This window comes from Thalassotalea euphylliae (genome assembly GCF_003390335.1).
Classification (GTDB): Bacteria; Pseudomonadota; Gammaproteobacteria; order Enterobacterales; family Alteromonadaceae; genus Thalassotalea_F; species Thalassotalea_F euphylliae_B.
In genome coordinates this window covers 1,671,616-1,786,958 of the sequence record NZ_QUOU01000001.1, presented here as the reverse complement: position 1 = coordinate 1,786,958, position 115,343 = coordinate 1,671,616, and the positions used below count along the sequence as shown (strand labels likewise).

Genomic DNA, 115,343 nt, shown 5'->3' with positions numbered 1-115,343 from the left:
ATACGGTTTTGAGCTAACGGAAGTAAAAAAAAGCCCACCTTGAAAGAAGTTTTGGTGGGCGAGTGTCGGAATGCTATTGGTACGCGGTTTATCGAAAGCGTATAAATCTCACGCTGACTTGAATTGAATTAATGGTGCTTAGCGACGGTTGCTTTTTCACTTGGCATGATCACATTATCAATCACATGAATGACACCGTTTGATGCCTTGATATCGGTTTTTATCACTTTGGCATTATCGATCATCACTTTGCCGTTCATTGCGGTGATATCAACACTTGAGCCTTGCACAGTTTTTGCGGCATCAATATTGACAACTTGCTTAGCATAGAACTTACTGGGCACTACGTGATAAGTCAGAATTTCAATGAGCTTATCTTTGTTTTCTGGCTTGAGTAGATTTTCTACTGTGCCGGCTGGCAACTTGGCAAATGCCGCGTTAGTGGGCGCGAACACAGTGTAAGGGCCTTTACCTTTAAGTGTGTCTACCAAGCCTGCTGCTTTTACCGCAGCAACTAGCGTCGTAAAACTTTGGTTTGATGCGGCAACATCAACAATGTCTTTCTGTTTTTTGTAACTGTAGCCACCCGCAGATACAGCAAATGCTGAAAGTAACATAACAACTGATACGGCTTTAACCCAAATTTTCTGTAACGTATTCATTTTGTTTTCCTGTTTGTTTAACAAAAAAAACAACTGCGTTTCTGTGTCTTTTGTTAGTAAGTCATAGTGTTAATAAATAATGGTGTTAACGGCAAAACGCTTTTCCATGGCGTTTTGCCATTGCCGCTGCGGATATTGCTATTTACGCACCACGAAAAATTCGGGTTTACTTTTTAACCAGCATCTTGCAGTAACAATTTGTGTCTAACTGGTAAATGATAAGGTGCGTGAGGCTATTTTTAGCCTTTAGCTTTATTAGCCAAGTAGTTGATTGTATAGCTGGTCTTGCTTTGGCTGACCAATCTTTGTTAGCCAGCCTAGTAGCCTGCGTTGAACAAGTTCACGGTATTAAAGAAGTTTACTGTTACTGTGTCGAGGAGGTGCTCAGCGCGGCTTTGGGTGTCGTAACCAAATCGCGTAAATCATTTAAAGCATCTACGGCAAAGCCGCGATCATAGAAATAAAGAATTTCGTTTTTTGCGCCAAGTAAGATGACCCTGGCATTGTTCGGGTTTTCGGTGCCCGTGAGCGCGGTAATTTTCTCCGCCTCTTGATAAACCGTGACCACCCCGCCCCACAACTGTTTCGGAATCCCCTTGCGCATACCGTTATTGATAAAGGTTTCGAACATACGTGGCAGCATCCCCTCAATCGTTGGTAGCTCGTAAGCAGTGACAGGCGTTTGCGTCATATCTAACCCAATTAGCCAGCGATCGATATCAAACTGGGAGTCTTGCACATAACCAATTAACAATAAGCGATGCTCGCCTTTTAGATCATTGGGGATAGACACACGTTCTTGGTTGAGATTTTCACCTCGCACATTGGGAAAAGTTTCCTTGAGTGGTATACGGTTGGCTACTGGTGAAGAGCATGCAGAGAGTAACAATGAAGTGAGTAAAGTGAATATCAAAAGCGCAGAACGCCTAATGTTTAATTCTGGTGATGTTACTGAGGTATTTGGCATTAATGGCATAAAAAATATCCTAAAATTTCAATTTATTAGGATTACGGAAGAACTGATGATTCTGATTAGGTTCCCATTTAATACCAATTGAAATAACTACTTAATCATTCAGCGAGAATTAAAAGGCTTAGAGGCAAGGCATTGATTGCAGAGAATGGTTATTCCCTTGTCAAAATCAATAACGCTGCATATGAGCCTTTTAAACTCGCCCTTTGGGAGCGTGTCAGCGTCGCGACAATTGCGCCAAATTCATTGGATGTAGAATAACTATATCGGCATAAATTTGGCTTATTCTCCCACCGCTGACAACGCTCTGAATTGATCAATTAATTAATTCAATTGGTATAAATAGATTTGACTCTAATTAAGTTACAAAGCAATTAGTGACTGTAATTAATCCAGATGAGCCGGTGCTCCGTAAACACCTAAGTTAAACCTAACCTTAACAAAACGATTCAACTGCAACTAATTTACATGAATGAATCTCCATAACTTATTCTATGTAAATACATTTAAATGCTCCAAGGCGGCCAAGATGTTTTCTTTTTTCAAGCGTGATCCCATTAAAAAGCTTAATAAACAACACGCAGCAAAGCTCGAACAAGCAATGCACGCACAGCGCAACGGCGATATAAAATCTTACGCCATGCTCACTGCTGAAGCAGAGCAAATTGCCAGTGAGATCAAAGCAATTGAACAATCGCAAGCTTGAAAACTAAAGCTATGGCAGCCGTTAAGTGTGCTGCGATCGGTAATGTTTAGACGCATTAGCTAAGCCAAATGTTTTAATCAGCTCGATCATACGCTACGCGCGCGTTGTTAATGTCTCCAAGGTGGTCATTAGCCCATGAAACCAAACCCCATGCTGGCTTCGCTAAGCCTTTACCAAGATCGGTAAGTTCATAAACCACCTTAACGGGTACCTCAGGATACACGGTACGTTCAACGAAGCCATCACGCTCTAAATCACGCAGTGTTTGCGTGAGCATGCGTTGCGAAATGCCCTCAATACGAGATTTCAGCGCGTTAAAGCGATCTGGCCCATCAACTAGAGCAAAAATAATCAACAGCGACCATTTATCACCAATTTGCGCAACCACATTGCGAATTGGGCAATGTTCGTCTTGCACAAACACCCTACGTTCTTGCTTTTTAATGTTATCGTTCAAATTTTATTCCCCGTTGTTTCTTAATAGCGTTTATTAATAACGTTTATTGAAATTTTTATTGCGACCTTTTATTGCTAAAAAGGATGTGTAGCCTTGGTTAAAAAATATATTTTATTACAATACTTTAGTTAGGATGTCATCAGCTAATCAAGCTATCAAATAGTATAAACAGCCTCGCCAATAGTTACCAAAAGGTAACTAAGACAGTTAAAACTGCCTTCTTGTTAGCTAATATAATTTACCGTACCTTAGTATACAACAGTAACCAACGCTAAATACGGAACTTTTTTATGACACAGGCACTGCTTAAATCAGCTATCGCAGACTCAGCGTCAAACTACACGCCAACCGAAAACGATATTTTCGCTCCAAACATTGCGAAGATCGGTAAGTTCAATGTTAGGTATGCGCGTGCAATCAATAACAACGCCCCCAATCTGGTTTTACTTAACGGTTTTCCGCAAAGTATTCGCATGTGGGAGAGTGCGTGGCCAGAATTGGCGAAGCACTTTAATTTACTCGCCTTTGATATTCCCGGCTTTGGACTGAGTTCGGCAGATAAATCCGATATGTCACCTCGTCAATTAAGCCAAGCTATTATTCAAGTATTTGATTATTTTAATATTGATAAAGCACATTTGGTGGGGCCTGATGTCGGCGTACCTATCACGCTAGCAACGGCAATTAGTTACCCAGAGCGATTAGACAGTATTAACATCTTTGACGGCCCAGGTAGCTACCCGCCTGCCATGTCACCCATCCTAAAAGCGGTTATAAACTATCGTCTGGTCAGATGGTTAGCCGCAGGTATTAATAAAAAAGCCATTATGAAAACCAACTTTAACGCTGCAGTTAAAGACGGTTACCACCATTACCAACCGAATGAGCGTGCGATCAATGAATATTATGAAATTACGCACAATGAACAAGCGCACCAGAATTCGATTGCGTTTTTCGGTTCATATCAACGTGATTTACCATGGATTGAAGAGAACCTTACAAGTATTAAAACCCCAACACTAATCACGTGGGGAAAGCACGATCCCTTTGTGTTAGCTAGTAATGCCGATTATTTAAGCGCAAAGCTGGCTAACAATAAAATGAAGATATTTGAAAACGCTTCACACTTCTCAGCAGAAGATGCTGGTGATGAATATGTTGAGTTAATTAAGAACTGGTGCCTTAGCGATTACCAATTAAAGTAACGTTAGCTGTAATAAGCTTAGCCGCCCTAGCGCGGCTTGTTATCACTTGGAAATGGTAAATTCTAGGAAGATTTTGAAAAATAGCAGGAAATAAAAAAAGGCTACATTGCTGTAGCCCTTTGTTTTTAATTGGTGCGGATGGCGGGACTTGAACCCGCACGCTATTAAGCACCACCCCCTCAAGATGGCGTGTCTACCAATTCCACCACATCCGCGAAATTTGATTCTGGCTGAGTAGCCTAGTTCGGTACGTCGCTGTCGGTCTTATCTTCGTCAGCCGCTGGTACGTCAGCGTTTTTAGGTTCAGCACTTGCTGCTGACACATCCGTTGGAATTTGTTGCTCAACTGGCGTTGATAAGTCGTTCCATTCGTCTGTTGCTTTAATGCGGTTTGCCGTTAAATTACCTAATACCAGGCTAATTGCAAAGAACGCAACCGCTAACCAAGTGGTTGTGCGGGTCATAAAGTTGCCCGAACCGCTTGAACCGAAAATAGTGGCAGATGAACCAGCGCCAAATGATGCGCCCATATCTGCACCTTTACCTTGCTGAATTAGCACTAAGCCAATTAATGCAAGTGCTACTACTAAGTAGATAACAATTAAAATTTCATACAACATCTAACGAGTTCCTTTTGCCGCCGAACAAATCGTTTTGAATTCTTCGACTTTTAAACTTGCGCCGCCAATTAGGCCACCATCAATGTCAGGTTGAGCGAACAAGTCCTGACAGTTTTTAGCATTAACACTACCACCGTATAATATTGGCGTTTTCGCAGCGATATCTTCGCTTGCATTTGCTAAAAACTTACGAATAAATTCGTGTGTTTGCTGTGCCATTTCAGGCGAAGCTGTTTTGCCTGTACCAATCGCCCAAACAGGTTCGTATGCTACAACAATATGGCTAAAACGCTCAATACCTACTTCATCAATTACGGGTTGAAGTTGGCTGGCCAACACAGTTTCGGTTTGCTCGGCAGTACGCTCTGCTTCACTTTCACCGATACATAAAATAGGTACTAAACCTGCGTCTAACGCGATTTTTACCTTATGCGCCACTTGCGTGCTTGTCTCTTTAAACAAGCTGCGACGCTCTGAATGCCCGACAATCACATATTGTACTTTGCAGGCTTGCAACATGCTGACCGATACTTCGCCGGTGTAAGCACCTTGCTCAAACTCACTGACATTTTGCGCACCAACACTAATGTGCTCGCATGCTTTCTCTTGTTCGAAAGCGTCAGTTAATGCCGCTAAAAATGGGCTGCTAGGACAAACAACGATACTTACATCATTTGACAGGCCTAAATCGGCTAAACCTTGACTCATTTCAGTCACAAGACCGAAACTACCATTCATTTTCCAATTGGCTGCAACAATTGCTTGTCTATTCATCTTGCGTTCCCATTTTAGAGCGGCGAGATAGTAACTAACCTGCCACTAACTTACAAGCATTTCCAAACAATATGCGACTGTTTGGCGATAATTCAACCTAACAGGCTAATTTTACTTGCTCAGCAATGTCATTTGCGAGCTGGGTGACCTCTTTGCGATCTGGCCCTTCCACCATAACGCGGATCAACGGCTCAGTGCCAGACTTACGCAATAACACACGTCCTTTACCTGTAAGTTGTTCATTTACTTGCTCAACAGCAGTAATCACGTTGGCAGATTCAAGCGGGTCGTTATCCCCTTCAAAACGTACATTCACCAATATTTGCGGCAGCTTAGTCATGCCTTGACGGAGATCGAACAAGGATTTTTCTGTACGGCATATTGCAGTGAGTACATTCAGTGCCGCAATAATACCATCGCCCGTTGAGGTGTGATTTAGGTTAATAATGTGGCCTGAGTTTTCAGCACCCAACTGCCAGCCATTTTCAAGCAGCTTTTCCATCACGTAGCGGTCACCCACTTTACTGCGGACAAAAGGTATATCAAGCGCTTTTAACGCAAGTTCAAGCCCCATGTTGCTCATTAACGTGCCAACAACACCGCCGGACAATGAACCGGCGGCTAAATCGCTGGTGGCAATCACGTAAACCAACTCGTCGCCGTCAACCACTTCGCCGGTATGGTCAACCATCATCAGACGATCGCCGTCACCATCTAGGGCAATACCTAAATCAGCGCCGTGCTTGACGACAGCTTCTTGAATTTGCCCCATTGACGTTGCACCACATTTATCATTGATATTGGTACCGTTCGGGCTTGTGGCAATCTCAATCACCTCGGCACCCAATTCTTTAAATACGTTAGGCGCAATGTGATACGTAGCACCATTGGCGCAATCAACAACAATCTTTAAGCCCGCTAGTGAGTACTGACTTGGGAAGTTACTTTTACAAAATTCGATATAGCGGCCAGCAGCATCGTCAATACGTGTCGCTTTGCCTAATTTATCTGAGGCAACACAAGTCATTGGCTTGTCTATTTCGGCTTCAATCGCTAGCTCAACTGCATCTGGTAGTTTTTCACCGCTTTGTGAAAAGAACTTAATACCGTTGTCGTAATATGGGTTATGTGATGCACTGATCACTATGCCAGCTTCAGCGCGAAACGTTTTGGTTAAATAGGCAATACCTGGTGTTGGCATCGGGCCAAGCAAGCCGATGTTAACACCTGCGGCTGAAAAGCCTGCTTCCAGTGCCGATTCAAGCATGTAACCTGAAATTCGCGTGTCTTTACCGACTAACACTTTCTTGGTGCCTTGCGCGGCCAGTACCTTGCCCGCTGCATAACCTAGTTTCATGACAAAATCAGGGCTAATTGGGGCCTTGCCCACTAAGCCACGAACGCCATCGGTGCCGAAATATTTACGTGCTGACATACTTACCCTCGCGTCAGTTCTGGCTGCTCAGCAGCCTTCAATACAGTCAATGCGTCCACGGTGGCTTTAACATCGTGGACGCGAATAATTTTTGCGCCTTGTTGAGCGCTGATAATTGCCGCAGCTAAGCTGCCTGCTAAACGTTGGTCAACTTCTGCGTTGAGTAAGTGACCAATCATAGATTTTCGCGATATGCCCACTAACACGGGCAGCTCTAATGCTTGAAACGCTTTTAATTCATGTAACAAGCGATAATTTTGCTCAAGCGTTTTGCCAAACCCAAAGCCAGGGTCAACCAGTAACCTTTCTTTCGCAATGCCTACTTGCTGGCACGCTTCTATGCGCTGTTGAATAAAGTTGACGATATCTTTTGTCACATCTTGATAATGCGGATTGTTTTGCATGGTGCGCGGTAACCCCTGCATATGCATCAAACAGATGGGAATGTCGCTATTGGCGACAGCTGCTAAACAACCTTCATTTTGCAGTGCCCTAACATCGTTAATCATGCCGGCGCCGTGAGCAATCGCCTCGCTCATGACCTGCGCTTTGCTGGTATCAATGGACACTATGGTATCAAACCGTTGATTAATGGCATCGAGCACCGGAATTACGCGTGCTAACTCGTCTTCGACAGATACCTCGGCCGCACCGGGGCGCGTTGATTCACCGCCAATATCAATAATAGCGGCGCCATCACTGATCATTTGCTCGACTTGAAACAGGGCATCGTCGAAGTTTGCGAAACGGCCGCCGTCAGAGAAGGAATCTGGCGTGACATTTAAGATCCCCATCACTTGGGGGTGAACGAGTGAAAGCTGCTTGTTGGGGCATGATAGGTGCGTAGGCGTCATAGCGTTCAAATTCATTAATTGTTATTGGAATTTTAAGTCTAACCTTTAGTCGCTTTTTGTTGCCACTAAAAATAAAGCCCCGATAAACGGGGCTTTATATCAATTACAAAGTGCTTTGTATCGATTGCAAAGCAATAAGTACTATACTAGATCAATTTACTTGGCAGGTAAATCAGACGGCTCGTCTAAATCTGGTGATTTAGGCTCAACCGACTCCTTTTCATCCACCTTGCTACCAGAACTTGGCTTTGAACCAGAGTTTGAATCATCAAAGTCCGCTGGTGCGCGAACTTCACGGCGCGCCATCAAATCATCAATTTGGTTTGCATCAATGGTTTCATATTGCATCAGCGCATCTTTCATCGCGTGCAAAATATCCATATTGTCTTTTAGGATTTGCTCAGCGCGCTGATAGTTACGGTCAATAAAGTCTTTCACTTCATCGTCAATCGCTTTTGCTGTGTCATCAGACATGTGCATTGATTTAGCTGAGGTACGACCTAAGAACACTTCGCCTTCTTCTTCTGCAAATAGCATAGGGCCCATTTTTTCTGATAAACCCCACTGGGTAACCATTTTACGCGCTAAGCCAGTTGCACGTTCGATATCGTTTGATGCGCCAGTCGACACTTTATCTGGGCCATAGATGATCTCTTCAGCGATACGACCACCGTAAAGCGATGAAATATTACTTTCTAAATGCTGCTTACTGTGACTGAAGCGATCTTGCTCAGGTAAGTACATGGTCACACCTAGCGCTCGGCCACGAGGAATAATACTAACCTTGTACACAGGGTCATGCTCAGGCACTAAGCGACCTACGATAGCGTGACCCGCTTCGTGGTACGCTGTCATTTCTTTCTCTTCTTCGCTCATGACCATTGATTTGCGCTCGGCGCCCATCAAGATTTTGTCTTTCGCTTTTTCAAACTCTTCCATAGAGACTAAGCGACGCGAACCACGCGCAGCAAATAGTGCCGCTTCGTTTACTAGGTTTGCTAAGTCAGCACCCGAAAAGCCTGGTGTACCACGAGCGATAACTGACGCTTTGACATCATCCGCTAACGGCACTTTACGCATATGCACTTTTAAGATTTGCTCACGACCGCGAATGTCAGGCAACCCAACGGTTACTTGGCGATCAAAACGGCCAGGACGAAGTAATGCTGGGTCAAGTACGTCTGGGCGGTTAGTTGCCGCGATAACAATTACGCCTTCGTTACCTTCGAAACCGTCCATTTCTACAAGCATTTGGTTAAGGGTTTGCTCACGCTCATCGTGACCGCCACCAAGACCTGCGCCACGTTGGCGACCAACGGCATCAATTTCATCGATGAAGATAATACAAGGCGCCGATTTTTTTGCTTGCTCGAACATGTCACGAACACGCGATGCACCCACACCAACAAACATTTCAACGAAGTCTGAGCCTGAAATTGAGAAGAACGGTACTTTTGCTTCACCTGCAATCGCTTTCGCAAGCAGTGTTTTACCGGTACCCGGTTGACCCACCATCAAAATACCTGATGGAATGCGACCACCTAATTTTTGGAATTTCGTTGGATCACGTAAGTAGTCAACAAGCTCAGCCACTTCTTCTTTCGCTTCGTCACAACCAGCAACATCAGCAAAAGTGGTTTTGATTTGATCTTCGCTTAATAGGCGCGCTTTTGATTTGCCGAATGACATTGCGCCTTTACCGCCACCGCCTTGCATTTGACGCATGAAGAAAATCCACACACCAATCAGCAGTAACATAGGGAACCAAGAAATGAAAATTGACGTTAAGATGCTTGGCTCTTCAGGTAATTGACCTTTCGCACGCACACCTTGTTTAACCAGATCGTTGATTAAGTCGCGGTCGTAACCACCCGGAATTACCGTCACGAATTGTTCGCCGCTACGTTTGGTGCCTTCAATAACACCGTTACGGTCAACGCTGGCTTCGCGTACTTGCCCTTGTCTAACATCCTGAATAAAACGGGTGTAGTCCATTTGCTGTTCACTACTACTACCCGGAGAAAAAGACTGGAATACAGACATCAGGACGACGGCTATTACCAACCATAAAATAAGATTTTTTGCCATATCGCTCAACTTAACAACCTCTTGCTGTTTCTAAAAATGGTGCGACCAAACTGTTCTTTAATTTACTACAATTTAAAACCAGTAGCTACTAGATATACTTCCCTTGAACGTGCGCGTGAAGAATCTGGCTTACGAGTTTTAACCACGTTGAAAACGGCTTTAACCTCTTTCATAAACTGATCAAAGCCTTCTCCTTGAAATACTTTGACCACGAAAGCGCCATTTTTCTTCAAAACTTGATGACACATATCTAATGCCAGCTCAACTAAGTACATACTGCGCGCTGAATCTGCGGCGTCATTGCCAGTGAAGTTGGCTGCCATGTCTGACATCACAACGTCGATGTCTTTACCATCAATACGCTCTAACAGTGCGTCAAGCACGGCTTCTTCGCGAAAATCACCCTGTAGAAAATCGACACCGGCGATGGGATCCATAGGTAGAATGTCACAAGCGACCACTTGCCCGTTATCACCGACTTGCTTGACGGCGTATTCAGACCAACCGCCCGGTGCTGCTCCAAGATCTACGACCTTCATACCGGGTTTGATCAACTTGTCTTTATTGTTAATTTCTTCAATTTTGAATACCGCTCTTGAACGAAGGCCAAGTTTTTGCGCCTTTTTTACGTATTCGTCATCAAAGTGTTCGTCAAGCCAGCGCTTGCTGCTTGCACTGTGTTTTTTCTTACTCACTAAATAACCTTTTTTGCCACTCAAGTTGAGGTACAAGGACACAAACCCGTACACAAAAACCAAAGTGCGGACATAGTAATACAGACTAGATAAGGGTAAAATATGGGAATTCAAGCAAACTGTAACGAAAATTGTTAATGAGCCTAAATAAAAAACAAATCCAACATTTAAAAGCCCTAGCGCACGACCTAAAACCTGTGGTATTACTCGGCAGCAATGGTTTAACTGAAGCCGTCATCGCAGAAATTGATTTCGCGCTTAACCATCACGAACTTATCAAGGTAAAAATTCCAACAGATAACCGCGAAACTAAAGGTTTGATTGTTGACGCTATTTGCCGTGAAACGGCCGCAGAAAAAGTACAAGTTATCGGTAAAACACTAATTATTTACCGCCAGTCGGAAGACAAAAAGATTCAGTTACCTAGAGGCTAACACCAACTACCCAACTGAATTTCTGTTGCTCATTTATTGCCGATGTCGCATTAAATGGGCGACTCGCCTTTCTCCCCTCAGCACTGCACTACACTCAACTCTGTACGTTGCTCTCTTCTGTCCTTGGCTTAAACATTCAGACATAAAAAAACGACTCACTAGGAGCCGTTTTCAATCAATGTAATTCGCTATTGGCTAGCTATTAGCCAAGTTGTTCAGCAATGGTGTTGCTAACTTCTTCAACCGGCTTTGTACCGTCGATAGTTAGGTACTTACAAGCAGCCGCTTTTGCTTCCGCTTGGTAGTAATCAACCAGTGGCTTAGTTTGTTCGTGGTAAATCGCTAAACGCTTACGCACTGTTGCTTCTTCATCATCAGGACGAACCACTAAATCTTCACCAGTTTCGTCATCTTTACCTTCTGCTTTAGGTGGATTGTACACCACGTGGTAAACACGACCCGAACCCGGGTGTACGCGACGGCCAGCCATACGTTCAACGATAACTTCATCAGCAACGTCAAACTCGATAACACTGTCGACATCAACACCGTTTTCTTTCATGGCATCAGCTTGCGGGATCGTGCGCGGGAAACCATCTAATAAGAAACCTGCTTTACAATCGTCTTGGGCAATACGCTCTTTTACTAAGCCAATAATTAGTTCATCTGAAACTAACTGACCAGCATCCATGACTTCTTTTGCTTTCTTACCCAGCTCTGTGCCCGCTTTAATTGCAGCGCGTAGCATGTCGCCAGTAGAAATTTGAGGAATGCCGTATTTTGACATTAGAAACTGTGCTTGAGTACCTTTACCTGCACCCGGAGCACCTAACAAAATAATGCGCATAAAAATCTGCCTTTTGTGTTAAATACTTATTTGCTTGTTTAGCTGAGCAATAGTCGCTATGGATTGTCTAGCCCTCTATCGCGCTAACTCGCCAAGCAAATAACTATCTAAGTTTTAATCTTTCTTCGTTATTTTTGTACATTCAGAATGTTTGTACCTTTGTGTACTTAGTTTACATAACCGTAAGTAAATTTATTGTTAATAATTCTTCGCTTACAATATTTAACATAAATACGCGGGACACTATACATTTTCGCATGTATGCAAACAAGTAGGATTTCGTCGCTTAGATCAAAAAAGCAACGTAAAAATCGGTATTTTTTATACATCCAGCCATATCGTCGATATCGCTGTGGGCAACGCTGTTACTAACTAACTATCTGTCGGCTTAGGGAGGCGCTTTAGTGCAATAATTTGAAGTTTTTGTCGGTAGATGCGAATTGAATGATCACTGATCAATTTTTTAGCCAAGCCAAGCAGTGATAAAACACCAACGGCAGATGCTTTGAGGCGAAAAAGCACACTGACGCTATAAAGCAGCTTAACGTTTTGATAATTACCCGGCACGCAGTTGGTTAGATAGCGCATGTTACCGGCATGTACATAACCGCCAAATTGCGACAGCCACTTAGCAACAGCCTCTCCTACACCCGGTATTAATCGCGTAACAAAGTCTAATGCAGACATAGCAACCGCCCCCGGTGGTAACATTGGCACCGCATCAGCCGCATTCACAATACGATAAATGGGCGACTTGATGCGATTGATCCAATCATCATTGCCAACCCTTGGCGAGCCAAAGGTATAACACGCCGCAATTTTTGTCGTCGCCGGAATTTGCCGAGCCGCCACTGTGGCTAGAGCACCGCCTAAACTGTGGCCAGTCACATAAAGCGGCTTACCAGCTAAGAGCGGGTGCTCTAACGCTTGTTTAAGCTGCTGGTGCCACACTTTAGTAAACGCATTTTGAAAGCCCTCGTGGACTAATCCACCTGCTGGACTTTGGCATAGCGCAGCGCTGGCGTCGGTACGGATATCGCTAAAGCTGTCTTTTTCAGTGCCCCGAAAGGCAAGAATGGCAAACTCGTCATTAAATGCAATAAACCCTTGTGTGTCTTCTTGGGGTTCATTTAACCAACTCACTTGCTCGTCTACTTTAAGGTCAAATTCGGCTAAACAGCTAATCAGTTCAGATTTTTGTGCGCTTTTTTCTTGCAGTAGTTCATCCAAGTAATCCGTTAATAGTTGTTTATTGCGGGCATTCTCCAACTTATCGATAATGTTTTCTCTAACCTTGTTTGTAGTTTCGTCATCTAAATTTGGAAAGCGTTTTTCCCACACTACGTAGGCTACTTCTGACATAACCGCCATCAGTAATGCGGTTCGATAACTAAAGGCTTTGCGATATTCCGGTAACTGAGTCGCTAATACTTGATTGATTTCGTCTTTATCTGAATCAGTTAATAAAATATCGGCCATCACGCTCTCCTTTGTATTTGAAAGAAGCTGCTCTAATTAAAGTAACGCTTTTTATACGCTTGGTATTTTTGTTGTGCCTGCCCAAACCAATCCATCAACTCTAGGCTCACAAATACGCTTTTATCACCGTTACCGCGGTCGACAACACCAATGCTAAAATTATTGTAAATGTGTAGCATCAAACCATGGCCAACCGATTGACCATCTTTGCGGTCACTATAAACACTGGTGATTGACGCCCCCCAAGGGATAGTGCTTTGCCAGCGATTAAAGCCAAGCCACTCTACCGATAAGCTGTATTCGGTTTTATCGCCTTTACGGGCTTTATCAAAATGGTCGATAACTATGCTAGGGCGAGCGAAGAAGAGCTGATAATCGGGTGGTTCAGGGAGCTTTTCCAAATTTTTGAGCTGATCTCGATAAATAATTGACGTAAACCAAATATCAATAGGCGTTTGGTAACGAGATTCAGCAGAGAATTGCTGCCAGCGATCGGCCGTTTGATAGATATTTTCCAACGTCCGGTTTGATCTCCACTCTTTAATATAGGAATTTTGTACGCCACCAAGGCGGTTAAATTCTGTAAACATAACTCGGCAATCAGAAAACCCCATCGTTTGGCAATGGTTTGTCATTGCGGGAGCCAAATCTCTGGTTCTTATTTGGTTTATCTGTTGCCCTTTATTAGTTCGGAAACCAAGAATTTTTCCACTCGTATAAGCCATTGATAAGTTTAATGAGTCCTCTTGGATTTGCTCTGGCACTGAGTATTGTCGCCAGCTAGCAAGGGCTTTATCAGCATCTCGAAATAAATCCACAGGGAAGTGCTGAGCGAATTGCGCTAATAACTCTTTGATGGGCTTATCTGCATCACCTCCCATCAGAAAGGTTTTATCTGAAAATGCACGGACAGGATCTTGTGCAATTGATTGACAGGTTTGCTGCGCCACTCTCAAGCTCTCTGCCTGAAATACTTGTAATGCCGGATAATCGGTCGGCTTACTGGTCAAAGCGCAGTCTTGCGCGCCTACTTGCCCTGCCACGATACACTGCGCTAACAGGAGAATAGCTAAACGGCAATAGTGAATACGAATGTTCATGCGTTCCTCCTAACGTTTTGCGAAGCCTGATTTCAGTAAGTCGTATGCCTCTTTAAAGTGTTCATACAATTCCATCAGCAATATTACTTTTTGTGTCTTTGAAGCGCCTTGGTCAATTGCGTGTTCAATGTCTGCTATTGCTTTTTTAATCGCCTTGTATTTTGAAGAGGCATTTCCCGATAAAGTCGTATGTCGATAACTAGCCATTGCATCGCGCAGTTGCTGTAAGGAAATATCATGCGATGAGTGAGTATCCAAGAACACGCCGCCAACACTTGGATCACTCATATATTCGCCAAAATCATGTGGATTGACCCAGCCATCAGACAGGCGACGAAAGTCTTTAGTGCGAATCAACTCGCCAAAAACAGGCTCGACTTTGTAGCGTTTTATTAACGTGAAGGGGTCAAACTCATTAAAGACAGGATAAAAGCCAGTACAAATACCGTCGTGGCTGACGCTGTTGTCTCGCACAATCGAGTGCTCAGGGTCGCGAAGTCGCGTTAAGATATGCGTTAGCCTTGAGACATTAGCGACCATCCAAAGGCCGTCAATGGGGTAATTCACATAACGAATCGTATGGGTGGTATCTGGCTCACCACCAGAGCCAACATAAAGTAAATCAAGGGTGTCATGTAGCAAGGCCGTACCTAAGCTATGGGCAACAAAGATCACCTCTCTTGGGTTATCGTTATCATCTTTAGCCGCTTTGAGTATGGTCATCAGCTTTGCCATCAACTGCGCGGTAACCTCAACCCGAACCGTATCAAGCACGCAGTAAACAAATACATCGAGCCAATGAGTATACAAAAATTCATCGTTCGCTAATTTCGCCTGAAATGACAGTATTCGATTAAGAAAACTAGGACCAGCGAGCATCGCATCAGTGATCGCTTGCGCATGGTTAGCGTGTTGGTTGCGCCAATCATCTAAAAATTCAGAGTAGTTAAATTCGTCGAATTCAAATTCATCACTGGCGTTGAAGTCTTCAATGCCGAGAAATTTTGCTGATTCCGCCAAGCCTTTTTGAAATTCATCTGTGATAGCGCCGGGCTGATGTGTACCCATGCCATGAATGAGGAGAACAAGTGGTTTTTCCATCTTACTGTCCTTGTATGAGTCGGCACCAAAGACAGCAAACTTTTAGCGAAGTGATTGTGGGTTGATGTGTAACTAGACTTTAGTCAATACGCATTGACTAAAGTCTAGTCTATTTACTTGCTAGCGCAATTGGGGATAGCGATTAAGTGATATCAAATTATTCAAATAGCACATAGTAACCATAGGCAACAACAAGCGCGGGAATAGCCGAGTACAAAGTCGCGATAATGGCAACCTTTGGCGATAAAGCGATTGCTGGAAAAAGTGCATCACCATCATTGCTAATGGCGTTGCCTAGCTGGGCAGAGAGCGGTATTGCACCCGATAAGTATAGTGATGTGGTAATAATTTGCGGGCCACATCCCGGTATCATACCAACAAGTACGCCCATTAGCGGCGCGGCAGCACCAAAAACCGTGAAGACATGAGTTAAATCAAACTGACCATAATGCATCACTAACTCAAAACTTAAAAACGCCATTACCACCCAACTGGTGACAAAATTGGTATCCAGTGCGACTTTTTGAAAGGCTTTACTGTGTTTGAGCTTTTTATCTTCTGCGACGATGGATTCGAAGTTTGTGACTTCCTGAGTAATTGCCCACAAAACAATAAAACTCAATGCCAATAAAGCCCCTGCGCCAGCTACTATTGCGTCACTAATTCCCATTAGCGCAGCAATATCAACTTGTGCCGACATTAATAAACCAACAACAGCACCTGGGATGATTAACCCTTGCCACGCTAGCCCTTGATAACGCAAACGGCGCGGAACAGTTTGCTGCTGTTTTACGGATTTGGATATTGGTTTGCAGGCAAGGCAATGTTGTTCGACGTTTTTCTGAGAAACCGTACTTCGCAAAAAGTCGGCACCGTGAATTTTATTGACCGCAAGGCCAGATAAGACACCTACGACAAGAGAAACTAAAGCGACTGCCAGCCCTGTTAGTGGCTCGGCGGCCAGCAGCAAAAAAGCCGCGTCCCCCATGGTTGAGGTTAACACCGCAGCGACCGCCCCAAACCCCATGCGACCACTCACGTATTGCGTGATCACCACAATGGCACCACCACAGCCGGGTAAAACACCCAACAAACTGGCAATAACGACCTGACGTGTCGCTTGCTGCTCTTTGCTATTGGCCTCTTTGTTTTTAGAAAGGGTCAGTTGATAAATTTTATCCGCAAATAAGTGATAAACCGCTAGTGTTGCGGCAACGAACACCGCTACTTGCCAGAACGCGTCAGCTAGCACAGAAACTGTGAGCGAGCGCGTCTCAGCGTTAATCAGCAGGACAACCAAAAGCACGGGAATGAGTAAACGACGATAGTGAGGCACTAATGTGCGAAATGAGAAAAAATCGAGCTTTTGAAGTAGAGATAACGGCATAAAGTGGTTTGTATGTTAGTGGCTAAATGCCAAGGTTTTTATTGGCAAAAGATTAAATAAATAGGCGATTAATGAGTATTAATGAGCGCTTAGCGCAGCTAATAATGATCATATAAGCACGTTAACGCTTGGGTTTAAAAATTCGGATAACGCGGCCAAGTACCTGTGTTTTATTTGCCGGGCCAAGCACTTCAACTGGTACACTGGCCGCGTTTTCGCCTTTACTCCAAATCAGTCCATTGTGGTCAACCAAAGCGACTGTTTTGACGATAATGCCGTATTGAGGGTGATCAATCAGCAGTCGTTGACCGGGCTTAATTGGCAGAAAGGCAAGCCATTTGGCGGCCAAAATAAAGCACCCCTGCGGAATAACGGGCGCCATACTGTGGCCTTTAACTTTCCAAATTTTTAATCCAAGCATAATAAAGGTATCCGCTAACAGTATCTAAGCAGACGCTTTTAAATCTGGGTAGATCAGCGTTTCTGCTGGTGGATATGGGCAATGGGCGGTATACGTGGCGACACCTTTAGTTTGCCAAAAGATATCGGCAAATTGATTCACTTTGTCTAGTAGCTTTAATGTTGCCGCTCGATCGATATGCTGTTTTGCAAACGATGCTGCCAACATGATTTCATGGGTAAGTTGATGTAATTGCGGGTGTGTCTCTAACTGTGGCTGCTTGATGTAATCCCCCCAAATAACGCGAATTTCTTCTTTCACAATTTTGCCATGGTTTTCTTTTTCGGCAACGAGGCGATAAAAAGTAGCTTGTTGCTCAAAGCTCAATTGCGTATTGGCTTTTAACTCTTCCAGTAAGTCCACCATGCGAATCATGGTTAGCACAGCCAGTTGCGCCGACATAGGGTCGTAAATTTTACATGGAATGTCACAATGAGCTGACGCCGTATCAAACGGGTTTTTCTTGTCTAAACGTGTTAATAGTTCAAAAATCATGATCCGGTCTCCTAGTTCACTAACCTTTACGAACCTTGCGATTTATCTTGCTTTGCGTTTTCAGTACTAGCGCGTTTCTTTAAATAAACGGCCACTACTAACGCGATTGCGATTGGTGCAAGCCATAATAAGTGCACTAGCATTGCCATTGGGTCATTGTGGTCATGACCCGGATGAGCGTAGGCTAAGCCTGAAAACACTAACGTTAGTGCGAGTAAAAAAATACGATTTATCATTGTTGTTCTCCGTGAAGTTGTGATTGCGTTAGCTCGCTTAACTCATCAAGCTAATGCACTTGCGGCGCATCGTGCTTTAACAGCTGCTCTAACGATTCAAATTGGCTTTTACAGCCATCGCAAATCGGGTGTTTTTGCGCAAACGCTAAAATGGGAGCAATGGTTAAACTCAAGCCTTTAAAGGCAATCAACTTAATATCTTCGTCTTGAATTTCTGATTCCGTGATTTCAAGCAAGTACTCGTGTGGCACCATCAAAAAACGCAAGCTCAATTCTAATCGCCCCGTTTCCTCATACAATGAAGACAAATTATGGCAAGTGCAGAGCCAGGCCATTAAAGTGTCAGCGCATTTTGGTGAATTACGGTAATTGTGAGCGAGTAAGTCATACGCTTCGCTGTAAAAGAACTCAGCCTGTTGAAACTGCTGGTCGTGAAAAGATTCATTGCCCAGCTTTAATAGCGATTGCCATTGGCTGTGATCGCTACCCTTACTTTGGCAGCTTTCACTTTGATAATCTGATTTTCGAGGCAAATTGTGTTGATAGTTATGTCCCATAACGCTCTGCTCTACTTTACTTGCGCTAAATAGTTGGCTACGCGCTCTTTGTTCATCACAACGCCTGCCCCCACTGTATCCCACTGTTTTTGCACATCGGCGAGGTTATTTGCGTCATCGACTTGAATAACACCTAACATGCCCATGACAAAGTGTGGCGTGCATTTGTACAAGTAAACGCCCTGTTCATCGAAGGTGTAAGAGAATTTTTCACCCATGGTACTGGTGAATTTTTTAGCCGAGGCTGGAATGGCAATAGACTCAACATTATGGGTAACATCTGCCGGGATAAAAGTAACGGTGTCGCCCTTGGCAATTTTTAAATAGCCTGGTGACATGATCATGGTTTGGCCATTGCTATCAGCCGTTAGGAGTTTAACTTCATGATTTTTAGCGACAGCAACATTACTGGCGCACAAGGCTAATAATGCACATAGTGCTAAAAAGGTAACAGCTTGGGTTGCTAAATCACGAACGGAATTTAGGTTAGTCCTCATAATGGTTCTCATATTGCCTATTGGAAAAAAACAGTGCACTGATCTTTAACATTGATCATCACACCAACAAACAAATAGTAATCATTATCATTTAGATGTTCAATAGCATATTAAAAGTTTTTTACGAAGCGCCCCGATCTCGGACTTTTTGACTTTGTGCTAAGTTGAAAAGCTGGTGCCTCTATTTCAGTTACAGTTCACCAAAAAATGACAATTGAAATTTGCCAAGACGCAATTGATGAAGTACTAGCGTTTCATGCTCAGGTTGAAGAATTTGAAGGTGAGCTTTAGGCCAGAAAGTGGCCGATAGATTAGCCAATCGCAAGCAGCTTATTTCGCTGCTTTAGTTGTTTTAGTCGCTTTAGCAGATGGCTAAGCCGGGGCTGACGAGATGGGCTATGCTGATAATGCTAACGAGTTTTACTGTGGGATACAGAGATACGTAATACAACAAACATGAATGCTTCCCTATTTACATAAGAAACACTTTACGTAAAAAAGGCGCCGAATGGCGCCTTGATATTATTTAGTGTGAGCGATTACTTTCACGCTTTCAACTTGGTTACTTAGCTAAGCTCATCATTAGCTTGTTTAGTTTTGCCACAAATGATGCTGGGTCACTTAGGCTGCCACGCTCTGCTAATGTTGCTTGCTCAAATAACACTTCAACCCACTGGTTAAATTTGTCGTCGTCTTGCTCATCGGCAACGTGTTTAACGAGCTCGTGCTCGGCGTTAATTTCAAAGATTGGCTGAGTTTCTGGCACTTCTTGACCCACAGATGCCATTAATTTTTGCATCTGAATACTCATATCATCTTCGGCAGTGACAATAACGGCTGGCGAGTCAGTTAAGCGATTAGAAATTTTAACATCTTGTACTTTATCGCCTAACGCTTCTTTCATTCGCTTGGCGACTGAATCAAACTCTTGCTCAAGTTTTTCTTGTGCTTCTTTTGACTCTTCATCTTCCATGCCGCTTAGGTCAACACCACCGCGCGCCACAGACTGTAGTTGCTTGCCATCGAACTCTGTTAAGTGACTAACTAGCCATTCATCGATACGGTCAGAAAGCAGCAGTACTTCAATACCTTTCTTGCGGAATACTTCTAAGTGCGGGCTGTTTTTCGCTGCGGCGAAACTGTCTGCAACTACGTAGTAAATTTTGTCTTGGCCTTCTTTCATGCGCTCGACGTAATCAGGTAATGATACGTTTTGTACACTTGAATCTTCGTTAGTTGACGCAAAGCGCAATAGCTTACCAATTTGCTCTTTATTAGCCATATCTTCAGCTGGACCTTCTTTTAGCACTTGGCCAAATTCGTTCCAGAATGATTGATATTGCTCTTGGTCTTTCTTACCCAACTTCTCAAGCATTTTAAGTACGCGCTTAGTACAACCCTTGCGGATGGCTTGCGTTACTTTGTTATCTTGTAAGATTTCACGCGATACGTTCAGTGGTAAATCGTTTGAATCTAATAAACCTTTCACGAAACGCAGGTAAGTCGGCATAAATTGCTCTGCGTCATCCATAATGAAAACGCGTTGTACGTATAGTTTTAAACCGTGTTGCTTTTCGCGATTGTATAAATCAAATGGTGCTTTGCTTGGGATATAAAGTAGTGACGTGTACTCAGTTGTACCTTCTACCTTGTTGTGCTCCCAAAGCATTGGCTCTGCGTAGTCGTGCGACACGTGCTTGTAGAATTCTTTGTATTCTTCGTCGCTAACATCTGCTTTTTCACGTGTCCAAAGCGCAGTTGCTTTGTTCACCGCTTCCCATTTGGCAGGCTCAGCGTCACGTGCTTCAATCGCTGGGCGAATCACATTACCTTCGTCGTCTTTCTCTTCTGGTTGTGCTTCGACCGCTGGAATTTCTGGTGTTAGCATTTCAACCGATACTGAGATGTGATCTGAGTACTTAGTAACAATTGACTTTAAGCGCCAGTCATCAAGGAATTCGTTTTCGTCTTCTTTTAAGTGAAGAATAATGTCGGTACCACGGCCTGACTTTTCGATTTGGCGAGTGGTAAATTCACCCTCACCTTCACTTTGCCATTCCACACCTTCGCTTGGAGCAACGCCGGCAGCACGAGAGCGCACGGTGACTTTGTCAGCAACGATAAACGCAGAGTAGAAACCTACACCGAATTGACCGATTAATTGTGAGTCTGACGCTTGGTCGCCAGATAGTTTTGAGAAGAACTCAGCCGTACCTGATTTTGCAATGGTGCCTAAGTGAGCGATGATCTCGTCACTGGTCATCCCGATACCGTTATCAGAAATGGTAACTGTGTTGTTTTCCTTATCGGCACTTACCCGTACGCGTAACTCACCGTCACCTTCAAAAAGCTCAGCGTTTTGTAAGGCTTTAAAACGTAATTTGTCTGACGCATCCGCCGCGTTTGATACTAACTCACGTAGGAAAATCTCTTTATTACTGTAGAGACTGTGAATCATAAGCTGGAGCAGCTGTTTAACTTCTGTTTGAAAACCGTGAACTTCTTTTTGACCTGTCTCAGACATCTGAAACATCTCCTATCTGAACTCAAAATAACCAATGTAGCGCTAATTTGGGCAAGCTAGCCGCAGCACTACTTTTTACTTAACAGGAGATATGGGGATAGTGTTTTTGAATTCAAGAAAATTTGTCGCCGATTTTTCTAAATTAATTTTTCATCAGTATATTTTCGTAAAAAATTGGTGTGCTAATTAAAGGCGTTGAATGCCAGCGGCTGATTTTCAGTTGCCGACATTCAACACAGTTTACATTAACATGCCAGTTTAAAACCTAATGCCCATTGATATCACTTGTTGCTCACTGATAATGTCATGCTTTTTTAAAAGGCTCACAATCGAGCTGGATTTGCGTGCCATATCACTTGCGATGTCTTGAATAGCAACGTTAGCTTGGTACTTTTCAATAACCTGTTGCGCATCTGTTTCAGCCCATGGCAAACCATAGTTTTTCGGTAAACCTTTGGCGAGGTTTTCTTGTTGCTTCTGTTCAACCGTGCGTTTTGGTTTTTTCGGTTTTGGCAGCTGGTTCACCGCGTAGAAGTAAGGCACGAATAACATTTGGCTGGTTATAGGGCGACTCCTGAGGGAAGACTTCACCTGTGGCTGGGTCAACGCCATTAGCGAGCGTCGAGAGGGTTTCTACAATTTGATCGTGTTCCATCACAAACTCCTTTTGTTGAGGTATATCCGATTAGATTCACATTTACCGTGATCTACCAAGCATAGTATGTACGCTAGACTATTTAACGCAACCTCAGTCACTCACCAAGGGGGTTAACTCGACTTTCCCGGCTCAGTAAGCACTTGATAGGGTTCAAACTCAACCTGTTCATAGCTATCTTGGTCTATCTTTATGGTGTGAAACGCTGGCTCGCCACTATCGTCAATCAGGTTGACTTCCAGCCAATAGTCACCGTATTCATCTACCATCCAAACTTTGTAGAGTAAGGGGCTATCGACAAGGAATTGATATAATTGATAAGTGCCGTATAAATCCGCCTTAGGTTGGTGGCAAACCGCTAACAGATCGGCTGGTACTTGCGTGACATTGAGTAAAAAATCTAACCTTTTCATGACGTAACTTCTGTTTTATTTATGATTTACTATTGATTTGATGCTTTCTCTGCTTAAAGCAAACTCAACGGCTAACTTACCGAATTTAAGCCAGCCGCCATGCTGACAATTTTAGCAACAAATGGATGCACAATACTGCGCTGCGGCGTAATCAAGTGATATTCTTGCGTTACATTGTCAGCTTTACCGATATAACCAACGTGAAATTTGTCCATAATTTCCTCTTTAATGATCAAAGGCGCGGGAAACATACCAAAACCATCTCTGCCCAGTGATTTCATTAAAGCGATATCGTTGGCATAAACCGTTATATCGGGTTTAATTTCATTAACCTCAAACCATTGCATCAAACTGCGCGTTAAACTCGTATTAAACCCCGGCATGACCATTCTCTTCTGATGTAAACAAACAGGAAAAGTGTTGGTGAGTTGCTCGTTTGAGGTTGCAGAGCTTGGGCTTGAAGACAGAGGGGTTTTAGGCTTTGACGATGGCGGCCTTTTGATCTCAGACATAGGCGCGAAAAAACCAATGTCACTGTAACCGATATTTTGGCAATACACCGACAGTTCAACATCTGCAATCAAAGGCAAGTCAGTTAATATCATATCCAACTTATGCAATGTTAATTGCGCGAGTAACTCATCCAAGTTGCCGTCTTGACAATCTAGCAGCACATGTTGGTCGTTATCTAATGCTGGCGACAGCCACTTGCTGATTAACGTTTTCGGCAAACCGTCAGTCAACCCTACTCGGCACATAGTTGCTACGTGCTTTTCACCGGAAGCTGCTGTGTGCAACCACTCTTGCGCTTTGTGAAACATTTCGTCGGCATAAGATTTAGTTAATGCGCCAAATTCGGTTAGCGCTAACGTTCGACCCCGCTTAATAAAAAGTGCTCGCCCTAACCTTTCTTCCAACGCTGCTATTTGCGCGCTAACCGTTTGGGGCGCTAAGTGAAGTTTTTCTGCGGCTCGGGAAATACCACCTTCTGTCGCCGTCACCCAAAAGTAGTAAAGATGGTTGTAATTAACTTGCACGCTTTATCCTTTTTCCTGAGAGGATTACTTAGGAAACACAATGGTTTACTCAATAGACTAGCCAAAACTTCGTAAATTACGAAGTAATATTAAGAAATAATCAGATTTTTTCTTATCGTCATACACTTTAGAGTTAAAGAACTATGGCTAATAAAATTCTTGAGCGCATTTTCGCAGCCAACATTCACACAGCCATTTAACGAGGTGATTTATGCGTTTTTCTATTGCAGCAATGTCAATTGTGTTGTTGAGTCTTACTGTACCTATACAGGCGTCTAACTTTTCCGCAGACAAAATGATCAGTCAGTGTTTGTCTGACGATATTTCCCCTCAACTCGAATTTAGCTGCCAAGGTTTTTTTTACGGCTTGATCAGTAAAAAACAATCACTGCTTTCTCCTACTGAACCTAAAGGCCTTGTCGAGCGTGCTTACAACAACCGTACGAGCACAAGCAACTACAGCGTTGTAAAAACCCGTAAGTACGGTATGGAGCAAGTGTGTTTACCTGCCGATATCGAATACCAAACCTTCAAAGGTGTAATAACTCAAGCCGCCAAAAATTATGGTAAACCATTAGACGTTCGCCTAGTAACTGACATTCTTGCAAGGCATTACTCATGTGAATAAGGACTCATGTAAGTAAATGGTGCTGTGGTTATTGTTTCAATGAGCACAAGTTGAAATTGCTTGCGTGCTGCTTGAAGATAATCGTAGTCGAATGATCTATCTCACCAGAAAAATTGGAGTGCAAGCAGCAAGTACAAACGCCTCTACATAGCTTCAACAGCCCACAAAGTGTGATAGCCCTCAGCGTATTGTTCAGGGCTGTTTTTAATGGTTTATTGCCAACTACTAACCTGCTCCAGGATGAATTAGGTGTACATATGACTGCTATTAAGAAATTTTTACAGCTGGAAGCTGCTGCTGGTTTAATTTTATTGTTTACAACGTTGCTGGCATTGATTGTTGCCAACAGTGGTTTGTCGGTTTATTACGAAATGCTTATCCAAATACCTGCGGGCATTCACATTGGTGAGCTTTCGATAAACAAACCCATACTGCTTTGGGTCAACGACGGGCTGATGGCTGCATTTTTCTTTTTAGTGGGGTTAGAGCTCAAACGAGAGCTGCTGGAAGGTCACTTAGCAGAGCCGAAAAACACTTTTCTGCCGCTGTTTGGCGCCGTTGGCGGCATGGTGATTCCAGCACTGATTTACCTTGTTATTAATTATCAAGACGAGAGTAATCGGATTGGCTGGGCAATTCCTGCCGCCACCGACATTGCCTTCGCTTTGGGTATATTAATGCTACTTGGCAAACAAGTGCCAGCATCGCTAAAAGTGTTTTTAGTCACGCTTGCCATTATTGACGACATAGGGGCCATTGTCATTATCGCACTGTTTTACACTCAACAACTGGAAACAGCGCCGTTACTTATCAGTGCAACTTGTTTAATGGTACTGACATTACTCAACCGCAAGGGCGTCACAGATATTCCTGCGTATATGTTCGTCGGTGGTATTTTATGGGTCGCTGTATTGAAGTCTGGCGTACATGCAACACTTGCTGGTGTTTTACTGGCGTTTTTCATTCCCATGCGCGATCAGAAAAAACCTGAACATTCACCAGTCAAGCAATTGGAATCCAGCCTACATAGCTCAGTCGCGTTTGTTATCTTGCCGCTCTTTGCTTTTGCCAACGCCGGCATCGACTTTCGTGAATTGACGATAGATGCGATTAGCCACCCGATTACTGTGGGTATCGCACTTGGGTTATTAATTGGTAAGCCACTTGGTATCATGTCAATGTGTTATATCGCGACAAAGTTAGGCATCGCTAAACTTCCTGCTGAAATCACCTGGCGACATATATTCGGCGCCTCGGTGTTATGTGGTATTGGCTTTACAATGAGTTTATTTATCGGCTCTCTGGCCTTTGAAACCACAGGCAGCAATATTATTGTCGATGAGCGTTTGGGCATTCTCATGGCGTCGCTCATTGCTGCGATTGCAGGCTATACCATCTTGAAGTTTGCACCTGCACCCCAAGCGAGCGATGAGCAAATAGCTCAAGAAATGGATGAAAAGGCGCACGATTCAAGTGCACCACCACCGCCCACAAATACAACTCGAGCTGGCCATGCAATGAGCATGAATGTATCACAACAGGCGCACACCAAAATGCCCCGAGGCTAGGGGCATTAAGGACTTTGGTGAACTAGCGAATCAGTTGCTCAGTAAGGGAATCGGGGGATTTAGCTAAGCGTGTTAGATTAGCACGATCAACGCCTAAGCATTTGACCGCTTGGCGCCCATTCCCCTGATTCCCCTGATGAGTTGCCAATCCACAGCAAACTGGCTGACGTTAATGGGCGTCAACGCTGTCGTGACGTAGACAAATTGCAGATTCATTAGCAATTATTTGGCTCATATGGGGCCTAGAATTAGTAGCAGAGAGGCAAGTTATGCGGTGAATTATACCTGATAGCTTTTTCGCCCCGATAAAGCATGTGACAGGGTGTTACCATCCACATATTCAAGCTCACCACCGACAGGTACGCCATGCGCAATACGCGATAAATTCACCTCAAACGATTTTGCCATCTCGGCGACAAAGTGCGCCGTTGCTTCCCCTTCAACCGTTGGGTTAGTGGCTAAAATCACTTCCCTAATCCCCCCCTGTTGCAGCTGTGCTTCCAGTAAATCTAGCCCTAGGTCTTCTGGGCCAATGCCATCAATTGGCGATAAATGCCCCATTAAAATAAAGTACCGCCCCTGAAATTCGCCTGTTTGCTCGATAGCAATAACATCGGCCGGACTTTCGACAATACATAACTGCTCAGCGTGCTGGCGGCGCGGGCTTAGACAAATATCACACAAGGTTTGCTCGGTAAAATTGCGACACTGCTGGCAGTGACCAACTTGGTCCATGGCTTTCGCCATATTTTCTGCTAATTTGGCTCCCCCTTGACGGTTGCGCTCAAGCAAGTGAAATGCCATGCGCTGCGCTGTTTTTGCACCTACACCGGGTAAACAACGAAAAGACTCAATTAATTCTTGGACAAGTGGGCTGAATTTCATAAAGCAATTTAATACAAGGTTGGAAAATAAAACGTGGGCAGTGTAGCAAGCAAGGTGCAGTAGAGACAATAAGTTGCAGCTATGCATTGCGCGATAGCACAAAATCGAGGCGCCATTTGCGTGTGCAGCTCTATATCATTTTTGTATGCAACTTCTCTATACAAATGATATAAAACTGCGATTTGTCACTGTGATGGCGCTTGTTTGCTAACCTTTATCTGCCCTAGAGTTCGTTAGAAACTCTTTTAGCATTCGCCAGTCTCCCATAAAGCTGTACCAAGGGTAGGTAAAGGTTGCAGGGCGATTTTTTTCAAAAAAGAAGTGCCCTATCCAAGCAAATGCGTATCCCGACACAATGGCGAGTAACGCCAGCCACCAAATTTGCTTAACGAATGCCAACGCCAACAGCACCAGTGCAACCGCGCTGCCAACATAATGCAAACCGCGACAGATTTTGTTCTGGTGTTGCGATAAGTAAAACGGGTAAAAATCATCAAAATTTTGGTACTTTTTAGGTGTTGCCATGATCACTCTCCCGATAATGAATCATCAAGGCGCCATTGACTTTACCCACGACCACTTCTTTGAGCAGTTCATAATCAACGTCTTTAAAAAATTCGCGGTATTTGTCATTGGTGGCATAAACCGCCACCCCCTGACTCTCAGGGTGCTCTTCAAGTACAGTATTAACAGCGGCCATTAAATAATGGCCAAAACCGTGATGCTGGTGCAATGGGTGCACGGCAATAAAGCTCAGCATATGAAACTTGGTTAGCGGGACTTGTGACATGATCAGTTTTTCTTTTTCCATCATTTGCTTGGTAGAAAAATAGCCTGCATTGAGCAGCATTTTCAGACGCCAATGCCAAAAGCGCTCAAAGCCGACACCATCATCTGGCCCATTTAAACAAGCAACGCCCACCATGGCTTCACCTAAGTACAAGCCAACCATAGGTTGTTTCGCTTGCCAAAAAGCGCCAAGCTCTTCGCGAATTGAGGTACGCAAACGCTGCTCATAATCTTCTTTATCACTGTGGAATATTTCCAGAAAGACAGGATCATCGTGATAGGCTTGATAAAGCAACGAAGCGGCAAGCTTGAGATCCTCTGCGGCTAGGTACGTTGCTCGAATATCGACATCTTGTGGTACTGCTACCGTTTGCGTCATAGACTCCCCCATTTTTAATCGCTTTGTCGCATGTGAATACGCAAGTAATCATCAGTCGCCCACATACTGGTTTGTCATTATTTTAGTAGTACGTGAACCATGCACTAATTGTTTTTATTTTTTGTTCGCCATAATCACCATAGCAACAAGATCAGAAATAGGTCAATAATCAAACAACAATTGAATTAGTGCCGGTATTGAATTGATATCGGTAAGAATGAGATGAAGTGTTGAGAAAGCAAGCAGGTTTTTCTATGACAAGGGCAATAAAAAAGCGCTACTCATCAACTAGCGCTTTTCAAGTGATAACAGAGGAATAATGTAAGCTATTGTCTAGAGCTGTGCATAGGCCATTTCACCCCAGCTGACCAATAACCCGTCGCGAAAAATTAGCGGTGTACATTCATCTTTGGTGGTGATGCCGTCTTTATGCTTGCGGTTCGTACGGTAGTAGAGCACCTGCACGTTTTCGCCTTCTTTTTGATACACTTCGTTAAAATCAGCTACGCCCAAACGCGATTGAACGTCAGCAAATGGTGTGTTCAATTGTAAGCGTGCGATCTTTTTACGGTTTTCGTATTCCCGATCACCTAAATCGTAGCCGTAGTGATCATCATCACCACCAACCGAAACCACACAGCCACTTAATGCCATCGTTAATGGTAAGGCTGTTAATAGTAAAACAAGTGACTTTTTCATCTTCAATAATTCCCTGAGTTTGATTATTATTGTTAATTACTCAGCAAATCATGCACCAAATTTTCAACCATTTGTTTTTACTACGTTTTTAGTGTTTTTATAAAGCTATTGAAATTTAACACTTGGTCATATTTGCTAATAATTATTAATTTTTTCACACGATTATCCATTATGACGATTAAAGATGAAATTTTAGCCATTGCCAACCAACTTGCCAATCAAGGCCAAAGCCCGACAGTGGCGAAAGTCAAATCTAAACTGAGCGAGCCAACACCATTACCCACCATTATTAACACATTGAAAAGCTGGCAACATCAGCCTGAGAAAACCAGTGTTGTTCAGGTGAATCAGGGTTCAAATAGCGGTGAGCAAGGCAGTGAAAATATCCAAACGGTGGAGCTATCAGGGGCGCAATTAGCCCAGTTGCAAAGTCATATAGAAAAGGTGGTAGCAGCAGCAATTAAGCCACTGCAAGAAGAGTTAGCTGAAATTAAAGCGTTACTTAAAGCTAAATAACCTCAGGTAGAGGCAATTTGAGACAAGCAATATATTAAGCTAGTCATAAATAACAGGTGTTAACTGGCTGAGAAATTCAGTTAAGTTATCTGCGAGTTTTTTATGCGGCGCTTTACCTACCTGCTCTACCCACACTTCGCCAGTGTCGTTATCTAACGATAAAATAAAGTCGTCTTGATCCGTAAGTGCAAAGAAAATAGTCACGTCCTGCTTGAGTTTACGTTTCATGAGCACATGGCCAATAATATTTTCTTGTAGGCGAGCAAAATCAGCTTTACTCCACGGGAAAAGCAAGCTCAAATTACCGTCTTCAGAGGCTAAGTCGAAACTTTCGCTGTAAAACGTGGTGAAATAGGTTTTTATATCCGGATGAAGCGATAGCTCGAGCGCTTGCTCGACATTGTTAAAGCTTAGCTTATCGCCTGCATCCACTGGCTGCCAGTAATTAGCATCTGCCGAATACTCCCCTTTGATGCAAGGAGACGGCCAGTCATCATCTTTTTCGACCACAGGTAAATGGCCGTGTTTATCCTGAAAGGCCGACACAAACCCCGAAGCTAAGCTGCGTAATTGTCTGGCTAAATCATGGTCTGGGCGTGTCATCTTAATCAAAATCCTAGTAAAATAGCGCCATTATTTCGTTCACAAATCGTTTTATCGAATAACGCATGGCAAAGTATCAAAATAGTGACCTATTAGAAGGTTTAACGTTAGGAAAAGCAACAGATTATAGCAACCAGTATGATCCAAGCTTATTGCAAGGCGTACCACGTAGCCTGAATCGCGATGATTTAGACATTGACCAAAGTAAGCTCCCATTTTTCGGTGAAGATATTTGGTACGGCTACGAGGTTTCTTGGCTAAATGCTAAAGGCAAGCCCGTGGTTGCTGTGGCAGAATTTCAATTTCCTTGTTCGAGCGATAATTTAATTGAATCTAAGTCGTTCAAATTGTATCTAAACAGCTTCAATCAGACGCGTTTTGATAGCCAAGCGCAAGTCATTGAGCATATGACCAATGACTTATCGAAAGTGGCGGGCGCTCATGCAACGGTACGTTTATTCCCTGTCGATAACTGCCCACCACTGGCTATCGCGGCAACAAAGGCCACTTGTATTGATGAGCTAGATGTGGAGATTGAGCAATACCAATATCAGCCAACGCTTTTAGCTGATGCTACGGACAAGGATAAAAAACAAGTGACCGAACAATTGGTTAGCCACTTGTTAAAATCGAATTGCTTAATTACCAATCAGCCAGATTGGGCTAGTGTTTATATCAGCTACACGGGCAATGAAATCGATAAAGAGAAGCTACTCAAGTACCTAATCTCATTTCGTGATCACAATGAATTTCACGAACAGTGTGTCGAACGCATCTATTGTGATATTCAGCAGTTTTGTAACCCTAAGTATTTAACGGTTTTTGCGCGCTATACCCGTCGAGGTGGATTAGATATCAACCCTTATCGCAGTTCGCTGCCGTCGAACGCACCAACCTCGCGCACCTTGAGGCAATAGCTAACCGAGGCTGCTAGTAATAGCCACCGTATATCGGCGACTAGATTTGCGTAAAAAACATAAAAAATCCAAGGGCTAATGCCCTTGGATTTAGATTAATACCGTCAACTTGTTTTCGGACGGGACAGGCAACTATTGTTGAGCCTTATTTCTCAGGAAATGCTAAACCAGTCCACGCTTGGTATAGCGCTTTTTGTGCTGCTGTAGCATCTGCCATTGGCTGTACCTTTAGCTTACCTGCTGGTAGCTCGCCAAGTGTTACCGTTTTAGTAACCAGCTGATCACGACGGAAGAAAGTAAAGGTCACCTTTTGCTTGGGTTTAAAGTTGCTCAAGCGTTTCGTTAGGTCTTTATCTTTCATGCGCAAGCCGTCAATCGCAACGATAATATCGTCAGTAGTCAACCCTGCGCGCCACGCTGGACTATTTTTTTCAACACTCGTGACTTTTAAACCATTGGTATCAGCTTTCGTTGAAATACCTGACCATGCTTTGGTTTTATCATCTTTACCATAACTAATTTCTAAACCCGCTTTGGCCAGTAGCTGATCAAAATCGGGTTTGGCATGACCATCAACGTTCTCAGCCCACCATGCTTGGTAATCTTCACCAGTCACGCGTTTAAGAATGTTGCGAACATCTTGGTCGTTGAAGGTTTTTGGAATGCTAAATTCCTTGTACAAAATATCATGCACATTGCGATAGCTTTGTTTTAGCGCTGTTTTTTCGAGGATGTCAAAATCCAACATCCAAGAAACCAAAAAGCCTTCCGAGTAAATATTCACGCTGTGGTTTTTATGGTAATCACCGCCTTCGCTGATCCATTTGTCGAAGCTCGCCTCAGCCACTGATTGACTGTCTCGACCCGGCTTTCTCAAATAGCTATTGATACGACGAGCAAGGTGCTCCAACCACTCTTTGTTGGTCATGATATCGCCGCGCATTAACAGCTGGTTTTGCAAGTAGCTGGTAGAGCCTTCAGATAACCACAACAGGTTAGCGTAGTTCTCACCTTGGTAATCGTATGGCACTAGCCCTTCTGGGCGATATTGCTTCACGTTCCAGGTGTGAACAAATTCATGTGCTGCTGTGCCTAAAAAGCTCAAATAATCTTTACGCTCGGCAAAGGTGTAGCGATCGCGCTGGATAATGGTTGAGTTAATATGCTCAGTCGCACCGCGCGCGCCACTGGTTGCGTGCACCATAAACACGTAACGTTCGAATGGGTAGTCAGACCAAATAGCGTCACCTTGTTCGACTATTTTTTCTAAGTCTTCAACCATTTGTTCGGCATCGTAGTTACCTTTGCCCCAAATCACTAACTCGTAATCACGGCCGTCTACGTCAAATTTATAAAAGTCATTGATACCCGTTTCAATCGGCGAATCTATCAGCAAGTCGTAATCAGCGGCGATAAACTGGTGTTTGTTTCTGCCTTTTTCTAACCCTGAAACACTGCGCCATTTTCTCGGAACTTTAAGCTGGATAACGTGTTTATCATCGCGCGTTTCATCGGTGTACATGACCACACCTGAGGCGTCTAAAAACGCGTGGCTATCGTCGACATGGCGAGTTCTAAAGCCCAGTTGATTGGCATAAATTTGGTAGCTCACATCTACGCCATCACTCAAGTCACCCGAAATACGCCAGGTGTCTTTGTCGACTTTTTGCCAAGCTATATCGCTGTCTTTAACATTAAATTCGCGAATGCCGTTGGCAAGGTTGAGAATTTCATAGCGACCTGTGCGCCAGGTTGGTAGTTTTAGATCAATGGATGATTGGTTTGAAGCAGGTAACACAAGCTTAACTTTTGCGTAATGATGCTCTGCTTCAGATAAATCGATATTCACTTTAACATCGGCAAAAGCCGCTTGAGAAAAAGCACTCGCCATGATGAGCGCGATAGGTGATAAGCGCTTAATGATTTTGTTCATAATCAAATAAATTTTTATTAAAAGTTGTTAACATAATGTGTCGAACACGTCGATGTCGCTAGTTTACCTGCTTTACATGCGAATACCATGCTAGTGCTCTCGAAAAAACGGATATTAGTCGTGAAAAACAAATTTTTAATGAGAGAATTAGTGTTATTCACCGTTCTCCTATAAAGTTAAAGGTGAAAGTGTGTCAAATAACCAAACGAAAATATTGAAGTGAATTATACTGCTGTCGAAAATCATCAAGCTCATTGTCAGGTTTTATGTTCAAGACAAGTAACACGACGAGTTAATACAAACCATCTTAACTTCTAAAGTAAAGATTTCTATAGTAAATATTTCTAAAGTAAAGTATTGAGAACCCATTAAGTTAGGAAGTCATCTATTCATGAGTGAAACGTCTGCTTTTCAGAGTCAACTTCGTCAATTAAAAGCCAAACTTGATGCGTCAATTCAAGCACGCTCAACGCTGGAAGAGGACTTTAATAAACGCTCTATCCTATTAACCGACTTTCTCGTTAAGCTTTCCCGTTTATCTAAAGGCCAAGATCTCGAGCTAGATAACCGCATGGCAAAGCTACGTGCCATGTTAAAGAAAAGTGCGCCGTTACCTGATGTCGAGAAAGAGCTAGCCAATGTGTCCAAACTATTGACTCAACAGGCAGGTAAAAACGAGTCTAACATTCGCGCTTTACATCAAAAATTTCACGGTGCGGGCACTACCTTACAAAAAGCCAAAGGTTTACCGCCGCAATCTCGTCGCAGCTTGAGAGCACTGCTAACAGAAAACGTAGAGACCAAAGATACGGTAGTGCAGTACGTGCCTCAGTTAAATGAATTATTGGCGATTTACGGTGAAGTGCTGGCCGCTAAAGACAATATTCAAGTAAGCGGCAAAGCACATGCAGCAATGCGGTCTAACACGGTTCAGACAAACAAAGCTAAGACAAGCGCCCTGCTTGGCAATGACAATGGCGCCTTTAATGACCCCATTGCCCAAAGCAGTGCCAAAGGCTTTATTGAACGTATTACTGCTATTTTGAGTAGCATCAAGCTATCAGAGCAATTACAGCAAAAGCTAAATCAATTAAAAAACGAGTTAAGTCACACGCAACATATTGACGATAGCCTGCTCAACAACATAGTCGCTGTGCTCAATTTAGTAGCGCAAGATATGGAGCAAGAGCGCAAAACGGCCAAAACCTTTTTATCTACGCTCTCTGGTGCCTTGTCAAAAGTGCAACGCGCGGTCACCTCAACCTTGTCAAATTCGCAAGGTCACCGCAGTGAACAAGAGCAAATTAATACAAGGCTCAGTACCCAATTGGGCGATATTGCCGACGTGATTGACTCGTCGCCCAGCTTAACCGAGGCCAAAGCTGAACTTATGGCGAAATTCGAAGGGATTACGCAAACCATTGACCAGAAAAATGCCGTAGAGCTCAACTACTTTGAACAGCTTGAACAACAATTAGTGGCAATGCGCACTAAAGTGAGTGAACTGGAAAAGCAAAGTAAGCATTTCGAACAACGCATGTTAGAGCAGCAGCGGATGAGCCTGCAAGACGCCTTAACCAAACTCAACAATCGCGCTGCGTTTGACGAATATTTTAGCAAGCAAATGGCGCGCTTTAATCATCAACAAATGGAGCTGGCCGTTGCGGTTATTGATTTAGACGACTTTAAGCAAATCAATGACACTTATGGTCATACCGCCGGTGATAAAACACTGCAAGTCATCGCCGCAACCCTCACCAAAACCCTAACCCAAAACGCCTTTATCGCACGCTACGGCGGTGAAGAGTTTGTACTCGTGTTTGAATCACTTAACCAAATCGAAGTGATGGCAGCATTGGAAAACCTGCGTAAAACGGTGGCCAAGTTGCCGTTTAAATTTAGAAACAATAAAGTCAATATCACGACATCTATTGGCGTTACTCACATCAAGCATGGTGATAACATTCACTTAGCGTTTGAGCGCGCCGATCAAGCCCTCTACCAAGCAAAACACCAAGGTAAAAACCAAATTATCTACGCACAATAACAACACAAACGGAATCTGTAATAGCGACTTTACATACTCAGTATTGTCGCATTGCTGTGACTCGTTACTCGTCAATTGAAAAAGGGGATCAGGATGAAAACGTTAATTAACCCTGTTGGCAACATGAATTTATTGTCACAAATCGAAGTAGATCAATTACAAGAATCAGCAGAGAGTAAACTCTTTCAGCTTTATCGCAATTGTTCGCTGGCGGTATTAAATGTTGGTAGTCACACCGACGATGCGGAAGAAATTTATCAGCAATTTTTAGATTTTCAAATCAAAGTACTGCGTATTGAACGGGGGGTGAAACTGGAGTTGACCAACCCGCCGCAAGACGCGTTTGTCGACAACAAAATTATTCGCGGTATTCGCGAGCACCTGTCTGCTGTGCTGCGCGATATTTTATTTATCAATGATAAGTATGATGCCCTGTGCGATAGCTTATCGTGCGAAAGTGAAAAAACCACCCACATCGTCTTCGATATTTTGCGCAACGCCAACGCGATTTTACCTGAATCAGTGCCCGGTTTAATCACCTGCTGGGGTGGCCACTCCATCAATACAACGGAATACAAGTACACCAAAGAAGTGGGCTATCAGCTAGGGTTGCGCGGCTTTAACATTTGTACTGGTTGTGGCCCCGGCGCCATGAAAGGTCCAATGAAAGGCGCCACCATTGGCCATGCTAAGCAACGTAACCTCACTGGTCGTTATCTCGGGCTTACCGAGCCAAGTATTATTGCCGCTGAGCCACCCAATCCAATTGTTAATGAACTAATTATTATGCCGGATATTGAAAAGCGCCTAGAAGCCTTTGTGCGTTTGTCTCACGGCATTATTATCTTCCCCGGCGGCGCCGGCACCGCAGAAGAATTTTTATACATTCTTGGCATTATGCTCAATGAGAAAAACAGCGAGCAACGTTTGCCGATTATTTTAACTGGCCCGAAAGAAAGCGAGGCATACTTTCAAGAAATTGATAAATTCGTTGTCGCGACACTTGGTAAACAAGTGCGCAGGCTTTACCGCATCATCATCGACGATGCGCCCGCAGTGGCCCGCGCCCTAACCCAAGAAGTTGAGCAGGTATTAGCGGATAGAAAGAGCCGTGGCGACGCTTTCCACTTCAATTGGTCATTAGAAATTGATCAGGAATTTCAACAACCATTTGAACCAACCCATGAGAACATGGCAAACTTAACCGTAAAAAGTGATATGGATACTGCCGCTTTAGCCGCCAACTTACGCCGAATATTTTCGGGCATCGTTGCTGGTAACGTTAAAGCGAACGGTATTAAGGCCATTAGGGAACATGGCCCGTTTGTAATTTCTGGGGAAGAGAAAATTATGTCGTTAATGGATAAGTTGCTCGATTCATTTGTCAAACAACAGCGCATGAAACTGCCAGGAAGTGAATATATTCCTTGCTATCGCGTTGCCCAGTCTAGTCCGGGCGAGCCTGCATGACAGCACATGTAGTACTCATTGATGCGCTCAATTTAATTCGGCGCATCTATGCTGTGCAAGAACGTCCTTTCCTGCTCAATAATGAGCTGTCGGAAAGTACCAAGCAGCAAGTGCTTTTTAACACAGCGCAAGCTTCGGCGAACGCTGTGGCAAATATATTGGAATTTTTAACGCCAACGCATGGTGTTGCCGTGTTTGATAGTGAGCAACCATGCTGGCGTTATCAGCTTTATCCTGACTACAAAAAAGGCCGTAAAAAAATGCCTGAGCATTTGGCGGCTAAGCTCAGCGATATTCAAGACGCCTTTCTCGCCAAAGGAATCGACTCGATTGAGCCAGAAGAAGATGAAGCCGACGATGTGATTGCGACACTTGCCATTAAGGTTGCGCTGCGCAATCAAAAAGTCACTATTGTCTCGACCGACAAGTGTTTCTTGTCATTGATTAATGAAAATATTCAAGTCTACGATTATTTTAATCGCCGATTTCTGGATGATAACTACATCGAACAAAAGTTTAGTGTGAAATCAAGCCAGCTTATTGATTTATGGGCGCTCACCGGTGACAGCACGAATAAGATTCCGGGGGTCGCGGGCATTGGCCAAATTACGGCGGCAGAGCTCATTAAAGATCACGGCTCAATAAATGCGATATTAGCGGCTGACAAACTAAAATCATCTGTTCAGCAAAAATTAGAGCAAGGTAAAGAGATGCTAAAACTTAGCCATCAACTGCTAACGCTCAAGCAAAATATACCACTGGGCTTTAACCTCAAAGATATCCGCCTAATAACTGTTTAGTGTGTGGATAAAAAATGTTGCAAATCATAAACAAGCTATTTAAAACTGATAAATAACTCGCTATGCTTAGGGTCAGCTAAGCAAAGTATTTCAGTTGGCTCGATAAACATGGGCAAAAACGGTAGCGTACAAAAAAGTTCACCCGCCAACTGACATTTCAACACGTATTTCTAGGGTTATGAGTAAAAAAGTTATCTTCCGAATTTTATTGGCATTAGCAGCTTACGGTCTTTTTGTGCTGTTAGTCGTCAATTTTTATGACGACGATCCAGCAAATATGAAATGGGAAGATCGCGAAGCGTTTAACCGTCAGTACATTGCCAAATTGCAATTAGACAACTTTACGTTTGAACAAGCGTTAGAAAATTTGGGCAGCCCAGATATCACCGAAGCCAAAAAAGTCGATAATGTTAACTATCAAGTGATGTTCTACCGTACCCAGCACGTTAAATCAGATGGTATTACTACCCAAGAAGAGTGCACTCCACTGCTATTCAGTAATGGGTTGTTAACCGCCATCGGCAATGTTGCCTACGAGCAGTTTAAGTCGCTGTAATCAACTAACACCAAACACTCCAATCAGTCATTCCCTCACTAGAGCACAAGCCAGTGTATATCCCACTGTAAGTTTTCATACTAGCTTACAGTGATAACTCGTGGTATAAAGGCGCGCTTTTTTTTCACATAGCCTAACTATATAACGCTAGCGCACACTTAATTTCTTGCTAATTCGATGCTGGAAATAGCGATTAGGCTATGCTTTGAAAATACTTCTGACAAATATTAAAGGTACAATAAATGGCTAAGCAAACTATCACGGTAATTCCTGGTGACGGTATCGGTCCTGATATTATCGATGCGACAATTAAAGTTTTAGATAAAGCAGGTTGTGATTTTGAATACGAATACGCTGATGCAGGTCTTGTAGCGCTTGAAAAGCACGGTGAATTAGTTCCAGAAGAAACGTTAGAGCTGATTAAAAAGAACAAAATCACGCTTAAAGGCCCATTAACAACGCCAGTGGGCGAAGGCTTTACTTCAATCAACGTAACTTTACGCAAGCAATTCCAACTATACGCCAACATGCGTCCGGTAATTTCTTTCAAAGGCACAAAAGCACGTTACGACAACATCGATATCATTACCATTCGTGAAAATACGCAAGGTATGTACTCTGGCCTAGGTCAAACGGTTTCTGACTGTGGTGAAACAGCAGAAGCAATGAGCCAAATTACCCGTGAAGGTGCAGAGCGCATTGTTGAGTTCGCCTACGAAACCGCACGTAAAGAAGGCCGCAAGAAAGTAACGGCTGTGCACAAAGCGAACATCCTTAAATCAACATCTGGCTTATTCTTAAAAGTAGCTCGTGAAGTGGGTGAGCGTTATCCAGATATCGAGTCTGCTGAAATGATCGTCGATAACTGCTGTATGCAGCTAGTGATGAACCCAGAGCAATTTGATGTGATCGTAACCACTAACCTATTTGGCGATATTTTATCTGACTTATGTGCAGGTTTAGTTGGCGGTTTAGGTATGGCGCCTGGTGCCAACATCGGTGAAGACTGTGCAATTTTCGAAGCCGTTCACGGCAGTGCACCAGACATTGCAGGCAAAAACTTAGCGAACCCAACATCTGTTATTCTTGCAGCAATTCAAATGCTTGAATACCTAGAAATGGGCGACAAAGCACAAGCCATTCGCAACGCCATTACACAAGTTATCGAATCTGGCGACCGCACAACACGCGACTTAGGCGGTTCTCACGGTACGACTGACTTCACTGACGCAGTGTTAGAGCGTTTGTAAACGCCCATTAGCACTAAAAGCTTGTGAGCAAAGATGATAAAAACCGGCCTCTGCGCCGGTTTTTTGTATCTGTATTTCGTACCTCTAACGGTGTCCCCCCATTTCTGTAAAGCAATTACCGTCGAAATAACTATAGCGCGAACCACATATTCACGCTGAGACACAAACCGGCTTTACTTTTCCAAGCAAAATTATTGTTTTGTCTTTACTTGGTTTTCACGATACAAACATCTACACTTAGCGCCCTTGGATTGGTGGCACTTCATCGGTGCGGATTCACCTTGTCTTTCAGCTCAAAGCAGGTGATAAGTTTAGGATTGATAATATGTTTAGAGATTTGTTTAAGCTAGCTCGAAATGGGTTCGCGGTGTGTTTCCTGTTGTGTTCAATGCATTTGAGTGCAACCCCTATTCCCGATTCACATATCAAAGTTTACCTACCTAGTTTGCCTTACCTGTATGTCTCTCACGCAATTAACGGCGCACTGCTAAAACCCGCTAATAATGCCCGCGCTTGGGACTATGATTTAGCGACGTCACATCAACAAATAAGCGACAAGATTTATCAGTTTACCCTCCGCAAGGGCGTCGTATTCCAAGATGGCACACCATTTAATGCCGATGCGGTGTTGGAAAACATGCGCTACTTCAAAGAAAAGCCATTCTCATTTAGCCCGTTCCATCAAGTGTATGACTACACCGAAAAAGTGGATGACTACACGGTTCGTTTTCACTTAACAGAAAAGTACGGCTCATTTATCAACGATGTGATTTGGCTGCATTTTTATACGACCGCTTATCTAGAGAAATTTGGTTGGAATGGCAAGGCCACCTGCCCTAACCTGGCTGAGCCTGGTCCCTACGGCATTGGCCCATATATTCTGACAGAAGGTTACATAGAGGGGGATCGCCGCACCAAAAAAGCAGTCTTGCAGGCTAACCCAAACTATTATGATAAAGACTTGGTTAATGTTGAAAAAGTAACCGTATTTACTGAGCTAGATACGAATATTGCCTTAGAAGACATCGCTGATAACGAAGGGGGGCTTGATATTATGCCGATCCCGGTGACAGAAGTGTCTAATATCATGACCTCAGCCTATGCCAAACTCGTCAGTGGCCCCTCAAACGACAATATCGCTGTGCATATCAATATGATCACAGGTAACCCTAAGTTAAAAGATAAGCAAGTAAGGCTAGCACTGAATCGCGCGCTTAATCAAAGCGGCATAGTGAAAAACTCTTTCTATGGCTTTGCGGAAACTAAACCGACGCTGGCATCGCCAAACTTTCCTGGGGTGGGTGATATTGCGCAAGATTTAAAACCGTTTTCAGCACTTGAGCACCCTAAAGATGCGCGCAATGAGCTTAAACAATTGCTCAATGGCTTAACATTAAAAGTGTTAACACAAGAGCGCTTTATGTTCCTGTGGAAGTCCATTGACCGTGATTTGCGTAAAGTTGGCGTTAAGCTTGAATTTGAGATCACGCAAAATGAGAATGTCATCTTTGAACAGCTGCTCAGTACCAATGCTGGGCAAAATACCAAAGATTGGGATTTACTCGTGTGGGGCGATGACGATTGGTATTTCAACCACCCATGGTCAGCTTTTTTTGTCTATCAAACCGACAGTGTCTGGAGCACAGTTAGCCCAGATCAAACCATGAATACCTACATTAGTGATATGTTCAAAGAGACCATTAACACACCAGCATCCACGGCAATCATCGGCAAAATTATGCAACGTGCTTATGACAACGCTTATATGCTTTTTGTACCGGCTCCGAAAAAAGTACTTGCGGTTAATCAAGAAGTGATGTTTGAACCCTACAAGATGGCGACTCTGCCACTTTGGGAAGTTACCGTGAGCGACCAACACTGGTCACTCCAACAATAATCGTACACTTTGTTCGGCAATCGCACGGTAAGCGCACAACAGCCGTGCGGTCGTTTTCTTAACCGGCTAAGCTTTCGAGCTAGCAACTAAAATAACACTAAGTGATGAACCCTAATCAGCAAACAAGATAGTGGTTCAGAGAGCAAAAAATGACTTCTACGTTAAAATTTCGACTAATTATTATACTTGTCACCATCGGCTTAGTACCCGCGCTAATCGTGGGCTCAGGGGCTTTCCTAAACGCTAGCAATGCCTTGGAAGAATACGTATTTGCCAAGCTGATCAGCACGCGAGACGTGATGAAAGGGCAAATTGAAGACTACCTCGAAAGTGCTCGAAAAGACATTTTGTTTTTAGCGAATAGCAAAGATGTAAATACTTTATATAAAGCGGCAAAAGTGTATCGAAAGCTTGAAGAGACCACACCAGCGGAGCGCTTTAACGTCGACACCTATGAATATCAAGACCTTTGGGCAAGCAAAGGCAGTACGCTCAAAAACCTTTCAGAAATCAATGGTTATAGCGATGTTTTATTGATCACTGCAGACACAGGTCACGTAGTCTATAGCGCTCGACAAAACGCTGATCTTGGCGCCAACCTGAAAGCTAATTTTGATCAAAATAACCCACTAGCAAATGTCTGGCAGCGCGTTGTCAACAATAAAACGCTGCAATACCAAGATTACACGCCTTATCAAGCGCAAAATAATCAACCGGTTGCTTTTATCGCCGCCCCGGTCGTCGATTTAAAGCAACAAGTCGTTGCTGTGGTGGTACTCCAGCTTTCCCAAGACATTATCAATGGTATTACTGGCCAGCGCTCAGGAATGGGTGAAACAGGTGAGAGTTATTTAGTTGGCTCTGATAACCTCATGCGCTCAGACTCGTACTTAGCCCCCAATCGTTTTTCGGTGCATCAGTCCTTCGCAGCACCCGCCTTAGGCAAAGCAAACAGCCATGCCATTGGTCTTGCGCTGCAAGGTGATACTGGTGTTGAAATCACCACAAGCTATTTGGCGTCACAGGTACTAACTGCCTATACCTCGATAACGTTTGGTGACGACACTTGGGCATTAATATCAGAAATTGGTGAGCGAGAAGCTTTTTCCGCCGTCAATAGTATCAAAACAATTGTCTTAGTCATTTTGCTCATCGTTGGGCTAATTGTTGTCATGTCTGCTATTTACATCAGCGGCTCCATCACCTCGCCAGTTAAGCAGATGACAAAATTCTTAGATGAGTTAGCGCTTGGTCATATTGGAAAACGAACAAACTTAAACCGCAAAGATGAAATTGGCCATATGGCAAGATCATTAGATAGTTTGGCGCATTACTTGGAGCATGTCACCGTTAAAGGTTTACAACACATTGCTGAGGGAGACCTGACGCAAGACGTGACGCCACAAGACGACGAGGACGTTATCAGCCACGCGCTTATCGCAACGAATAAAGACTTAACTAATGTCATCAGTAATGTCACTCGTTTTACTGATAATTTAGTTGTAGAGAGCGAGAAGGTATTAACGTCAAGTGATAGTATTTACACCAGCGCGGATCAGTCGCAGCAAGCACTACAGTCCATTTCAACTTCATTATTGGAGGTTGGTAAGGTAATTGATAACACCGCAGAAAAAACCGCAATCGCCGATGACTTAGGCTCAACAGCCAGTCAGTCAGCGGTGGCGGGTAAACATCAAGTAGAGCGAGTGGTAACTGCGATGGAAGAGATTAAATCAGCCAGTGATAATATCTCTTCTATTCTTGTCGCAATTGAAGGTATTGCTGCACAAACTAACCTGCTAGCGTTGAATGCAGCGATTGAAGCCGCCCGAGCAGGAGAACAAGGACGCGGGTTTGCGGTTGTTGCCGACGAGGTGCGTACGTTGGCGGCACAAAGTACTCAAGCAGCCAATGAAACCGCTGAACTGGTGAAAGTTGTCGTTGAGAAAACAGAGATAGGTGCAAGCCTAACGCTAACATCAGCTGAGAGCTTAACAGAAATTGTTGATGCGGTTGATCAGGTCTCCGGAATCGTTGGAGAAATATCTCGTGCGGCCGCTGAGCAATCACAAGCCGTTGGCGAAGCGAACGAGAATCTGATCAAAATTGCTGAGGTAAATCAACAAACATCAGCGAATGCGCAACAAGGGTTGGAAGTATCGCAAACCTTGTCTTCATTCTCTAATGGCCTAAAAGAGGTTATTGCGAAATTTAAGATAAAGCTCTGATTTAACTATTACCAATAATTACAAATACTTAGAATGAAAAAAGCCCTATACGCGTATAGGGCTTTTTGACATTACAGCAGAATTTACTCAGTTTTACTCAAATCGCAATAACATTCGAATTAAGAATGTCTCGCTAACGGCGCAGGGGATAATAATCGCGCGTGCACCGTGATCTCTTCGCGATCGTAATACAAGTGCTTAGCGTACATTTCATATTTCACGTCATGCTCAGCAAACCTGTCTTTTATCATTTGTAGGTCTTTTTGCACTTGTTGATAACGACCTTTCATTGGCAATTTCAGGTTAAACATTGCCTCTTTACAATATCCGTGTAGCAACCAGTCTGTCATTAAATAAGCAACGCGATGCGGCTTTTCCACCATATCACACACCAACCAATAAACATTTTGCTTGGCAGGCTTAAACTTAAAGCCATCAATCTGATAATGTTTAACCTGGCCAGTTTCCATTAACGACTCCGCCATTGGGCCATTATCAACTGACGAGACCATCATGCCGCGGCGTACCAGCTGGTATGTCCAACCGCCTGGTGCTGCACCTAAATCAACCGCATTTAAGCCAGAAGTTAAACGTGAATCCCAGTCTTTTTTCGGCACAAAATACAAAAAGGCTTCATCGAGCTTCAGGGTTGAACGGCTTGGCGCTTGTGACGGGAATTTCAAACGCGGAATACCCATTACGTGTTTCGACGTATTAGTGCCTAGCGAGAAGCCAAGGATCACTTCTTTACCAGACAAAAACAATGCGTGCAACACAGCGCCTTCATCGTCGCCCTGCGCCGTTAACACCTTTTGTTTTCTGAGCGCTTGACGCAATGGCACAGCAAGTTTACGGCAGAATTTCGTTAATGCTTTGCCATCGTTAGTATCAGGCGTTTCCATGCGTAAATCGGCGTATTGCCAGTCTGTACCTAACGCGTCAACAATAGCTTCAACGCGATTGTAATCGGGTAACTCAATTTTTTCCGTTAAAGTAACAAACCACTGGCGGGTGAAAATCAAGCGTTTTAATGGCAACTTTTCCATCAGCGTTTCTCCATCTTCACCGTTGTGCAAATGGAAAAACACTAAGCCTTGCTTTTTAACGATTTCCAAATAGCCGTAAATTTCGTTCCATGCCGCTTTTTCCTGAATTTCTGCGCCACATTCTTTCTCAAAGCCCGGACGACAATACAATACAATGGAGGTTTTCATTTATGACGACCTATTTCAATTATTCAATTCGTTGGCTTGTTGCTGCCCCTGTAACACCATAAATAGCAATACACAGCCACGCCAGCGCTAAACTCACGCCACCAAAAGGCGCCATTTTGCCAAGCTCAGGCATCATTAGTAAGGTTTTAAAGTATAAACTACCACTAAAACCACACATGCCAGCCACCATTAGCCAACTACTTGCTGCTAATATTCTAGACTTAGCTTGCTGACGCCAAATCACCAGCCCTAACAGCGCTAAGGTGTGTAAAATATGGTATTGGTGAGCTGTTTCCAATCGGGTTACCACTTCTAGTGATAAATGCCCGCCAGCATGGGCGAGCCAAGCGCCGAATAATACGCAAAAACACCCACTAAGGCCAATAAAAACCGCTAAAACGCGATGTTGCCAGTTAATCATGGGCAGATTTCTCCAATGTGAGCTTTTCTGTGACCTTATCGATGTAATCACTGATTGTTTTTGCTGCCGTGCGAATATGCTGATCATGGTTAAAACCAGACTTTACTCTTGGCTTAAAATCATGGTCGCCATCTTCGAGGAAAATGATCTGGCAGTGTGCGGGTAAATCGTAACGTTTAATTGCTTGTTCATCGCCCAATTTATCGCGACTGCCCTGCACTATCAGTATCGAATTATCCACACTGCGCTCAACAATAGGTGCTAAACGAGTTTTCTCTGGCTTGCCAATGGGGTAGAAGGGATAACCTAAACAAAAAGTACCCGCCACTTTTCTTGTTAACGGCATGTCCTCTTTTAACTCGCTCGCCAGTGTTTCGCTGGTGATGGTTGCAGCCACACGGCTGCCCATCGACTTGCCACCAATAAACAAAGGTAATTGTGCTAACTGCTCAGCACTAAAATGATCATTTAATTGTTTTATGTGTTGCAAGTAGCAAGCAAGCAATTTGGGCATGCGATCCGGTGGCCGCTTTTTAGCGTCCGCCAAACGTTTATCCATATAAGGAAAATTAAAACGCAATACTGAGATATTGTGCTCAACCAGATACTGGCTAACAGTAGACATAAAAGCATGGCTTTTGTCGGCCCCCGCACCATGGGCGAAAATCACAATGGCTTTGGGGCTCGCGGCATGGTCAACAACGACTGATGTGTGCCCGGCATTAAATGCTGCTGTGGCATTGGTTTGATTTGTCACTTTATTCTCGCTTGGGTTAGCTAACTTGTAGGCTACTTAAATTTAAACACTTCATGTGATAGATGAGGTTGAACTATATAGCGCTTATAACAATTGCCCATCTTCAATTTGATCTTGCTCTTCTTCCACAGTTTCCAGCACCCAGTCGCGAAACGCAGATATTTTACCGACATCCGCCTGATGCTCTCGGCAAACAATATAGTAGGCATTGTTGCTAACAAGCACGTCGCTAAACGGTGTAACCAAGCGGCCAGAATCAATATCAGGCTTAGCCAACACGCTATGCGCTAATGCTACCCCCTGACCGTGGATCGCCGCTTGCAATACCATTGAAGAGTGACTAAATATTGGACCGTGATTAACATTCACGCCTTTAACGCCCACCTCTTTAAACCAGCGCTTCCAATCGCGACGCGAGGTATCGTGCAATAAATTGTGCTGAGCTAAGTCATTGACCGTAAAGAGCGGCTTTTTCCCGCTCATGAGTAGCGGAGAACAGACCGGAATCAAGTACTCGGTATGAAGCTTTTCTGCCAAAACATTTGTCCAGCGGCCACGGCCATAGTAAATCGCGACGTCGACATCTTCGGTTAGCGAGTTATCCGGCTGATCAACCGCTTTAATTCGCACATCAATATCAGGGTGTAAAATATTAAACGCATTTAAACGTGGCACTAACCATTGGATCGCGAAACTCGGTTGCAAACTTACGGTGATAGCACCTTTGGCGCCACGAGCAAGCAATTTTTCAGTAGCGTCATGCAGTGCAGTAAAAATATCTTTGATATCGAGAAAATATGCTTGCCCTTCTTCCGTCAACAACAACGCCCGGTTTTTACGCATAAAAAGCTTAATACCAAGGTGCTCTTCCAAGGATTTTATTTGATGACTGATTGCCGCCTGGGTAACAAAAAGCTCTTCTGCCGCACGGGTAAAACTTAGGTGACGGGCAGCCGCTTCAAAAGCGCGGAGTGCATTTAATGGAGGTAAACGAGAGGCCAAAATGAATTCGCTTCAAAGTGAAAACTATAGCCTGAGATTATGACAAATAAATGAAAATTCAGCAATGATTTGCATTAGTTTTTCTAATGAATAACGTGAATTTATGTCAGTGTTATTTTTTAATCAACTTGCATAAAATACAAACCGTAGATGAAGGACAACATCTCTAGGTCATCAAGCCATAAGGGTGTGCTGTAAAAGATATTTTGCAAAACACTTAACGCACACAGGATGACTCAAAACTTTAGTTGTGTTCCCAACCCACAACTCATCGCATTAGAGATTGGTCCTTTGACATCTATAAGGAATATTGACGTAACTTATGTATGTAAGATTAAAGGTACCATCATGAAAACAACTCTGCTTGCACTTATCACTGGCGCGCTCGCATTTACCGCAAATGCAGAGAGTGTCAACAGCACAATGACTGCGGAAAACGCAGTGGCAATCAACCCAATTCAACTACAAGTTGTGGCGCAAGATTATCTTCGCCAGAGCTTAAACAATCAAGCACCACTGACGATTAAGTTAGACAACGTGCTAGTCACACAAAAAACCGATACGCACGGTCAGCAAACGGCAAAAGCAAAAGCAAAAGCTGAAACTGTTGCATTAAATCAGTTAATCGAAAGCGAATAAGTTAACTAGCTAATTATAAGCTTGTTTTTCAGCTTAAATTTTAGGAGTTGGAGTCAGACCAAGCATCCCCAACCAGCTTGGTTTGGCTCTGAACCTGACTAACTAGCAAAAACTTGTTTAAAATATACAAAAGGCGCTAAGCAAACACTTAGCGCCTTTTTTGTGCCTTGCTATAGTTATCGCCGCATATGCTCGACCTTATGTACAAGATCACTCCAGTCAAATTGTTACAAGAAAGCAACTAAACGTTAATCCCATAAATCAGTGCTTAAATATTTCAAACCAGAATCGCACACCATAACCACGATATTCTTGCCTTTGAGTGGCCCTTTTAACAATTTCACCGCTGCCGCAATATTGGCACCCGATGAAAAGCCTGCAAATATGCCTTCTTCACGGGCAAGCCGTTTAGTGTACTGTTTAGTTTCATCTGCCGTCACCTCAACATAGCCATCTAGTTTGCACCCCTCCAAGAAAGTGAGATCTGCCATGGCATAACCGCCCCCTTGAATTGGGTGGTCTGGGTTAGTTATCTCTTTATGTTGAAGTGCCGCGGCTCCTTGAGGTTCAACCGCAAAGCATTTCACCTCGCCACTTTGCTCTTTAAGATAACGTGAAACGCCAGCTAACGTGCCGCCTGAGCCAACAAAATCACAAAAAGCGTCGATAGCTCCCGCTGCTTGTGACCATATTTCAGGACCTGTGTGTAAATAGTGGGCATTACAATTGCCATTGCGTTCAAATTGATCGGCTCTAAACGCCTGTATTTGCTCAGTTAGTTCGTCCGCTTTTTTCGCAACAAGCGCTAGATCGCCACCAGAAACCTGTCCGGGAATTGAATTAGGCAACTGATCAACAAGCACTACCTCAGCCCCCAACGCTCGCATCATGCGCGCTCGCTCTTCGGAATTACCTTTAGACATTACGGCAATAAAGGGGTACCCCTTGATTCCACAAACTATAGCTAACCCCGTGCCCATGTTACCGCTAGTCAACTCAACAACTGGCTGATTAGGTTTTAAAAGGCCTGTTTGCTCAGCTTCTTCAATAATTTGTAAGGCCGCGCGATCTTTTTTTGAAAACCCAGGATTTAACATGTCTAATTTGGCAAAAATTTGCCCATCTAACCCCTTAGTTAGGCGACTTAAATTTACCAAGGGAGTATTTCCTATTGATTCAATCACCGAAGACATTACACGATCATCTCGATTGATAATATTTTGATTTTTTGCCATCTCACCCCCTGCCTTACATTTATTGCATTCGTTCGGTATAACGAACATAATTCCAACTTAACAAACAATAATTCGTTCTGTCAACAGAACGTTTGTTCATCATAGTGGCATTCAAATGGATAATCTTAAAGATGTAGCTCAGGCGTTAGCACTTAATGTTAAGGAAAATAGAGAAAAAAAAGGGCTAAGTCTAAGTCAACTAGCAAAGCTAGCGGGTATTGGAAAATCGACTTTATCGGTGCTTGAAGCTGGCAATGGCAATCCGAATATAGAAACCATTTGGGCATTGGCAACTGCGCTGCAAGTTCCCTTTGGTCAATTAATTAATGAAAAAGACAGCAAGGTGATGTCAGTCAAAAAAGGAGACGGTGTATCGGTTGTCACTCAGTCGAAAAACATGCAGGCTGATTTACTCGTTTCTAGACCACTGCGAAGCGGTTTTGATGTGTTTGAGATCAGTCTATCGAAAAATGCCGAAATACTCTCTGAAGCGCATAAGGCAGGCACGAATGAAGTGGTTATCGTAACGGAAGGTGAAATGACGACAGGTTCGATTGATGCGCCCATTCATTTAAAGGCTGGTGATACGGCTTTCTTTTCAGCTAGCTCTGCCCACCTTTATAGAACGCATGACCAAGACGCAAAAGCTATTGTCATTATGGATTATGAGTAAGCTTAATCGAATGGCATGGCAATAAGTGGCTCAATTTAATGAGCCACTTACAATGATTTGCTTAGCGTGTAACCAAACCCTATTTACCACTCGCCGGCATAGTGCCCGGTAACCAGTTACCACCTGCTTTGGCAATCGCTTCTTCTGTCAGTTTGACAGATTCTGCTAACTGAACAATGCGTTGGTAGATATCGGCATAGCCTTCGCTTGCTCGCTTAAAGCGCAGCTTTTGCTGGCCACTAACTGGGCTGGTGCTTTCGCTACGAGACCACATGAGATAACCAATATAGCCATTAACTGACGTTGGCGTTGGCTCAGCGCGTTTAGCCACGACTGAGTTGCCATTGAGATCGAGTTTGATCTCTTGCAAGTCACGCTGCATTTGGTGAGCAAGTGCTAGCGTTGCTTGGTCAAGCGCCAGTGTTTCTGTGGTTGCAACCTTGATGTGCTTAATACGTGATTCCAGCTCACCTAGGTATTTACGCGCGCCAGCAATCGCATTGCTTAATCGGCCTGCTTTCATATCAAAGGCTAAGTCGGCTTCGCGATCTGTGCTTGGGAAGGTGCGGTTATCGATGGAAACCACTTCAAAGCTTTGCTCTTGATCGTATGGCGTTTCAACACCTTTAACGAGTTTAGATAACGAAACCGTGTATTTACCCGGTACCACTAACCAGCCCGCATCTTGGTCGCCACTGGCATCAATTGGCTCAAAGCCTGGGTAGCGTAGATCCCAATGAATGCGGTTAAAGCCTTTTTTCGCAGGTGCTTTGATACGGCGAACAATATTACCTTCATCATCGCGTACTGTTAGCAATAGGCTTGGCTTTTGCTCAAAGTCTTCTTCTTTGAGTGCATCCCAGCTTGGGTAGTAAACTGGCTTTTCATCTTTGCGCAGCTCGGCTTCTTTTGCCTGACGCTGTGCCTTTAACGATTTGAACTCTTCGTTAATGTAGAAACTAAACGCTGCACCGTATTCTGGGTTTTCTGCAAAGTAGAAATCAGCACCGCGCATTGCTTTGCCTGGTAAACCTAGTGGACTGTGTTCGATAAATTGGAAAGCACGGCGCACAGGGAATAACGTTGCGTCTTGCTTTTTCACGGCTTTGGCATCTTCACGCAGTGGTGAATAGTCATCTAAGATGTAAAAACCACGACCAAACGTTGCTAACGCTAAATCGCTTTCGCGGCGTTGAATTTCAATATCACGTACGGCAATGGTAGGTATACCTGATTTTAATTGTACCCAGTTTTTACCGCCATTTTGCGTGAATAAGACACCAAATTCAGTACCAACAAAAAGTAAGTCTTTGTTTTGGTGATCTTGAGCAATGGTGTAAGTTGAGCCACGCACAGGTAAATCACCTGTAATGTTTTTCCAGCTTTTACCATTGTTGTCGCTGCGGTATACGTATGGTTTGAAATCGCCACGCTTGTGGTTATCGAATACTGCAAATACGGTATTTTTGTCAAACACTGACGCTTCCATATCCGCAACATAAGCGTTGTCTGGCACTTTTGAAGGCCAGTCTAATTTTGTCCACGCTTGGCCGCCGTCTTTGGTGACATGCATTACGCCATCATCACTACCCGTGTATAGCAAGCCTTCTTGCAATGGTGATTCTGTTAGCGCGATAAGCGATCCGTAGAACGACGTTGAAGTATTTTTCGCTACCGTATCTACGCCCCAAACTGTGTCCATCACTTCTAGCTTATTGCGGTCTATATTACGTGATAAGTCACCACTGATGGCACGCCAGTCGTCACCGCGATTATCTGATTGAAACAAGGTTTGTGAGCCGTAGTAAATACGTTCATTGTTGTGCGGGCTAATCAGCAGCGGCGAGTTCCAGTTAAAACGCTGGGCAACGGCTGGATCTGGCGTAACCGGTTGCATTTGCACACGTTCACCAGATTGCTTGTCGTAACGCGCTAAACCGCCGTATTGGTATTGCGAGTAGATAATATCTGGATTTTTCGGGTCGATAACTGTTTTAAAGCCGTCACCAAATTGGGTAAATAACCAGTCACTGTTTTGAATACCTGACTTTGTTGTGGTGCGATGCGGCGCACCTAGTGAGGCGTTATCCTGTGTACCACCAAAGACGTTGTAGAATGGGTAATCGTTATCCACCGTCACTTTGTAGAACTGAGTTAATGGCATATTGTCTTTAAACGTCCAGTTCTTGGCGCGATCCCACGACTCATAAACACCACCGTCACTACCAATGATCAAGTGATTGGTGTTGTGTGGGTCAATCCATAGTGCATGGTTATCAACATGCTTGTGTGCTTCGCCTACGCGGGTAAAGTTTTTACCACCGTCTTCAGAAACCATTAAGTAGGTATCAAGCGAGTAAACACGGTGTGGATTTTTAGGGTCAACAACAATTTCTTGGTAGTACTGCGGGCTTCCCGATACATAACTACTTTGCTTATGCCAGCTAGCGCCAGCATCGGTAGAGCGATAAAAGCCTGATTTGCCATCAGCCGCTTCAACTATGGCGTAAAGAATATTGCCATCGGTTGGCGCTACATCAATCCCGATACGGCCTTTATCAACGCTCGGTAATCCCTTTTCAATTTTGTTCCAGGTTTTACCGGCATCCGTTGATTTATAGATAGTCGATTCTGGGCCACCATTGATCAGCGTCCAGACATGGCGACGACGCTGGTACGAAGTCGCGTAAATTACATCTGGGTTTTGTGGGTCAAAGGCGATATCACTCACCCCTGTGTGCTCGCTAATTTCTAACACGTTTTCCCATGTTTTACCGCCATCAGTGGTTTTAAATAAACCGCGATCGCCGCCCTTGCTCCACAATGGGCCTTGTGAGGCGACGTAGACTACATCAGAGTTTCTTGGGTCAATTAAGATCTCCCCAATATGCTCTGAATTTTTCAGGCCAACGTTTTCCCATGTTTTACCGCCATCAACGGATTTATATACCCCGTCACCATAGGCAACTGAGCGCTGTGAATTGTTTTCACCCGTACCCGCCCAAATCACATTTTTATTGTTTGGGTCCATGGTGACATCACCATACGAGTAACTTGGCATGCTATCAGCAACTGCTTGCCAGGTAACACCTGCGTTGTCAGTTTTCCACATGCCGCCAGAGGCAGTGGCAACAAAATACTCTGCCGGATTTTCTGGGTTAAAGGCAAAATCACTGACACGACCACCAGTAACCGCTGGCCCCATATTTCTTAATTTAATACTGCTATAAATGCTGGCATCGGCTTTTTTATCGCCTTTTGCCGCTAATGCTTCACTTGATGCACCCGATAAACCGAGTGCAATTGATGCTGCGAGTAAAGAAGGTAGTAATCTCATTTCACTTCCTTAATTATTATAAGTTCTATTCATTTTACTAAAGAGAAAAGCCCAAAATGATATTGGGCTTTGGATTGTTTTATTAAACTTGTGAACGCTAGTTAAGCGCGATTGGTTGAGTGGTTGATAACAAGCCTAAGCCAGATGCTTGGTACGCCTGTTTAAACTCTGTAAGGTCTTGCTGAATAAACTCATTCACTTTACCTACGCCTTTATCTAACTCAATTTTCGCTTTTTCAAGGTAGATTTCAGCGGTTGGTGAAGGCTTACCGTAGCGGCCACCTGCATAACCCCAAGCCATAAAGACATGCGATGTAACTTTATAAGTTTCATCAACAATGCCAGTGGTTTTAGGAATAGAACGCAGGTTTTTATCTAACTCGCCAATTTTCTTGATCAGCTCACCGGCAGACTTAGCTAACTTGCTCGCAGGTAACTCGTCTTTGTTTTCAGCTTTGTTCTCAGCCTCGGTACTGCCAAGATCTTCGAGTGCCTTATCTGCCATCGCTTTAATCACTTCAATATCTTTTTTGCTGTCGTGCAAAGTATGAACCGCTTTGGTTAGCGTGCCGTACATGGCAACAGCTTGATGCTCTAATGCATAACGCGCTTTCATATCCGCCAGTGTGACATCGGTAAAGCGAGGGTCTTTTAACACCTTAGCCGTGGTTTCAAACTCGTTATCGTTAAGTTTCACATGAATAGTGTAAGTACCCGGTACCACTTCAGGGCCAGCTGGTTTGATGTCTTTATCTTCTTTTGGCTCTTGCCCCGGCATACGGCCTTGACCGTCCGATTCCAAGCCCCAAACAATGCGGTTAACCCCTTGTTTTAGCTTAGTGACAAAAGTACGAACCACTTCACCATTTGCATCTTTAACCGTGACACGAGCCTTTTCTGAAAGCGGCTTTTCATCCTTCTTGCCGCTATCTTTGTTAGCGGCTTTTTTCGCTTTCGCTAACTGACGTGCTTTTTCTTTATCTGCATCAGGATGAGTTAAGTGATCGCCCGATGCCATAACATTAATGGTGACACCGTAAACTTCATTATCACCCACATAAGCCGCATCGCCCCAGAAACGGGTTGAAGGTGCACGGCTCGATACGTATTGCTGACCATCGCCAACACTCAATAGTTTTAATGATGAGTTAAACGACTTTTCATTTAAACCACGCAGCGGGCTGTAATCGTCAATCACAATCACAGAGCGACCGTGCGTACCTAATACTAAGTCGTTTTCACGTTGCTGAATGGCCATATCCATCACAGATACGGTTGGTACGTTTTGATCGTACTTGAACCAAGAATCACCACCGTCAGTTGAGGCGTATAAACCAAGCTCTGTACCTAAGAATAATAAGTCTTCATCAACGTGATCTTGTACAACCGATAAGGCATAACCACGAATGTTTTTAGCGGTTAAATTGGTAAACTTGCTACCGTACTTAGACGCTTTAAACACGTAAGGCTTCATATCACCGCGTCTGTGGTTATCAAACACGATAAAGGCTTCTTCTGGGTTGTGAAGCGATGGCTGAATGTGCGGTACAAACGCATTTTTCGGTGCTTTACGCGCTTTCTTTTCTACGCTCTTCCAAGTATCGCCACCATCTTGCGTAACATGAATACGGCCATCGTCCGTTGCGACCCAAATCACCCCTTGTTTAATTGGGCTAGGCGCAATAGTAATAATCGCTGTGTGATTTTCCGCCGCGGTGACATCTGGCGTTAAACCACCAGATTCCTTGTAACGCTGCCAATCTGGGTTGTTAGTCGATAAATCTTTCGAGATCACCTGCCACGTTTCGCCGCGATCTGTTGATTTGTGCACGAACTGGCTACCGTAGTAGATGGTGTTATCATCAAATGGGTCTTGGGCAAGGCCAGCGTTCCAGTTGAAACGCAATTCTGTGTCGTGATCAGGCGCTGCGGGGCGAATAAGCTTTTGCTCGCCAGTCACTAAATCGTAACGGTTTAAGTAGCCGCCTTGCGATTGTACATAGCCTTTAGTGACATCATCTGGGAATGGCATAGTATCGAAACCATCACCAAAGCCAACTTCCTGCCAGTGGACATTGCGAATACCTGCGGTGTGGAAGACTTCCGCAGGGCCACGCCATGAGCCGTTATCCTGCAAACCACCGTAAACATTGTAAGGCACCGCATCGTCAACACGGATATGGTAGAACTGAGAAACCGCAAGGTTTTGCACAAAGCGCCAGCTGTCGCCTTTATCTTGGGTGATCGCGATACCACCGTCATTACCTAAAATTAGGTGCTCAGGGTTTTTGGGGTTGATCCACAAACTGTGGTTATCAATGTGGATAGTGTTACCGGTTGCACAACAATCAACTTTATCGATTTTGCTAAAGGTTTTACCGCCATCAATTGAACGGCGAATAAAAGTCGCGATATTGTAGATAATATCTGGGTTAGTTGGGTCGACTTCAATTTCTGAGTAGTAGAATGGGCGATCGGCAACATTGTGTTCGCTGTTCACTGTCGTCCAGCTATCGCCGCCATCGTCACTGCGCAGTAACGCACTTTTCTCCGCTTCAACTAGCGCATAAACCGTGCTTGGCTGACTTTCAGCGATATCAAACGTAATACGACCTAATTGACCGGAAGGTAGGCCATCTGCTGCCGTGCGTTGTTGCCAAGTTTCACCCCCATCGATTGACACATACATGCCAGAGCCGGAGCCACCTGACTCAAACTTATCCGGCCAACGTTGGAACTGCCACATTGACGCATAAAGCTTGTTTGGGTTGCTGGGATCCATTTTGATGTCAGACGCACCCGTGACGTTATCTACGTACAAAATTTTCTGCCACGTTTTGCCGCCGTCGGTGGTTTTATAGATACCTCTGTCTTCATTTTTTGACCAAAGCGTACCCATGGCTGCCGCATACGCGATATCTGGGTTGGTTGGATGCAACGCGATGCGATTAATACGCTCAGTGGTTTTTAAGCCCATGTTTTGCCATGTTTTACCACCGTCCATTGACTTGTAAATACCGCCACCAATTGAAGTTGAGTTACGGACATTACCCTCACCCGTACCTAACCAAACAATATCAGGGATGGCTGGGTGTACGGCTAGCGCGCCCGTTGACGCCCACTCTTCTTCGTCAAAAATCGGCTGCCAGTTTAGGCCAGCATTTTCTGATTTCCACACGCCGCCGGAAGCTGCGCTGGCATAAATAATATTGGGATTTGAAGGCACAGCTTCAATATCTGAAATACGACCACTGGTTGCTGCGGGGCCGATATGGCGCGCTTTAATACCTGATAATAAGTCAGTGTCGATGGCAGCATAACTGCTTGAGGCAAATAACGCCGCCGAGACAAATAACGAGGTTAAGGATTTTTTCATTAGAATTTATAACCTTAAAATGATTGATAGCTAAATGAATATAAAGCAGTGGCGATCAGGTCGCCACCACGGAGAATATTTTTGTTGTTGTACGTACGTCTGATCTGTTGTGCTTTCTTTACTTTTTACAGCAAGTCGGGCGATATAGTGACTTTATTTTCCAGCTTAATAGCGTGGGCAAGTAAATAGTAGAAAAGACAAAATTAGCAACCTTTGACTATAGCTAAATTGAATGGTGAATGTTTCCATTACACGATAAATATCGCAGTTTTAGCGATAAACGGTATTAGGCTTAATAGGTTACGAATGGTTGGGGCAGTTTTAAGCTGCAAATAGGGTATTTAACGGCCGTGTCCAAAAAAGCCGAGCTTGGTGCTCGGCTTTTAAAATTAATCCATAAGATGATTAATTATTTATGGTCTACAGAGATAATCTCATATTCAACTACGCCCGCAGGAGTTGTAATTTCAACCTCTGAATCAACGGTTTTACCAATCAAACCGCGCGCAATCGGTGAGTTAACCGAGATGCGATTATTTTTAATATCGGCTTCATCATCGCCAACAATTTGGTAGCTTACTTCTTCGTCAGTATCGATATTTAATAAGCCAACGGTAACACCGAAAATCACTTTACCTGAGTTAGGGATTTTAGTGACGTCAATGATTTGTGCATTGCCCAGCTTGCCTTCAATTTCTTGAATACGGCCTTCACAGAAGCCTTGCTGTTCGCGAGCGGCATGATACTCCGCATTTTCTTTTAGATCGCCATGCTCACGCGCTTCGGCAATTGCTTCAATAATTTCTGGACGTTTTACTTGCTTTAAATGGGTCAGCTCTTCACGCAACGCTTCTGCGCCAGCTGCTGTCATTGGAATTTGGTTCATTCGAAGTTTTTTTTCCTAAAGAATGTCTGTTCCTAAAATAGATAAAGGTGGCTATTAACCACCTCTATATTCTGTGTTGTGCTACTTCTGCTTAGCTCAATAACTTTAGCATAACAAAACTGTCATGATTCGACAAAACTATCTTTCTCAGCCACGGCTTCAGTCTAGTTTGTCGAATCTTGTGTTATGCAGCTAAGTTAACGACTAACAGCGTGCGTGTAACTCTTGAATAGACGTTACCTTGTCGCGGTCATCAGCAGCGTGTGCCTGGCATGCTGCAAAAGCCGCATTCAAGGTTGTGGTATAAGCCACTTTGTAACGCAATGCACCGCCACGTAACACTTTTGAGTCTTCAATCGCCTTACGGCCTTCAGTAGTGTTAATAATGTAGCTATACTCGCCATTTTTGATTCTATCAAGAATGTGTGGGCGACCTTCGTGTACCTTGTTAACTAAGCGACACGGTACGCCTGCTTCACCTAACATTACCGCGGTGCCGTGGGTGGCATCTAGCTCGTAGCCTAATTCTACTAACTGCTTACCTAAGTCAACCACACGCTCTTTATCTGAGTTACGCACAGACACCAACGCACGACCTGATTTCGGTACAACTACGTTCGCACCTAAGTTCGCTTTGGCATACGCTTCTTCAAACGTTTCACCAACACCCATCACTTCACCAGTTGAGCGCATTTCTGGGCCAACTAATGGGTCAGAGCCGTGGAACTTGTTAAACGGAATCACCACTTCTTTTACTGAGAAGAACGGTGGAATCGTTTCTTTAGTAATGCCTTGTTCAGTCAATGACTTACCAGCCATTACACGTGCCGCCACTTTCGCTAGTGGTACTGATGTTGCCTTTGAAACAAATGGCACGGTACGAGCAGCACGAGGGTTAACTTCAATTAAGTAGACCTTGCCGTCTTTTACCGCCATTTGCGTGTTCATTAGGCCAACAACACCTAGTTCAAACGCAAGTTTAGTCACTTGCTCACGCATCACGTCTTGCACTTCTTGGCTTAGGCTGTAAGCCGGTAATGAACAGGCTGAGTCACCTGAGTGAACACCCGCTTGTTCGATATGCTGCATAATGCCGCCAATCACCACGTTTTCACCGTCACAAATAGCATCGATGTCTACTTCAACGGCATCGTCAAGGAAGTGATCAAGCAATACTGGCGAATCGTTTGACACGCTTACTGCTTCGTTCATGTAACGGCGTAAGTCGTCTTCATCGTAAACGATTTCCATCGCACGACCACCCAATACGTAAGATGGACGAACAACCAATGGAAAGCCGATAGTTTTCGCTTCTGATACCGCTTCTTCTAATGAAGTCACTGTTGCGTTTTCTGGTTGTAATAAACCTAAACGCTCAACCGCTTGTTGGAAACGCTCACGGTCTTCTGCACGGTCAATCGCATCAGGTGAAGTACCAATAATTGGCACGCCAGCCGCTTCTAATGCACGAGCAAGTTTCAGTGGTGTTTGACCACCGTACTGCACGATAACGCCTTTTGGTTTTTCAACATTGACGATTTCTAACACATCTTCAAAAGTGATCGGCTCGAAGTACAAGCGATCAGACGTGTCGTAGTCAGTTGAAACCGTTTCAGGGTTACAGTTCACCATAATGGTTTCGTAACCGTCTTCGCGCATTGCAAGGGCTGCGTGTACACAACAGTAGTCAAACTCGATGCCTTGACCGATACGGTTTGGACCACCACCAATGATCATGATTTTTTCTTTGTCAGACGGTGAAGACTCACACTCTTCATCGTAGGTTGAGTACATGTAAGCCGTGTCAGACTTAAATTCTGCCGCACAGGTATCAACGCGCTTGTAAACTGGGCGAATATCAGCCGCATGACGTTTCTTGCGAATTTCTGACTCGTTAACACCAATTACATCAGCAAGACGCTTGTCTGAGAAACCTTTGCGCTTTAAGCGTTTTAATGACGCAGCGTTTAAGCCCGCCATGCCGCTTTCTGCTAGTACTTTCTCTTCATTAACGATGTCTTCGATTTGCACTAGGAACCAGCGGTCAATCTTTGTGGCATTGAATACCTCATCAACTGACATGCCTAAACGGAAGGCATCAGCCACATACCAGATGCGATCAGCGCCCGCTTCTTGCAACTCGTGCATAATTTCAGAGCGTGCGTCTTTGTCGTTGATATCTACTTTTGGATCAAAACCGCTAGCGCCAACTTCTAAGCCACGTAGTGCTTTTTGCATTGATTCTTGTTGGTTACGACCAATTGCCATCACCTCACCGACTGATTTCATTTGCGTCGTTAAGCGATCTTCTGAGCCAGCGAATTTTTCGAAGTTAAAACGTGGGATTTTTGTTACCACGTAATCAATCGTCGGTTCGAACGATGCTGGTGTTGCGCCGCCTGTAATATCGTTTTGTAACTCGTCTAACGTGAAGCCAACTGCTAGTTTTGCGGCCACTTTCGCAATTGGGAAACCAGTCGCTTTTGATGCTAATGCAGATGAGCGCGAAACACGCGGGTTCATCTCGATAATGACAACGCGACCATCTTTCGGGTTAACACCAAACTGTACGTTTGAACCACCAGTTTCAACACCAATTTCACGCAATACCGCAAGTGATGCGTTACGCATGATTTGGTATTCTTTGTCAGTTAGGGTTTGCGCTGGTGCTACCGTGATTGAGTCACCAGTGTGAATGCCCATAGGGTCAAAGTTTTCAATCGAACAGATAATGATACAGTTGTCGTTCTTATCGCGAACCACTTCCATTTCATACTCTTTCCAACCGATCAATGATTCATCGATAAGTAGTTCGTTGGTTGGAGATAAATCTAAACCACGCGTACAAATTGTCTCGAATTCTTCTTGGTTATACGCGATACCGCCACCGGTTCCACCCATGGTGAAAGACGGGCGAATAATACATGGGAAACCGATACGCTTAGCGGTTTCTTTCGCTTCTTCCATTGAGTGCACAATTTCAGCGCGTGGACATTCCAAACCAATGTTTTTCATTGCTTGGTCAAAGCGTTCACGGTTTTCTGCTTTGTCGATAGCATCAGCAGTTGCACCGATCATCTCAACATCAAACTCAGCAAGTACACCGTTTGATTCAAGCTCTAGTGCACAGTTAAGTGCTGTTTGACCACCCATAGTAGGTAAAATCGCGTCTGGACGTTCTTTTTCAATGATCTTGCGCACAACTTCCCAGTGAATAGGCTCAATATAAGTTGCGTCAGCCATTTCTGGGTCGGTCATAATGGTGGCTGGATTAGAGTTCACGAGAATAACGCGGTAACCTTCTTCGCGCAGGGCTTTACAGGCTTGTGCGCCTGAATAGTCAAACTCACACGCTTGACCGATAACAATTGGGCCAGCACCTAAGATTAGAATACTTTTTATGTCAGTACGTTTTGGCATAGTCTTGTTCTCTCTTACTTAGCTGCTTTAGCTTCATTAATTAGTTCAATAAAGTGGTCAAATAACGGTGCTGCGTCATGTGGACCTGGGCTTGCTTCTGGGTGACCTTGGAAGCTAAAGGCTGGCTTGTCAGTGCGGTGAATACCTTGAATTGTGCCATCAAACAGTGATTTGTGCGTGACGCGCAGATTGTCTGACATATTGTCTTCATCAACAGCGAAACCATGGTTTTGCGCGGTGATCATCACCGCATCGCGGTCAATGTCTTTCACTGGGTGGTTGCCACCGTGGTGACCGAACTTCATTTTAATCGTCTTGGCACCACTGGCTAAACCTAATAGCTGATGGCCTAAACAAATACCGAACACTGGAATATCAGTTTCAAGGAAAGATTTAATTGCTGCGATTGCGTAGTCACATGGCTCTGGATCGCCGGGACCATTAGATAGGAAGATGCCATCTGGATTCATCGCTAGTACGTCAGCCGCTGGAGTTTGCGCTGGCACAACCGTAAGCTTACAGCCACGGTCTACTAACATACGTAAAATATTGCGTTTGGCACCAAAATCGTAGGCAACGACGTGAAAGTCGAAGTTTTCCGGCGTTTCTTTATAGCAGGTATGGCCTTTTCCTAGCTGCCAGCTGCCTTCTGTCCACTGGTATTGTTCTTTAGTCGATACGACTTTTGCTAAGTCCATACCTTTTAAGCCAGGGAAGCCTTTTGCTTGGGCTAGTGCCTTTGCCTCATCTAGGCTATCGCCCGCTAAGATACAGCCATTTTGAGCACCTTTTTCACGTAGAATACGTGTTAGTTTACGCGTGTCGATATCAGCAATACCTAAAATATTGTTGCGCGCTAGGTAATCGCTCAAGCTTTCTTCGTTTCTAAAATTACTGGCCAGTAAAGGTAAGTCGCGAATCACTAAGCCTTTAGCCCAAATGGTGCCAGACTCTTCGTCTTCTGAGTTTGTACCAGTGTTGCCAATGTGAGGATAAGTGAGGGTAACAATTTGTTCTGCGTAGGAAGGATCAGTCAGGATTTCTTGGTAACCGGTCATGGAAGTGTTAAACACCACTTCACCAACCGCCATTCCTTCTGCACCAATAGCGGTGCCGTTAAATATAGTGCCGTCTTCTAGCACCAAAATGGCAGATTTAGTCAATTTAGCCTCCGAAAAGAAGAAAGTAAACTTAATCGCTTTTAACGTTTTTTTGCGTATTTCTCGTTAAAAGCACTAAGCGCGAAAATTGTTCAATAATCCGTCTTTTGGCTTGCGAATCGCAAATTTTTGACAAATTCCGCGCATTCTACGCCCATTAGTGTTTTTCGTCTAGTAAAATTAGAAATATTTAGCTTTAAAATGATTTTTATGACCAAACGGTCAAAAATCTATGTTTTCTAACCTTGATATCACTTAATTTGTCTAGAAAATTAAGCGAACAAAAATAACTAACAAGCTGTTTTATATGATTTATTTAATCAATTTATGCCATATATTCGGGTGTGTTATTTCAGCCCAAGAACATCTTGCATATCGTAATAACCGTGCTTAGCCTTAGCTAACCAAAGTGCTGCACGCATTGCCCCTTGAGCAAAGGTCATACGCGAACTGGCTTTATGGGTGATTTCGAGGCGCTCGCCCAAATCCGCAAAAAATGCCGTATGTTCACCAACGATATCGCCAGCACGAACCGTGGCAAAACCTATAGTCTTGTTATCGCGTTCATCAGTAATACCCTCGCGACCATAAACGGCGCATTCATTTAAATCACGCCCTAGGGTTTCAGCGATCACCTGCCCCATCTTCATCGCGGTGCCTGACGGTGCATCTTTTTTGAATCGGTGGTGCGCCTCAAAAATTTCTATATCAGTATAGTCGCCAATAGCCTGAGCGGTAATTTCCAAGAGTTTAAATAGCAAGTTAACACCAACACTGGTGTTTGGCGCTAATAATACGGGCATGTCTTGACCAGCCTGTTTGATCGATTTAACTTGCGCATCTTCAAAGCCGGTAGTACCAATGACTAGTGCTTTATTATTCGCTTTACACCACTCGATATTGCTCAACGTAGATTCAATCGAAGTAAAGTCGATAAAGACATCGGCACTGCTGACCGCTTCAAGCGAAGTGCTTGTCACCAAATCAAGTTTGCCAATACCTGCTAACTCGCCTAAGTCAAAACCAGCAAAAGAAGAATTTTCGCGCACCGTGCCACCAACCAGTTCAATTTCATCATGCTCTACAGCTGCCTTGATCAAGTTACGGCCCATGCGGCCGCTACAGCCTAAAATTGCAACTTTAGTGGTCATTTATCGGTTTCCTTATTGTTTATATCGTTAGCACTATTGTTTGTATCGTTAGCACTCGGGATTAAGGTTAACTCATGAGCTAAGTCAGCAAGCTGACACATATCATGAGAAATAACGTTAATGATTCTATAGGCTTCTTGTTGATAGCTTAAATGATAAATTGCCGAAAATTCGCTAAAAAGGTTATTAGCTTGGTCATAAAAACGCCAATCAATTTTCACTAAGCTAAGTGTTTCATTAATATGCTGATAACTGGCATTACTGGCCTTAAACCCGGTGATGTTATGTTCAGCTAACATGGCAAAAATGCCACTAAACTCTTGATTGAAGCCTTGCTCACTATCAAGCACGAGTACTTTATCTGGCGTACTCAATACGCAAGGGAGTTGATAGCATTTCGCTACTGCTGGCACGCTGGCCGCAGAGAAGGCATGAATGTAATTTTGGTAGAAGGTAGCCAACTGCTGGGCTTTGTTAGGGTAGTTTTGTTCTTGGTGCTGTTCGTTCATTCTTATAGCGCGCATTAAAAGGTGCGTAGTAAAAAGTGCTGTTTGCTTTGGGTAACAATACGAATTAAAAAATTCCAGACAAAGAAAAGCCGGGCTAGCCCGGCTTAATCATTTATAGGATGTCTAATAGTTCAACATCGAATACTAACGCTGAGTATGGAGGGATCGCACCGTGCGAACCACGCTCACCGTAAGCTAAGTTGTAAGGAATGTATAAACGCCATTTTGCGCCAACACTCATTAGCTGTAATGCTTCTGTCCAACCAGCGATAACACCACCAACTGGGAATTCAGCAGGTTGACCGCGATCAACTGAGCTATCGAATACTTCACCGTTAATGAAAGTACCGTGGTAGTGAGTGCGAACCGTTGATGCTGCCGTTGGTTTTTCACCTTCTGCATCTGCTAGCACTTCGTACTGTAAGCCAGATTCAGTCACAGTCACTTCTGCACGCTCAGCATTTTTTGCTAAGAAAGCTTCGCCTTCAGCCGCTTTTTCTTTGGCTTGTGCTTGCTCTTGCTCTTGTAATTTCTTAGAAACAACAGCAAATGCTTCGTTTAAGTCTTGCTCGCTTACTTGGCTATCTGCAGCTGCTAATGCGTCAGCTAAACCAGATTGTACCGCGGTTACGTCAAACTCTTTAAATGGGTTATTGCGTAATTGGTCGCCAAGTTGACGGCCAACGCCGTAACTTACGCGTGCTTCGATTGATTCAAATTTGTTATCAGACATTTGCACTTCTTCATTGTAAAAATTGGCGGCAAGAATAGCACAGAGCGCCACCATAAAGTAGGGCTAATTCCGCTACGATTGATAAAAATAGAGGGATTATATCGCTAAATTATTGAACCTAGTTTTTAACGAAATTTGGTTCATTCTCAGCATCAGCTAAACATCAAGTTATTTTAGCCATCTAAACATCTAGATTGACAGTGGTACAAATCACTTTATAATTTGCGCTATTCGCCAAATGAAAACTTATCTATCTGTTAGCTTGCTATTTTGCCTTTCCCCTGATCCAGTGGAATGTTATAAAAGCTTATTATTTGAACATTTTATGCTTGTTCGCGTGCATCACTACCTAACGCGTGAATAAGATTAAACAAATTAAAGTTCAAAGTAATAACGCGCTAGCGACAACAACTAACAATAAGAATTAGAGCATTATATGACTGAACAAACCTCACCACCTCGCCTTCTCAGCCTATTGCCGTTTGGCGTATTCCTTTCGCTCTTTATCGGTACAGGGATTGTCCTAACCCTGCAAGGTGTTGAGTTTGCGTTTTACCAGCTGCCTGCCAGTGTTGCCATTATCCCTGCCATCATCGTTGCAATAATGATGGGGAAGGAAACGATTAGCGAGCAAGTTAACCAGTTTATTGAAGGTGCCGGCCATAGCAATATTATTACCATGGGGGTGATTTATTTGCTGGCAGGCGCGTTTGGCATGGTTGCGAAAGCAACAGGCAGTGTTGATGCAAGTGTGCAACTGGGATTAGCGCTGTTTCCGGACTATTTAATCATTCCTGGACTATTCATTGTTGCCGCATTTTTATCAACAGCTATGGGAACATCGGTTGGTACCATCGCTGCCATTGCCCCGATAGCCGCGGGCTTTATTGAAGCTGCGAGCCTAAGCCCTGCATTAGTTGCAGGTAGTATTATCTCCGGCGCTATTTTCGGTGATAATTTATCGATTATCTCTGACACAACCATTGCCTCAACGCGAACACAAGGGGCGCGAATGAAAGACAAGTTTCGTGTGAACTTTAAGTTCGCTCTTCCCGCCGCACTTATCTCGCTCGTGCTATTCACTTTCTTGGGAGGTAGTGCTGACTATCAAAGCGAGCAAGCGATCGACGTAATTGGCCTATTGCCTTACGTCGTTATTCTTGGTTTAGCGTTGTCGGGGGTAAACGTGTTTGTGGTTTTACTGGTTGGTATTTTACTGGCAGCTGCAACAGGCTTTGTCAGTAATGGCTATCAACTGTCTGCACTCGCATCTGATATCAACAAAGGCTTTGCTAACGTACAAGACGTCTTTATTTTAGCGCTATTTATTGGTGGTTTAAGCGAGTTAGTACGCCGCCAAGGTGGCTTGCAAGCGCTTACGGTAAGCTTAAAAAAATTAGCGGGTAAACTTAGCCCCAATAACCCGAAACGCGCGGCTGGTTTAGGTATTGCCAGCCTCGCATTTAGTGCGAACTTTTTTACCGCCAATAATACAGTGTCAATTATTATCACAGGTGAAACCGCGAAAGAGCTCGCCGAAGATGGCAACATTAAAGCAGCAGAATCGGCTAGTTTGCTAGATATTTTCGCCTGTATTAACCAAGGTTTATTACCTTATGGCGCGCAAGCCTTGCTGCTTGGAGCAACTATTGGTATTTCCCCTGTGGATGTGGTGATTTACTCGTTTTACCCGATGATTTTATTCTTTGCCGCATTAATTGCATTTTGGCGTATTACTAAAAATTAAACCAAACACAGCGATAACCAAAGATTAAAAATACATAGAGAAAAGGCTTGCCGATGCAAGCCTTTTTTGTGCCAGTTAAAGCTTCCTCAACGTGTAGTTATTCGTCAGCTAATACCGTATCTTCTGGCACCTTGGCTAAATTCTGAATACGCTTGTCTTGTGCGCTTGGCGTGTCCATTTCGTAATAAGCCTTACCCACTTTTTGGTAGTGCTCGAATAAATACTCTGCGAGGGCGTCTTGCTCTGTGCCATCGTCAGCAATAACGACATTACCTGTTTTTTGCCCTGCGCTTTTAAGGCTCACCACGTTTGCCGATTTCCCCTTGGGAAAGGCATAACCGTCACCACCGTTCACTAGAAAGTCCAAGGTCACCAAGCGAAATATTTGCTTAGCCGCAGCTGGGTTTAGCTTTCCATTGTTAACAACTACAACTGTCTTACCCTTGGGTAAAGCGCCATTATCATCAAGTATCATAAGATTTTGCACGCGCGAACCAACCGCTTTACTTGCGTCAAAACTAAAACGCATGCCTGCCACTTGCGGAAAACGGCCGGGGGTTGCGCCAGCTCTGGTAGCCGACACGCCGTACTCAATAATGTCTTTTAATTCACGACCAGTGACTGATAAATTGCTAAGTGCGCTGTTAAAGCGCAGCGCGATTTCTAAATCCAACTGCGTTACATCGCCTGCGTTATTGATACCGTCTGCGCCTTTGGGCGGACTGCATACCAACTCACTATCAGTACTGCCGGGGGGAATGACGCAAGCACCAATTGGTGCGCGAATCCCACCACCGTTTTTAAGTGAAATAGCCACGCTTTTATCAATTGTTTGTGCATAAGCAAGGTTGGCGTCAGCGGTAAGGTTGCCGAGGTTCGTTTCCTCAGTTCTCACTGATACCCTGCTGCCGTTTAAATACACCGATGTGCTACCAAATACCTTACTGAGTTTGGCCGTCAATGCTTGGTTTAACGCCGTAGTTATCGTTTGAACTTCTGGAATCGCGTCACTTAACTCAAGGTTGTGTTCAGTAAGTGCTCGTTCGTCAGCAGCGTATGCACCGTTTAGTTCATCGTCTAACAAGCTGGGGATCATCACACCGTTTTCATCGAACATCACGACAAATCGCCCGAGGTAGGTGTAATCTCCGTCGGTGTTCAGCACTACAATAGGCTCTTTTGTGGCACTTTGAAAAACGAGTGGATAACTGCCTTCGGCACTATCGCCATCGCGTAGCCTGTCGTTTTTGTCAGCCAATATCGTATTCGAACCACCTGCGACGATAATATCGACACCATCCAGTAAAGGCGCGAGTTGTTGTTCAATGGCAATTTGCTGCATATGGGCGAGTAAGATAATTTTGTTGATACCTTGCTTGGTGAGGGAGTCAATATAAGTTTGTATTTTCAAGGCAAGTGCCGCGATGTCACTGGCATCATCAGGTAGTACAGTAATGTCGTCTGTTTTCGTAATACTGCTTAACGCTGGTGTTGAAGCGCCAACGACACCGATCCTTTCGCCGTTGACCTCAATCACCGTGCTGGCGGCAACCTGCCCTGCTTGATTAGTATTGATATCGCCGTTAACACCGAACAATGGCGCTAACGAGGTATCTGTTGTGAAATCCAAATTGGCCGATAAATAGGGAAATTGAGCACCTTGCCAAGTTTTACCACTCAGCACTTGTGGCGCAATCAAATTGGCGAACGCTTCTGTCCCCATGTCTAATTCGTGATTGCCAACCGCCGTGGCTTGCACGCCCATAGCATTTAAATAAGCGATATGCGCTCTGCCATTGGCGGCAACACCTAAAATGCTACTCAAGGCAAGATCACCGCCGACATTATATTCTGGGCCGGGTATCCAATTATCACCTGAGCTGAGTACTAAAGTATTGGCATATTCAGCGCGGAATTTATTTAATATTGCAGAAAAACGAACGGCATTGTTCAGAATATCGCGGCCGCCATCAATATCGGCGAAGTGCAATAGCTGTAACTGAAAGGCACCATCAGAACATTGGGCGAGTTGTTGGTTATCCTGTCCACAATGCTTAACTCGACTAGCTAACTCAACCTCATCATCAGCAGCGTTTTTACCTTGAAGATTTGCGCTATCACCACAGCCCACTAACGCTAGCACGCTTAAAAAGGGTAATAGTGAGCTCTTCCAGTTTTTCATTTTTCTCTCCGCAATAGCTATTTTGACAAAAACCAAGTCTGCAAAGTAGCTAGGCAACATTCGTAATGAGGCAAAGGTTAGCTACATCTATTTAACAAAACAACTGTGCATTTTTTATATGCCAGAAATTTACGAGGTTACGAGTATACGAGAACACACAAGCAAACTAATATTTTAATCGACACCGAGTTGCGCGATTACACTATCAAGTAAGACAACCGTATAAGAAAAATAATCAACGTGAGATAAGTAGCTACATTCTTGATTGCATTGGAAAGAATTTTTGAGTTATGGTGTTCAAATATCAGTCACATATAGTTTTTATATTGGCTAATTAAACCCAACATCGTTACAAAACAATAATTAACATGTGATATTTAGAGAAGAAAACAAGCAAAGTATCGCCACTTATCAACAGATTAATAGTAAAAGGAATAACTATGAAATGTCCAAATATTGAAGGCGTTGAATTTTCTTCAACAAGTAAAAGAGCATTAAAAAGGCTAAAAGAATTAGACGAATTATCTAAACTATTGGCCACATTTACTGGTATTGGGGTTTTCGCAAATATTTTTCTTGGTTCGAACAGTCTCGCAGCAACATATTCTGTATATTCGACAGATTTTGCAACCTTAACTCGCGGGCTTGCAACCATCCCCAAAATTACTCGGCGACAAATAGAAAAAATTGCAGCCGAAACCTATCAACAATCAACTAATTACAAAGAAAGAACATTTTGGAAAGCTATTTATTTTGGGTATAAAGCGAAATGATAAAGTACTTATTAAGTCCATGTTTAATTGTATTGAACTTTAATTTGAGTGCGAATGAGCTCGAAAACTCTGAAAGCTTGATATTAAGATCATATTCGGAAAGCTTAGCTGAACTCGAAAACTCAGAGGAACAATGTGAGAAACAAGCGACTGTATTACCAAAAAACCTCTTTTCCGGTATTAACCTATCAAAAAAAGAAATGGAAGCCGTACTACTGTACAAGCAGCATGAAACTTTCATTCATTGCACTATGGCAGAAAGGTATAAGTATTTTATGTCTGCTTCATTGTTGAGAGCTAAAAAGCCCAAATCTGCTAAAATGGTGGATGCTAGCAATAACATCAATTCATATTACTTTTTGAGGTTACTTGAAACTGAAGTTGAGTATAAGAAGATAGAGCAATCGAAACGCGATAAAATTGATAAATTAGAGCCTCTTAAAAGTCCTTTCGATTTAATGTCTTCATTAGATGTTATTGTTAATGAGCCATAATCTTACTCTAGTTCTACTCTACCTACTTTAGGCGGCTAGGAGCTCAGTCATTATCCTAATTTAACCGTATTGGCTTTCCTAGCCCCAGCTTAGACAGGCTATCTAATTGAGTTTTTGCATCCCCCACCACCAGATAAATTAACTGCTCTGGTTGAATAAGTTTATCACCCAGACGTTTTACTTTTTCAACCGTAAATTGCTTCACTAGCTGCTCGCGCTGCTCCAAATAATCATATGGATATTGATATTGGCTGATGGCATAAAGTACACCGAGCTTGGCTTCCATTGATTCTAAGCGCCGAGCGTTACTTTTAAGTAAATAGCTTTGGGTAACCTCTAGGTCTACTTGATTGTAATTCCGGGTATAGCTAGCCAGAATATCTTTAACCAGCTTGGTCGCATCGAAAGTGGCGTCTGTACGCACAGGGGACTTGAGGACAAAACGACCATAATATGGGGTGCCTTCAAAGTCCGAATTAATAGAGTAAGTGTAACCTTTTTGCTCACGAACCTGTTGCATTAACTGAGCAACAAAGCCCCCACCGCCAAGGCGAAAATTCACAATTTTTCCCGGATAGTAATGCTCATCTCTGGCACTCATCGCAGCATAACCGATCCGTAATTGTGACTGCTTTGCATCCGCTATGTTATAAAAATACAAGCCAGCGCTTGCTGATGATTTCACATCACCGATGCTTGGCTGGGTCAGATTTAAATTACGCCATCTTTGTTCAACCAGCGCCAACGAAGCGACTACTTGCTGGTGAGAAATGTCGCCAACCACATGCAAGGTAGCGAGGTTAGGTGACAGTTTCTCTCGATAAAAAGTTTGTAAGTCTGACATCTGGATTGCTTTGATCGTGTCTTTACTACCGAGTAAGCTGTGGCTAAGGATATGGTCGTCGCCATAGAGTAAACGATTAAACTGCTTATCCGCGACCAAGTGAGGTTGGCTTTGCTCTGCTACGATACGACTTATTTGCTCTCGTTTTACAATATCAAATTCCTGCTTGTCCCATCTCGGCTCTAGCAGCATTTCGATTGCCAGTGCTAGCGTTGCATCAAAGTGACGCGACAAACTTGTCCCTGAAATGGTCATTGCCGTCTCACTGGCAGTAATCCGAATATCAGCCCCAAGCTGCTGAATCGCTTGCTGTAACTCTTGTGTGGTTTTAGTCGCCGTTCCTTTAGTCATCATCAAGGCGGTGAAATTCGCCACACCTGACTTGTTCACACTATCAAATAGCTGACCACCACTAATCACCCATTCAAACTCAATTAACGGTAACTCTGACGTATTAATGCCATAAACCGTCATTTCGTTGGCCAATTTGGCATGCCAAATATCAGGGCTTTTTAATTTAATTGGCTCGCCATAATCAGGCTCAATACTGCGGTCAATTGTCGAAGGAGTATTGCTAGGTTTGGTAGCTTGAGTCAGGTTTGGTGAGACAAAGTTGTCAGGCGTGTTTGCGCTAATCGTTTCCTCAACAACGCCTGACAATCTGGCACCACTTATCGCTAACTCTGCCTGCCCTTTGGGTACTAAACTAGTGCTGATAAAGGGTTTGTTTTGAATATACTGACGATAGACTCGCCAAATGTCGTCGCTAGTGACCGCCAAGGCGCTGTCTAAATCGCGAGAGGCGAAAGCTGGCGTCGATATCAAGGCATTGTAATAACCTAGCATACTTGCTTTTTGCTCAACGCTGACCAATTGTTGATAAAACTTGGTTTCGGTTTGCGCATGGACGCGATCAAGTTGTGACGCTGTAAAGCCATCTTGCTCAAACTGTTTGAACGCCTGCTCAAGCGCCTGCTGCACCCTATCAAGATCAATACCACTAAAGGCGCGCACTTTCAGGCTGAACTCACCTGTTAGCTGATTACTGTAATGATTAATAGTCACTTGGGGCGTTAATTTAAGTTGCTCAACTAGCAGTTGATTAAATACGCTTTGTTTACCATCGGCGAGAATACGTGCCAAGGCATTGAGCGCATATTCGTCAGCGTGAAAACGCTCTATGGTCGGCCAGACTATGGTCAACTCCGCTAGGCTGGCAAAATTATCCTGATGTACGAGTTGTGTTGTTTGCCTGAGCTTAGGAGTGTTTGGTTCAAGTGTTGGTATCTGCTCACCTGCTGGAATATCATTAAAATACGTTTCAATCCAGCGCTTGGCCTGCACAGGGTCAAAATCGCCCGCCAAGGTTAAGGTCACATTGTTTGGTGCATACCAGCGCAAAAAGAAATCATGGACATCCTCAAGTGTTGCATTTTGAATATCCTGCATCGAGCCAATAACACGCCAACTGTAAGGGTGCTCTTTCGGGTACAAGTGTTTTGACAACATATAGCCAGTATGACCATACGGCCTGTTATCAACAAATTGCCGCTTTTCATTTTTAACAACCTGCTTTTCTTTTTCCAGAACGCTAGCGGTCACTGTATTAATTGAATAACCCAGCCGATCCGCCTCTGCCCAGAGGAGTTTTTCTAGGGCATCTTTGGGAATTGTCTGTTGGTAAACCGTTAAGTCACGAGTTGTATAGCCATTGGCTCCAGAGCCGCCAACTCTGGCACTTAGCTTGTCCAAACCGCCTTTGCCAAGATTTTCAGATTCGAGGAAAAACAGATGTTCAAACATATGGGCAAAACCAGAGCGGCCCTCTGGCTCTCTTGCTGAGCCCGCATGTACGGTAAGGTTAACCGCGACAACAGGATCAGAGCGGTCAATATGAAAAACAACATCCAGCCCATTGGCTAAAGTAAACGTTTCAGCAGGTACTAAACCATCTGTTGTAGCTGCTGTTCCAAGCTCTGTATGAGGGTCTGGTTGTGTGCTACATCCTGCCATGAGCACAACAAGCAACATAAAAGAATAGCCTTTCGTCAGCATGTTCGTTCCCTTTATCCAGAAGGTAGTTAGTGAATAAAGCTAGTTCCAGATCTGACTGGCATCAAGTAAATAGATGGAAAAATCGTCCCTGACTAGGGAGTAAGCGGTAAGGTAGGCGCAATAACATAGCTCAGAACACGAACCAGAGCGTGTTGATCTTTCGAACTTAAATTTCGTTCAATCTAAACGGTTTCTAATCGCAGCGCTCGTTTTGTCGCATAGTCGCTCTCGGCTTTATCTTCTGAGTCGAACTACCTCCTGCATCCATGCAATCGTATGTAAAAAGCGAGCTTTTTCAGGGTCGGCTCCACAAACTAAAAAGGTGCTAAACTCAGCACCTTTTGATATTGAACAACTCTGAAAAACCGATTAGCTAGGGAAGATACGGTTACGCTGGATTAATCGCGAGATAAAGCTATCTGCTGACATTGACGCAGCTTTTGATAATTTTTCCGCTAAGCCTTTTTTGGTCGCATATTTTAGGCCGACAATTTTGTGAGTTTTTGCCGCTGCAAATAAATAATCGTCACTGGTTTGAATATCATCCACTAAACCCAATGCTTTCGCTTTTGTTCCAAACCAATGCTCACCCGTTGCTACTTTGGCAATATCTAATGACGGACGGTGTTCGCTAACAAAGTCTTTAAATAACTGATGCGTTTCTTCTAGCTCTTCAACAAACTTCTCGCGACCTTTGTCTGTATTCTCACCGAACATAGTAAGCGTGCGCTTAAATTCGCCAGCCGTTAACTGTTCAAAGTCGATATCATTCTTTTTCAGTAGTTTATTAAAGTTAGGTACTTGGGCGATCACCCCAATCGAACCTAAAATCGCAAATGGCGCCGCGATAATTTTATTGGCAACACAGGCCATCATGTAACCGCCGCTTGCCGCCACTTTATCAACCGAAATGGTGAGTGGAATATCTCGTTGGCGAATGCGATCTAGCTGTGATGAGGCGAGACCGTAGCCGTGCACCATACCGCCGCCAGATTCCAATTTCACAAACACTTCGTCTTCTGGCTTAGCAACCGCTAGTACCGCTGAAACCTCTTCACGTAAACCAGACACTTCTTTAGCGTCGATGCTGCCGTTAAAGTCTAAAACGAACATTCTCGGTTTAGTTTTGGCGGCTTCGTCACTACCCTTATTTACTTTAGCTGCTTTCGCTGCTTTGGCTTTTTCTTTTTCAGCTTTTTTATCTTGTTTCTCTTTTTCTTTTAACTCGTCTTTGGTCAAAAGTGCATGAGTAACTTCCAGCTCAACCTCTTCAAAATGCTCTGATAAATCTTCGATCTCCAGCTCACCTTTACGAGCCTTTTGCTTCATCGCAGCACCTGCCCCGACAGCGACGATAACCACAACCGCCAACACAAAAGTGACCACTTTGGCCAAGAACAAACCGTATTCGTATAAAAATTCCAATGGAGTCTCCAATTTGATGTATTGCAACCGTAACCGTTACAACTTATTCCACACTTTACTACTATATATGGATGTTTTAGCAAAAAAAAAGCTCCCTGTTGGGAGCTTTTGATATTCACAGCCGTTAATTACATCACAACATCGCTGTTGGTGATTGAAAGTAACTGCCCCATTGTCGCAAAGAAGGTCGCCACTTGACCTTGCATCTCAGCAGTCGCTGCCGCTGTTTGTGCAGGATCAGTTGCTTCTGGACGAATTGATGGGTCAAGAATCGACGCATGATGACCGAAAGTGAAACGAACCGCACCAGAGCCTTCCGTTGTTTCACTAACACCTGTCAAGCCAAGTAACGGAATAGCAGCTTCCGTACCTGATAACGGTGTTGAACTCACCGTGTTAGGAATTACTTGGTCTGATAAGTTATCGGCACCATTACCAACCACTTCAATTAAGTGTGTCGGCGTTTGTGTCATCGCCACCATACCTGCGTAGTTCGCTGGGTCGCCAGCATCTGTCACAGTTTGCGCTGCAAAAGTAAATTGTGCGAACGCACCATTTAACTCAGCTTGTTGCGCTGGCGTTAACGCCGCAAAGAAGGTGTTGAATGCTTGAACAAGCTCATCTTCTGTTGGCTGACCAGGGAAAGTTGCGGCAACAAATGCTGCGAACTCTTCTGATGTCGCTAACGTTAAGCTTGCTTTGATCAGGCCGCTAAATGCCGGCGATTCAAGCAGCAAGTTAGCAACACCAACACCCGGCATCGCAAACGAAGTTGCCGATACCTTAAATAACGGGTCAACCGCAGGGTCTAACGGTAAGTTTGCTAATGCAACTGTGTTGATACCTGAGATAGCACCTAATGAGTGGCCTAAGAAGTACACTTTAGAACCGTCTAATGCAATAGCAGCGCCAGCCGCGTCAACACCGCCAGCAAAGTTAAGACCTAAGCGTAAACCAAGCGTATCAACGGTACTTTGACGCAAGTTATCACGTGTCGTTAGCAAGTTGCCTAGGTTCATGTAGTGTGTTGCTGAAACGGTTGAAGCATTTAAATCGTCAACACCATCACCATCTAAATCAAAACCACGGCTACCGTGAATTGGGTGATCAATCGCTGCCGTTGCAATACCTTGGATGGCCAATGCCCCGGTAATCGCTAACATGTCTTCTTTTCGAGAAGTAATCCCGTGCTGCAGGATGGCAACCGGCCAACCAGCTTCTGGTTGTGTCAACGCTGGTAAACCTAAGCTTGCGCGCACTGCATTAGCTACCGCCATGTCAGGCGTGGTTACTTGCACATCAAGCGTCATATCTGCGCGCTTTTCTGGCATTGGGTTAAATTTAGTGATGTTACGCTCTGTATCTAAATCTAATACGCCACGTAAGTCACGTAAACCTGGTGCTGCTAAACCTGCTGCCGCAGAAATTGCTAAACATAGGCCGTCACCTTCACTCACAGCGTCAGCTGGAATTGCACTTGGGTTTTGTGCGGCAAGCCCCGCTAGCATAGCACCTGAATCACACTGTGCTTTCCACCAATCGTTCACTGGTGCAAGCGGATTTTCAGCACTTGGTGTACCTAAGTAATATGGCAACGTAATTGAACCTTGCATTAAGTTAGCTGCTTGGTAGACCGGCGCCAATTCAGCTGGTAGCGATACACCTTGCGATGTTAATGCGTCGAATACCGAAACTGAGGTATCTTGAATAGCAATCGTAGGCACGTTACCTAGTTGTAAGCCCGCAGCCATCACTTGTTTAACCGTTGCAACCGCATCAACCGTTGATTGTGTGGTCATTGCCGCTGTGTAAATAATGCTAGATTTATCAACACCTGCGCCGCTTACGGCATTCTCAAAACTGTTTACTGCACCTTGCAGTGCTAACTGAGAGTCAGTTGCTAGCGGCTTAGTCGCTAAGTCTTGCTGGACAAGCTCATAAGTAAATGAACCCGCAACTGACTTACCAGTATCGTCTTGCAATGAATTTGTTAAAACAATGAGGTAACCCGTTTTAGCTTTGAGCGGTTTTAATGGTACAACAGCTACGCCATCGCCAGACATTTGCGAGATAAAATCAACGCCAAACGTTAGTTCACCAACCACCTGACAAGCAGCGCCTTGTGGCAATGCAGCACACTCTGCTGATGATGCCGTTGGGCCACCAAATTCGGTTTCAAAAATACGCACAGAGGCTGGGTTCGCCACACTGTTTGCATCTAAACTGACGCCTGGCGGTAAGTCGACATCAATTCTAAATGGTTGAACGGTAGACCAACCATCAAGCGCACTCAGCGCAAAAAACGGGTCAGAAGAATCAGTAGGGTCGCTAACTGGCGGGTTTAACGTACCATCAGTGGTACCTAAGAAAAGTAAATCGTTCGGAACTGAAAGATCGCCCGCTGTTGGATCAAAAATTATACGGGCCGTTGGTGTGGTTACTGGGCCGTTTTCTGCGACCTCTTGTTCTACATCGCGAATGGTTTCATCATCACAGCCACTTAATCCAAGTGCACCAGCGATAGCGATACTTAGTACTAGCTTTTTCATTGCATCTCCCCAGAGTCTAGTCTATTTATTTTTTGCTTTTATCCATTTGACTTTGTTAGCTTTTTTTTCAAAAAAATTAGAGCTTTTACACTACTTCCGCCAACATATTAGACAATTTTTAAGCTACACAAAGTTGCACAAGAGCGCTAGCGTTTTTTTGTTTTTCTCCCGCTTTTTCAATAAATCTGCTGAATCTTGGGAATTTTCACTCGTCATATCTGCTTAGGAAGCGTAAAATTACAGCATTGAAATCAATGTGATAATTACTCGATGTTTGACTACACAATTCAAAATAGCTGTTTGAAAGATAAAACAATTTTGATCACTGGTGCTGGTGACGGTATTGGTAAGCAGGCAGCATTAACTTATGCCGAGCTCGGCGCGACTGTTATCTTGCTGGGTAGAACGGTTGAAAAGCTCGAAAACGTTTACGATGAAATCGTTGCCGCAGGTAATCCTGAGCCAGCTATCGTGCCCCTCGATATGAAAGGTGCGACAAAGCAACACTATATTGACATGACCAATACTATTGTTGACCAGTTTGGTAAGCTCGATGGTGCACTGCTTAACGCTTCTGTGCTGGGCGAGTTAACCCCGTTTGTGAATATTCACGAACAAACGTTTGACGATGTCATGCAAATTAATGTCAAAGCGCAAATGATGATGGCGCAAGCCTTAATTGCAGCGCTACAAAAAGCTGACAAAGCTTCACTAGTATTTACAACCTCAACCGTTGGTGGCAAAGGCCGAGCATTTTGGGCGACTTACAGTATGTCGAAATTCGCGACTGAGGGGATGATGGAGTTAATTGCTGACGAATTCGAAGGGACGAATTTACGCACTAACGCAATTAACCCGGGTGGCACACGCACAGCGATGCGCGCAACGGCCTACCCAGGTGAAAACCCAGATACGTTAGCAACACCGAAAGACATTATGCCGCTATACGTTTACTTAATGTCAGACGATAGCGCAGCGGTTAATGGCCAAGTGTTAAAAGCGCAATAGCCTTAATAAAGTAAAAATAGCTAAGGCGTTAAGTACGTTTATCTACACCTTTATAGCAGCGACAAAAAAGCCGACATTATGTCGGCTTTTTAATACTACGAAGTTAATTAGTTGCAGATGTACTACCTTAGTTCACGACGTAAGATTTTACCTACGTTGGTTTTTGGTAGATCATCTCTAAACTCAATTAGCTTAGGCACTTTATAATTTGTTAAGTGCTTAGCACAGTGTTCAATGATGTTCTTTTGGGTAAGTGAATCGTCTTTCTTAACGATAAACAACTTAATGATTTCACCACTGACTTCGTGCGGTACACCAACCGCAGCAGCTTCAACAACACCTTTGTGCATCATCGCCACTTCTTCAATTTCGTTCGGGAAGACATTAAAGCCAGAGACCAAGATCATGTCTTTTTTACGGTCAACAATTCGGAAGAAGCCATGCTCATCCATCTCAGCAATATCACCTGTCGCTAGCCAGCCATCGGTCAATATTTCATCGGTAGCTTCTTGGCGATTGTAGTAGCCTTTCATTACTTGTGGACCTTGCACACACATTTCGCCGGGCTCATTCACGCCAGCAGTTGTGCCATCTTCACGGACAATTCTAATTTCAGTAGACGGCGCAGGTAAGCCGATAGAGCCATTAAATGCGTTTTGGTTATAAGGACTAATCGTCACCATAGGTGAACATTCTGTTAAGCCATAACCCTCAAGTAAGCGCGTTTTTGTGACATCTTCCCAACGCTCTGCAACTGGGCGTTGTACTGCCATGCCACCACCTAGCGATAGCTTGAGTTTTGAGAAGTCCAATTGCGCAAAGCCCGGCGTGTTTACTAAACCGTTAAACAGGGTATTTACGCCTGTAATCGCGGTAAATGGATACTTGCCTAGTTCTTTAACAAAACTCGGCATATCGCGCGGGTTAGTGATCAATAAGTTAGTGCCACCTAGTGTCATAAACGTTAGGCAGTTCGCGGTTAGTGCAAAAATATGGTAAAGCGGCAGTGCAGTCACCACCAACTCTTCGCCGTCTTTTAATACCGGGCGAATCGCGGCTTTGGCTTGCTCTAAATTCGCCACCATATTGCGGTGCGTTAACATTGCGCCTTTTGAGACACCCGTGGTGCCACCTGTGTATTGCAAGAAAGCTAAGTCTTCACCAGCAATCTCAACTGGAGCTAACGTTAAGCTCTCGCCTTTGGCAATAACCTGATTGAATTTAACCGTGTTTGCCAGTGAGTAACTCGGCACCATTTTCTTCACGTATTTAACGGCGAAGTTAACCAGTTTGCCTTTTAAACCACCAAGGCGATCACCTAACCCTGTTAAAATAACTTTTTCAACTGGCGTATCTTTGATAACTTCTTGCAAAGTATGAGCAAAGTTTTCAACGATGAGCATGGCTTTCGTGCCAGAGTCGTTCAACTGATGCTTTAGCTCACGCGCCGTGTATAACGGGTTAACATTAACAACCGTTAAACCTGCTTTTAGCGCGCCAAATAAAGCAACTGGGTATTGCAAAGTGTTAGGTACCATAATGGCAAATTTATCACCTTTAACTAAACCCAACTCCTGTTGTAGGTATGCTGCAAACGCACTCGCCTGCTCGGCTAATTCACTGTAGGTGATTTCTGCGCCCATATTAATAAACGCGGTGCGCTGCGCGTAAATGCCAACATACTTGTCAAACATTTCGACAATTGATGAGTATTTGTCGGGGTCTATTTCGTGTGGAACACCGGGGGGGTAACTTTTTTCAAGCCAAATTTTTTCCACAGTCATCTCCTCAATTCTATTTAGACACGCGTGATAATTATAATTTTTATAGTAATACCAAGATGAATGATATTGCGTTCGTCAGGCGGTTTGCGTGTTTGCGTAAATTTTTACGGTCTACTTTTGCCTGAGCTTTTACTCGAAAGTTCAGGATCATTCCACACTTTGATCGAAAATCCTAGTTTTTTGTGGAGCGATATAGCGACAATTTTCGCGATTTATGTAAATTTTACGGTACTTTTGTCGCGATTTGTTGCCAAAATGCGGTTATCTTTTCAGCAACCTGTTGTGGCGCTTCCATGTGCACATGATGTCCGCCAGAAACTTTATGTACGGTTAAATCGCTAAACAGTGCTGAAAATTCTTTGATGCCTAAATGCACCATTTCCAAGCCTTTGTCACCATAAACCAAATTGACAGGGCACTGCACATCTGAAATAAGTTGCTTGGCTTGCTCTACTGTTAACCGATATGGCGAGGCATTTCTCAATCGGCTGTCAGCGCGCCAAATATACTTGCCACCTTGTTGCACTAAACCGCGCTTAACAATTAATTGCGCTTGCTCATACGCCATGTCCGACACCGCGACCCTTGCCTTGACGGCAGACTCTATCGATGGGTGTTGATTTTTTTGCTTCGACAAGCCTTTAAGGCGGCTGGTTAAACCTTTACGCAATTGTTCGGTGGTATTTTCAGGCTTATCGGAAATCAGCCCTATCGAATCAAGCAAAGTTAACGATTTTACTTTCTCAGGAAATGCGGCAGCAAATGCCGTAGCCACCATGCCCCCCATTGAATGGGCAACAATATCAACAGCTGGCCATTGCGTTATTTCAAATAACTGAACTAGGTCATAAACCCAGTCAATAAAGTGGTAATGAGCATCTAAACTGCGATGAGAGGAAAAACCGTGCCCAGGCCAATCTAACGCAATGAGCTTGCGATTCGGCAAATATGGCATGAGCGGTAAAAAACTAGCGGCGTTATCAAGCCAACCATGCAAGCATAAAGTGATTGGCTGATCGTCATCGGTTGTGGTTAAGCCATGCAGTGACACTTCATTTATGTCGTAACATATTTCTTCTGTGGTTATTCTCAACTTGATCTCTTATTGGATTGTTTTGCCAGTCGATATAACAAAACTACAGCGATTACTAGCCAGATTGCAACCCATAAAATTTCTGGCATGCCAGTTAAGCCCGCGAGCGTTGCACCATCACCGCGATGACGGCCATCGATCAAATACAAGGGGCTAAATAAGGCATTTAGCAGCACAGTTAGGCCGACTAATTGCACACTCACATTCAACCAAGGGTGGCGATAAAACTTCACTTTGAGCGCAAAAAGCGCAATTAAAACGGCCAATATAATGAGCGTTAGTATATCTCTGACCCAAAAAATACAGCTCAATACCAAGAGTATTAAAATACTGGCGGTTACTAATTGAGTGACTCGCTGATTCACTGACGACAAGGAATAAATTGCTGCTCCCCAAATAGCTGCCCCGCTATACCCCATAAATGCCGTTAGTAATCGGCTGCCACCTTGAGTCGTACATAAGCCAGCGCCGTTGGGAAAAAGCTCTATTTGAATAATTTTTCCACCTGCAATGATGGCCGCTAAGCCATGGCTAATTTCGTGAAAATAACTTTCTAACCAATTAAATGGCAGAGAGACAATTGGCAAGTGACGCAAAGTCGCCGCAGCTAATAACAATAACCAAAAGCGGTGTCGATAAAAGAATGAAGGTTGGTGAAGCTGGCTGGTCACGATTGGCTCGATACATGAGTTTGCAGATCATAGTGGAGGTTAAACCATTATTTGGCAAGCACGTTTATATAACTGAAATTGATAATATTTAATGCTATTGGGAGGCGTGCATGAAGTTTTTAAGCGTATAAGTCTACGCCAAGGATTTGCTCAAGGTTATCCCTTTCTTCTAAGCCTTCAACTGTTTGATAGGCAGAAATCGCCGTGCGGTTAGCGGCTGATGGGCGATCGTAACCCGCAAATTGTCCTGATGAAGTGTCTTGTTGGCGGTTTCTTTGTTGCAGGTTAACCCCCTGCTGTGGGTTAAAATCTTGTTGCCGATTAAATTCCTGCTCAAAGTCGAGCTCTCGCTGAAGGCCAACATCTCGCTCATTAGCTAAATCTTGCTGAGGGCTCTGCCGCTGAGTGCGCTCTTCTAATATGGCAATCGCCGCTTCGCTGTAATCTAAACGGTTTTGCCGCGCTTGCGGTTGAGATTGAGGCTGAGCTGATGGTGGTTGAGCTACAGGAAGGTTTTGTGGCGAGTTTTGATCAACTCGATCAGTATTGCGAGCACGACGTATCTGCTCTATTTGATTGCCGTTATCGGTGTCGCTATTGCCACTAACACGCTGCTGATTAGTAGCAAAAGCTCGGCTTTGGCGTGTTAGCGGTATCGTAGTATTAGTGTTATAGATTTCCATTGCATTAAGCTGGCATCAATTCTTACAAGATGTCCTAACGCAACGAGTGTTATACCGCTTAACTAATACCTTCTTTTACCATAGCGTTACAGTAGTTTTATAACAGACTACTCTCGCCCTGGTAGCTTTTTCCACGACACGGTATCACGCACATAAACAGGTTGTGCTTGCTCCGCTGGTAACGCTTTGCCAGCAAGAAATTCTTGTTTAGCAAGCGCCAGCATAAATTGGGCGTTAGGATACATCACACTTATCTTTTCTAGGTTAGCACAAATTGGCTGAAAAGCTTCTTGATAGGCTTGCCATCCGGTACCCGCACCATAGTGCTGCTGACCTTTTTTAGGTGATTGCTCAAGTGACTGATCAAGTGATTGGGCAAATTGCTCTGGTGGAAGTACTCGCTCTTCACCGACAAGCGCCATTAGCCCTTGCTCGTTTACTTGCCAGTTACTGCAATAAACTTCCGCCATTCTCGCATCAATAGCAACACTAACGGTGTCTTTGCCTTCTTGTTCGTATGCCTGCTGAGCCATTGCCTGCATGGTCGAAATACCAATGGTCGGTAAATCGGCTGCAAACGCTAACCCTTGAGCGACACCAATACCAATGCGCACACCGGTAAAACTGCCAGGACCACGGCCATAAACTAAGGCGTCAAAATCAGTTAATCTCGCGCCAGCTTTGGCAAGTAGCTTGTCTACCATAGGCAACAACACAACGCTATGTGATTGCGGGCATAACTCAAAATCACTCAATACTTGATCGTCTTTTAAAATTGCGACTGAACATGCTTCAGTCGATGCATCAATAGCTAGTAAATTCACCTTGATTGGGTCTCACTATGAATAGTTGTTAAAAAAGATGCCGCTTTGTCTAAATCTCGGCTGCGTCGCATTTCCGGTAGACTGGATAAAAATACCTGTCCGTATGGGCGATTAACAATACGGTTGTCACAAATCACCAGTACGCCGCGATCGTTAACATCACGAATTAATCGCCCAACCCCTTGTTTTAAGGCGATAACGGCTTGGGGCAATTGAATTTCAGCAAAGGGATCTTTACCCTGCCTTCGGGCGTCTTCACTTCGAGCTTGTAATAACGGCTCATCCGGCGAGGCAAACGGCAATTTGTCTATGATAACACAAGTTAATTTGTCGCCTCTAACATCAACGCCTTCCCAAAAGCTTGCCGTTGCGAGCAATACCGCATCAGGCTGGGCAATAAATTCGGTCAGTAAGTTACGCTTAGCCATTTGCCCTTGCACCAAAAGTGGGTTATCTATTTTATCTTCCAGTAGCTCTGCTACTTGGTTCATCATGCGATAGCTAGTGAATAGCATAAAGCAGGCACCCGCAGCACTGTTAATTAACGGCACAGCTAATTCCGCTAGCGCTAACGCCCTGCCCCTATCATTAGGTTCAGGCAAATAACGTGGCACCACAAGCTGTGACTGATTTAAATAGTCAAACGGGCTATCCAGCATTAGCGTATGCTCTTGTGATAAGCCCAATGGCCTAGCAAAATGCTCGAAACCATTATTTACCGCCAGTGTCGCACTGGTAAAAATCCAACCAGCGCCAGACTCGCTAACCACTTGGCGAAACTTGTCGGCAATCGATAACGGTGTTTGATGCAGCGTAATATGACGGCGTGTTGTTTCATACCAAAGGCTAACTTCAAAGGCATTGATATTGGCAACAATGTCGTACTTAGATAACAGTGTCACTGCCCGCTCAAAACAGTTATCCACTAGCTCATTGCGCGAGACATTCAGTTTTAGCACTTGATATAAAAAGTCTAAATCCGTTTTGATATGTTCAAATGCTTGACGAATGCGGGCATTGTGCCATTTCTCTCGCCAATTGCCGCGCTCAGGATCATGAGCAAACAACAAGCGAAAATCTTGGCAAGTTCGCTCAAGCTTTTCTGCGGCTTTACCCAGTTGTTTTACATCCGTAACGGTAGTTTTGTAGGCTTGAATAATGTCGCTACACAACTCTTGCACTTGTCTTGTTGAAAACGACTCGCCAAAGTATTCGCTGGCAATATCGGATATTTGATGAGCCTCATCAAATATCACCACATCGGCTTTCGGGATTAACTCACCAAAGCCCGTGTCTTTCAGTGCCATATCCGCAAAAAACAGATGATGGTTAATCACCACAACATCGGCTTCTATCGCCTTTTGACGCGCTTTAACCAAGTAGCAATCTTCGAAGTGAGGGCAGTCTCGCGCCAAGCAGTTGTCGGCTGTGCTAGTGATATGCGGAAATATGCTTGAGTCTTCAGCAACCGAGTCTAGCTCACCGATATCGCCTGCATGCGTGCTATTCGCCCAATGTTTCACTTGCACAAAGTCAGCTAAACCTTGCGCATCTAACACGCCACGCGTATGTTGAAATTGCTCCATACGGTAGATGCACAGATAATTTGCACGCCCTTTTAACAGCGCCATTTGTGCGCCCGTTGCTAACGCTTTGCGGATAACCGGAATATCTTTGTGAAACAGCTGCTCTTGCAGAGTTTTAGTACCCGTGGAAACAATCACTTTTTTATCCGACATCAACGCAGGGATCAAATAAGCAAAGGTTTTACCGGTTCCGGTACCCGCTTCAACAATTAAGGTATGTTGCTTGGCAATCGCTTGTTCAACTTCTAGCGCCATATCAAGTTGTGCTTGGCGAGGGGAAAAACCATTAATGGCTTTTGCCAATAAACCACTTGATGAAAAAGCCTGTGCAACTGTGCCCATCTGCGCGAAATTACCGAGAGAAAATAACAAAGGCGCTATTATATCGGTAGATTGTGAGGATTAAACAAAAATATCTAAATGCTGGTCGTTGTCGTGATCCTTGTCGTGCTTACAGCCGTGATCATCGTCTTTACCCGCCTGTTCATCGGCTTTTTCGCTAGCAACAGAGTTACCAACTGTTGGCCGCTGGTAAACCACCTGCGCTAATGCTTCATCGCTTGGCACTTCGACACCTTCTTGTTCAACACGTTTCTGGATATTACTATCTATTTGTTGCTGAATTGTATGGCGCTGGGCTGCTGTATTTGCTGGTGAATTGGCATGCTGAGATGCTTCTGCTGATAACGGGCTTTTTTCATTATCTACAATGCCTTTATCATCATCCGCATTAGCATTTTGTTGATGCGCTATCTCAGCATCAACTACGTCAGAGAATTGCTGTTTCGCGTGTTGGAATGTGGTGGTAGTGGTATCGTGAGCATCGAGATGTTCGCGCTCTTCATCAATATTTTTAGCCGGGCTTTGCTTGGTCAAGCGATTGACTTTGAGTTTTTTCGGTTGCAAGCGATTTGGAGCGAGCTTTGCAAGCTGTGTTGTAAAAATATCCATTGTCTACTGTGCTCCTTACCCCACGATTATACTCAAAGAGAATATGGCTGATTTTGCCTTCACAGGATCAGCGCGAATGCCTACTCTTTATGACCATTATAAAAGCAATAAATTCTCTCCCTGTATCGGCTGGTTTTTCAACAACCTTAGCGCTAGCAGCAATAACTAACAACTTTTTGTCATAAAAGAATCATTTTTAGGGGTTGCGAAGCGCCACATTAGCCAGTATTGTTATTTGCAAGACGCATACAAATCGCTATGCAATACAAGACAGATACTAAGCCAATTTAAGGCTAAACAAAGGCAAATTAAATGTTATTAAACCTCAGCAAAATCCATCACCACCATCACACGGATTAGCCGCTCAGGTTTATTCGCTGAGGGCTATGGCTCTTTCAGCGGCATGCGAATTGAAGAATTCTAAAAACCCCGAAAGAGTCACTCTCTCTCGGGGTTTTTTACGTTTATGGCCTAATGATTTGGCACTGAAAAAAATTGACAATATACAACGCATTTTAAATTTATACTTATTTTAGGAAGGGAAAATGACTACAGAAACACGCTTACGCATCGCCATGCAAAAGTCAGGTCGCCTGAGTGACGAAACGCAGCAACTACTTAAACGTTGTGGTTTAAAACTTAATGTCGGTGATCGTCGTCTGTTAGCGCATGTCACTAACATGCCTATCGACATTATGCGTGTTCGCTCGAGTGACATTCCAGGCCTAGTGATGGACGGTGTTTGTGACTTAGGCATAGTTGGCGACAACACACTGGAAGAAACCGCACTTGAGCGTGAGTTATTAGGCCAAAATTCTACATATACTAAAACCACTGGCTTAAATTTTGGCGGTTGCCGCTTATCGCTTGCCATGCCAGAAGAGTTTAACTACACCGGCCTTGCCTCACTTGACGGTTTGCGTTTTGCTACTACCTACCCGCAATTAATGAAACGCTTTGCCAAAGAAAATGGCATTAACGTTGATTTTTGTTTATTAAAAGGCTCAGTAGAAGTCGCGCCACGTGTTGGCTTAGCTGATGGTATTTGTGACTTGGTCTCAACCGGCGCAACGCTTGAAGCCAATGGCCTAAAAGAAGTGGAAGTGATTTACCGCTCTAAAGCCTCCTTAATTCAAGGTGTTGAACTTGCACCAGAAAAACAAGCCATTCTCGATACCTTGTTACCGCGTATCCAAGGGGTAATGAAGGCACAAGAAAGCAAGTACATTATGCTACACGCACCAAAAGACAAACTAGAAGAAGTCAGCAACTTAATGCCAGGTAAAGAAACGCCGACGGTATTGCCATTAGCTGGTCGCGACGACTTAGTGGCAGTACACGTGGTTGCCACCGAAACTTTCTTCTGGGAAACCATGGAAGCATTAAAAGCACTGGGCTGTGACTCGATTTTGGTCATGCCAATTGAAAAAATGATGGGTTAAGGGCAAACACCATGGGCACACAATCTTTATTGTCGTTACTCCCAACGACTACTTGGTCAAGCATTTCTCGCCAAGAGCAACAAAGCGCACTGGCAAGGCCAGCCATTGCAGAAAGCAGCTTACTTGCCACGCAAGTCGATAACATCATTAACCAAGTAGCTGAGCAAGGCGACGCTGCGCTCATCAACCTAACTGAGCGCTTTGACGGTATTCGCCTTGAAGCACTGAAAGTCACCGCAGCGCAAGTGCAAGCGGCCGTTGAGAGCTTATCACCAGCTCGCCTTGAAGCATTGGAAACCGCTTACGGACAAATCAAACGCTTCCACCAAGCACAGCAGCAAGAAGATATCGTGGTAGAAACCTGCCCCGGTGTCACTTGTGTGTTAAAAACCGAAGCCATTGAAGCGGTAGGTTTATATATTCCAGCCGGTAGCGCGCCATTACCTTCGACGGTGCTGATGTTAGGTGTGCCAGCTGAGCTTGCCAATTGCCCGCGCAAAGTGTTGGTGTCACCGCCAGATAAAAATGGCGATATCGCCCCCGAAGTACTGGCAGCGGCAAAGCTTTGTGGCATTGATGAAATATACGCGGTTGGCGGCGCGCAAGCGGTTGCCGCCCTAGCCCTTGGCACAGCGTCAATCAAACCCGTCAATAAAGTGTTTGGCCCAGGTAACCGCTTTGTGACCGAAGCGAAAAAGCAGCTGTCGCAAAAAATCCCCGGTTTTGCCATTGATATGCCAGCAGGCCCTTCCGAAGTGTTAGTGATTGCTGACAATGGCGCCAATGCTGATTTTGTTGCTGCTGATTTACTGTCGCAAGCAGAGCACGGCGAAGACAGCCAAGTAATTTTGCTGTCGGATAGCGAAACGCAAATTGCCAATGTGCGCGAAGCATTAGATCGCCAATTAGCCGAATTACCGCGTGCCGACATTGCTCGTGCGGCGCTGTCAAAAAGTCGTTTAATTTTAACCGACGATATCGCGATGGCAGTTGAAGTATCTAACCTTTACGGCCCGGAGCACTTAATTGTGCAAACAGCAGAGCCAGAAAGCCTCGTGGGTAAACTGCGTAATGCTGGCTCTATTTTCTTAGGTGCTTACACACCTGAATCTGCTGGTGATTATGCCAGTGGTACTAACCACGTACTACCGACTTACGGCTATTCAAAAGTAGTCAGTAGTTTATCGCTTGCTGATTTCTCTCGCCGTTACACAGTGCAGCAAATTACTCGTCAGGGCTTGGCAAATTTAGCGCCAGCAATCATCGAGCTAACAGACGCGGAAGGTTTAATGGCGCACCAAAAAGCGGTAACCATACGACTAGAGGGTGAAGGCTAATGGCAACGAAAGGTTTATCTAGTGCAGAAAAGCTCGCACGTGCTGAGCTTATCGAAATGGTGCCCTATCAGTCGGCACGCCGCTTACAAAAAGCAGATGCAGATGCTAATGGCAAGCAAGCCTTTAATAGTAAAATTTGGTTAAACGCAAACGAAGCTTCGGGGCCCGGAAAATACCAGCTAAGCGCCGATTGCATTAACCGCTACCCAGATTTTCAACCAGAAAACTTGATGGCAGCGTACAGCGACTATAGCGGCTTACCTGTTGAGCAATTGCTGGCAACACGCGGGGCTGACGAAGGTATTGAATTGATTATTCGCACCTTCTGTACGGCATATCAAGACAGCATTTTAATCTGCCCGCCAACATACGGCATGTACGCCATTAGCGCTGAAAACCACGGTGCAGGTATTGTTAAAGTGCCACAAGTAAATAATCAGTTGGATGTTGACGGCATCATCGAGCAACTTGATAACGTCAACGTTGTATTTTTATGTTCGCCGGGCAACCCAACGGGCAACTTACTACCTAAAGCACAAATTAAAGCCGTGCTAGATGCAGCACAAGACAAAGCCATAGTCGTGGTGGATGAAGCTTACATTGAATTTTCACCCGAAGATTCAGCGCAAAGCTGGTTAGCTGACTACCCTAATTTAGTGGTACTACGCACGCTTTCTAAAGCCTTTGCGCTCGCCGGCTTACGCTGTGGTTTTACACTGGCGTCAAAAGAAATTATCACGCTGCTAAGCAAAGTGATCGCCCCTTACCCTATTTCAGCGCCAGTTGCAGAAATTGCCAGCCAAGCGTTAACTGGTGATAACTTACAGTTGATGAAAGTGCGCGTTGAAGAAACAAAAATACTTCGCCAAAGCCTAATTAGCTGGTTAGAAACGCAAAGTTGGGTCGATGAAGTGTTTGCCAGCGATGCCAACTTTGTGCTGTTTCGCACGCCATTAAAAACTGAAATTTTTGACGGGCTAAAAGCGCAAGGCATATTAATTCGCGATCAATCAAAACAACTGCAATTGGAAAACTGCCTACGCATTTCTATTGGCAGTAAGCGCGAGATGGACTTAGTACAAAAAACAATGACAAATCTGGTCACAAATACTTCTGCGTTATCAGTACAGGAAACAAATTAATGAGTGGACAAAATATTTTATTTATCGATCGCGACGGCACGTTAATTGAAGAACCGCCAGTAGATTTTCAGGTCGATACCCTAGAAAAACTGGTCTTTGAGCCAAAAGTTATTCCTGTACTGCTTGCCTTACAAGCGAAGGGCTTTCGCCTTGTTATGGTGTCGAACCAAGACGGTTTAGGCACCGACAGCTACCCGCAAGCGGATTTTGACTTGCCACACAACAAAATGATGGATTTTTTCACCTCACAGGGGGTGATTTTTGACGATGTATTGTTATGCCCACACTTTGAAGAAGACAACTGTAGCTGCCGCAAACCAAAGCTTGGCATGGTGTCTGACTACTTGCAGCAAGGTAAAGTTAACTTTGCTAACTCTTATGTGATTGGCGATCGTGAAACTGATATGCAGCTAGCGGCCAATATGGGGATTCAAGGGCTGCGCTACAACCGTGACACCCTAAACTGGGACGCCATTGCCGAGCAGCTATTAACCCAGTCGCGCAAGGCAACCGTGACTCGCACCACCAAAGAAACTGATATCACCATTGACGTTAACCTTGATGGTACAGGCAATAGCATTAATACTGGCCTCGGCTTTTTCGATCACATGCTAGAGCAAATTTCAACGCACGGCGGTTTTGCGCTAACAGTAAAAGTAGACGGCGATTACCACATCGACGAACACCACAGCGTGGAAGACACCGCATTAGCGCTAGGCAGTGCATTAAAACAAGCACTCGGTGATAAGCGCGGAATTGGTCGCTTTGGCTTTGTCTTGCCGATGGATGAATGCCGAGCCGAATGTGCGATTGATTTATCTGGCCGCCCTTGGCTTGAATTCGATGCTAACTTTACCGACAGCCGCGTTGGTACGATGTCAACGCAAATGGTATCGCACTTTTTCCGCTCATTGGCCGACAGCATGGCGGTAACCTTGCACCTTTCCACAACAGAAGGTAACTGTCACCACCAAGTAGAGAGTTTATTTAAAGTATTTGGCCGTGCATTGCGCCAAGCCATTACCGTGCAAGGTAGCGAATTACCAAGCACCAAAGGAGCACTGTAATGCCAGAGCAAACAAACAGCCGCTTTGTCATTGTTGATACTGGCTGTGCCAATCTCTCCTCAGTAAAATTTGCCATAAAGCGCTTAGGCTTTGACGCCGAAATTACTGACGATGTCACCAAGATAAAAGCGACAGAAAAAGTGATTTTACCCGGTGTCGGTAATGCCAAGCACGCGATGGAAAACATTCGCGAGAAAAACTTGGTGGCCTGTATACAAGGGTTAAAACAACCGGTATTAGGTTTTTGTTTAGGTATGCAGTTAATGTGCACTGATTCTCGCGAAAGCTCAGCACTGAGCCACACAAAAACGGATTCGGATGAGGGCGTGGAAATTATCGACTGTTTAAATTTAATTCCCACCTCAGTTGCACCACTTGAAGCGAACGGACTGCGTTTACCCCACATGGGCTGGAACACATTAACGTCAGTGATTGACCACCCCGTATTTGCTGGCATCAATGTCGGTGATTACTTCTACTTCGTGCACAGCTTTGCCGCGCCAGTGAGTGATTACACGGCAGCGTCCTGTGAATACGGCAGCGCGTTTTCAGCCGCGATTGTTAAAGACAATTTTGTTGGTTGTCAGTTCCACCCTGAGCGCTCCGGCGCAAACGGCAGCAAAATCATTAAAAACTTTTTGGAGATGTAAGGTGCTGATCCCTGCAATTGATTTAATTAACGGCGAAGTGGTTCGCCTATACCAAGGTGACTACGAGCAAAAAACCAGTTACCAAACCTCTGCCGCCGAGCGCCAAGCTAGCTATGCCCAAGCAGGTGCAAAAGTAATGCACTTTGTTGATTTAGACGGCGCAAAAGACAGCACAAAACGCCAACTCACCTTACTAAAAACCTTAGTGAATCACTCAAGCATGATTATTCAAGTCGGTGGTGGCGTGCGCTCAAAACAAGACGTTGACGATTTATTAGCGTTGGGCGCAGATCGCGTGGTGATTGGCAGCCTTGCCATTAAAGAGCCGCAACTAGTACGCGAATGGCTAGTGGAATTTGGCGGCGAGAAAATTGTACTTGCGCTTGATGTAAAAATTGATGAACAAGGCAACAAAACGCTACCAACCCACGGCTGGATTAAAGACAGCGGCGTTAACCTTGAAGAATTGTTAGACGACTACCTAGCCGCAGGCTTAATTCACGTACTTTGTACTGACATCAGCAAAGACGGCACGCTTTCTGGTAGCAATGTTGGCATGTACAGCGAACTTTGCAGCCAATACCCTAGCATTCAATGGCAAGCTTCTGGCGGAATCGGTTCGTTAGCAGATATTGAAGCACTTAAACCCACTGGCGTAAGTGGCGTAATTCTAGGTCGCTCATTATTAGAGGGTAAATTCACCTTAGATGAAGCGTTAGCCTTATGGCCGAACGACTTTAACAGCGCTGAATTTACCCAAAGCAGCGCTACGCAAGGAGCACAATAATGCTAGCGAAACGTATTATTCCATGCCTTGACGTGCGTGATGGCAAAGTAGTGAAAGGGGTAAAATTCCGTAACCACGAAATCATTGGCGATATTGTGCCGCTGGCGCAAAAATACGCGGAAGCGGGTGCCGACGAACTGGTATTTTACGATATTACCGCCAGCTCTGACGGTCGCGTAGTCGATAAAAGCTGGGTAAGCCGTATTGCCGAAGTGATCGACATTCCATTTTGTGTCGCAGGTGGTATTAAATCAGAACAAGATGCGCGTGAAATTTTAATGATGGGCGCCGATAAAATCAGCATTAACTCCCCTGCCCTGCAAGACCCAAGTTTAATTGAACGCTTAGCAGATCGTTTTGGCGTGCAATGTGTGGTGGTGGGTATCGACAGCTATTTCGACAAAGAAACGGGCGCTTACCAAGTGTACCAATTTACCGGCGATGAAAGCCGCACCCAAAAAACTAGCTGGCAAACCTTTGACTGGATTGAGCGGGTGCAACAACTGGGCGCTGGTGAAATTGTTTTAAACTGCATGAACCAAGACGGCGTGCGCCAAGGTTACGATATTGACCAGCTAAGCAAAGCGCGTTCGGTTGCCAATATCCCTCTAATCGCTTCCGGTGGCGCGGGTGAAATTGCCCACTTCACAGACGTATTTAAACAAGCGGATGTTGATGGCGCACTCGCCGCCAGTGTATTCCACAAAGGCATTATTGACATGGCAGAGCTAAAACAAACACTAAAAGCTGCCGATGTAGAAATAAGGATTTAAGCGTGATTGTTACTCTAGAAAATTTTAATGAATTAGCGTGGCAGAAAATGGACAACCTATTGCCAGCCATTATTCAAGACAGCGCAACTGGCGCCGTGTTAATGCAAGGTTTTATGAACCAAGAAGCGCTTAAAGTGACTTTAGAATCTGGCAACGCCACTTTCTTTAGCCGCTCAAAACAACGCCTGTGGATGAAAGGTGAAAGCTCTGGCAACGTGCTAGCCGTTAAACAAGTGCTAGCCGATTGCGATCAAGACTCTATTTTAATTGCAGCAGTGCCGCATGGCCCAACATGTCACCTAGGTAATCACTCTTGTTTTCCTGAAGAAAAGCTCAGCCAGCAAAACTTCCTATCTTACTTAGAGCGTTTTATTGGTGAGCGTAAAAACGACCCAGTTGAAGAAAGCTACACTGCTCGCCTGCTCGCTAGAGGCACTACAAAAGTTGCCCAAAAAGTGGGGGAAGAAGGGGTAGAAGTTGCCCTTGCCGCCGTTGCCGAAACCAAAGAAGACTTACTTGGCGAATGTGCCGACCTTTTCTACCACACGCTAGTATTGCTGGAAGATAAAGGGGTTGAGCTAAGTGAAGTAATGGAAGTGCTTCAACAGCGTCATAGTAAGTAGGTTTTAGATAAACTATGCCTATTCTTGCTGAGTAAAATTGACTAGGTAAGCTAGCAAAAGCTTATAGGTTTTATTTTCAATACTCTCTGACAAGAAACGGTATTGATATACATACCCCCTTAAATTCTCCTTTCCTCGGTAGAAGCGCGCAAATTGCGCGCTTCTACCACATACTTTTACTGATTTGTTAAGTAACTGACTGGCAAAGAAAATTACTATCAGTTAGAGTACGCACCTTTTTAAATAAGTGTTGAAAGCTAAACGTGAAAAGTGCGCATTTTGCCTTCTAATAAGCTGTTATGTTTTAAGGGTGGCACGGTGAAAGTTTTTGACTTTACTATTACAGAAATTACCAGTAAAGATGGATATAAAGGTTTTTTCAAAGCATTTATTATAATTGCTACGCTGTATTTAGGATCTCTAATGAGCGTATCTACTTTGGCTTTGCCCATAGAGTCAGACTCCCATAAATACAGATATACTGTCGAGCACGAGCTAAAAAAAGAAATAAAAATTGAAACCCTTGAATGCAAATTCGAAATGAAGTCTTATAAAGAATGCAAGTTAGCTAAATACAAAAATAACATTTCAGAATCATCTTTAGATGCTTTAATAGCATTTCAAGACTTACTTGGGCTACTTATAGAAGTTTCAATCTGATCTGACATTTCACTTTCAAAAGAGAGAGTTACCAGTTTAGTTTAAGGGTGTCTAATCCAAACTAAACAAAGAGGTAACTCTCATGATTCATACTAACAACCCTGTCATTAAACACAAAGTCGGTTTACTCAACTTAGCCGAAGAATTAGGTAACATTACGCAAGCTTGCAAAGTGATGGGTGTATCTCGCGATACGTTTTATCGCTATCAACAAGCAAATGAAGAAGGTGGCGTTGAAGCTTTACTCAATCAAAACCGTCGAGTACCTAATGTTAAAAACCGAGTCGATGAAGCGATTGAATTGGCTGTTATTGATTACGCGGTCGAATATCCTGCCCATGGGCAAACCAGAGCGAGTAATGAATTACGCAAGCAAGGCATCTTCGTCTCTCCCAGTGGTGTTCGTTCCGTCTGGCTGCGTCATGGCTTAGCCAACTTCAAAGGTCGCTTAAAAGCCCTAGAAGACAAGGTGTCGAAAGAAAACATTATACTCACCGAAAGCCAAGTTCAGGCACTTGAGCGCAAGAAGCTAGACGATGAGGCTTGCGGTGAAATAGAGACCGCGCATCCCGGTTATCTAGGATCACAGGACACGTTTTACGTGGGGAATCTTAAAGGTGTTGGCCGTGTCTACCAGCAGACGTTTGTTGATACCTATTCGAAGGTTGCTTTCGCTAAACTTTATACAATGAAAACACCGATTACAGCGGCTGATACGCTCAATGATAAGGTGTTGCCATTCTTCGAATCTCATGACCTTCCTATGCTACGTATTCTCACTGACCGTGGCACGGAATACTGTGGAAAAATCGAGAATCACGATTACCAAATGTATTTGGCAATTAACGATATCGATCACACAAAAACAAAGGTCAAATCACCGCAAACTAACGGTATCTGTGAACGTTTCCACAAAACGATATTACAGGAATTCTATCAAGTAACATTCCGTAAACGCTTGTATATGAGCTTAGATGAGCTTCAAAAAGATCTGGACGAATGGCTCGAATACTACAACAATGAACGAACCCATCAGGGTAAAATCTGCTGTGGCAGAACGCCAATGGAAACGCTCATTGATGGCAAATCGGTTTGGACTGAAAAGAATTTAAGTTCAAACTAACCTGACGGACACCCGTTCTAAACTGGTAATCGTTAGATCAGGTCTGAACTAGTACAAGTTAGTTGCTTTACCATCCTGAATTTATACACACGCATAAATGACAAATCGCCTTTCTTCGGCTCTCCCAGTTCAGGATCTATCATTAGTTCGCGTATAGCGTTATCTAGGTCAGCTTTTTGATTTTTGTGTAATTTCTTAGCTGCTTTCTTAAAGCTAGCAGTTTGTAAAACGCGAGTAATTTTAGCCAAACTCGTAAGTCTCAAGCTTTCCAGCTTCTTTTTCGGCCTTTGCAATTATTGCTTGTCGCACGAATTCGTAGGGTAAATCAGGGTTGTCTTCCATCATTTCACCTATTTTCGCCCAGTGTTCTATTTGTTTTGGGGTAGTACGATTCAGGGCTTTAGCCATGATACTCGCTTTTTCTACTAAGTCTTGGTCGAGCCTAATGCTTGCAGTTGCCATAAGTTTCTCCTAACTAACAAAATTGATTGTAGCATGTTGCAACAGTAGTGGTAGTAAGTTACAGATGAAAAGAATATTTGAATTCAACTTTCAAAATGACACAAAGTGCGCACCGTTTGAGAGTTAGCGCCAACAATGCGCCAACTAATCTATCGACTCCCTCAACTCTCAAACTTCCTGAAATGCTCAGTAATATTGGCTTGCCGTAAATTACGCCCTGTCCCTAACTTTCTAAAACTATTACTCATTTTTGTAATCTGTAGTACCTTTACATAGTAGAAAGTGCATAAGGAGGTGCGATGAAATCTAAAATTATTTTCTCTGTCTTTACGCTGGAATCGTTGATGATGCTTGCTCACAGAGCAGTCAATTATATGCGGGAGCGCAAGAAATGAGTGGCGCTTTAAATTACCTTGACTCCTATGGTTCAATAAAAGGTGACTTACAAGGCGACAAACCCGTGCATTGCCGCTTTATCAATACACGTTTGCAAATACTTGATTCAGCAGAGCCGGTATTAAACCCTCGCGAAGTCGATGAAGTAAGCGCCATTAAACAACAATGGCTTTTAGCAATGTAAATCGTTCCAAAGAAGAAATGGATAAGCTATGCGCGCCCTAACCACACAATCAACAACACAAACAACCACAATAAGCCGACCGATATTCCTATTTGACTGGGGAAATACACTGATGGTTGATTTTCCTAATGTTGACGGAAAAATGTGTGACTGGCCGCAAGTTGAAGCCGTAAATAGCGCTTTTGAAACTTTAGCTCACCTATCACAACACGCTGATATTTATATTGCGACAAGCGCACAAGATTCCACAGAAAGCGATATCGAAAAAGCATTTGCTCGCGTGCAGTTAAGCCAGTTTATTAAGGGCTATTTCTGTTTTGCAAACATAGGGGTTTCAAAAGGTGACCCAGCATTCCTACCCGCTATTTTGAGCGAAATTAATGCCAATAGCGCCACAACAACCATGATTGGCGATAGCTTGGCTAAAGATATTAAGCCAGCGCTAGCAGCGGGTATTCAAGCCGTGTGGTTGAAAGGTCAGCAAAATGACGAGGCGCCGACGAATGCTAAAGTCATTAATGATTTGCGTGAGCTACGCGAATTGGTAGCCAAAGAAACTACAGATATGCGATTAGGCTAATAGCGACTTGATAAAAAAAGGAATGAGTTTTGAGCAACAAACAGTTGCTTGGCTGTTGCTTTTCCCTGCGCACATAGCCAAGCACTTTTTGTTAACGACTTTTATTGATAACTTCTCTTCAAAGCGTCATCACTAATCCGCTGAAACGGTGCCTGCGCCCGGTCTGCGAGGATCAGAAACACCGTAGAACAAACCGTCTTTAAACATAATGGATTGCACGCTCCCCATAGTTTTAGCTTTCTCTACGTTTTGCCCTTTGGCTTTTAGTAGCTCAATGGTGTCAGGGCTAAAGCCCGGCTCTAGTTGGAAAACATCTGGTAGCCATTGATGGTGAACGCGGGGCGCGTGCACGGCCTCGGCAATACTCATATCGTGATCCAGTACGTTAACTATCACTTGCAATACCGTAGTGATGATTCGGCTACCGCCCGGGCTACCCACAACGACATATGGCTTGCCATCTTTTAGGATCATTGTTGGGGTCATCGAACTCAATGGTCTTTTCGTTGGCGCAATGGCATTGGCTTCACCGCCGATCAAACCAAAACCGTTTGGCACGCCAGGTTTTGATGAAAAGTCGTCCATTTCATTGTTCATCAATATGCCTGTTCCCGGGATAACAATGCCTGAACCATAAGAAAAGTTGAGCGTGTAGGTGTTAGAAACCGCGTTTCCGTATTTGTCCATCACAGAAAAATGCGTAGTATCTGGGCTTTCGTATGGCGCAGGCTTACCCGGGTTAATTTCACTTGCAGGTGTCGCTTTAGCCATAGATATTTGGCTCATCAGCGATTTAGCATAGGCCTTGCTGGTTAGCCCTTTGATTGGTACATCGAAATGATCCGGGTCGCCCAGATATTTACTGCGATCCGCATAAGCCAACTTCATCACTTCACTGAGCACGTGCAAGTTCTTTGCGCTGCCAAAACCCTGTTCCTTGATTGGATAGTTTTCAAGAATATTGAGCATTTGTGCAACGTGAACACCACCCGAGCTTGTTGGCGGCATCGAGACAACCTCGTATCCACGGTAAGTTGTCGTGACGACCTCGCGCTCAGCGACTTTGTAATTAGCCAAGTCTTGCATGGTAATTAAGCCGCCATTCTTTTTCATATCTGTGGCAATGAGCTCTGCGGTTTTCCCCGTGTAAAATTCTTGCGGGCCATGTTTAGCGAGTCGTTTAAGCGTTTTTGCTAAGTCTGGTTGTACAAGCACTTCGCCTGCTTCATACGGCACATTATGCGCTTTGTAATAAGCCTTTGCCGTTGCTGGGTTAGCTGTTAACCAGGCTTTACGACTTTTTAAGTTTTCCGATAAATCATAAGAAACCAGAATGCCCTTTTCTGCTAATTCAATAGCTGGCTGAACCACTTGCTGCCAGCTCATTGTGCCGTATTTGTTAAGGGCATGAGCTAGCCCCGCGACCGTACCCGGCACCCCAGAAGAGGCATGGCTAAAACGGGCTTTTTGATTGTCTACATCACCTTTTGTGTCGAGAAACATATCGCGATGGGCGGCACTTGGTGCCATTTCTCGGTAATCTATTGCAACGGTTTCTTGTGTTTCGGCTAAATGCACTAACATAAAACCACCACCACCTAAATTACCTGCACGCGGCAGTGTTACCGCCAGCGCGATCCCAGTTGCAACCGCTGCATCAACCGCATTACCGCCTTGTGCAAGAATATCCGCACCAATTTGGCTAGCAAGCATACGTTGACTCGATACCATGCCGCCTTTGCCAATAACGGGATGATGAATGGCATCATAGCGAATAACTGCGGCACTTTCGTCTACATGACCATGCGCGTTAGCCAGTTGCAAGGTGCCTAGTGTACCGACCACCAGTAAATTCAAGAGGAGGCGTTTAGTGGTAAATAGCGTGCGAATATTTGTCATTTTCAAACCTTTTTCTGACATACGTTGGGCAACATGGCGTGCACATACCCATTAGCGATGTTTTGACCCATCATCATCTGTTGCCACTTAGCTAAATGCTAATGCCAAATCACATGAAAGACATAGACTTCTGTTATAGCTAGCCACTATAAAATGCCTAAGGTGAGTGAGAAAGTCATTCATTGTTGTGCTTTACCGGATACAAGCCTTGTCCAAACCTTTTCCAGCGTGATTTTTCATCCCAGATGTGATTTATACCAAACGTTTGAAGACTTTATTCATTATGTAATCAAATTGTTACCAAAATGTACACGAATGCCCATTGCAATCAACACCTACAATTGTATAATTTTCGACCTCAAAATATGGACGGCAATATTTGATACCTCCCATAATATCACTGCTAAGGAATAGCTATGTTTACATATTGGTCATTAAAAAAATACGGCACAAAATTGTTGCCAACGCTAGAAAAACGATACGGAAAGCACGAGTTTTATTCCGCTCATCAAATCCGAGCCACAGTCTATCAAAAAGACTTTAACCCTAGGTTCTTGCCTCTGGGCTATATTCTTTTTCTGACACCTTGTGAATTAAACGAAGTCTTTAGTCGCGAGTTTCCTGAAATGGATATTGAGGCTTACAAACAGGAAATAATTAGTTACTTGGCCAACAAAAATTACGAAGGCCAACTGCAAGTATTAAAGCAAGCAAGCTAGTTGTTTTCCTAGGTTATTTTTCTGGGCTGTTTTCATCGGTTGTTTTCATTTCGCTATTTGTGCTTCAATACCGCGATAACCAAACGGTATTAAATAGCGGTACTGAATCACCATGAACTGGCAAATAAAATCTTTTGAGCAGCTGACCACCAACGAGCTTTACGACTTTCTCAAGCTGAGAGTTGATGTTTTCGTTGTTGAACAAACCTGCTACTACCCCGACCTAGACGACTTAGATCGTCACCCGCAAACACTGCATATATTTTGTTATAAAGATGAGCAAATACAAGCCTACTTACGCATTTTACCCAAAGGGACAAGTTACCCAGACTATAACAGTATCGGCCGTGTCATTATTGCTGAAAGTGCTCGTGGTACAGGGCTTGGGCACGATTTACTGACAACAGGCATCAGCGCATGCCAATCGCACTTCAATGAAAAAGCCATCAAAATTTCCGCGCAAGAGCACTTAGCCAAGTTTTATGGCCGACATGGTTTTAAACAAGTCACCGACATGTATTTAGAAGATGGCATTCCACATATTGGTATGCTGTTAAGTGATAGCTAAGCGATAGATTTTTAAGATCAGCAGTAGACATTAATCGACATAAAAAACGCGCATTAAGCGCGTTTTTTATGTGCTATCACTGTAGCAGCTATTTGTTATGGCGACGCTCTGCTCGTTCGCGATAGGGTTTTAGCAATGGGCCGTTAGTCATAACCTAATGCTTATTGACACTTATAAGTAAGTCATTACCAAGAAGATAACCGGCATTACAAGCAATACCATAAAGGTTGCCAATGTACCGATTTGGCGTGCGAGAGAAACGCCTAAGGTTTTGGTTAAGCCCATGGCATGAAGTACGCGCCCTAGCAAAATTGTTAAGCCCAAAATGTGTAGCCACATTGCCGCTAAACCAGCCAGCTCTAACACGGCTAACATAATTAATGCCAGCGGCACGTATTCAGTAAAATTGGCTTGAATACGAATGGCTTTTTCTAATGGCTTCACCCCGTCGCCGCCAATACTCACTTTATGCTTTAAACGTAATCGACTGACATTAAATGACAGAGCAATAAATAGAATGGCTAGCAAACTGGTGTACAAACCAGTAATGGCCAATTCGGCTGAGATACTCATAGTGAATTCCTTATTGTTGTTATGTTTTTTTAAACTAAAAGCTTATTGAAATTATTAAACTAAAAGCAAGTTAAATCATACGAATCATGCCACGAATGAAAAATAGCAGCAGTTATGCTGCTATTAAATCTGCTGGCTTTATGTATCTTGTTGCTAGACCGAGAACGGGTAGGCAATAGCGTCGTGGTGCTGATAGCCTTCTACCGAGAAGTCATCCAATGTCACCCAAGTCTCAATATCCTCTAAGGTTTTAATATTGGGGTTAATGTTTAACTTAGGCGCAGCAAATGGCTCGCGTTTTAGCTGTACGTCTTTCATCAACGCTAGCTGGTCTTCATAAATATGCGCATTAACAATTTTATGGTACGCCATACCTGCTTTATGACCAGTAATTTGCGCCACCAATGCCAATAGCACATACACTTGAATTTGATTAAAGTTCAAGCCCAGCGGCACGTCACACGAGCGCTGATAACTGGTCAAGTACAGTGTATCGCCCAGTAATGAAAAGTTGTGGGTGTGCATACAAGGGCGCAAGCAGCCCATGTGGAATTCGCCTGGATTGTAAAACGACAGTATTTCACCGCGATCATCAATGCCGTTTTTTAGGTCATTAACAAGCTTTGCTAACTGGTCAACAACACCGCCATCTGGCTTGGCCCAACCTCGACCTTGCACACCATAAACACGCCCCATATCGTCTTCACCTTTACGGTGTGAGTTGTTTAGCCATGCCTCGTTTTCATTGGCGTTAGCATTCCAGGTATTACAACCAATAGCGCGAAAATCAGCGGCATTATCATAGCCGCGTAAATACCCCAATAACTCGGCAATTGCCGCTTTCCAAAAGCTTTTTCGCGTAGTAATAAGTGGGAATTCGTTGTTGCCTACATCGTATTTAAGTTCAGCATCAATTACGGTTAAACAACGCTTGCCTGTGCGCTTGTTATCGACCCAAACGCCCTCATCGACAATGCGCTGGCATAAATCTAAGTACTGTCTCATTTACTTGCTCCCGCAATTGCTGCCTTGGCCTTCATATTGCGACCGATCACAATAATGGCAACGCCGGTTAAAATCATTGGGAAACTGAGAATTTGCCCTTGCGTAACATTGGCAAAAATAAACCCTAAATGCGCATCTGGCTCGCGGAAGAATTCGATAAAGGTTCTAAATACGCCGTAGCCAATTAAAAAAGCACCAGAGGCCAAACCTAGGGTTCTTGGCTTGCGCACGATCCAGTACAAGATGGCAAATAACACAACGCCTTCAAGCGCAAATTCGTATAGCTGCGAGGGGTGGCGCGGCACGGCAAGTGGGTCGTTTGGAAAGACTACGCCCAACGGCATATCAGTTTGGCGTCCCCAAAGTTCAGCGTTAATAAAGTTACCAATACGCCCCATACCTAAACCAATTGGCACAAGCGGAGCAACAAAATCACCTACCGCTAAAAAGCGCTTATTGGTTTTGCGTGCAAACAAGAAAATGGCCGTGATCACGCCAAGTAAACCGCCGTGGAACGACATGCCCCCTTCCCAAATCTTAAATAAGTACATTGGTTCAACCAATAAATATTCAAACTGGTAAAAGAACACATAACCTAATCGTCCACCTAAAATCACACCAAGGAAGCCATAAAACAGCAAATCACTGACTTGGTCACGTGTCCACTCGCCCTTGCTGTTGTCTGCTGCGCGGTTAGCGATAAACATGGCTGCAATAAAGCCAATGAGGTACATCAACCCATACCAGCGGATCGCTACTGGGCCAACACTAAAGATAACCGGGTCAATCGCCGGAAATTGAATAAAATCAGATGACATGAAAATTCTTATAATTTCACCAACTTTGCATTGGCGATAGGTTGTTAAATTTAGCTAGATTATGCCTAGTTCCACCTTCAAATTCTAGGGTCGCAGGCCGATGAAGGACGTTATTTTTACACAGTGTTTTTTCAAGGTTATATCGCCATGCGAATCGCCACTAGAATTAAGAAAACGGCAAAGCCCTTTTTTAATGTTCTAACGGGCAATTTAGCCGACAGCTTTACCCCATAGCGGGCAAATAAAGACGACGTTAAGCTAATGCCCAGTAGTGCTGGCAAGTAAATATAACCTAGACTCCACGTTGGCAATGCGCTTTGTTCTAAGCCTGTAATGATATAACCAAGCGAGCCAAACAAGGCGACCACCAATCCACAAGCGGTTGCAACACCAATGCTTTGTCGCATTTGCACGCCAAAGTAACTCAACAGTGGAATTAAAATAGCGCCGCCAGCAATCCCCATTAAACTCGCCATAACGCCGGTCACTAAACCCGAAACTTGAAAAACAAACGCGCTTGGCATTGCTCTGGAAGTTGGTTTGCGAATAGAAGCCAGCATGTAAACAGCCAGCAAGCTGACTGCGGTGGCGAATATATAGGTGAGGGTTTGACCTGACAAGGTATCGGCAATAAAGGCGCCAAGCAAAGCGCCAACCGCAACCACTAACATAATTTGTCGCGCTAGCTCCCACGGTATATTGCGATTTTTATGATGCGCACGAACAGCCGAAATAGAGGTGAGGACAATCGTGGCGAGCGATGTCGCCAATGCCACAGGCATAACAAGCGCAGGTTCAACGCCAGCAATAGGCAGCAGATAAACAAGCGCTGGCACAATCACTAGCCCGCCGCCAATACCAAGCAAGCCCGCTAGCAAGCCAACAAGCGCGCCTAAAACTAAACAAAAAACAAAAAACGTGGTTAGCATTAATGCTCTTTTATTGATTACTTAATTGCCGAAAGTTTAGTTGCCGAGGGTTTGAGTGCCAAATACCTAAAAGCGAGTACTGGCAAGATTTCGACTACATGCCCGCCCGAACAAAACCGCCTAGGCCAAGTAATTCCAATTGCTCATTTAAATAATTGTGAACTTGCTGGGCGGTGCTGAGGGTCAACGCATGAGAGAGCATGACTTTTGCTCTTTGTATTTCGACATGGCGAATGACCCACTTCACTCGGCTAATGTTATATGAGTTCATACTGAGTTTGTCGTACCCCATTGCTAATAATAGCAGAGCACCCGCAGGTTCACTGGCTAATTCACCACACAAACTTAACGGCACCAAGTACTTATTTGATTCCTGAGCAATAAAATTAAGCGCTCTCAGCACTGCTGGGTGGTAAAAGTCATAAAGGTTGGCAACCCGTGAATTATTGCGGTCAACGGCCAACAAATACTGGGTTAAGTCGTTACTTCCAACCGAGAAAAAGTCGACGCGTTGTGCCAACTCTTTCAGTTGGTACAAGACCCCCGGCACTTCAAGCATAATGCCAACGCTCGGTTTAGTGAGTTTTTGCTCATACTCAGTACAAAGCTCGTAATACGCCTGATTGATCAAGCGTACTGCATCATCTACTTCACCAACACTAGCAATCATTGGCAGCATGATTTCTAGGTTGTTGCTGCCAATATTCGCTCGTATCATAGCACGCACTTGCAGCAAGAAAATCTCAGGGTGATCTAAGGTAATGCGAATCCCACGCCACCCCAAAAATGGGTTATCTTCCTGAATGGGGAAATAAGGCAGTGCTTTGTCACCGCCCACATCGAGCGTCCGCATGGTCACACTGTGACTAGGGAATGCTTGTAATACTTCTTGATACCAGACGGTTTGCTCATGCTCTGATGGAAAACAGCTGCGGTTCATAAAGGGAATTTCAGTGCGGTATAAGCCAATCCCCAACGCCCCTACTTTTTGCGAATGCTCAAACCCTGCACTTAAACCGGCATTAAGTACCAATTCGATTGCGCGGCCGTCTGGGGTGACTGCCGGTAAGCCGATAACCGCTTTAACCTTTTCCGTTAAAGCCGTTTCTTCTTCAATTAGGTGGCGATACTCTTGCACTAAGGTGGCGTCTGGCGAAATAAATAAATCACCGCTGTAACCGTCGAGTATTGCTTGTTGGTGATCAAGCTGACTCAAGGGTAAAGAGCTCACCCCCATGATAGCTGGTAAACCCATAGCTCGCGCCAAAATTGCCGCATGGGAGTTGTTTGAGCCAGTTAACGACACGATACCTTGCAAGCCACGCTGTTGATATTCCGCAATCATGGATGCTGTCACATCATCGGCCACTAGAATAAACTGCTCAGGCAAAGCTTCACTGGCCAATGACAACTGCTGCAAGTTAAACAAAACGCGATTACCCAAATCGCGAATATCACTGGCACGCTCGCGCAGGTAGGGCTCTTCCAGCGCTTCAAACTGCATCGCGTAGTGATCAATCACCAACTTCAAGGCGCTTTCCGCGCACCAACCGGTTTTGATTTTTGCTTCGACTTCCTTGCCTATGCTGGCATTATCGAGTAGCTGTTTATAGACCTCAAAGATATCTAAGGTGTCTTGCGCAACAATCTTCGTGAGCTTTAAGCTCATCGCTTCAAAATCTACGCGAGTTTTAAGTACCGATTTATGGTATCTGTCCAACTGTTCAGCGCTTGCATACACTTTTTGCAGCGGCAATTTACGCAAGTCAGCCCTGGGTTGTACGACTTTCATAGGTGCCATCGCTACACCTGATGAGCCGGCTATTCCTTTGAGCTGCTGAAAGGGTTGTAAACCGCCTTGCTCAGCGTGATTTTGTTTATCCGCGTCGGCCAACACCGTGGCCAACTGTGCCGCCAAGGTGACTAAAAATGCTTCTTCGTTTTCATTGAAACTGCGCGCGTGTTTTTGCTGAATCGATAAAATACCGATCACTTTACGCTGATGAATAATTGGCGTACCCAAGAAGGCTTTTAAGTCATCTTCTTGCACTTCAGGCGCTTGTTTAAAGTGCGGGTGGGCATGAGCATTGGCGATATTTAAGGGCTCTTCGCGCTGCCCGACTAGGCCGACAAGCCCTTCATTAAAACCAATACGGGTATACCCCAATGAGCCTTGTGCTAAGCCGTCAGACGCCATCAATAAGAAGTGTTGTTGTTGGTAATCAGCTAAGTAAATCGAACAACAATCGGTGGTCATTGCCTGTTTCACTTGCGTCACTAACTGTTGTAATGCGATCTGCAACTCTGGCTCTCGACCAAAGTCCAACACGATGCGGCGTAAAGTGGTTAACATGCAATTCCTTTTCTATTTTTTATCTATTACTTTTCGATTCATTTTCTGGGCGCATACTGCGCCATTAGCTCAGTTATGATTAGTATACCGATTAAAAGTGACATGCAATTGATATTTGACAATGAGAATGGGTGAAATGGGCTCCGTTGTTATTTAATACCAATTGAAATAAATACTTAATCATTCAGCGAGAATTAAAAGGTTCAGAGGCAAGGCATTGATTGCAGAGAATGGTCGCTCCCTTGTCAAAATCAATAACGCAGCATATGAACCTTTTAAACTCGCCCTTTGGGAGCGTGTCAGCGTCGCGATAACGGCGCCAAATTGATGAGATGTAGAACAACTATATCAACAAAAATTTGGCTTGTTCTCCCACCGCTGACAGCGCTCTGAATTGATCAATTAATTAATTCAATTGGTATAAAAGATAATAAAAGTTAGTAGCAGATAATAAAAGCGCCCGCATAAAGCAGGCGATTTTCACATAATAATAATCTTTTACGACAATCAGTTACGACGTTTTCTACGGTCATGACGATGAAATGGCATTGCGTGCGAAGCAAACTCTTTCATCACTTTGCGATAAACATCCTTCTTAAAAGATACTACCTGTCTGACAGGATACCAGTAGCTTACCCAACGCCAGTCGTCGAATTCAGGGTGCGACGAATGGATTAAATTAACCGCAGAATCATCTGCGACCAGTTTCAACAAAAACCATTTTTGTTTTTGCCCAATACATACGGGTTTACTATCGTGTCTGATAAATCTCTTTGGTAATTTGTATCTCAGCCAATGTTTGCTTGTTGCAACAATTTTGACATGCTCAGGCTTTAAGCCCACTTCTTCGTATAGTTCACGATAAAGGGTTTTTTCTGCTGACTCGCCTTCGTCAATTCCACCTTGTGGAAACTGCCATGAATGTTGCCCAAAACGTCTTGCCCAAAATACTTGTCCCCTGTCATTGATTATTACTATGCCGACGTTGGCTCGATAGCCTTCGGCATCTATCACAGGAACTCCCAGCAACAAATTCGTTATGATTTGATTCTTCCACAAACTCTTGGCCTGAGCAAATTATTTGCCAGATTATTTTTTGCTTGCGATTAATCGGGTTAGAATGTCGGCAAACCTGTATATTGCGCGACTAAATGATTACCCCACAAGAAAATATTCCCGATTCCGAGCAAACACTGATCACTAAGGCACAAAGTTTGGCGGGTTACACCTTAGGCGAAATAGCCCATCAAGCCGGTATTGCCGTGCCGGCTAATTTGCGCCGTGACAAAGGTTGGCCGGGACAGTTGTTGGAGTATACTTTGGGGGCGACCGCAGGCTCCAAGCCAGAGCCTGACTTCCCAGAACTTGGTATTGAACTAAAAACAATCCCCATTAACCGTGACGGTAAGCCGCTAGAAACCACCTTTGTCAGTGTCGCGCCACTCACCGGACTCGTCGGAGCCACTTGGCAAAATAGTCACGTAAAAAATAAGCTCAAACGGGTGTTGTGGGTGCCAATTGTCGCCGAGCGCGAGATTCCCGTGCCTGAGCGCATTGTCGCTATGCCATTTTTGTGGTCACCTTCTGCGGAAGAAGAAACCTTGCTTGCCAACGACTGGCAAGAACTTATCGATATGATAGTGCTAGGGGAAGTTGAGAATATCAGTGGTAAACACGGGCAAGTCATGCAGCTCAGGCCAAAAGCGGCGAACAGTAAAGTGAAAACAGATGCCTTCGACAAACACGGCCGGCCATTTAAAACTTTACCACGCGGCTTTTATTTAAAAATACCCTTTACACGCGCGTTAATCCGCAAAAATTTGCGTATTGGTTAGTCACTTGTTGCAGCACTGTATTAACATTAATACTATACTGGCGATTTCCGTAGCAGTATTGACGAGTCTTTAGCATGAGGCTAACAAAGCGATTTGACCGACATGTGACATTAATTTTTATCACCACCGTCATCGTCCTGATCATGACCTCGTATTTTACCTTTAACAAGGTCATACGAGATCATATCCACCATCAACAGCAGGCAGTAGTGCCACTACTCACGCTCGCGACCAGCGAAATTATTCGCCCACTGACTATCGCGCATCACATGGCGAACAGTTATTACATCAAACAAACTGTGCAGGCGCCTCAGTTGGATAAGGCACAAGTGCGTTCGTACTTGCACGGCTTTAGTAACGCCTACAAGCTGCTCGCGTTTGTTGCGGTTGAACAACACAATTTGATGCTCGACTCCAACGGTAAGGAAACTTCACTTTCCGATCAACAAGCCGAATGGTTTCATCGCTTAAAGTCGTTACCTGAAGAGCAAATTGCTGATATTGGCAACGCTGAAAACCCGCACCTTTATTTCGATGTGAAATTGCGCGATGATGACGGTAAGTTTCTCGGCTTTACTGGCGTTGGTGTTGATTTAGATGAATTTTCGGCGCGTTTTCGCACATTTAGCGATGATTTTGGCTACGAGCTTTTTGTGGCCGATCAGCACAACGACATTACGCTGACATCTTCTTCGTTAATGAAAACCGAAAGTCATCACCGCCGTGATGAAATCGTTAACTTGTCTAGCCTGCCATGGTTTGAGCCATACCACGCTATGGAGCAGCAAGGGCAAGCAAATCATTTGGTCGAGGTGGATGGCAGCGACTACATCATCAGTAAAATCGCAATTCCTGCGTTAAAGTGGGACATGTACCTGGTCGCGCCGCCACCTTATCAGCAGAGTCTTTACTGGCAGCAATTGGTCAGTACCGTACTGATATTTTTCCTCGTGTCATTGGCCTTGTATTTTGCGTTTGAATACAACATTACTACGTTTAAAAACGATTTGGTAAAAGACTCAGAAACCGACTTCTTAACCCAGCTACCCAATCGTAGCTTTATTAATTGGAAAGCCGATGATATCCGCAACAAACACCGATTTTTATCGGTGGTGATCACCGATATCGATAAGTTTAAAAGTATTAACGACAAACACGGCCATCTTGCCGGAGATGAAGTACTCAAGGTGATTGCCAAGCAACTCTCACAATCACTTCGTCAATTTGATGTCGTTGCCCGTTGGGGCGGCGAAGAATTTATTATGATGTTACCCGACACAGACAGCGAGCAAGCTTATCGCATAGCCGAGCGAATGCGGCAATCAATCGAAGCGCTGAAAATTACAGCACCTGATGTAGCAACACCGCTGCAAGTGACCGCTAGCTTTGGTCTGGCTGAGGGGCAATTAGCGGGTGAGTCACTTAATGATATTGTGCAACTGGCCGATCGGGCGCTGTATCAAGCGAAAGCCAAAGGACGAAATTGCGTGGTTATGCATGAGTTAACGGCAGCTAAGGCTGAGCCTTAATTGTTCGCCATTTTAATCTGACGCTTGTAAATCAAGCGTCATTTAATTGAGCAGCAATAAAATCAAACGCAAGCAGGTTTTAACAAACGTTAGCCCTGCTTATGCTTACCGAGCAGTTATAAAGGCGCTACACTAATTACCTGTCCAAAGCTTAGCGACTGTCCTGCCTCTACGGTTAACCACTGGGTGTTAGCGGCTTCTAAGCAAACATATTCTTGCTCGCCACCTTGGTGCACATCGGCCATGCCTTGCGCGACCGCTTGCCCCGGATTCCACAACACCCATTGCTTAACATTTTGCGGCGCGATGCGAATAACGCGGCCAAAGCCTGTGTCGATGAGCGCCATTTCTGCTTGGCTGTGATAAATGCGATCAAGCGGGCCCACCAGATTGCTCAACACTTCTCGTTGCTGTTGATTACCCGTTAATTTGCAATCAAATAATACGTTATCCAGTGCAGGAGCTGTCACTTGCGCAGGGCTGCTGACGGCAAAATAACTGTGTAAGGCACCGGTAAACTCAAACGCCTCACTTGCTAAGTTTTCAACAATAAACTGCTGTTCAAACGTTTGCCCAAATTTCAGTTTTTGTGTCACCTTTGCGTGATACGGCCACACGGGGTGTTGCTGACTTCCCTGCCACACTAGCTCAATGGTGACACTTTTGTCGTCAATCACATGGTTTGCCAGTTGCCACAATACAGTGCGAGCAAAACCGTGATTACCAGCCTTAGCCGCTTCTGGCTGAGTACCAAGCCACCCACCAAACCAAGGCCAACACAATGGAACCCCGCCGCGAATCGCTTTACCGGCTTGGTAGCTTGGCGACTTCGATAACCAAAACACTTCTTGCTCGCCTTTAGGTTGCCACGCTAGCACGTGCCCCCCGTATAAACTAACACGTGCTGTGCAGTGCTGATGCTCAATCACCAGTTGTTCGAGTGAACCGGCCAAGCCAGTTTGTGTTAGCTGACCAGCCTCGTGTTTGGCGATGACATTTTCAGGCATCGGCGGTTCGGCAATCACAGTCATTCAATTTTTCCTTCGCTTATTTACATGGGCGCTACTTAACCGTTACGTGTGGTGAGCGCTTAACAACTTCGTCGTTTAACTCAATACCAATGCCCGGCGTTTCAGACACTTCAAAGAAGCCGTCTTTCGGCTGTGGATCTTGAATACACAACTCGCGGTTCCACGCTTTAATGGCGTAGGTGTGATGTTCGTGAATTAAAAAGTTGGGAATTGCCGTTTCAAGGTGTAATGAAGCGGCCGTTGCGACTGGGCCACCACACACATGCGCTTGGACTCGAATATCGTAGGTATCAGCGTAATCACATACTTTTTTCGCTTCGGTAAAGCCACCACATAAGCCAACATCTGGCTGCAGTACATCAATGCTTTGATCTTCAAAGTACGGACGCACATCCCAGCGATGGTATAAACGTTCACCACCAGCAATGGGGACATTCACGCGATCAGACACTTTTTTGTGTACTTTCGAGTTTAAGTAGTTCACTGGCTCTTCATACATCATACAGCCAACTTCTTCGATCACTTCCCCCATTTGAATGGCCGACGCTGCGCCCATCAATGAATGTGATTCAAAAATGATATCCACGTCTTCACCCACGGCATCGCGGATCGCCCGCAAGCGATCCCCGAATAAGCGCATTTGCGGCTTAGTAAATAATTTAGTGCGATCAAACGAAGACTCACCATTGGCGTCATACACGATAGGGTCAACTTTCACCGCATCGTAACCTTCGGCCATCGCTTTTAATGCTGCTTCTGCGTACTCCGCTGGCTCGATAAGTTTCTTACACTCTTTGTCCCAGTCAAATTGCAATTGGCTGGCATAAGTGCGCAGCTTAGTATTGGTTTTACCGCCCAATAGCTGATACACAGGTAACCCCAAGGCTTTGCCTTTAATGTCCCAAAGGGCAGTATCAATAGCACTCATTGCGGCATAAAGTACTGGGCCACCACCGAGTCCCCAGAAACTTTCGCGCAACATGCGCGACCAAAGCAATTCAGTTTGAAACGGGTTAAAGCCGATTAACACCGCCTCAGATATTTCCTTGATCATTGCGGCGGCGGCGCTGTGCCCCCAGTCGTAAGCTAAACCGGCTTCACCTAGCCCGTGAATACCTTCGTCTGTATGAATGCGAACAAAAACTGGGTTCCACGGCGGGCGCTCTGGGCAATGAATATCAAAAATTTCTACGTGTGTTATTTTCATCGGGGTGTCTCTATTGTATTGGTAAAGTTTAGGGGCGACTGGATGCCACTAATTTAAACTGCTACGTTTTGCGTTAGCTCGCAAAACTCGGGTCTAGGCGATAAATACGGCGCAACATAGCCGGCCATGATTTTTGCCCACCAGTTAATCCCGTATGTACTACGTTCGCTTGCGCTTTAATATTGTCAACAATACTCTGCTCAATCTCGATTAGCTCAGCGCCAGTGGCTTGTACTTGCAACTGCACTTGGCACGCGCGTGTTAAATCGTACATGTGCATAAATGCATCGCCGATTGTCTGACCGCACGTTAATCCGCCGTGATTGCGCAACAACATAAAATTGGCATTACCCAAATCGGCTTGCAGGCGTGCTTTTTCATCTTCGTTTACTGCTAAGCCTTCGTAGCCGTGATAGCTCATTGATGCCAGCGCAAATGCTGAGTATTGGCTCAGTGGCAATAAGCCTTCTTTCAACGTAGCTACCGAAATAAGCTCATTGGTATGCAAGTGCATCACGCACATCGCATCGTGACGCACTTGGTGCACAGCACTGTGAATAGTAAAACCAGCAGGGTTAATTTCAAACGGACAGTCGCTGTCTAAAATATTGCCGTCAAGGTCAATTTTTACTAGGTTTGAGGCGGTGATTTCATCAAATGCCAAACCAAACGCGTTAATCAAAAATTCATCCGTACCCGGAATACGCGCTGAGATATGGGTATAAATTAAATCATCCCAGCCATGTAGGTAGGCCAAGCGATAACAAGCCGCTAAATCAATGCGAGTTTGCCACTCGGTGTCTGACACTTTGTCTTTAAGGTTAAGTTGAGGGAGTTCGAACATGTTATTTTCCACTTTTTCGCGCTGGCGCTAACTTTAGCGCAGCCCAAGCTTTTGTTAAAGGTCGGGATCCGCTAACTTATAGCGATTATTCATAATTTCGCCAAATACTGTAGCAAGCATGTGTATTTTGTTTATTGCCTTACATCAACATCCCCAATATCCGCTTATCATCGCCGCCAATCGCGATGAATTCCATCAGCGACCGACCCAAGCAATGCACTGGTGGCCAGATAACCAATTGCTCGCAGGGAAAGACTTGGCCGCAGGTGGCACTTGGATGGCAATCGCTAAAACTGGACAATTTGCCGCACTGACCAACTTTCGCAAACTCCCGATTGATAATAGCCGTGAATATCAAAGCCGTGGCGATTTAGTACTGAGTGCTCACGAGGTGACAAGTAACGAGCTAAGCGCATACCTCACGGCAAGTAGCAATAAATACCAAGGCTTTAACTTATTGTGGGGTGATATCTGGCGCAACAATGCTTGGCGTAACAAGGCGGGGCTGACTTGCTTTGATAGTGTCAATCAAACACTTACCCACAAACAATCGGGCTTTTTTAGCCTGTGTAATGGTGCATTTGACGATATTTGGCCGAAAATGGCGAAGGGCGAACAAGCGCTAGAGCACTACGTAAATACGCACAGCGATATTCGCCACGAAGAATTGCAGGCATTACTGACCGATAAACAAACGGCACCGGATAATCTGCTGCCGAATACCGGGCTGCCGTACGACTGGGAAAAGCAGCTCAGCGCGATATTTATTCAAGGGGAAGAATACGGTACCCGTTCATCGTGCATTTATACGCTTTCCCACGCGGGTGTAGCGCAAGTGAGCGAATTTACCTATCAAGCAAGCAGCGATATAAGTAACCACGCCACTTTTCAATGGCAGGTGTAGTGGCTGGTACAGTGCCAGCTGTAATGACAGCTAAGGTCGCAAGCCCCAAATGCTTACTTTGCTTAACCAAAGGCATTTTTCAGTATCGCGATAAACAGTGAGGCAAAGACCAATACAATTAAAATTTTGCTGTATTTTTGTTGAGTGGGCTGGTCGAGCGGTTTACCGAACTTTTCCCCCAAGACCACCATAATGGCAACACTGAGAAAAACCAAAGCCAAAATAATCAGCAGAGTCATTTGTGCTTCCTTTTAATTGCTGCATGTTAACTAAAATTGTACGCGCTAATTTGTTTTTGGGGGCGTTGTGTTAGCATTTCAACGTTACTTTTGAATGTTATCTTTCACTGTTAATGTTGACCATCGCCCAGTTATCCCCGTGCGCAGTTTCGGTGATAAAAGCACCATAAACGCCTGTCAAATCAAGTTTTAACTGTAAAACTAGCAAGATTTGTTTACCATAGTCAAAGCTAGAGCCAACACCAGCATCAAAAGAGTCACCACCCGCATGCCGCAAAGTGCAAGTTTCAAACAAAAGCGTCGATTTATCATTAGTTTAGGCAAGGCGCTTCACAAGTTTGGCACCAATTCGTTTCGCTCTGAAGCACATTTACAAAGTGTCGCCAATTTTTTGGGGATCAAAGCGTCATTTATTATCACGCCAACCTCCTTGACGTTTGTGCTGATTGACGAAGAGCGCAATGAACACAATTACATTGTTCGCGTAAAGCCCGGTGATTTAGACCTTGGCTCGTTAGCTCGTACTGACGAACTAGTCGACGAGCTTAGCTCAGGCCAACGCACGCTTGACGAGGCCATAGAGCGCATCGAAGAAATTTACAACAAACCCAACCCCTACGGTAAAACCATTACATTTGTCGCGTTTGGCGCTTCAAGTGCAGCCTTCGCGATGCTAATGCACACAAGCTGGAATGATGTGTTTTGGTCAGGCCTGCTTGGGCTAGTTGTCTCGCTATTTGTGTTTTGGGCAGGACGTTCCGAACGCGTAACAGAGCTGTTAGAGCCAGTTTCAGCACTGGTGTGCGCACTGCTGACATCAGCCATTACCAATTTTGACCCGCACATTAATATGCCGCTGGTCATTCTCTCAGCCATTATTGTGTTTATCCCCGGCCTATCGCTGACTTTGGGCTTATCTGAATTGGCCGCGCGGCATTTAGTTTCCGGTACAGCTCGTATCATGGATGCCATTATGGTGTTGTTTAAACTCTATTTTGGGGCCGTCTTAGGTATGGCTATTGGCAACTTGATTTGGGGCACAGCTGATTTTGTGCAACCAGCAGCCATGCCCAATTGGACATCTTGGGTTGCGGTGACCATTTTATCAATGACCTTAGTCATTATGTTCCAAGTGCGTAAAAAAGATGCGCCTTGGGGGATTATCTCTGGTTATGTCGCCTATGGCGCGACACTACTGGCTACGCCTTATTTGGGCTATGCGCTCGGTGCCTTTGCCGGTGCTTTCGCGCTGGGCGTATACAGCAATTTGTTCTCTCGGATAATGAATTTACCGACAAGTATTGTTATGCTGCTGGGTCTAGTGGTACTTGTACCTGGTAGTAAAGTTTATATTGGTCTAAATTCTGCAATTTCTGGGCAAGATATGCTCAACACACCAGATATTGGCTCACAAACTTTTCTTATTTTTATGTCGCTGGTTGCCGGCCTAATTTTTGCCAATGTAACCGTGCGCTCTCGTAAATCTTTGTAAATAAAATGACGTTAAAAGATAAAGCTCAAAAGCCTTCACCAGTTCCTGCAAGTAAAGAACCTTCACGAAAAGGGCATTCCCGAAAAGGCCATGCACAAAAAGAAAAGGCAGTGAAGAGCAGTTATCACCACGGTGACCTTCGCCCTACGCTGCTAAATGCCGCTTCAGAGATGATTAATGCTGGTGGCGTTGAGGCTTTGTCGCTGAGAAAACTAGCGGAGCAAGTGGGCGTATCGCGCACCGCCACGTATCACCACTTCAAAGACAAACATGATCTGCTTTGTGCAGTTGCTGCAGAAGGCTTTTTGCGTTGGCAAAACATTGAACAAGACATTTTCAATGACACGAAAAAGCCAATTACTGAGCGCTATCGTCAATTTATCTTTCAATACATAGACTTTGCGGCAAATAACCCGGCAATTTACGACCTTATGTTTGGTCACACGCTGTGGAAACACGATCATTCCAATCAAGAACTTAGGGATATCGCCTACCCCGTATTTCAGCACCAAGTAGAAATGACCAAAGCCTGGCAGCAGGCAGGCATCTTGCCCGCCAGCGAAAACACCTTGCGTTTAGCACAAGTCACCTGGGGCACTATGCACGGTATTGCGCGTCTGTTAATCGACGGAATATACGCAGATGCCAGTAACATTGAAGAAATGTGTGAGTGTGCGGTCAATGTTTTTCTCGCCAAGTCTACTTAGCGGCGGCGATTTCAGCAGTGAAGACACTAGCGACATTAACTTACTGCGCAACAGGGAAAGGTAATTTGGAGCCTTGACCTAACTCACACGAACAAGACACACAAAGGCTAAATGACCAACTGCCTAACCTAATTACATATTTTGTAACATTATCGCTACCGCCAAAGCTAACCTTCCATTAGCTTTGCCTAGCACACCCGCACCAGATTCATTACTATCTGGTGCGACAGAAACATCTCAAACAAACATGCAGAGTATCAATATGAAAGCAATTCTCTCAACAGCAATTTGTTCATCTATGCTGCTACTTGCTGGCTGTAATGCCACGTCAGAATCAGCAAAAACTGAAACAAGCTTCAAACAAACTGCGTTAGCCTCTGGCATCAGCAAAGCGAACATGGACATGAGTGTTCGCCCGCAGGATAACTTCTACCGTTATGTCAATGGCGGTTGGTTAAAAGCAACCGAAATTCCAGGCGATAAAACGGCGATTGGTTCATTCTATGATCTGCGCGATGAAGCTGACGAAAATGTTAAAGCGATTATCGAAGAGTTGGCGGCAACACCTAACCTGCAAGCAGGTTCAGACGAGCAAAAAGTGGCTGACTTATTCCGCGCTTACATGGATCAAGAAAAACGCAATAGTTTAGCTATTACGCCGATCAACACCATTTTGCACGACATCAAGGCACTGAACAGCAAATCAGACTTAATGTCATTCTTTGGTAAATATCAATCTGTCGGTGTGACTAGCCCAATGTACTTGTACATCAGCGTTGACGCAAAAGATTCTAGCCGCTACGCAACCCACGTTTGGCAAGGTGGTTTAGGTTTACCGGATAAAGACTACTACTTCAATGAAACCGAGCGTTTTGTTGATTTACGCGCAGGCTACAAAGCCCATATTGCCAAAATGTTTGCGTTAGCTGGTTTTGAAAATGGTGAAAAAGCGGCTGAAACCATCTTAGCGCTTGAGACAAAAATGGCGGATTACCACTGGACACGCGTACAATCTCGCGACAGTGAAAAACGCTACAATAAGTTTGAAACCGCTAACTTAGCGAAAGTGTCTGATCAAATCGATTGGTCAGCATATTTAGCCGCTCAAGGTGTTAGCGCACAAAAAGACTTAATTGTTAACCAACCTGACTTCGTCGCAGGTTTTGGCAAGATCTTAGCGGAAACTTCACTCGCAGATTGGCAAACCTACCTCAAGTTCCATACGTTAAGCGCTTATTCAAGTTACCTGACAGCTGAGTTAGACAACGAGAATTTTGAGTTTTTCTCAAAGCAGCTAAGCGGCCGCCAAGAGCAGCGCCCACAATGGAAGCGCGGCGTCAGTGTTGTTAACAGCAACCTAGGTGAAGTGATTGGTAAAGTCTATGTGGCGCGCCACTTCAAACCAGAAGCTAAAGCACGTATGAGCC

General features: G+C 44.3%; 107 protein-coding genes and 1 tRNA gene (1 of these 108 running past the window's edge). 40 read left to right on the top strand and 68 right to left on the bottom strand.

The window, feature by feature from the left end; genetic code table 11:
- Positions 1 to 128: 128 nt before the first annotated feature.
- Together DXX93_RS07885 and DXX93_RS07880 are read right to left on the bottom strand one after the other, a co-directional pair.
- A complete protein-coding gene (locus DXX93_RS07885) occupies positions 129 to 617 on the bottom strand; it encodes a fasciclin domain-containing protein (protein ID WP_181902302.1) in 489 nt (162 codons plus the stop codon).
- Positions 618 to 1,026: 409 nt separating this feature from the next.
- Entirely contained in the window at positions 1,027 to 1,629 is a 603-nt protein-coding gene (locus tag DXX93_RS07880) for a hypothetical protein (protein WP_258872757.1), read from the bottom strand.
- 535 nt (positions 1,630 to 2,164) lie between these two features.
- Between DXX93_RS07880 and DXX93_RS07875 the strand changes: the two genes are divergently transcribed.
- The gene (locus DXX93_RS07875; RefSeq protein ID WP_116007624.1) at positions 2,165 to 2,341 is read left to right on the top strand and encodes a DUF6435 family protein; all 177 of its coding nucleotides are present in this window, start codon (positions 2,165 to 2,167) and stop codon (positions 2,339 to 2,341) included.
- Positions 2,342 to 2,414: 73 nt separating this feature from the next.
- Here DXX93_RS07875 and DXX93_RS07870 read toward each other — a convergent pair whose 3' ends face one another.
- Positions 2,415 to 2,798, bottom strand: coding sequence for a winged helix-turn-helix transcriptional regulator (locus tag DXX93_RS07870; protein ID WP_116007623.1), 384 nt, complete (start codon positions 2,796 to 2,798; stop codon positions 2,415 to 2,417).
- Positions 2,799 to 3,088: 290 nt separating this feature from the next.
- Here DXX93_RS07870 and DXX93_RS07865 point away from each other — a divergent pair, with 290 nt between their 5' ends.
- The gene (locus DXX93_RS07865) at positions 3,089 to 4,003 is read left to right on the top strand and encodes an alpha/beta fold hydrolase (RefSeq protein ID WP_116007622.1); all 915 of its coding nucleotides are present in this window, start codon (positions 3,089 to 3,091) and stop codon (positions 4,001 to 4,003) included.
- A 130-nt stretch (positions 4,004 to 4,133) separates the two neighbouring features.
- On the opposite strand, the gene DXX93_RS07860 is transcribed toward DXX93_RS07865, so the two are convergent.
- The 7 genes from DXX93_RS07860 to rlmE form a co-directional block, all read right to left on the bottom strand.
- A tRNA-Leu gene (locus DXX93_RS07860) sits at positions 4,134 to 4,218 on the bottom strand.
- Between the two features lie 24 nt (positions 4,219 to 4,242).
- On the bottom strand, positions 4,243 to 4,620 hold the full coding sequence (gene secG, locus DXX93_RS07855; protein ID WP_116009874.1) for a preprotein translocase subunit SecG: 378 nt from the start codon (positions 4,618 to 4,620) through the stop codon (positions 4,243 to 4,245).
- A gap of 3 nt (positions 4,621 to 4,623) precedes the next feature.
- On the bottom strand, positions 4,624 to 5,397 hold the full coding sequence (gene tpiA / locus DXX93_RS07850) for a triose-phosphate isomerase (RefSeq protein ID WP_116007621.1): 774 nt from the start codon (positions 5,395 to 5,397) through the stop codon (positions 4,624 to 4,626).
- Positions 5,398 to 5,494: 97 nt separating this feature from the next.
- The gene (glmM, locus tag DXX93_RS07845) at positions 5,495 to 6,832 is read right to left on the bottom strand and encodes a phosphoglucosamine mutase (protein WP_116007620.1); all 1,338 of its coding nucleotides are present in this window, start codon (positions 6,830 to 6,832) and stop codon (positions 5,495 to 5,497) included.
- A gap of 2 nt (positions 6,833 to 6,834) precedes the next feature.
- On the bottom strand, positions 6,835 to 7,686 hold the full coding sequence (gene folP / locus DXX93_RS07840; RefSeq protein ID WP_116009873.1) for a dihydropteroate synthase: 852 nt from the start codon (positions 7,684 to 7,686) through the stop codon (positions 6,835 to 6,837).
- Between the two features lie 156 nt (positions 7,687 to 7,842).
- Positions 7,843 to 9,783, bottom strand: coding sequence for an ATP-dependent zinc metalloprotease FtsH (gene ftsH, locus DXX93_RS07835; RefSeq protein ID WP_116007619.1), 1,941 nt, complete (start codon positions 9,781 to 9,783; stop codon positions 7,843 to 7,845).
- Positions 9,784 to 9,839: 56 nt separating this feature from the next.
- On the bottom strand, positions 9,840 to 10,469 hold the full coding sequence (gene rlmE, locus DXX93_RS07830) for a 23S rRNA (uridine(2552)-2'-O)-methyltransferase RlmE (protein WP_116009872.1): 630 nt from the start codon (positions 10,467 to 10,469) through the stop codon (positions 9,840 to 9,842).
- A gap of 137 nt (positions 10,470 to 10,606) precedes the next feature.
- Here rlmE and yhbY point away from each other — a divergent pair, with 137 nt between their 5' ends.
- Positions 10,607 to 10,903, top strand: a complete 297-nt coding sequence (gene yhbY / locus DXX93_RS07825) for a ribosome assembly RNA-binding protein YhbY (protein WP_116007618.1) — start codon at positions 10,607 to 10,609, stop codon at positions 10,901 to 10,903.
- A 202-nt stretch (positions 10,904 to 11,105) separates the two neighbouring features.
- On the opposite strand, the gene adk is transcribed toward yhbY, so the two are convergent.
- The 15 genes from adk to DXX93_RS07755 all read right to left on the bottom strand — a co-directional run bounded on the left by adk (position 11,106) and on the right by DXX93_RS07755 (position 23,691).
- A complete protein-coding gene (adk, locus tag DXX93_RS07820) occupies positions 11,106 to 11,750 on the bottom strand; it encodes an adenylate kinase (protein WP_116007617.1) in 645 nt (214 codons plus the stop codon).
- Between the two features lie 372 nt (positions 11,751 to 12,122).
- Positions 12,123 to 13,229 carry a lipase family protein gene (locus DXX93_RS07815; RefSeq protein WP_116007616.1) on the bottom strand — a complete coding sequence of 369 codons (1,107 nt, stop codon included), beginning with the start codon at positions 13,227 to 13,229 and terminating at the stop codon, positions 12,123 to 12,125.
- 32 nt (positions 13,230 to 13,261) lie between these two features.
- Positions 13,262 to 14,329 carry a hypothetical protein gene (locus DXX93_RS07810; RefSeq protein WP_116007615.1) on the bottom strand — a complete coding sequence of 356 codons (1,068 nt, stop codon included), beginning with the start codon at positions 14,327 to 14,329 and terminating at the stop codon, positions 13,262 to 13,264.
- A 9-nt stretch (positions 14,330 to 14,338) separates the two neighbouring features.
- Positions 14,339 to 15,430, bottom strand: coding sequence for a hypothetical protein (locus DXX93_RS07805; RefSeq protein ID WP_116007614.1), 1,092 nt, complete (start codon positions 15,428 to 15,430; stop codon positions 14,339 to 14,341).
- 157 nt (positions 15,431 to 15,587) lie between these two features.
- A complete protein-coding gene (locus DXX93_RS07800) occupies positions 15,588 to 16,817 on the bottom strand; it encodes a putative manganese transporter (RefSeq protein ID WP_116007613.1) in 1,230 nt (409 codons plus the stop codon).
- 121 nt (positions 16,818 to 16,938) lie between these two features.
- Entirely contained in the window at positions 16,939 to 17,238 is a 300-nt protein-coding gene (locus DXX93_RS07795; RefSeq protein ID WP_116007612.1) for a S24 family peptidase, read from the bottom strand.
- A 24-nt stretch (positions 17,239 to 17,262) separates the two neighbouring features.
- Positions 17,263 to 17,772, bottom strand: a complete 510-nt coding sequence (gene sodN, locus DXX93_RS07790) for a superoxide dismutase, Ni (RefSeq protein ID WP_116007611.1) — start codon at positions 17,770 to 17,772, stop codon at positions 17,263 to 17,265.
- A 26-nt stretch (positions 17,773 to 17,798) separates the two neighbouring features.
- Positions 17,799 to 18,008, bottom strand: a complete 210-nt coding sequence (locus tag DXX93_RS07785) for a hypothetical protein (RefSeq protein ID WP_116007610.1) — start codon at positions 18,006 to 18,008, stop codon at positions 17,799 to 17,801.
- A gap of 50 nt (positions 18,009 to 18,058) precedes the next feature.
- On the bottom strand, positions 18,059 to 18,565 hold the full coding sequence (locus tag DXX93_RS07780) for a hypothetical protein (protein WP_116007609.1): 507 nt from the start codon (positions 18,563 to 18,565) through the stop codon (positions 18,059 to 18,061).
- An 11-nt stretch (positions 18,566 to 18,576) separates the two neighbouring features.
- On the bottom strand, positions 18,577 to 19,062 hold the full coding sequence (locus DXX93_RS07775) for a plastocyanin/azurin family copper-binding protein (protein WP_181902171.1): 486 nt from the start codon (positions 19,060 to 19,062) through the stop codon (positions 18,577 to 18,579).
- Between the two features lie 562 nt (positions 19,063 to 19,624).
- A complete protein-coding gene (gene htpG, locus DXX93_RS07770; protein WP_116007607.1) occupies positions 19,625 to 21,586 on the bottom strand; it encodes a molecular chaperone HtpG in 1,962 nt (653 codons plus the stop codon).
- A gap of 258 nt (positions 21,587 to 21,844) precedes the next feature.
- Complete coding sequence (locus tag DXX93_RS07765) at positions 21,845 to 22,111, bottom strand: hypothetical protein (protein ID WP_147302657.1); 267 nt, start codon at positions 22,109 to 22,111, stop codon at positions 21,845 to 21,847.
- A complete protein-coding gene (locus DXX93_RS20785) occupies positions 22,068 to 22,241 on the bottom strand; it encodes a hypothetical protein (protein ID WP_181902170.1) in 174 nt (57 codons plus the stop codon). The genes DXX93_RS07765 and DXX93_RS20785 overlap by 44 nt, the downstream gene beginning before the upstream one ends.
- A 113-nt stretch (positions 22,242 to 22,354) precedes the next feature.
- On the bottom strand, positions 22,355 to 22,654 hold the full coding sequence (locus DXX93_RS07760; protein WP_116007605.1) for a hypothetical protein: 300 nt from the start codon (positions 22,652 to 22,654) through the stop codon (positions 22,355 to 22,357).
- Positions 22,655 to 22,725: 71 nt separating this feature from the next.
- The gene (locus DXX93_RS07755; protein WP_116007604.1) at positions 22,726 to 23,691 is read right to left on the bottom strand and encodes a LysR family transcriptional regulator; all 966 of its coding nucleotides are present in this window, start codon (positions 23,689 to 23,691) and stop codon (positions 22,726 to 22,728) included.
- A gap of 211 nt (positions 23,692 to 23,902) precedes the next feature.
- Here DXX93_RS07755 and DXX93_RS07750 point away from each other — a divergent pair, with 211 nt between their 5' ends.
- Together DXX93_RS07750 and nhaA are read left to right on the top strand one after the other, a co-directional pair.
- Positions 23,903 to 24,319 carry a hypothetical protein gene (locus DXX93_RS07750; protein ID WP_116007603.1) on the top strand — a complete coding sequence of 139 codons (417 nt, stop codon included), beginning with the start codon at positions 23,903 to 23,905 and terminating at the stop codon, positions 24,317 to 24,319.
- A gap of 257 nt (positions 24,320 to 24,576) precedes the next feature.
- A complete protein-coding gene (gene nhaA, locus DXX93_RS07745; RefSeq protein ID WP_116007602.1) occupies positions 24,577 to 25,887 on the top strand; it encodes a Na+/H+ antiporter NhaA in 1,311 nt (436 codons plus the stop codon).
- A 279-nt stretch (positions 25,888 to 26,166) separates the two neighbouring features.
- Here nhaA and recR read toward each other — a convergent pair whose 3' ends face one another.
- From recR to DXX93_RS07725, 4 genes are all read right to left on the bottom strand, one after another.
- On the bottom strand, positions 26,167 to 26,772 hold the full coding sequence (recR, locus tag DXX93_RS07740) for a recombination mediator RecR (protein WP_116007601.1): 606 nt from the start codon (positions 26,770 to 26,772) through the stop codon (positions 26,167 to 26,169).
- Between the two features lie 207 nt (positions 26,773 to 26,979).
- Positions 26,980 to 27,297 (bottom strand): DUF962 domain-containing protein, encoded by a 318-nt coding sequence (locus DXX93_RS07735; RefSeq protein WP_116007600.1) that lies wholly within the window; start codon positions 27,295 to 27,297, stop codon positions 26,980 to 26,982.
- Positions 27,284 to 27,940: a GNAT family N-acetyltransferase gene (locus DXX93_RS07730; RefSeq protein ID WP_116009871.1), complete on the bottom strand. Its 657-nt coding sequence runs from the start codon at positions 27,938 to 27,940 to the stop codon at positions 27,284 to 27,286. The genes DXX93_RS07735 and DXX93_RS07730 overlap by 14 nt, the downstream gene beginning before the upstream one ends.
- 333 nt (positions 27,941 to 28,273) lie before the next feature.
- Positions 28,274 to 28,639: a DUF3192 domain-containing protein gene (locus tag DXX93_RS07725; RefSeq protein WP_116007599.1), complete on the bottom strand. Its 366-nt coding sequence runs from the start codon at positions 28,637 to 28,639 to the stop codon at positions 28,274 to 28,276.
- Between the two features lie 171 nt (positions 28,640 to 28,810).
- On the opposite strand from DXX93_RS07725, the gene DXX93_RS07720 reads away from it, so the two are divergent.
- Positions 28,811 to 29,155, top strand: a complete 345-nt coding sequence (locus DXX93_RS07720; RefSeq protein WP_116007598.1) for a hypothetical protein — start codon at positions 28,811 to 28,813, stop codon at positions 29,153 to 29,155.
- A 39-nt stretch (positions 29,156 to 29,194) separates the two neighbouring features.
- Here DXX93_RS07720 and syd read toward each other — a convergent pair whose 3' ends face one another.
- A complete protein-coding gene (gene syd, locus DXX93_RS07715) occupies positions 29,195 to 29,758 on the bottom strand; it encodes a SecY-interacting protein (protein ID WP_116007597.1) in 564 nt (187 codons plus the stop codon).
- A 65-nt stretch (positions 29,759 to 29,823) separates the two neighbouring features.
- On the opposite strand from syd, the gene queF reads away from it, so the two are divergent.
- The gene (gene queF, locus DXX93_RS07710) at positions 29,824 to 30,675 is read left to right on the top strand and encodes an NADPH-dependent 7-cyano-7-deazaguanine reductase QueF (protein WP_116007596.1); all 852 of its coding nucleotides are present in this window, start codon (positions 29,824 to 29,826) and stop codon (positions 30,673 to 30,675) included.
- Between the two features lie 145 nt (positions 30,676 to 30,820).
- Here the strand turns inward: queF and DXX93_RS07705 are convergent, their stop codons facing one another.
- Positions 30,821 to 32,608: a M61 family metallopeptidase gene (locus DXX93_RS07705; RefSeq protein ID WP_258872619.1), complete on the bottom strand. Its 1,788-nt coding sequence runs from the start codon at positions 32,606 to 32,608 to the stop codon at positions 30,821 to 30,823.
- A gap of 391 nt (positions 32,609 to 32,999) precedes the next feature.
- Between DXX93_RS07705 and DXX93_RS07700 the strand changes: the two genes are divergently transcribed.
- The 7 genes from DXX93_RS07700 to DXX93_RS07670 all read left to right on the top strand — a co-directional run bounded on the left by DXX93_RS07700 (position 33,000) and on the right by DXX93_RS07670 (position 42,856).
- On the top strand, positions 33,000 to 34,655 hold the full coding sequence (locus DXX93_RS07700; RefSeq protein WP_116007595.1) for a GGDEF domain-containing protein: 1,656 nt from the start codon (positions 33,000 to 33,002) through the stop codon (positions 34,653 to 34,655).
- Positions 34,656 to 34,748: 93 nt separating this feature from the next.
- Positions 34,749 to 36,125 (top strand): nucleotide 5'-monophosphate nucleosidase PpnN, encoded by a 1,377-nt coding sequence (gene ppnN / locus DXX93_RS07695; RefSeq protein WP_116007594.1) that lies wholly within the window; start codon positions 34,749 to 34,751, stop codon positions 36,123 to 36,125.
- Positions 36,122 to 36,925, top strand: coding sequence for a flap endonuclease Xni (xni, locus tag DXX93_RS07690; protein WP_116007593.1), 804 nt, complete (start codon positions 36,122 to 36,124; stop codon positions 36,923 to 36,925). Before ppnN ends, xni begins: the two co-directional genes overlap by 4 nt.
- Positions 36,926 to 37,103: 178 nt before the next feature.
- Positions 37,104 to 37,481 carry a DUF3192 domain-containing protein gene (locus DXX93_RS07685; protein WP_116007592.1) on the top strand — a complete coding sequence of 126 codons (378 nt, stop codon included), beginning with the start codon at positions 37,104 to 37,106 and terminating at the stop codon, positions 37,479 to 37,481.
- A 242-nt stretch (positions 37,482 to 37,723) separates the two neighbouring features.
- Positions 37,724 to 38,731: an isocitrate dehydrogenase gene (locus DXX93_RS07680; protein WP_116007591.1), complete on the top strand. Its 1,008-nt coding sequence runs from the start codon at positions 37,724 to 37,726 to the stop codon at positions 38,729 to 38,731.
- Between the two features lie 388 nt (positions 38,732 to 39,119).
- Complete coding sequence (locus DXX93_RS07675) at positions 39,120 to 40,628, top strand: ABC transporter substrate-binding protein (RefSeq protein ID WP_116007590.1); 1,509 nt, start codon at positions 39,120 to 39,122, stop codon at positions 40,626 to 40,628.
- Between the two features lie 149 nt (positions 40,629 to 40,777).
- Positions 40,778 to 42,856, top strand: a complete 2,079-nt coding sequence (locus tag DXX93_RS07670) for a methyl-accepting chemotaxis protein (RefSeq protein WP_116007589.1) — start codon at positions 40,778 to 40,780, stop codon at positions 42,854 to 42,856.
- Positions 42,857 to 42,975: 119 nt separating this feature from the next.
- Here DXX93_RS07670 and rlmM read toward each other — a convergent pair whose 3' ends face one another.
- From rlmM to DXX93_RS07650, 4 genes are all read right to left on the bottom strand, one after another.
- Complete coding sequence (rlmM, locus tag DXX93_RS07665; protein ID WP_116007588.1) at positions 42,976 to 44,070, bottom strand: 23S rRNA (cytidine(2498)-2'-O)-methyltransferase RlmM; 1,095 nt, start codon at positions 44,068 to 44,070, stop codon at positions 42,976 to 42,978.
- 19 nt (positions 44,071 to 44,089) lie between these two features.
- Positions 44,090 to 44,491, bottom strand: a complete 402-nt coding sequence (locus tag DXX93_RS07660; protein WP_181902169.1) for a DUF423 domain-containing protein — start codon at positions 44,489 to 44,491, stop codon at positions 44,090 to 44,092.
- The gene (locus DXX93_RS07655) at positions 44,484 to 45,248 is read right to left on the bottom strand and encodes an alpha/beta family hydrolase (RefSeq protein ID WP_116007586.1); all 765 of its coding nucleotides are present in this window, start codon (positions 45,246 to 45,248) and stop codon (positions 44,484 to 44,486) included. The genes DXX93_RS07660 and DXX93_RS07655 overlap by 8 nt, the downstream gene beginning before the upstream one ends.
- A gap of 84 nt (positions 45,249 to 45,332) precedes the next feature.
- Positions 45,333 to 46,250 carry a transcriptional regulator GcvA gene (locus DXX93_RS07650; protein ID WP_116007585.1) on the bottom strand — a complete coding sequence of 306 codons (918 nt, stop codon included), beginning with the start codon at positions 46,248 to 46,250 and terminating at the stop codon, positions 45,333 to 45,335.
- 348 nt (positions 46,251 to 46,598) lie between these two features.
- On the opposite strand from DXX93_RS07650, the gene DXX93_RS07645 reads away from it, so the two are divergent.
- Positions 46,599 to 46,889 carry a hypothetical protein gene (locus DXX93_RS07645; protein WP_116007584.1) on the top strand — a complete coding sequence of 97 codons (291 nt, stop codon included), beginning with the start codon at positions 46,599 to 46,601 and terminating at the stop codon, positions 46,887 to 46,889.
- Positions 46,890 to 47,137: 248 nt separating this feature from the next.
- Here the strand turns inward: DXX93_RS07645 and DXX93_RS07640 are convergent, their stop codons facing one another.
- Positions 47,138 to 48,124 carry a PLP-dependent cysteine synthase family protein gene (locus tag DXX93_RS07640; protein ID WP_116007583.1) on the bottom strand — a complete coding sequence of 329 codons (987 nt, stop codon included), beginning with the start codon at positions 48,122 to 48,124 and terminating at the stop codon, positions 47,138 to 47,140.
- Between the two features lie 115 nt (positions 48,125 to 48,239).
- On the opposite strand from DXX93_RS07640, the gene DXX93_RS07635 reads away from it, so the two are divergent.
- Positions 48,240 to 48,797: a helix-turn-helix domain-containing protein gene (locus tag DXX93_RS07635; RefSeq protein ID WP_116007582.1), complete on the top strand. Its 558-nt coding sequence runs from the start codon at positions 48,240 to 48,242 to the stop codon at positions 48,795 to 48,797.
- 79 nt (positions 48,798 to 48,876) lie between these two features.
- On the opposite strand, the gene DXX93_RS07630 is transcribed toward DXX93_RS07635, so the two are convergent.
- From DXX93_RS07630 to DXX93_RS07595, 8 genes are all read right to left on the bottom strand, one after another.
- Positions 48,877 to 52,134 (bottom strand): VPS10 domain-containing protein, encoded by a 3,258-nt coding sequence (locus DXX93_RS07630; RefSeq protein ID WP_116007581.1) that lies wholly within the window; start codon positions 52,132 to 52,134, stop codon positions 48,877 to 48,879.
- 97 nt (positions 52,135 to 52,231) lie between these two features.
- Positions 52,232 to 55,510, bottom strand: coding sequence for a VPS10 domain-containing protein (locus DXX93_RS07625; RefSeq protein ID WP_116007580.1), 3,279 nt, complete (start codon positions 55,508 to 55,510; stop codon positions 52,232 to 52,234).
- A 409-nt stretch (positions 55,511 to 55,919) separates the two neighbouring features.
- Positions 55,920 to 56,396, bottom strand: coding sequence for a transcription elongation factor GreA (gene greA / locus DXX93_RS07620; RefSeq protein WP_116007579.1), 477 nt, complete (start codon positions 56,394 to 56,396; stop codon positions 55,920 to 55,922).
- Positions 56,397 to 56,600: 204 nt separating this feature from the next.
- A complete protein-coding gene (gene carB / locus DXX93_RS07615; protein ID WP_116007578.1) occupies positions 56,601 to 59,816 on the bottom strand; it encodes a carbamoyl-phosphate synthase large subunit in 3,216 nt (1,071 codons plus the stop codon).
- Positions 59,817 to 59,830: 14 nt separating this feature from the next.
- Complete coding sequence (gene carA, locus DXX93_RS07610) at positions 59,831 to 60,979, bottom strand: glutamine-hydrolyzing carbamoyl-phosphate synthase small subunit (RefSeq protein WP_116007577.1); 1,149 nt, start codon at positions 60,977 to 60,979, stop codon at positions 59,831 to 59,833.
- A 344-nt stretch (positions 60,980 to 61,323) separates the two neighbouring features.
- Positions 61,324 to 62,127 carry a 4-hydroxy-tetrahydrodipicolinate reductase gene (gene dapB / locus DXX93_RS07605; protein WP_116007576.1) on the bottom strand — a complete coding sequence of 268 codons (804 nt, stop codon included), beginning with the start codon at positions 62,125 to 62,127 and terminating at the stop codon, positions 61,324 to 61,326.
- Positions 62,124 to 62,636, bottom strand: coding sequence for a hypothetical protein (locus DXX93_RS07600; RefSeq protein ID WP_147302656.1), 513 nt, complete (start codon positions 62,634 to 62,636; stop codon positions 62,124 to 62,126). The genes dapB and DXX93_RS07600 overlap by 4 nt, the downstream gene beginning before the upstream one ends.
- A 112-nt stretch (positions 62,637 to 62,748) precedes the next feature.
- Complete coding sequence (locus DXX93_RS07595; protein ID WP_116009869.1) at positions 62,749 to 63,369, bottom strand: FKBP-type peptidyl-prolyl cis-trans isomerase; 621 nt, start codon at positions 63,367 to 63,369, stop codon at positions 62,749 to 62,751.
- Between the two features lie 436 nt (positions 63,370 to 63,805).
- Between DXX93_RS07595 and DXX93_RS07590 the strand changes: the two genes are divergently transcribed.
- Positions 63,806 to 65,116 (top strand): Na+/H+ antiporter NhaC family protein, encoded by a 1,311-nt coding sequence (locus DXX93_RS07590; RefSeq protein WP_116007574.1) that lies wholly within the window; start codon positions 63,806 to 63,808, stop codon positions 65,114 to 65,116.
- A 97-nt stretch (positions 65,117 to 65,213) separates the two neighbouring features.
- On the opposite strand, the gene DXX93_RS07585 is transcribed toward DXX93_RS07590, so the two are convergent.
- Complete coding sequence (locus tag DXX93_RS07585) at positions 65,214 to 67,298, bottom strand: bifunctional metallophosphatase/5'-nucleotidase (protein ID WP_220347559.1); 2,085 nt, start codon at positions 67,296 to 67,298, stop codon at positions 65,214 to 65,216.
- Positions 67,299 to 67,738: 440 nt separating this feature from the next.
- Between DXX93_RS07585 and DXX93_RS07580 the strand changes: the two genes are divergently transcribed.
- Both DXX93_RS07580 and DXX93_RS07575 read left to right on the top strand, forming a co-directional pair.
- Positions 67,739 to 68,071: a hypothetical protein gene (locus DXX93_RS07580; RefSeq protein WP_116007572.1), complete on the top strand. Its 333-nt coding sequence runs from the start codon at positions 67,739 to 67,741 to the stop codon at positions 68,069 to 68,071.
- Positions 68,068 to 68,565 carry a hypothetical protein gene (locus DXX93_RS07575; protein WP_116007571.1) on the top strand — a complete coding sequence of 166 codons (498 nt, stop codon included), beginning with the start codon at positions 68,068 to 68,070 and terminating at the stop codon, positions 68,563 to 68,565. The genes DXX93_RS07580 and DXX93_RS07575 overlap by 4 nt, the downstream gene beginning before the upstream one ends.
- 55 nt (positions 68,566 to 68,620) lie before the next feature.
- Here the strand turns inward: DXX93_RS07575 and DXX93_RS07570 are convergent, their stop codons facing one another.
- The 3 genes from DXX93_RS07570 to DXX93_RS07560 all read right to left on the bottom strand — a co-directional run bounded on the left by DXX93_RS07570 (position 68,621) and on the right by DXX93_RS07560 (position 75,438).
- Positions 68,621 to 71,464 carry a M16 family metallopeptidase gene (locus DXX93_RS07570; RefSeq protein ID WP_116007570.1) on the bottom strand — a complete coding sequence of 948 codons (2,844 nt, stop codon included), beginning with the start codon at positions 71,462 to 71,464 and terminating at the stop codon, positions 68,621 to 68,623.
- A 369-nt stretch (positions 71,465 to 71,833) separates the two neighbouring features.
- Positions 71,834 to 72,889, bottom strand: coding sequence for a protease SohB (gene sohB, locus DXX93_RS07565; RefSeq protein ID WP_116007569.1), 1,056 nt, complete (start codon positions 72,887 to 72,889; stop codon positions 71,834 to 71,836).
- A 128-nt stretch (positions 72,890 to 73,017) separates the two neighbouring features.
- The gene (locus tag DXX93_RS07560; RefSeq protein WP_116007568.1) at positions 73,018 to 75,438 is read right to left on the bottom strand and encodes a VolA/Pla-1 family phospholipase; all 2,421 of its coding nucleotides are present in this window, start codon (positions 75,436 to 75,438) and stop codon (positions 73,018 to 73,020) included.
- Positions 75,439 to 75,708: 270 nt separating this feature from the next.
- On the opposite strand from DXX93_RS07560, the gene DXX93_RS07555 reads away from it, so the two are divergent.
- Positions 75,709 to 76,446 (top strand): YciK family oxidoreductase, encoded by a 738-nt coding sequence (locus DXX93_RS07555; protein ID WP_116007567.1) that lies wholly within the window; start codon positions 75,709 to 75,711, stop codon positions 76,444 to 76,446.
- 122 nt (positions 76,447 to 76,568) lie between these two features.
- Here DXX93_RS07555 and fadD read toward each other — a convergent pair whose 3' ends face one another.
- The 7 genes from fadD to DXX93_RS07520 all read right to left on the bottom strand — a co-directional run bounded on the left by fadD (position 76,569) and on the right by DXX93_RS07520 (position 84,038).
- Positions 76,569 to 78,224: a long-chain-fatty-acid--CoA ligase FadD gene (gene fadD / locus DXX93_RS07550; protein WP_116007566.1), complete on the bottom strand. Its 1,656-nt coding sequence runs from the start codon at positions 78,222 to 78,224 to the stop codon at positions 76,569 to 76,571.
- Positions 78,225 to 78,453: 229 nt separating this feature from the next.
- Positions 78,454 to 79,323 carry an alpha/beta fold hydrolase gene (locus tag DXX93_RS07545; protein WP_258872618.1) on the bottom strand — a complete coding sequence of 290 codons (870 nt, stop codon included), beginning with the start codon at positions 79,321 to 79,323 and terminating at the stop codon, positions 78,454 to 78,456.
- Entirely contained in the window at positions 79,320 to 79,994 is a 675-nt protein-coding gene (locus DXX93_RS07540) for a M50 family metallopeptidase (protein ID WP_258872617.1), read from the bottom strand. The genes DXX93_RS07545 and DXX93_RS07540 overlap by 4 nt, the downstream gene beginning before the upstream one ends.
- A gap of 119 nt (positions 79,995 to 80,113) precedes the next feature.
- Positions 80,114 to 80,677, bottom strand: coding sequence for a hypothetical protein (locus DXX93_RS07535; RefSeq protein WP_116007563.1), 564 nt, complete (start codon positions 80,675 to 80,677; stop codon positions 80,114 to 80,116).
- A 107-nt stretch (positions 80,678 to 80,784) separates the two neighbouring features.
- The gene (gene tsaB / locus DXX93_RS07530; RefSeq protein ID WP_220347557.1) at positions 80,785 to 81,501 is read right to left on the bottom strand and encodes a tRNA (adenosine(37)-N6)-threonylcarbamoyltransferase complex dimerization subunit type 1 TsaB; all 717 of its coding nucleotides are present in this window, start codon (positions 81,499 to 81,501) and stop codon (positions 80,785 to 80,787) included.
- Complete coding sequence (locus DXX93_RS07525) at positions 81,498 to 83,429, bottom strand: ATP-dependent DNA helicase (protein WP_116007561.1); 1,932 nt, start codon at positions 83,427 to 83,429, stop codon at positions 81,498 to 81,500. Before DXX93_RS07525 ends, tsaB begins: the two co-directional genes overlap by 4 nt.
- A gap of 60 nt (positions 83,430 to 83,489) precedes the next feature.
- On the bottom strand, positions 83,490 to 84,038 hold the full coding sequence (locus DXX93_RS07520; protein WP_116007560.1) for a hypothetical protein: 549 nt from the start codon (positions 84,036 to 84,038) through the stop codon (positions 83,490 to 83,492).
- 545 nt (positions 84,039 to 84,583) lie between these two features.
- On the opposite strand from DXX93_RS07520, the gene hisG reads away from it, so the two are divergent.
- The 10 genes from hisG to DXX93_RS07470 all read left to right on the top strand — a co-directional run bounded on the left by hisG (position 84,584) and on the right by DXX93_RS07470 (position 93,642).
- On the top strand, positions 84,584 to 85,480 hold the full coding sequence (gene hisG, locus DXX93_RS07515; RefSeq protein WP_116007559.1) for an ATP phosphoribosyltransferase: 897 nt from the start codon (positions 84,584 to 84,586) through the stop codon (positions 85,478 to 85,480).
- Positions 85,481 to 85,491: 11 nt separating this feature from the next.
- Positions 85,492 to 86,817: a histidinol dehydrogenase gene (gene hisD, locus DXX93_RS07510; RefSeq protein ID WP_116007558.1), complete on the top strand. Its 1,326-nt coding sequence runs from the start codon at positions 85,492 to 85,494 to the stop codon at positions 86,815 to 86,817.
- The gene (gene hisC / locus DXX93_RS07505; RefSeq protein WP_116007557.1) at positions 86,817 to 87,959 is read left to right on the top strand and encodes a histidinol-phosphate transaminase; all 1,143 of its coding nucleotides are present in this window, start codon (positions 86,817 to 86,819) and stop codon (positions 87,957 to 87,959) included. The genes hisD and hisC overlap by 1 nt, the downstream gene beginning before the upstream one ends.
- Positions 87,959 to 89,026: a bifunctional histidinol-phosphatase/imidazoleglycerol-phosphate dehydratase HisB gene (hisB, locus tag DXX93_RS07500; RefSeq protein WP_116007556.1), complete on the top strand. Its 1,068-nt coding sequence runs from the start codon at positions 87,959 to 87,961 to the stop codon at positions 89,024 to 89,026. Before hisC ends, hisB begins: the two co-directional genes overlap by 1 nt.
- Complete coding sequence (hisH, locus tag DXX93_RS07495; protein WP_116007555.1) at positions 89,026 to 89,676, top strand: imidazole glycerol phosphate synthase subunit HisH; 651 nt, start codon at positions 89,026 to 89,028, stop codon at positions 89,674 to 89,676. Before hisB ends, hisH begins: the two co-directional genes overlap by 1 nt.
- A gap of 1 nt (position 89,677) precedes the next feature.
- On the top strand, positions 89,678 to 90,463 hold the full coding sequence (gene hisA, locus DXX93_RS07490) for a 1-(5-phosphoribosyl)-5-[(5-phosphoribosylamino)methylideneamino]imidazole-4-carboxamide isomerase (RefSeq protein ID WP_116007554.1): 786 nt from the start codon (positions 89,678 to 89,680) through the stop codon (positions 90,461 to 90,463).
- Positions 90,463 to 91,236, top strand: coding sequence for an imidazole glycerol phosphate synthase subunit HisF (gene hisF, locus DXX93_RS07485; protein WP_116007553.1), 774 nt, complete (start codon positions 90,463 to 90,465; stop codon positions 91,234 to 91,236). Before hisA ends, hisF begins: the two co-directional genes overlap by 1 nt.
- Positions 91,237 to 91,238: 2 nt before the next feature.
- Positions 91,239 to 91,859, top strand: a complete 621-nt coding sequence (gene hisIE / locus DXX93_RS07480; protein ID WP_116007552.1) for a bifunctional phosphoribosyl-AMP cyclohydrolase/phosphoribosyl-ATP diphosphatase HisIE — start codon at positions 91,239 to 91,241, stop codon at positions 91,857 to 91,859.
- 318 nt (positions 91,860 to 92,177) lie between these two features.
- On the top strand, positions 92,178 to 92,519 hold the full coding sequence (locus DXX93_RS07475) for a hypothetical protein (protein WP_147302655.1): 342 nt from the start codon (positions 92,178 to 92,180) through the stop codon (positions 92,517 to 92,519).
- An 82-nt stretch (positions 92,520 to 92,601) separates the two neighbouring features.
- Positions 92,602 to 93,642 carry an IS481 family transposase gene (locus DXX93_RS07470; protein WP_116007550.1) on the top strand — a complete coding sequence of 347 codons (1,041 nt, stop codon included), beginning with the start codon at positions 92,602 to 92,604 and terminating at the stop codon, positions 93,640 to 93,642.
- A 32-nt stretch (positions 93,643 to 93,674) separates the two neighbouring features.
- Here DXX93_RS07470 and DXX93_RS07465 read toward each other — a convergent pair whose 3' ends face one another.
- Together DXX93_RS07465 and DXX93_RS07460 are read right to left on the bottom strand one after the other, a co-directional pair.
- Positions 93,675 to 93,890, bottom strand: coding sequence for a type II toxin-antitoxin system RelE/ParE family toxin (locus tag DXX93_RS07465; protein ID WP_116007549.1), 216 nt, complete (start codon positions 93,888 to 93,890; stop codon positions 93,675 to 93,677).
- Positions 93,883 to 94,104 carry a TA system antitoxin ParD family protein gene (locus DXX93_RS07460; RefSeq protein WP_116007548.1) on the bottom strand — a complete coding sequence of 74 codons (222 nt, stop codon included), beginning with the start codon at positions 94,102 to 94,104 and terminating at the stop codon, positions 93,883 to 93,885. The genes DXX93_RS07465 and DXX93_RS07460 overlap by 8 nt, the downstream gene beginning before the upstream one ends.
- A 391-nt stretch (positions 94,105 to 94,495) precedes the next feature.
- Here DXX93_RS07460 and DXX93_RS07455 point away from each other — a divergent pair, with 391 nt between their 5' ends.
- Positions 94,496 to 94,684, top strand: a complete 189-nt coding sequence (locus tag DXX93_RS07455; RefSeq protein WP_116007547.1) for a hypothetical protein — start codon at positions 94,496 to 94,498, stop codon at positions 94,682 to 94,684.
- Between the two features lie 28 nt (positions 94,685 to 94,712).
- Positions 94,713 to 95,264, top strand: coding sequence for an HAD family hydrolase (locus tag DXX93_RS07450; protein WP_116007546.1), 552 nt, complete (start codon positions 94,713 to 94,715; stop codon positions 95,262 to 95,264).
- 132 nt (positions 95,265 to 95,396) lie between these two features.
- Here DXX93_RS07450 and ggt read toward each other — a convergent pair whose 3' ends face one another.
- A complete protein-coding gene (gene ggt, locus DXX93_RS07445) occupies positions 95,397 to 97,163 on the bottom strand; it encodes a gamma-glutamyltransferase (protein ID WP_116009868.1) in 1,767 nt (588 codons plus the stop codon).
- A gap of 416 nt (positions 97,164 to 97,579) precedes the next feature.
- Here ggt and DXX93_RS07440 point away from each other — a divergent pair, with 416 nt between their 5' ends.
- Together DXX93_RS07440 and DXX93_RS07435 are read left to right on the top strand one after the other, a co-directional pair.
- Positions 97,580 to 97,882, top strand: a complete 303-nt coding sequence (locus DXX93_RS07440) for a DUF6559 family protein (RefSeq protein WP_116007545.1) — start codon at positions 97,580 to 97,582, stop codon at positions 97,880 to 97,882.
- A gap of 112 nt (positions 97,883 to 97,994) precedes the next feature.
- Entirely contained in the window at positions 97,995 to 98,450 is a 456-nt protein-coding gene (locus DXX93_RS07435) for a GNAT family N-acetyltransferase (protein WP_116007544.1), read from the top strand.
- A gap of 171 nt (positions 98,451 to 98,621) precedes the next feature.
- Here the strand turns inward: DXX93_RS07435 and DXX93_RS07430 are convergent, their stop codons facing one another.
- From DXX93_RS07430 to rppH, 6 genes are all read right to left on the bottom strand, one after another.
- Positions 98,622 to 99,023 carry an MAPEG family protein gene (locus tag DXX93_RS07430; protein ID WP_116007543.1) on the bottom strand — a complete coding sequence of 134 codons (402 nt, stop codon included), beginning with the start codon at positions 99,021 to 99,023 and terminating at the stop codon, positions 98,622 to 98,624.
- A 153-nt stretch (positions 99,024 to 99,176) separates the two neighbouring features.
- Entirely contained in the window at positions 99,177 to 100,028 is an 852-nt protein-coding gene (locus DXX93_RS07425) for a thymidylate synthase (RefSeq protein ID WP_116007542.1), read from the bottom strand.
- A complete protein-coding gene (gene lgt, locus DXX93_RS07420; RefSeq protein WP_116007541.1) occupies positions 100,025 to 100,846 on the bottom strand; it encodes a prolipoprotein diacylglyceryl transferase in 822 nt (273 codons plus the stop codon). The genes DXX93_RS07425 and lgt overlap by 4 nt, the downstream gene beginning before the upstream one ends.
- Before the next feature lie 137 nt (positions 100,847 to 100,983).
- A complete protein-coding gene (locus DXX93_RS07415; RefSeq protein ID WP_116007540.1) occupies positions 100,984 to 101,775 on the bottom strand; it encodes a sulfite exporter TauE/SafE family protein in 792 nt (263 codons plus the stop codon).
- Between the two features lie 94 nt (positions 101,776 to 101,869).
- Entirely contained in the window at positions 101,870 to 104,128 is a 2,259-nt protein-coding gene (gene ptsP / locus DXX93_RS07410; RefSeq protein WP_116007539.1) for a phosphoenolpyruvate--protein phosphotransferase, read from the bottom strand.
- A 507-nt stretch (positions 104,129 to 104,635) separates the two neighbouring features.
- Entirely contained in the window at positions 104,636 to 105,142 is a 507-nt protein-coding gene (rppH, locus tag DXX93_RS07405; protein ID WP_116009867.1) for an RNA pyrophosphohydrolase, read from the bottom strand.
- A 137-nt stretch (positions 105,143 to 105,279) separates the two neighbouring features.
- On the opposite strand from rppH, the gene mutH reads away from it, so the two are divergent.
- Positions 105,280 to 105,963: a DNA mismatch repair endonuclease MutH gene (mutH, locus tag DXX93_RS07400; RefSeq protein WP_116007538.1), complete on the top strand. Its 684-nt coding sequence runs from the start codon at positions 105,280 to 105,282 to the stop codon at positions 105,961 to 105,963.
- Between the two features lie 104 nt (positions 105,964 to 106,067).
- A complete protein-coding gene (locus tag DXX93_RS07395; protein ID WP_181902168.1) occupies positions 106,068 to 107,492 on the top strand; it encodes a sensor domain-containing diguanylate cyclase in 1,425 nt (474 codons plus the stop codon).
- A gap of 116 nt (positions 107,493 to 107,608) precedes the next feature.
- Here the strand turns inward: DXX93_RS07395 and DXX93_RS07390 are convergent, their stop codons facing one another.
- The 3 genes from DXX93_RS07390 to DXX93_RS07380 all read right to left on the bottom strand — a co-directional run bounded on the left by DXX93_RS07390 (position 107,609) and on the right by DXX93_RS07380 (position 110,574).
- Complete coding sequence (locus tag DXX93_RS07390; protein ID WP_116007536.1) at positions 107,609 to 108,523, bottom strand: D-hexose-6-phosphate mutarotase; 915 nt, start codon at positions 108,521 to 108,523, stop codon at positions 107,609 to 107,611.
- 31 nt (positions 108,524 to 108,554) lie between these two features.
- The gene (locus tag DXX93_RS07385) at positions 108,555 to 109,730 is read right to left on the bottom strand and encodes a mandelate racemase/muconate lactonizing enzyme family protein (protein ID WP_116007535.1); all 1,176 of its coding nucleotides are present in this window, start codon (positions 109,728 to 109,730) and stop codon (positions 108,555 to 108,557) included.
- Between the two features lie 73 nt (positions 109,731 to 109,803).
- The gene (locus tag DXX93_RS07380) at positions 109,804 to 110,574 is read right to left on the bottom strand and encodes a class II aldolase/adducin family protein (protein ID WP_116007534.1); all 771 of its coding nucleotides are present in this window, start codon (positions 110,572 to 110,574) and stop codon (positions 109,804 to 109,806) included.
- Between the two features lie 118 nt (positions 110,575 to 110,692).
- Between DXX93_RS07380 and DXX93_RS07375 the strand changes: the two genes are divergently transcribed.
- Positions 110,693 to 111,478: an NRDE family protein gene (locus tag DXX93_RS07375; RefSeq protein ID WP_116007533.1), complete on the top strand. Its 786-nt coding sequence runs from the start codon at positions 110,693 to 110,695 to the stop codon at positions 111,476 to 111,478.
- 62 nt (positions 111,479 to 111,540) lie between these two features.
- Here the strand turns inward: DXX93_RS07375 and DXX93_RS20780 are convergent, their stop codons facing one another.
- Entirely contained in the window at positions 111,541 to 111,717 is a 177-nt protein-coding gene (locus DXX93_RS20780; RefSeq protein WP_181902167.1) for a hypothetical protein, read from the bottom strand.
- Between the two features lie 268 nt (positions 111,718 to 111,985).
- Here DXX93_RS20780 and DXX93_RS07365 point away from each other — a divergent pair, with 268 nt between their 5' ends.
- The 3 genes from DXX93_RS07365 to DXX93_RS07355 all read left to right on the top strand — a co-directional run.
- A complete protein-coding gene (locus tag DXX93_RS07365) occupies positions 111,986 to 113,209 on the top strand; it encodes a threonine/serine ThrE exporter family protein (RefSeq protein ID WP_116007531.1) in 1,224 nt (407 codons plus the stop codon).
- A gap of 5 nt (positions 113,210 to 113,214) precedes the next feature.
- A complete protein-coding gene (locus tag DXX93_RS07360) occupies positions 113,215 to 113,916 on the top strand; it encodes a TetR/AcrR family transcriptional regulator (protein WP_116007530.1) in 702 nt (233 codons plus the stop codon).
- A gap of 262 nt (positions 113,917 to 114,178) precedes the next feature.
- Positions 114,179 to 115,343, top strand: partial view of a M13 family metallopeptidase gene (locus tag DXX93_RS07355; RefSeq protein WP_116007529.1) — the 5' portion only. The gene runs 896 nt beyond the window's last position; only the first 1,165 of its 2,061 coding nucleotides appear in the window; its start codon is at positions 114,179 to 114,181; its stop codon lies off the right edge, out of view.

What these genes read in the sequence shown, in the direction of transcription:
- DXX93_RS07885 (WP_181902302.1), bottom strand. Translation starts at nt 617, where the DNA reads ATGTTACTTTCAGCATTTGCTGTATCTGCGGGTGGCTACAGTTACAAA.
- DXX93_RS07880 (WP_258872757.1), bottom strand. Translation starts at nt 1,629, where the DNA reads ATGCCAAATACCTCAGTAACATCACCAGAATTAAACATTAGGCGTTCT.
- DXX93_RS07875 (WP_116007624.1), top strand. Translation starts at nt 2,165, where the DNA reads ATGTTTTCTTTTTTCAAGCGTGATCCCATTAAAAAGCTTAATAAACAA.
- DXX93_RS07865 (WP_116007622.1), top strand. Translation starts at nt 3,089, where the DNA reads ATGACACAGGCACTGCTTAAATCAGCTATCGCAGACTCAGCGTCAAAC.
- tpiA (WP_116007621.1), bottom strand. Translation starts at nt 5,397, where the DNA reads ATGAATAGACAAGCAATTGTTGCAGCCAATTGGAAAATGAATGGTAGT.
- glmM (WP_116007620.1), bottom strand. Translation starts at nt 6,832, where the DNA reads ATGTCAGCACGTAAATATTTCGGCACCGATGGCGTTCGTGGCTTAGTG.
- folP (WP_116009873.1), bottom strand. Translation starts at nt 7,686, where the DNA reads ATGACGCCTACGCACCTATCATGCCCCAACAAGCAGCTTTCACTCGTT.
- yhbY (WP_116007618.1), top strand. Translation starts at nt 10,607, where the DNA reads ATGAGCCTAAATAAAAAACAAATCCAACATTTAAAAGCCCTAGCGCAC.
- adk (WP_116007617.1), bottom strand. Translation starts at nt 11,750, where the DNA reads ATGCGCATTATTTTGTTAGGTGCTCCGGGTGCAGGTAAAGGTACTCAA.
- DXX93_RS07815 (WP_116007616.1), bottom strand. Translation starts at nt 13,229, where the DNA reads ATGGCCGATATTTTATTAACTGATTCAGATAAAGACGAAATCAATCAA.
- DXX93_RS07810 (WP_116007615.1), bottom strand. Translation starts at nt 14,329, where the DNA reads ATGAACATTCGTATTCACTATTGCCGTTTAGCTATTCTCCTGTTAGCG.
- DXX93_RS07805 (WP_116007614.1), bottom strand. Translation starts at nt 15,430, where the DNA reads ATGGAAAAACCACTTGTTCTCCTCATTCATGGCATGGGTACACATCAG.
- DXX93_RS07800 (WP_116007613.1), bottom strand. Translation starts at nt 16,817, where the DNA reads ATGCCGTTATCTCTACTTCAAAAGCTCGATTTTTTCTCATTTCGCACA.
- DXX93_RS07795 (WP_116007612.1), bottom strand. Translation starts at nt 17,238, where the DNA reads ATGCTTGGATTAAAAATTTGGAAAGTTAAAGGCCACAGTATGGCGCCC.
- sodN (WP_116007611.1), bottom strand. Translation starts at nt 17,772, where the DNA reads ATGATTTTTGAACTATTAACACGTTTAGACAAGAAAAACCCGTTTGAT.
- DXX93_RS07785 (WP_116007610.1), bottom strand. Translation starts at nt 18,008, where the DNA reads ATGATAAATCGTATTTTTTTACTCGCACTAACGTTAGTGTTTTCAGGC.
- DXX93_RS07780 (WP_116007609.1), bottom strand. Translation starts at nt 18,565, where the DNA reads ATGGGACATAACTATCAACACAATTTGCCTCGAAAATCAGATTATCAA.
- DXX93_RS07775 (WP_181902171.1), bottom strand. Translation starts at nt 19,062, where the DNA reads ATGAGGACTAACCTAAATTCCGTTCGTGATTTAGCAACCCAAGCTGTT.
- htpG (WP_116007607.1), bottom strand. Translation starts at nt 21,586, where the DNA reads ATGTCTGAGACAGGTCAAAAAGAAGTTCACGGTTTTCAAACAGAAGTT.
- DXX93_RS20785 (WP_181902170.1), bottom strand. Translation starts at nt 22,241, where the DNA reads ATGGAACACGATCAAATTGTAGAAACCCTCTCGACGCTCGCTAATGGC.
- DXX93_RS07760 (WP_116007605.1), bottom strand. Translation starts at nt 22,654, where the DNA reads ATGAAAAGGTTAGATTTTTTACTCAATGTCACGCAAGTACCAGCCGAT.
- DXX93_RS07750 (WP_116007603.1), top strand. Translation starts at nt 23,903, where the DNA reads ATGCGTTTTTCTATTGCAGCAATGTCAATTGTGTTGTTGAGTCTTACT.
- nhaA (WP_116007602.1), top strand. Translation starts at nt 24,577, where the DNA reads ATGACTGCTATTAAGAAATTTTTACAGCTGGAAGCTGCTGCTGGTTTA.
- recR (WP_116007601.1), bottom strand. Translation starts at nt 26,772, where the DNA reads ATGAAATTCAGCCCACTTGTCCAAGAATTAATTGAGTCTTTTCGTTGT.
- DXX93_RS07735 (WP_116007600.1), bottom strand. Translation starts at nt 27,297, where the DNA reads ATGGCAACACCTAAAAAGTACCAAAATTTTGATGATTTTTACCCGTTT.
- DXX93_RS07730 (WP_116009871.1), bottom strand. Translation starts at nt 27,940, where the DNA reads ATGACGCAAACGGTAGCAGTACCACAAGATGTCGATATTCGAGCAACG.
- DXX93_RS07725 (WP_116007599.1), bottom strand. Translation starts at nt 28,639, where the DNA reads ATGAAAAAGTCACTTGTTTTACTATTAACAGCCTTACCATTAACGATG.
- DXX93_RS07720 (WP_116007598.1), top strand. Translation starts at nt 28,811, where the DNA reads ATGACGATTAAAGATGAAATTTTAGCCATTGCCAACCAACTTGCCAAT.
- syd (WP_116007597.1), bottom strand. Translation starts at nt 29,758, where the DNA reads ATGACACGCCCAGACCATGATTTAGCCAGACAATTACGCAGCTTAGCT.
- queF (WP_116007596.1), top strand. Translation starts at nt 29,824, where the DNA reads ATGGCAAAGTATCAAAATAGTGACCTATTAGAAGGTTTAACGTTAGGA.
- DXX93_RS07705 (WP_258872619.1), bottom strand. Translation starts at nt 32,608, where the DNA reads ATGAACAAAATCATTAAGCGCTTATCACCTATCGCGCTCATCATGGCG.
- DXX93_RS07700 (WP_116007595.1), top strand. Translation starts at nt 33,000, where the DNA reads ATGAGTGAAACGTCTGCTTTTCAGAGTCAACTTCGTCAATTAAAAGCC.
- ppnN (WP_116007594.1), top strand. Translation starts at nt 34,749, where the DNA reads ATGAAAACGTTAATTAACCCTGTTGGCAACATGAATTTATTGTCACAA.
- xni (WP_116007593.1), top strand. Translation starts at nt 36,122, where the DNA reads ATGACAGCACATGTAGTACTCATTGATGCGCTCAATTTAATTCGGCGC.
- DXX93_RS07685 (WP_116007592.1), top strand. Translation starts at nt 37,104, where the DNA reads ATGAGTAAAAAAGTTATCTTCCGAATTTTATTGGCATTAGCAGCTTAC.
- DXX93_RS07680 (WP_116007591.1), top strand. Translation starts at nt 37,724, where the DNA reads ATGGCTAAGCAAACTATCACGGTAATTCCTGGTGACGGTATCGGTCCT.
- DXX93_RS07675 (WP_116007590.1), top strand. Translation starts at nt 39,120, where the DNA reads ATGCATTTGAGTGCAACCCCTATTCCCGATTCACATATCAAAGTTTAC.
- DXX93_RS07670 (WP_116007589.1), top strand. Translation starts at nt 40,778, where the DNA reads ATGACTTCTACGTTAAAATTTCGACTAATTATTATACTTGTCACCATC.
- rlmM (WP_116007588.1), bottom strand. Translation starts at nt 44,070, where the DNA reads ATGAAAACCTCCATTGTATTGTATTGTCGTCCGGGCTTTGAGAAAGAA.
- DXX93_RS07660 (WP_181902169.1), bottom strand. Translation starts at nt 44,491, where the DNA reads ATGATTAACTGGCAACATCGCGTTTTAGCGGTTTTTATTGGCCTTAGT.
- DXX93_RS07645 (WP_116007584.1), top strand. Translation starts at nt 46,599, where the DNA reads ATGAAAACAACTCTGCTTGCACTTATCACTGGCGCGCTCGCATTTACC.
- DXX93_RS07640 (WP_116007583.1), bottom strand. Translation starts at nt 48,124, where the DNA reads ATGGCAAAAAATCAAAATATTATCAATCGAGATGATCGTGTAATGTCT.
- DXX93_RS07635 (WP_116007582.1), top strand. Translation starts at nt 48,240, where the DNA reads ATGGATAATCTTAAAGATGTAGCTCAGGCGTTAGCACTTAATGTTAAG.
- DXX93_RS07630 (WP_116007581.1), bottom strand. Translation starts at nt 52,134, where the DNA reads ATGAGATTACTACCTTCTTTACTCGCAGCATCAATTGCACTCGGTTTA.
- DXX93_RS07625 (WP_116007580.1), bottom strand. Translation starts at nt 55,510, where the DNA reads ATGAAAAAATCCTTAACCTCGTTATTTGTCTCGGCGGCGTTATTTGCC.
- greA (WP_116007579.1), bottom strand. Translation starts at nt 56,396, where the DNA reads ATGAACCAAATTCCAATGACAGCAGCTGGCGCAGAAGCGTTGCGTGAA.
- carB (WP_116007578.1), bottom strand. Translation starts at nt 59,816, where the DNA reads ATGCCAAAACGTACTGACATAAAAAGTATTCTAATCTTAGGTGCTGGC.
- dapB (WP_116007576.1), bottom strand. Translation starts at nt 62,127, where the DNA reads ATGACCACTAAAGTTGCAATTTTAGGCTGTAGCGGCCGCATGGGCCGT.
- DXX93_RS07600 (WP_147302656.1), bottom strand. Translation starts at nt 62,636, where the DNA reads ATGAACGAACAGCACCAAGAACAAAACTACCCTAACAAAGCCCAGCAG.
- DXX93_RS07595 (WP_116009869.1), bottom strand. Translation starts at nt 63,369, where the DNA reads ATGTCTGATAACAAATTTGAATCAATCGAAGCACGCGTAAGTTACGGC.
- DXX93_RS07590 (WP_116007574.1), top strand. Translation starts at nt 63,806, where the DNA reads ATGACTGAACAAACCTCACCACCTCGCCTTCTCAGCCTATTGCCGTTT.
- DXX93_RS07585 (WP_220347559.1), bottom strand. Translation starts at nt 67,298, where the DNA reads ATGAAAAACTGGAAGAGCTCACTATTACCCTTTTTAAGCGTGCTAGCG.
- DXX93_RS07580 (WP_116007572.1), top strand. Translation starts at nt 67,739, where the DNA reads ATGAAATGTCCAAATATTGAAGGCGTTGAATTTTCTTCAACAAGTAAA.
- DXX93_RS07575 (WP_116007571.1), top strand. Translation starts at nt 68,068, where the DNA reads ATGATAAAGTACTTATTAAGTCCATGTTTAATTGTATTGAACTTTAAT.
- DXX93_RS07570 (WP_116007570.1), bottom strand. Translation starts at nt 71,464, where the DNA reads ATGCTGACGAAAGGCTATTCTTTTATGTTGCTTGTTGTGCTCATGGCA.
- DXX93_RS07560 (WP_116007568.1), bottom strand. Translation starts at nt 75,438, where the DNA reads ATGAAAAAGCTAGTACTAAGTATCGCTATCGCTGGTGCACTTGGATTA.
- DXX93_RS07555 (WP_116007567.1), top strand. Translation starts at nt 75,709, where the DNA reads ATGTTTGACTACACAATTCAAAATAGCTGTTTGAAAGATAAAACAATT.
- DXX93_RS07535 (WP_116007563.1), bottom strand. Translation starts at nt 80,677, where the DNA reads ATGGAAATCTATAACACTAATACTACGATACCGCTAACACGCCAAAGC.
- DXX93_RS07525 (WP_116007561.1), bottom strand. Translation starts at nt 83,429, where the DNA reads ATGGGCACAGTTGCACAGGCTTTTTCATCAAGTGGTTTATTGGCAAAA.
- DXX93_RS07520 (WP_116007560.1), bottom strand. Translation starts at nt 84,038, where the DNA reads ATGGATATTTTTACAACACAGCTTGCAAAGCTCGCTCCAAATCGCTTG.
- hisG (WP_116007559.1), top strand. Translation starts at nt 84,584, where the DNA reads ATGACTACAGAAACACGCTTACGCATCGCCATGCAAAAGTCAGGTCGC.
- hisD (WP_116007558.1), top strand. Translation starts at nt 85,492, where the DNA reads ATGGGCACACAATCTTTATTGTCGTTACTCCCAACGACTACTTGGTCA.
- hisC (WP_116007557.1), top strand. Translation starts at nt 86,817, where the DNA reads ATGGCAACGAAAGGTTTATCTAGTGCAGAAAAGCTCGCACGTGCTGAG.
- hisB (WP_116007556.1), top strand. Translation starts at nt 87,959, where the DNA reads ATGAGTGGACAAAATATTTTATTTATCGATCGCGACGGCACGTTAATT.
- hisH (WP_116007555.1), top strand. Translation starts at nt 89,026, where the DNA reads ATGCCAGAGCAAACAAACAGCCGCTTTGTCATTGTTGATACTGGCTGT.
- hisF (WP_116007553.1), top strand. Translation starts at nt 90,463, where the DNA reads ATGCTAGCGAAACGTATTATTCCATGCCTTGACGTGCGTGATGGCAAA.
- DXX93_RS07470 (WP_116007550.1), top strand. Translation starts at nt 92,602, where the DNA reads ATGATTCATACTAACAACCCTGTCATTAAACACAAAGTCGGTTTACTC.
- DXX93_RS07460 (WP_116007548.1), bottom strand. Translation starts at nt 94,104, where the DNA reads ATGGCAACTGCAAGCATTAGGCTCGACCAAGACTTAGTAGAAAAAGCG.
- DXX93_RS07455 (WP_116007547.1), top strand. Translation starts at nt 94,496, where the DNA reads ATGAGTGGCGCTTTAAATTACCTTGACTCCTATGGTTCAATAAAAGGT.
- DXX93_RS07450 (WP_116007546.1), top strand. Translation starts at nt 94,713, where the DNA reads ATGCGCGCCCTAACCACACAATCAACAACACAAACAACCACAATAAGC.
- ggt (WP_116009868.1), bottom strand. Translation starts at nt 97,163, where the DNA reads ATGACAAATATTCGCACGCTATTTACCACTAAACGCCTCCTCTTGAAT.
- DXX93_RS07440 (WP_116007545.1), top strand. Translation starts at nt 97,580, where the DNA reads ATGTTTACATATTGGTCATTAAAAAAATACGGCACAAAATTGTTGCCA.
- DXX93_RS07435 (WP_116007544.1), top strand. Translation starts at nt 97,995, where the DNA reads ATGAACTGGCAAATAAAATCTTTTGAGCAGCTGACCACCAACGAGCTT.
- DXX93_RS07430 (WP_116007543.1), bottom strand. Translation starts at nt 99,023, where the DNA reads ATGAGTATCTCAGCCGAATTGGCCATTACTGGTTTGTACACCAGTTTG.
- DXX93_RS07425 (WP_116007542.1), bottom strand. Translation starts at nt 100,028, where the DNA reads ATGAGACAGTACTTAGATTTATGCCAGCGCATTGTCGATGAGGGCGTT.
- lgt (WP_116007541.1), bottom strand. Translation starts at nt 100,846, where the DNA reads ATGTCATCTGATTTTATTCAATTTCCGGCGATTGACCCGGTTATCTTT.
- DXX93_RS07415 (WP_116007540.1), bottom strand. Translation starts at nt 101,775, where the DNA reads ATGCTAACCACGTTTTTTGTTTTTTGTTTAGTTTTAGGCGCGCTTGTT.
- ptsP (WP_116007539.1), bottom strand. Translation starts at nt 104,128, where the DNA reads ATGTTAACCACTTTACGCCGCATCGTGTTGGACTTTGGTCGAGAGCCA.
- mutH (WP_116007538.1), top strand. Translation starts at nt 105,280, where the DNA reads ATGATTACCCCACAAGAAAATATTCCCGATTCCGAGCAAACACTGATC.
- DXX93_RS07390 (WP_116007536.1), bottom strand. Translation starts at nt 108,523, where the DNA reads ATGACTGTGATTGCCGAACCGCCGATGCCTGAAAATGTCATCGCCAAA.
- DXX93_RS07385 (WP_116007535.1), bottom strand. Translation starts at nt 109,730, where the DNA reads ATGAAAATAACACACGTAGAAATTTTTGATATTCATTGCCCAGAGCGC.
- DXX93_RS07380 (WP_116007534.1), bottom strand. Translation starts at nt 110,574, where the DNA reads ATGTTCGAACTCCCTCAACTTAACCTTAAAGACAAAGTGTCAGACACC.
- DXX93_RS07375 (WP_116007533.1), top strand. Translation starts at nt 110,693, where the DNA reads ATGTGTATTTTGTTTATTGCCTTACATCAACATCCCCAATATCCGCTT.
- DXX93_RS20780 (WP_181902167.1), bottom strand. Translation starts at nt 111,717, where the DNA reads ATGACTCTGCTGATTATTTTGGCTTTGGTTTTTCTCAGTGTTGCCATT.
- DXX93_RS07365 (WP_116007531.1), top strand. Translation starts at nt 111,986, where the DNA reads ATGCCGCAAAGTGCAAGTTTCAAACAAAAGCGTCGATTTATCATTAGT.
- DXX93_RS07360 (WP_116007530.1), top strand. Translation starts at nt 113,215, where the DNA reads ATGACGTTAAAAGATAAAGCTCAAAAGCCTTCACCAGTTCCTGCAAGT.